At 58.8% G+C, this 115343-nt stretch carries 101 protein-coding genes and 2 riboswitches (1 of these 103 running past the window's edge); of the genes, 39 read left to right on the forward strand and 62 right to left on the reverse strand.

Annotated features, from left to right (window positions below; translation table 11 throughout):
• The 15 genes from AB4Z23_RS16395 to sdhC form a co-directional block, all read right to left on the reverse strand.
• Positions 1 to 368, reverse strand: a 368-nt coding sequence (locus tag AB4Z23_RS16395) for a cytochrome b (RefSeq protein WP_441360351.1), incomplete at its 3' end; no start/stop codon positions are given.
• Between the two features lie 112 nt (positions 369 to 480).
• A complete protein-coding gene (gene lpdA, locus AB4Z23_RS16400) occupies positions 481 to 1887 on the reverse strand; it encodes a dihydrolipoyl dehydrogenase (protein WP_111799120.1) in 1407 nt (468 codons plus the stop codon).
• 64 nt (positions 1888 to 1951) lie between these two features.
• Entirely contained in the window at positions 1952 to 2596 is a 645-nt protein-coding gene (locus AB4Z23_RS16405) for a LysE family translocator (protein ID WP_421415053.1), read from the reverse strand.
• A gap of 14 nt (positions 2597 to 2610) precedes the next feature.
• Positions 2611 to 3024 carry an MAPEG family protein gene (locus AB4Z23_RS16410; RefSeq protein ID WP_112290077.1) on the reverse strand — a complete coding sequence of 138 codons (414 nt, stop codon included), beginning with the start codon at positions 3022 to 3024 and terminating at the stop codon, positions 2611 to 2613.
• A 68-nt stretch (positions 3025 to 3092) separates the two neighbouring features.
• Complete coding sequence (gene odhB, locus AB4Z23_RS16415) at positions 3093 to 4316, reverse strand: 2-oxoglutarate dehydrogenase complex dihydrolipoyllysine-residue succinyltransferase (RefSeq protein ID WP_421477001.1); 1224 nt, start codon at positions 4314 to 4316, stop codon at positions 3093 to 3095.
• A gap of 53 nt (positions 4317 to 4369) precedes the next feature.
• A complete protein-coding gene (locus AB4Z23_RS16420) occupies positions 4370 to 7366 on the reverse strand; it encodes a 2-oxoglutarate dehydrogenase E1 component (protein ID WP_003516728.1) in 2997 nt (998 codons plus the stop codon).
• Positions 7367 to 7542: 176 nt separating this feature from the next.
• Positions 7543 to 8445 carry a succinate--CoA ligase subunit alpha gene (gene sucD, locus AB4Z23_RS16425; RefSeq protein ID WP_025594552.1) on the reverse strand — a complete coding sequence of 301 codons (903 nt, stop codon included), beginning with the start codon at positions 8443 to 8445 and terminating at the stop codon, positions 7543 to 7545.
• Between the two features lie 17 nt (positions 8446 to 8462).
• Positions 8463 to 9656: an ADP-forming succinate--CoA ligase subunit beta gene (gene sucC / locus AB4Z23_RS16430; protein ID WP_003516725.1), complete on the reverse strand. Its 1194-nt coding sequence runs from the start codon at positions 9654 to 9656 to the stop codon at positions 8463 to 8465.
• Between the two features lie 132 nt (positions 9657 to 9788).
• A complete protein-coding gene (gene mdh, locus AB4Z23_RS16435) occupies positions 9789 to 10751 on the reverse strand; it encodes a malate dehydrogenase (protein ID WP_003516723.1) in 963 nt (320 codons plus the stop codon).
• 176 nt (positions 10752 to 10927) lie between these two features.
• Positions 10928 to 12091 (reverse strand): cell division protein ZapE, encoded by a 1164-nt coding sequence (gene zapE / locus AB4Z23_RS16440; RefSeq protein ID WP_013636887.1) that lies wholly within the window; start codon positions 12089 to 12091, stop codon positions 10928 to 10930.
• 87 nt (positions 12092 to 12178) lie between these two features.
• Positions 12179 to 12721, reverse strand: a complete 543-nt coding sequence (locus AB4Z23_RS16445; RefSeq protein ID WP_003516719.1) for a protease inhibitor Inh/omp19 family protein — start codon at positions 12719 to 12721, stop codon at positions 12179 to 12181.
• 205 nt (positions 12722 to 12926) lie between these two features.
• Positions 12927 to 13706, reverse strand: coding sequence for a succinate dehydrogenase iron-sulfur subunit (locus tag AB4Z23_RS16450; protein ID WP_003516718.1), 780 nt, complete (start codon positions 13704 to 13706; stop codon positions 12927 to 12929).
• A 15-nt stretch (positions 13707 to 13721) separates the two neighbouring features.
• Positions 13722 to 15563: a succinate dehydrogenase flavoprotein subunit gene (gene sdhA / locus AB4Z23_RS16455; RefSeq protein ID WP_013636888.1), complete on the reverse strand. Its 1842-nt coding sequence runs from the start codon at positions 15561 to 15563 to the stop codon at positions 13722 to 13724.
• A gap of 7 nt (positions 15564 to 15570) precedes the next feature.
• On the reverse strand, positions 15571 to 15951 hold the full coding sequence (gene sdhD / locus AB4Z23_RS16460) for a succinate dehydrogenase, hydrophobic membrane anchor protein (RefSeq protein WP_003516716.1): 381 nt from the start codon (positions 15949 to 15951) through the stop codon (positions 15571 to 15573).
• A 14-nt stretch (positions 15952 to 15965) separates the two neighbouring features.
• Entirely contained in the window at positions 15966 to 16358 is a 393-nt protein-coding gene (gene sdhC / locus AB4Z23_RS16465) for a succinate dehydrogenase, cytochrome b556 subunit (RefSeq protein ID WP_013636889.1), read from the reverse strand.
• Positions 16359 to 16664: 306 nt separating this feature from the next.
• Here sdhC and AB4Z23_RS16470 point away from each other — a divergent pair, with 306 nt between their 5' ends.
• Positions 16665 to 17033 carry a hypothetical protein gene (locus AB4Z23_RS16470; RefSeq protein ID WP_019566047.1) on the forward strand — a complete coding sequence of 123 codons (369 nt, stop codon included), beginning with the start codon at positions 16665 to 16667 and terminating at the stop codon, positions 17031 to 17033.
• Positions 17034 to 17038: 5 nt separating this feature from the next.
• Here AB4Z23_RS16470 and AB4Z23_RS16475 read toward each other — a convergent pair whose 3' ends face one another.
• The 5 genes from AB4Z23_RS16475 to tsaD form a co-directional block, all read right to left on the reverse strand.
• Positions 17039 to 17683, reverse strand: a complete 645-nt coding sequence (locus tag AB4Z23_RS16475) for a class I SAM-dependent methyltransferase (protein ID WP_065688671.1) — start codon at positions 17681 to 17683, stop codon at positions 17039 to 17041.
• 7 nt (positions 17684 to 17690) lie between these two features.
• Positions 17691 to 18134 carry an EVE domain-containing protein gene (locus AB4Z23_RS16480; protein ID WP_003516712.1) on the reverse strand — a complete coding sequence of 148 codons (444 nt, stop codon included), beginning with the start codon at positions 18132 to 18134 and terminating at the stop codon, positions 17691 to 17693.
• A gap of 6 nt (positions 18135 to 18140) precedes the next feature.
• Positions 18141 to 18434, reverse strand: a complete 294-nt coding sequence (locus AB4Z23_RS16485) for a YciI-like protein (RefSeq protein WP_003516711.1) — start codon at positions 18432 to 18434, stop codon at positions 18141 to 18143.
• Between the two features lie 86 nt (positions 18435 to 18520).
• A complete protein-coding gene (locus tag AB4Z23_RS16490) occupies positions 18521 to 19504 on the reverse strand; it encodes an NAD(P)H-dependent glycerol-3-phosphate dehydrogenase (RefSeq protein ID WP_065688672.1) in 984 nt (327 codons plus the stop codon).
• On the reverse strand, positions 19504 to 20601 hold the full coding sequence (gene tsaD, locus AB4Z23_RS16495; RefSeq protein WP_065688673.1) for a tRNA (adenosine(37)-N6)-threonylcarbamoyltransferase complex transferase subunit TsaD: 1098 nt from the start codon (positions 20599 to 20601) through the stop codon (positions 19504 to 19506). Before tsaD ends, AB4Z23_RS16490 begins: the two co-directional genes overlap by 1 nt.
• A 73-nt stretch (positions 20602 to 20674) precedes the next feature.
• On the opposite strand from tsaD, the gene hemC reads away from it, so the two are divergent.
• From hemC to AB4Z23_RS16525, 6 genes are all read left to right on the forward strand, one after another.
• Complete coding sequence (gene hemC / locus AB4Z23_RS16500; protein ID WP_019566045.1) at positions 20675 to 21604, forward strand: hydroxymethylbilane synthase; 930 nt, start codon at positions 20675 to 20677, stop codon at positions 21602 to 21604.
• 4 nt (positions 21605 to 21608) lie between these two features.
• A complete protein-coding gene (locus tag AB4Z23_RS16505) occupies positions 21609 to 22349 on the forward strand; it encodes a uroporphyrinogen-III synthase (RefSeq protein WP_065688674.1) in 741 nt (246 codons plus the stop codon).
• A 73-nt stretch (positions 22350 to 22422) separates the two neighbouring features.
• On the forward strand, positions 22423 to 23865 hold the full coding sequence (locus AB4Z23_RS16510) for a COG4223 family protein (protein ID WP_065688675.1): 1443 nt from the start codon (positions 22423 to 22425) through the stop codon (positions 23863 to 23865).
• 3 nt (positions 23866 to 23868) lie between these two features.
• The gene (locus tag AB4Z23_RS16515) at positions 23869 to 25476 is read left to right on the forward strand and encodes a heme biosynthesis HemY N-terminal domain-containing protein (protein ID WP_421476999.1); all 1608 of its coding nucleotides are present in this window, start codon (positions 23869 to 23871) and stop codon (positions 25474 to 25476) included.
• A gap of 10 nt (positions 25477 to 25486) precedes the next feature.
• A complete protein-coding gene (locus tag AB4Z23_RS16520; RefSeq protein ID WP_003516699.1) occupies positions 25487 to 25975 on the forward strand; it encodes a TerB family tellurite resistance protein in 489 nt (162 codons plus the stop codon).
• Positions 25965 to 26696, forward strand: coding sequence for a glutamine amidotransferase (locus tag AB4Z23_RS16525; RefSeq protein WP_065688676.1), 732 nt, complete (start codon positions 25965 to 25967; stop codon positions 26694 to 26696). The genes AB4Z23_RS16520 and AB4Z23_RS16525 overlap by 11 nt, the downstream gene beginning before the upstream one ends.
• A gap of 6 nt (positions 26697 to 26702) precedes the next feature.
• Here AB4Z23_RS16525 and AB4Z23_RS16530 read toward each other — a convergent pair whose 3' ends face one another.
• The gene (locus tag AB4Z23_RS16530; protein WP_003516689.1) at positions 26703 to 27935 is read right to left on the reverse strand and encodes an MFS transporter; all 1233 of its coding nucleotides are present in this window, start codon (positions 27933 to 27935) and stop codon (positions 26703 to 26705) included.
• A gap of 137 nt (positions 27936 to 28072) precedes the next feature.
• On the opposite strand from AB4Z23_RS16530, the gene AB4Z23_RS16535 reads away from it, so the two are divergent.
• Together AB4Z23_RS16535 and AB4Z23_RS16540 are read left to right on the forward strand one after the other, a co-directional pair.
• On the forward strand, positions 28073 to 28363 hold the full coding sequence (locus AB4Z23_RS16535; RefSeq protein WP_003516688.1) for a YggT family protein: 291 nt from the start codon (positions 28073 to 28075) through the stop codon (positions 28361 to 28363).
• Positions 28360 to 28671: a DUF167 domain-containing protein gene (locus AB4Z23_RS16540; RefSeq protein WP_025594563.1), complete on the forward strand. Its 312-nt coding sequence runs from the start codon at positions 28360 to 28362 to the stop codon at positions 28669 to 28671. The genes AB4Z23_RS16535 and AB4Z23_RS16540 overlap by 4 nt, the downstream gene beginning before the upstream one ends.
• Before the next feature lie 15 nt (positions 28672 to 28686).
• On the opposite strand, the gene ppa is transcribed toward AB4Z23_RS16540, so the two are convergent.
• The 4 genes from ppa to AB4Z23_RS16560 form a co-directional block, all read right to left on the reverse strand.
• A complete protein-coding gene (gene ppa / locus AB4Z23_RS16545; protein ID WP_003516686.1) occupies positions 28687 to 29220 on the reverse strand; it encodes an inorganic diphosphatase in 534 nt (177 codons plus the stop codon).
• Between the two features lie 169 nt (positions 29221 to 29389).
• A complete protein-coding gene (locus AB4Z23_RS16550; protein WP_003516685.1) occupies positions 29390 to 29896 on the reverse strand; it encodes a GNAT family N-acetyltransferase in 507 nt (168 codons plus the stop codon).
• A 215-nt stretch (positions 29897 to 30111) separates the two neighbouring features.
• Positions 30112 to 31932 (reverse strand): translational GTPase TypA, encoded by a 1821-nt coding sequence (typA, locus tag AB4Z23_RS16555; protein ID WP_003516684.1) that lies wholly within the window; start codon positions 31930 to 31932, stop codon positions 30112 to 30114.
• A 149-nt stretch (positions 31933 to 32081) separates the two neighbouring features.
• Entirely contained in the window at positions 32082 to 34142 is a 2061-nt protein-coding gene (locus AB4Z23_RS16560) for a M3 family metallopeptidase (RefSeq protein WP_441360352.1), read from the reverse strand.
• A 176-nt stretch (positions 34143 to 34318) separates the two neighbouring features.
• Between AB4Z23_RS16560 and AB4Z23_RS16565 the strand changes: the two genes are divergently transcribed.
• The 3 genes from AB4Z23_RS16565 to AB4Z23_RS16575 all read left to right on the forward strand — a co-directional run bounded on the left by AB4Z23_RS16565 (position 34319) and on the right by AB4Z23_RS16575 (position 36532).
• Positions 34319 to 34744, forward strand: a complete 426-nt coding sequence (locus tag AB4Z23_RS16565) for a hypothetical protein (protein WP_065659939.1) — start codon at positions 34319 to 34321, stop codon at positions 34742 to 34744.
• 133 nt (positions 34745 to 34877) lie between these two features.
• Positions 34878 to 35333 (forward strand): MarR family winged helix-turn-helix transcriptional regulator, encoded by a 456-nt coding sequence (locus tag AB4Z23_RS16570; RefSeq protein ID WP_003516681.1) that lies wholly within the window; start codon positions 34878 to 34880, stop codon positions 35331 to 35333.
• A gap of 20 nt (positions 35334 to 35353) precedes the next feature.
• A complete protein-coding gene (locus AB4Z23_RS16575; protein ID WP_421476992.1) occupies positions 35354 to 36532 on the forward strand; it encodes a multidrug effflux MFS transporter in 1179 nt (392 codons plus the stop codon).
• Between the two features lie 55 nt (positions 36533 to 36587).
• Here the strand turns inward: AB4Z23_RS16575 and AB4Z23_RS16580 are convergent, their stop codons facing one another.
• On the reverse strand, positions 36588 to 37811 hold the full coding sequence (locus AB4Z23_RS16580; protein ID WP_003516677.1) for an argininosuccinate synthase: 1224 nt from the start codon (positions 37809 to 37811) through the stop codon (positions 36588 to 36590).
• A 339-nt stretch (positions 37812 to 38150) separates the two neighbouring features.
• Here AB4Z23_RS16580 and AB4Z23_RS16585 point away from each other — a divergent pair, with 339 nt between their 5' ends.
• Both AB4Z23_RS16585 and AB4Z23_RS16590 read left to right on the forward strand, forming a co-directional pair.
• On the forward strand, positions 38151 to 39005 hold the full coding sequence (locus AB4Z23_RS16585; RefSeq protein ID WP_003516675.1) for an SDR family NAD(P)-dependent oxidoreductase: 855 nt from the start codon (positions 38151 to 38153) through the stop codon (positions 39003 to 39005).
• Between the two features lie 151 nt (positions 39006 to 39156).
• Positions 39157 to 39804, forward strand: coding sequence for a LysE family translocator (locus AB4Z23_RS16590; RefSeq protein WP_421476990.1), 648 nt, complete (start codon positions 39157 to 39159; stop codon positions 39802 to 39804).
• Positions 39805 to 39849: 45 nt separating this feature from the next.
• Here the strand turns inward: AB4Z23_RS16590 and AB4Z23_RS16595 are convergent, their stop codons facing one another.
• The 7 genes from AB4Z23_RS16595 to AB4Z23_RS16625 form a co-directional block, all read right to left on the reverse strand.
• Positions 39850 to 40644, reverse strand: a complete 795-nt coding sequence (locus AB4Z23_RS16595) for an ABC transporter ATP-binding protein (protein ID WP_019566037.1) — start codon at positions 40642 to 40644, stop codon at positions 39850 to 39852.
• Positions 40641 to 41522, reverse strand: coding sequence for an ABC transporter permease (locus AB4Z23_RS16600; protein WP_003516669.1), 882 nt, complete (start codon positions 41520 to 41522; stop codon positions 40641 to 40643). Before AB4Z23_RS16600 ends, AB4Z23_RS16595 begins: the two co-directional genes overlap by 4 nt.
• 96 nt (positions 41523 to 41618) lie before the next feature.
• On the reverse strand, positions 41619 to 42572 hold the full coding sequence (locus tag AB4Z23_RS16605) for an ABC transporter substrate-binding protein (RefSeq protein ID WP_003516666.1): 954 nt from the start codon (positions 42570 to 42572) through the stop codon (positions 41619 to 41621).
• A 108-nt stretch (positions 42573 to 42680) separates the two neighbouring features.
• A complete protein-coding gene (rlmN, locus tag AB4Z23_RS16610; RefSeq protein ID WP_075807724.1) occupies positions 42681 to 43853 on the reverse strand; it encodes a 23S rRNA (adenine(2503)-C(2))-methyltransferase RlmN in 1173 nt (390 codons plus the stop codon).
• A gap of 266 nt (positions 43854 to 44119) precedes the next feature.
• Complete coding sequence (locus tag AB4Z23_RS16615; protein ID WP_003516662.1) at positions 44120 to 44623, reverse strand: invasion associated locus B family protein; 504 nt, start codon at positions 44621 to 44623, stop codon at positions 44120 to 44122.
• Between the two features lie 298 nt (positions 44624 to 44921).
• Entirely contained in the window at positions 44922 to 45302 is a 381-nt protein-coding gene (locus AB4Z23_RS16620; RefSeq protein WP_013636907.1) for a YkvA family protein, read from the reverse strand.
• A gap of 51 nt (positions 45303 to 45353) precedes the next feature.
• The gene (locus AB4Z23_RS16625; protein WP_013636908.1) at positions 45354 to 45659 is read right to left on the reverse strand and encodes a 4a-hydroxytetrahydrobiopterin dehydratase; all 306 of its coding nucleotides are present in this window, start codon (positions 45657 to 45659) and stop codon (positions 45354 to 45356) included.
• Positions 45660 to 45739: 80 nt separating this feature from the next.
• On the opposite strand from AB4Z23_RS16625, the gene AB4Z23_RS16630 reads away from it, so the two are divergent.
• Complete coding sequence (locus AB4Z23_RS16630) at positions 45740 to 46219, forward strand: low molecular weight protein-tyrosine-phosphatase (protein ID WP_111790489.1); 480 nt, start codon at positions 45740 to 45742, stop codon at positions 46217 to 46219.
• Here the strand turns inward: AB4Z23_RS16630 and thpR are convergent.
• Together thpR and AB4Z23_RS16640 are read right to left on the reverse strand one after the other, a co-directional pair.
• Positions 46153 to 46746 (reverse strand): RNA 2',3'-cyclic phosphodiesterase, encoded by a 594-nt coding sequence (thpR, locus tag AB4Z23_RS16635; protein ID WP_003516655.1) that lies wholly within the window; start codon positions 46744 to 46746, stop codon positions 46153 to 46155. The genes AB4Z23_RS16630 and thpR overlap by 67 nt on opposite strands.
• Before the next feature lie 68 nt (positions 46747 to 46814).
• Positions 46815 to 47465, reverse strand: coding sequence for an arylesterase (locus AB4Z23_RS16640; RefSeq protein WP_025594574.1), 651 nt, complete (start codon positions 47463 to 47465; stop codon positions 46815 to 46817).
• Positions 47466 to 47555: 90 nt separating this feature from the next.
• Between AB4Z23_RS16640 and AB4Z23_RS16645 the strand changes: the two genes are divergently transcribed.
• The 3 genes from AB4Z23_RS16645 (at position 47556) to AB4Z23_RS16655 (ending at position 51780) form a co-directional block, all read left to right on the forward strand.
• Complete coding sequence (locus AB4Z23_RS16645; RefSeq protein ID WP_003516652.1) at positions 47556 to 48266, forward strand: ABC transporter ATP-binding protein; 711 nt, start codon at positions 47556 to 47558, stop codon at positions 48264 to 48266.
• Positions 48263 to 50824: an ABC transporter permease gene (locus AB4Z23_RS16650; RefSeq protein ID WP_421476988.1), complete on the forward strand. Its 2562-nt coding sequence runs from the start codon at positions 48263 to 48265 to the stop codon at positions 50822 to 50824. Before AB4Z23_RS16645 ends, AB4Z23_RS16650 begins: the two co-directional genes overlap by 4 nt.
• A gap of 218 nt (positions 50825 to 51042) precedes the next feature.
• Complete coding sequence (locus tag AB4Z23_RS16655) at positions 51043 to 51780, forward strand: Bax inhibitor-1/YccA family protein (protein ID WP_065659945.1); 738 nt, start codon at positions 51043 to 51045, stop codon at positions 51778 to 51780.
• 137 nt (positions 51781 to 51917) lie between these two features.
• Here the strand turns inward: AB4Z23_RS16655 and AB4Z23_RS16660 are convergent, their stop codons facing one another.
• The 3 genes from AB4Z23_RS16660 to acnA form a co-directional block, all read right to left on the reverse strand.
• Positions 51918 to 52310, reverse strand: a complete 393-nt coding sequence (locus tag AB4Z23_RS16660) for a DUF2794 domain-containing protein (RefSeq protein WP_003516645.1) — start codon at positions 52308 to 52310, stop codon at positions 51918 to 51920.
• Positions 52311 to 52707: 397 nt separating this feature from the next.
• Positions 52708 to 53448, reverse strand: a complete 741-nt coding sequence (locus AB4Z23_RS16665; protein WP_441360353.1) for a DUF1223 domain-containing protein — start codon at positions 53446 to 53448, stop codon at positions 52708 to 52710.
• A gap of 195 nt (positions 53449 to 53643) precedes the next feature.
• Positions 53644 to 56337 (reverse strand): aconitate hydratase AcnA, encoded by a 2694-nt coding sequence (gene acnA, locus AB4Z23_RS16670; RefSeq protein WP_003516634.1) that lies wholly within the window; start codon positions 56335 to 56337, stop codon positions 53644 to 53646.
• Positions 56338 to 56609: 272 nt separating this feature from the next.
• Here acnA and ccmA point away from each other — a divergent pair, with 272 nt between their 5' ends.
• The 5 genes from ccmA to AB4Z23_RS16695 all read left to right on the forward strand — a co-directional run bounded on the left by ccmA (position 56610) and on the right by AB4Z23_RS16695 (position 59570).
• The gene (gene ccmA, locus AB4Z23_RS16675; RefSeq protein WP_441360354.1) at positions 56610 to 57251 is read left to right on the forward strand and encodes a heme ABC exporter ATP-binding protein CcmA; all 642 of its coding nucleotides are present in this window, start codon (positions 56610 to 56612) and stop codon (positions 57249 to 57251) included.
• A 43-nt stretch (positions 57252 to 57294) separates the two neighbouring features.
• A complete protein-coding gene (ccmB, locus tag AB4Z23_RS16680; RefSeq protein WP_003516632.1) occupies positions 57295 to 57954 on the forward strand; it encodes a heme exporter protein CcmB in 660 nt (219 codons plus the stop codon).
• A 74-nt stretch (positions 57955 to 58028) separates the two neighbouring features.
• Positions 58029 to 58790: a heme ABC transporter permease gene (locus tag AB4Z23_RS16685; protein WP_019566029.1), complete on the forward strand. Its 762-nt coding sequence runs from the start codon at positions 58029 to 58031 to the stop codon at positions 58788 to 58790.
• Between the two features lie 4 nt (positions 58791 to 58794).
• Positions 58795 to 58968: a heme exporter protein CcmD gene (ccmD, locus tag AB4Z23_RS16690; protein ID WP_421476984.1), complete on the forward strand. Its 174-nt coding sequence runs from the start codon at positions 58795 to 58797 to the stop codon at positions 58966 to 58968.
• Positions 58965 to 59570: a DsbE family thiol:disulfide interchange protein gene (locus AB4Z23_RS16695; protein WP_065688687.1), complete on the forward strand. Its 606-nt coding sequence runs from the start codon at positions 58965 to 58967 to the stop codon at positions 59568 to 59570. The genes ccmD and AB4Z23_RS16695 overlap by 4 nt, the downstream gene beginning before the upstream one ends.
• An 18-nt stretch (positions 59571 to 59588) precedes the next feature.
• On the opposite strand, the gene AB4Z23_RS16700 is transcribed toward AB4Z23_RS16695, so the two are convergent.
• The 7 genes from AB4Z23_RS16700 to AB4Z23_RS16730 form a co-directional block, all read right to left on the reverse strand.
• Complete coding sequence (locus tag AB4Z23_RS16700) at positions 59589 to 60776, reverse strand: GGDEF domain-containing protein (protein WP_174002434.1); 1188 nt, start codon at positions 60774 to 60776, stop codon at positions 59589 to 59591.
• A gap of 121 nt (positions 60777 to 60897) precedes the next feature.
• Complete coding sequence (locus AB4Z23_RS16705) at positions 60898 to 61494, reverse strand: DUF2585 domain-containing protein (RefSeq protein ID WP_421476981.1); 597 nt, start codon at positions 61492 to 61494, stop codon at positions 60898 to 60900.
• Positions 61491 to 62141: a septation protein A gene (locus AB4Z23_RS16710; protein ID WP_003516625.1), complete on the reverse strand. Its 651-nt coding sequence runs from the start codon at positions 62139 to 62141 to the stop codon at positions 61491 to 61493. The genes AB4Z23_RS16705 and AB4Z23_RS16710 overlap by 4 nt, the downstream gene beginning before the upstream one ends.
• A 2-nt stretch (positions 62142 to 62143) precedes the next feature.
• A complete protein-coding gene (gene ftsY, locus AB4Z23_RS16715) occupies positions 62144 to 63574 on the reverse strand; it encodes a signal recognition particle-docking protein FtsY (RefSeq protein ID WP_013636920.1) in 1431 nt (476 codons plus the stop codon).
• 30 nt (positions 63575 to 63604) lie between these two features.
• A complete protein-coding gene (gene mtaB, locus AB4Z23_RS16720) occupies positions 63605 to 64879 on the reverse strand; it encodes a tRNA (N(6)-L-threonylcarbamoyladenosine(37)-C(2))-methylthiotransferase MtaB (RefSeq protein WP_421476979.1) in 1275 nt (424 codons plus the stop codon).
• Positions 64876 to 65778: a diaminopimelate epimerase gene (gene dapF / locus AB4Z23_RS16725; RefSeq protein WP_421476977.1), complete on the reverse strand. Its 903-nt coding sequence runs from the start codon at positions 65776 to 65778 to the stop codon at positions 64876 to 64878. The genes mtaB and dapF overlap by 4 nt, the downstream gene beginning before the upstream one ends.
• Positions 65779 to 65899: 121 nt before the next feature.
• Positions 65900 to 67015, reverse strand: a complete 1116-nt coding sequence (locus AB4Z23_RS16730) for an MBL fold metallo-hydrolase (protein ID WP_162696494.1) — start codon at positions 67013 to 67015, stop codon at positions 65900 to 65902.
• A gap of 282 nt (positions 67016 to 67297) precedes the next feature.
• Between AB4Z23_RS16730 and ffh the strand changes: the two genes are divergently transcribed.
• From ffh to trmD, 5 genes are all read left to right on the forward strand, one after another.
• The gene (gene ffh, locus AB4Z23_RS16735; protein ID WP_421476975.1) at positions 67298 to 68869 is read left to right on the forward strand and encodes a signal recognition particle protein; all 1572 of its coding nucleotides are present in this window, start codon (positions 67298 to 67300) and stop codon (positions 68867 to 68869) included.
• Positions 68870 to 68880: 11 nt separating this feature from the next.
• Positions 68881 to 69198 carry a chorismate mutase gene (locus AB4Z23_RS16740; RefSeq protein WP_013636924.1) on the forward strand — a complete coding sequence of 106 codons (318 nt, stop codon included), beginning with the start codon at positions 68881 to 68883 and terminating at the stop codon, positions 69196 to 69198.
• A 33-nt stretch (positions 69199 to 69231) separates the two neighbouring features.
• Positions 69232 to 69609 (forward strand): 30S ribosomal protein S16, encoded by a 378-nt coding sequence (rpsP, locus tag AB4Z23_RS16745; RefSeq protein WP_003516612.1) that lies wholly within the window; start codon positions 69232 to 69234, stop codon positions 69607 to 69609.
• 204 nt (positions 69610 to 69813) lie between these two features.
• Positions 69814 to 70380, forward strand: a complete 567-nt coding sequence (gene rimM, locus AB4Z23_RS16750) for a ribosome maturation factor RimM (protein ID WP_003516610.1) — start codon at positions 69814 to 69816, stop codon at positions 70378 to 70380.
• A 4-nt stretch (positions 70381 to 70384) separates the two neighbouring features.
• On the forward strand, positions 70385 to 71074 hold the full coding sequence (gene trmD / locus AB4Z23_RS16755; protein ID WP_038492438.1) for a tRNA (guanosine(37)-N1)-methyltransferase TrmD: 690 nt from the start codon (positions 70385 to 70387) through the stop codon (positions 71072 to 71074).
• On the opposite strand, the gene AB4Z23_RS16760 is transcribed toward trmD, so the two are convergent.
• Entirely contained in the window at positions 71071 to 71817 is a 747-nt protein-coding gene (locus AB4Z23_RS16760; protein WP_003516607.1) for a sulfite exporter TauE/SafE family protein, read from the reverse strand. The two genes, trmD and AB4Z23_RS16760, sit on opposite strands and share 4 nt — an antisense overlap.
• Before the next feature lie 267 nt (positions 71818 to 72084).
• Here AB4Z23_RS16760 and rplS point away from each other — a divergent pair, with 267 nt between their 5' ends.
• The 4 genes from rplS to AB4Z23_RS16780 all read left to right on the forward strand — a co-directional run bounded on the left by rplS (position 72085) and on the right by AB4Z23_RS16780 (position 77059).
• Positions 72085 to 72624, forward strand: coding sequence for a 50S ribosomal protein L19 (gene rplS / locus AB4Z23_RS16765; protein ID WP_003492508.1), 540 nt, complete (start codon positions 72085 to 72087; stop codon positions 72622 to 72624).
• A gap of 249 nt (positions 72625 to 72873) precedes the next feature.
• Entirely contained in the window at positions 72874 to 74610 is a 1737-nt protein-coding gene (locus tag AB4Z23_RS16770; protein ID WP_112681732.1) for a type I secretion system permease/ATPase, read from the forward strand.
• Positions 74603 to 75916 carry an HlyD family type I secretion periplasmic adaptor subunit gene (locus AB4Z23_RS16775; RefSeq protein WP_421476971.1) on the forward strand — a complete coding sequence of 438 codons (1314 nt, stop codon included), beginning with the start codon at positions 74603 to 74605 and terminating at the stop codon, positions 75914 to 75916. Before AB4Z23_RS16770 ends, AB4Z23_RS16775 begins: the two co-directional genes overlap by 8 nt.
• Positions 75917 to 76096: 180 nt before the next feature.
• Complete coding sequence (locus tag AB4Z23_RS16780) at positions 76097 to 77059, forward strand: hypothetical protein (RefSeq protein ID WP_025594592.1); 963 nt, start codon at positions 76097 to 76099, stop codon at positions 77057 to 77059.
• Positions 77060 to 77182: 123 nt separating this feature from the next.
• Here the strand turns inward: AB4Z23_RS16780 and AB4Z23_RS16785 are convergent, their stop codons facing one another.
• Positions 77183 to 78460, reverse strand: a complete 1278-nt coding sequence (locus AB4Z23_RS16785; RefSeq protein WP_003516599.1) for an MFS transporter — start codon at positions 78458 to 78460, stop codon at positions 77183 to 77185.
• 428 nt (positions 78461 to 78888) lie between these two features.
• Between AB4Z23_RS16785 and leuC the strand changes: the two genes are divergently transcribed.
• On the forward strand, positions 78889 to 80298 hold the full coding sequence (leuC, locus tag AB4Z23_RS16790; RefSeq protein WP_421476969.1) for a 3-isopropylmalate dehydratase large subunit: 1410 nt from the start codon (positions 78889 to 78891) through the stop codon (positions 80296 to 80298).
• 61 nt (positions 80299 to 80359) lie between these two features.
• On the opposite strand, the gene AB4Z23_RS16795 is transcribed toward leuC, so the two are convergent.
• The 7 genes from AB4Z23_RS16795 to AB4Z23_RS16825 all read right to left on the reverse strand — a co-directional run bounded on the left by AB4Z23_RS16795 (position 80360) and on the right by AB4Z23_RS16825 (position 88662).
• On the reverse strand, positions 80360 to 81820 hold the full coding sequence (locus tag AB4Z23_RS16795) for a M48 family metalloprotease (RefSeq protein WP_041694569.1): 1461 nt from the start codon (positions 81818 to 81820) through the stop codon (positions 80360 to 80362).
• A 307-nt stretch (positions 81821 to 82127) separates the two neighbouring features.
• A complete protein-coding gene (locus tag AB4Z23_RS16800) occupies positions 82128 to 82844 on the reverse strand; it encodes an ATP-binding cassette domain-containing protein (protein WP_421476967.1) in 717 nt (238 codons plus the stop codon).
• A complete protein-coding gene (thiP, locus tag AB4Z23_RS16805; RefSeq protein WP_421476965.1) occupies positions 82841 to 84466 on the reverse strand; it encodes a thiamine/thiamine pyrophosphate ABC transporter permease ThiP in 1626 nt (541 codons plus the stop codon). The genes AB4Z23_RS16800 and thiP overlap by 4 nt, the downstream gene beginning before the upstream one ends.
• A 19-nt stretch (positions 84467 to 84485) precedes the next feature.
• The gene (thiB, locus tag AB4Z23_RS16810; RefSeq protein ID WP_441360355.1) at positions 84486 to 85499 is read right to left on the reverse strand and encodes a thiamine ABC transporter substrate binding subunit; all 1014 of its coding nucleotides are present in this window, start codon (positions 85497 to 85499) and stop codon (positions 84486 to 84488) included.
• Positions 85500 to 85537: 38 nt separating this feature from the next.
• A riboswitch (TPP riboswitch) is annotated at positions 85538 to 85648 on the reverse strand.
• Positions 85649 to 85693: 45 nt separating this feature from the next.
• Positions 85694 to 86086, reverse strand: a complete 393-nt coding sequence (locus AB4Z23_RS16815; protein ID WP_065705148.1) for a VOC family protein — start codon at positions 86084 to 86086, stop codon at positions 85694 to 85696.
• A 91-nt stretch (positions 86087 to 86177) separates the two neighbouring features.
• Positions 86178 to 88004 (reverse strand): ABC-F family ATP-binding cassette domain-containing protein, encoded by a 1827-nt coding sequence (locus tag AB4Z23_RS16820; protein WP_421415111.1) that lies wholly within the window; start codon positions 88002 to 88004, stop codon positions 86178 to 86180.
• 4 nt (positions 88005 to 88008) lie between these two features.
• The gene (locus AB4Z23_RS16825) at positions 88009 to 88662 is read right to left on the reverse strand and encodes a thiamine diphosphokinase (RefSeq protein WP_025594605.1); all 654 of its coding nucleotides are present in this window, start codon (positions 88660 to 88662) and stop codon (positions 88009 to 88011) included.
• A gap of 90 nt (positions 88663 to 88752) precedes the next feature.
• Positions 88753 to 88829: riboswitch (SAM riboswitch) on the forward strand.
• 82 nt (positions 88830 to 88911) lie between these two features.
• Between AB4Z23_RS16825 and metA the strand changes: the two genes are divergently transcribed.
• Positions 88912 to 89838: a homoserine O-acetyltransferase MetA gene (gene metA / locus AB4Z23_RS16830; protein WP_003516567.1), complete on the forward strand. Its 927-nt coding sequence runs from the start codon at positions 88912 to 88914 to the stop codon at positions 89836 to 89838.
• Positions 89839 to 89912: 74 nt separating this feature from the next.
• Positions 89913 to 90932, forward strand: coding sequence for an aldose epimerase family protein (locus AB4Z23_RS16835; protein ID WP_025594609.1), 1020 nt, complete (start codon positions 89913 to 89915; stop codon positions 90930 to 90932).
• A 15-nt stretch (positions 90933 to 90947) separates the two neighbouring features.
• Here AB4Z23_RS16835 and mtgA read toward each other — a convergent pair whose 3' ends face one another.
• The gene (gene mtgA / locus AB4Z23_RS16840) at positions 90948 to 91694 is read right to left on the reverse strand and encodes a monofunctional biosynthetic peptidoglycan transglycosylase (RefSeq protein ID WP_003516563.1); all 747 of its coding nucleotides are present in this window, start codon (positions 91692 to 91694) and stop codon (positions 90948 to 90950) included.
• 135 nt (positions 91695 to 91829) lie between these two features.
• On the opposite strand from mtgA, the gene AB4Z23_RS16845 reads away from it, so the two are divergent.
• Positions 91830 to 92744, forward strand: a complete 915-nt coding sequence (locus AB4Z23_RS16845; RefSeq protein WP_421415116.1) for a polyprenyl synthetase family protein — start codon at positions 91830 to 91832, stop codon at positions 92742 to 92744.
• 32 nt (positions 92745 to 92776) lie between these two features.
• On the opposite strand, the gene AB4Z23_RS16850 is transcribed toward AB4Z23_RS16845, so the two are convergent.
• From AB4Z23_RS16850 to AB4Z23_RS16875, 6 genes are all read right to left on the reverse strand, one after another.
• A complete protein-coding gene (locus AB4Z23_RS16850) occupies positions 92777 to 93439 on the reverse strand; it encodes an OmpA family protein (RefSeq protein WP_019566011.1) in 663 nt (220 codons plus the stop codon).
• Positions 93440 to 93505: 66 nt separating this feature from the next.
• Complete coding sequence (ispG, locus tag AB4Z23_RS16855) at positions 93506 to 94756, reverse strand: flavodoxin-dependent (E)-4-hydroxy-3-methylbut-2-enyl-diphosphate synthase (RefSeq protein WP_003516555.1); 1251 nt, start codon at positions 94754 to 94756, stop codon at positions 93506 to 93508.
• Between the two features lie 120 nt (positions 94757 to 94876).
• Positions 94877 to 96067, reverse strand: a complete 1191-nt coding sequence (locus tag AB4Z23_RS16860) for an MFS transporter (RefSeq protein ID WP_003516553.1) — start codon at positions 96065 to 96067, stop codon at positions 94877 to 94879.
• Positions 96068 to 96079: 12 nt separating this feature from the next.
• Positions 96080 to 96880 carry a DeoR/GlpR family DNA-binding transcription regulator gene (locus AB4Z23_RS16865; RefSeq protein WP_174068673.1) on the reverse strand — a complete coding sequence of 267 codons (801 nt, stop codon included), beginning with the start codon at positions 96878 to 96880 and terminating at the stop codon, positions 96080 to 96082.
• A gap of 144 nt (positions 96881 to 97024) precedes the next feature.
• Positions 97025 to 100486 carry a pyruvate carboxylase gene (gene pyc, locus AB4Z23_RS16870; RefSeq protein WP_038492474.1) on the reverse strand — a complete coding sequence of 1154 codons (3462 nt, stop codon included), beginning with the start codon at positions 100484 to 100486 and terminating at the stop codon, positions 97025 to 97027.
• Positions 100487 to 100592: 106 nt separating this feature from the next.
• Complete coding sequence (locus tag AB4Z23_RS16875) at positions 100593 to 101330, reverse strand: LuxR family transcriptional regulator (RefSeq protein WP_003516548.1); 738 nt, start codon at positions 101328 to 101330, stop codon at positions 100593 to 100595.
• Positions 101331 to 101666: 336 nt separating this feature from the next.
• On the opposite strand from AB4Z23_RS16875, the gene AB4Z23_RS16880 reads away from it, so the two are divergent.
• Positions 101667 to 103430, forward strand: coding sequence for a glucan ABC transporter ATP-binding protein/ permease (locus AB4Z23_RS16880; RefSeq protein ID WP_013636948.1), 1764 nt, complete (start codon positions 101667 to 101669; stop codon positions 103428 to 103430).
• Positions 103431 to 103861: 431 nt separating this feature from the next.
• Here AB4Z23_RS16880 and AB4Z23_RS16885 read toward each other — a convergent pair whose 3' ends face one another.
• Positions 103862 to 112357 (reverse strand): GH36-type glycosyl hydrolase domain-containing protein, encoded by an 8496-nt coding sequence (locus AB4Z23_RS16885; RefSeq protein ID WP_421476962.1) that lies wholly within the window; start codon positions 112355 to 112357, stop codon positions 103862 to 103864.
• A 567-nt stretch (positions 112358 to 112924) separates the two neighbouring features.
• On the opposite strand from AB4Z23_RS16885, the gene AB4Z23_RS16890 reads away from it, so the two are divergent.
• On the forward strand, positions 112925 to 114103 hold the full coding sequence (locus AB4Z23_RS16890) for a M20 aminoacylase family protein (RefSeq protein WP_003516543.1): 1179 nt from the start codon (positions 112925 to 112927) through the stop codon (positions 114101 to 114103).
• Positions 114104 to 114555: 452 nt separating this feature from the next.
• On the forward strand, positions 114556 to 115343 hold the 5' portion of the coding sequence (locus AB4Z23_RS16895) for an NAD(P)/FAD-dependent oxidoreductase (RefSeq protein ID WP_421415124.1). Its footprint extends 316 nt past the window's final position; 788 of the gene's 1104 nt are visible here — the first part of the coding sequence; it begins with the start codon at positions 114556 to 114558; its stop codon lies beyond the right edge, outside the window.

Here is a 115343-nt window from a genome sequence, read left to right on the forward strand (position 1 = left end):
CGCGCGCCGAAATAATAGGCCGCAATGCCCGACAATGGCAGGGCAAAAAACAGCGCGTAAAAGGTGAAATGCGCGACCTTCGCGGCGATTTGAGAAGCGCGCGGTTCATTGGCAGGATGCGGCGGCACCCCCTGGAAAAACCGCAGACAGAGGCGCAGAACCGCAAGGGACAGGACGGCAAAGCCGACATACGCGTGAATATTGGCCGAGGAGATCTGTTCCGGCGTCAGCGTTTCACCTCGCCGCATCAACCGATACGCATGGGCCATGCCATCTGGAAACAGAAGGTTGAAAAAGATCAGAAGCGCCATCGTCCAGTGAAGGATACGCTGCGGAACGGAGAAGGAAACTTGAGTGGAGGACGCCATTTTATTGCCTTTTATCAAAAGGTTAGACAGGCTATGGCGCAAATATGCTGAACCCCGGCCTGCATTGCAAGCCGGGGTTCGCTTTATGGCTGAAATTTAATATTGGCTAAAATCACATATGGATCGGCTTGAAGAAAGTTGCCAGCGCCGCTTCCTTCACCGCTTCCGACATGGTCGGATGCGCATGGCAGGTACGGCCGAGATCTTCCGAGGAACCACCGAATTCCATCAGCACGGTGATCTCGTGGATCATTTCGCCAGCGCCGAAACCAACGATATGGCCGCCGAGAACCCGGTCGGTTTCCTTGTCAGCGAGGATCTTCACGAACCCATCAGTCACCTGCATGGCGCGGGCGCGACCATTGGCGGTGAAGGGGAACTTGCCAACCTTGTAGGCGACGCCAGCGGCCTTCAGTTCTTCTTCCGTCTTGCCAACGGAAGCGACTTCCGGCTGCGTATAGACCACGGCCGGAATGACATCGTAGTTCACATGGCCGCGCTGGCCGGCAAGAATTTCCGCAAGAGCGACGCCCTCGTCTTCCGCCTTATGTGCCAACATCGGGCCCTTCACCACGTCGCCGATGGCGTAGATGCCATCCACATTGGTCTTGAAGTGGCCGTCGATTTCGACACGGCCGCGGCCGTCGAGCACGACACCGGCTTCCGCAAGACCGAGACCCTCGGTGTAGGGCTTGCGACCGGTGGAAATCAGCACAACGTTGGCTTCCAGCGTTTCAGCCGCGCCACCCTTGACGGGCTCGAACACCACCTTTGCGCCGGTTCCCGTCTTTTCAACGCCCGTCACCTTGGCACCGAGCTTGAAATCGAGACCCTGCTTGGCGAGCAGACGCTGAGCCTGCTTGGAGACTTCGCTATCCATGCCGCCGAGAATGGTGTCGAGATATTCGACGACGGTGACCTTCGCGCCAAGACGCGACCAGACCGAACCAAGCTCGAGGCCGATGACACCGCCGCCCACCACGATGAGCTTTTCCGGAACCTTGGAGAGCGCAATCGCGCCGGTGGAGGAAACGATGACGCTTTCATCGATATCCACCTGGACGCCGGGAATACCAGCAACATCAGAACCGGTGGCGATGACGATGTTCTTGGCTTCGATTTCCTGGCTCTCGCCCTTGTCGTTGGTGACGGAGACCTTGCCGGCGGATACAACCTTGCCCGTGCCCTGGAAAGCATCGATCTTGTTCTTCTTGAACAGGAAGGCAACGCCGTCGACATTGGCTTTCACCACGCTGTCCTTGTGCCCCATCATCTTCTCGAGGTTCAGCTTCGGAGCGGCGACTTCGATACCAAGCGTATCAACGCCATGGGCCACATGCGCGAAGGTTTCGGAAGCGTGCAGCAATGCCTTGGAAGGAATGCAGCCGACATTGAGGCAGGTGCCGCCATAGGTCGCGCGCTTTTCGATCACTGCGACCTTCAAGCCAAGCTGTGCCGCCTTGACCGCGCAAACATAACCGCCGGGACCCGTACCGATTACCACTACATCATATGCCATGTTTCTGTTCCTGATTGATTGCGGGCAGGATTTTGAACCGCCCTGCTTCCGTTTGACCTGAAACTCAGGCCGCTTTTTCCGTTGCGAGTTTTATACCGAGAGCGATGAAGACCACGCCACTGGTGCGGTCGATCCATTGGCTGGCGCGCTGAAAAGCTGCGCGCATGCGAGGCGTCGTCATGAACAGGCTGACGCCGACGAACCACAGGATAAGGCAGCTTGCCATGACGAGCCCATATCCGAACTTGATGCCAACAGGCGTATGCGCGTGAACCACCGTCGAAAAGATCGACAGGAAGAAAAACACCGGTTTGGGGTTAAGCGCGTTGGCGGCAAAACCGAGCGTGAAGGCCTTCAATGCAGTCTGGCCGCTTCTGGCCCGAACGCCATCTTCGCCTTCCGCAGCCGGCAATTCGGTCTTGCCTGCGCGCAGCGACTTGATGCCGATATAGATCAGGTAGGCGACACCCAACCACTTGACGATGTTGAAGAGATAGATCGACTGGGAAATGATGAGACCAAGTCCAAGAATCGTATAGGTGACGTGGAACATCAGGGATGTGCCAACACCGAAGCTGGTGATGATGGCCTGCTTGCGCCCATGCACCATGGCCTGACGCATGACCATCGCCAGATCGGCGCCGGGAGAAACGATCGCGAAAAAGAAGATCGCCATCAGGGATGCAAGTTCGATCAGATACTGATGCATGGGAAAATCAACCTCTAAAACATCAACACGAAAAGCATCAGCCCAAGACCGAGCATCGAACCGAGCCAGACCAGCGAGCGGATATAGGGCACACCAGCGAGATAAAGTGGAATATAGACCACCCGGCAGATCAGCCAGATCAAAGCGCCGGTGAAGGCCAGCCCGGACGGATCGCCGGCCATGATGACACCGAAGGCGAGCGCAATGAAAGCGGGATAGGTCTCGCGAAAATTCGCCGAGGCACGCGCGGCGCGTCCGGCAACCCTGCCCTGCGGCTTCTTTTCAGCATCGCGCGGACCGGCATTCCAGTCCAGCCCGAATTCCCGCGTTGCCGTCATTCCCTGCAGCGCAATGTGAACGGCCAGCAGCAGAACGCTGAGCCCGATCAGCGGCAAAAAGGGTGACGCGGCAAGAAATGTCGGCTGCACTTTCGCTCTCCTGATGGCATTTCAGCGGGATCGACTTGAAACCCCGCTGAAACGAAAAGCAAGACCGATCAGAGATCGAGAACCAGACGTTCCGGATCTTCGAGGCTTTCCTTGACGCGAACGAGGAAGGTCACGGCTTCCTTGCCGTCAACGATACGGTGATCGTAGGAGAGCGCAAGATACATCATCGGACGGATGACGACCTGACCACCGATGGCGACCGGACGCTCCTGGATCTTGTGCATGCCGAGAATGCCCGACTGCGGCGCATTAAGGATCGGCGAGGACATCAGCGAGCCGTAGACGCCACCATTGGTGATGGTGAAGGTGCCGCCCTGCATGTCGGCCATGCCGAGCGAACCGTCGCGCGCTGCCTTGGCGAGACGGCCGAGTTCCTTTTCGACACCAGCGATGGAGAGCTGGTCGGCATCGCGAATGACCGGAACGACGAGACCCTTGTCGGTGCCGACAGCCATGCCGACGTGACAATAGTTCTTGTAGATGATGTCCGTGCCGTCAATTTCAGCGTTAACCGCAGGCAGTTCCTTCAGCGCGTGGGTCACGGCCTTGGTGAAGAAGCCCATGAAGCCCAGCTTGACGCCGTGCTTCTTCTCGAAAACGTCCTTGTAGCGGTTGCGCAGATCCATGACGGCGCTCATGTCCACCTCGTTATAGGTGGTCAGCATGGCGGCCGTGTTCTGTGCATCCTTGAGGCGACGTGCGATCGTCTGGCGCAGGCGGGTCATCTTGACGCGCTCTTCGCGAACCTGATCCTGCTCGGCCGAAACCGGACGGGGAGCAGCAGCAGCGACCGGAGCGGCGGCAGGTGCCGAAACACCCTTGGCAACAGCGGCGAGAACGTCGCCCTTCAGAACCTGGCCACGCTTGCCCGAACCGTCGACCTGATCGGCGGAAAGGTTGTTTTCAGCGAGCAGCTTGCCGGCGGCAGGTGCCGGCGGCATGGCGCTTCCAGCCGGAGCGGCGGCCACGGCTGCGGCAGGTGCCGGTGCAGCAGCAGGCTTTGCTGCGGGTGCAGAAGTTGCAGCGCCGGCAGCACCTTCAGCGATCTGGCCGAGAAGGGCGTCGAGACCGACGGTTTCGCCGTTCTGCACGACGATTTCGGTCAGCACGCCGGAGGCGGGCGCCGGAACTTCGACGGTAACCTTGTCGGTTTCGAGTTCAACGAGAGGTTCGTCGGCCTTGACGGTATCGCCGACCTTCTTGAACCAGGTGCCGACGGTCGCTTCGCTGACGGATTCGCCGAGGGTTGGTACGCGGATTTCAGTGGCCATGATCTAGTTCCGTTATTCGGGTGTCTTTTTTGCGGGGCGATGCGGGAGAGTTCTCACTCTCCCAGCGCGTCTTCCAGGAACGCAGCAAGCTGCGCCAGATGCTTGGACATCAGGCCGGTCGCCGGAGAGGCGGCAGCCGGACGGCCCGTGTAACGGACCTTCTGGTACTTGGCGTCGATATGCGCCAGAACCCATTCAAGGTAGGGATCGATGAACGACCACGCACCCATGTTCTTCGGCTCTTCCTGGCACCAGACCATTTCCGCGTTACGGAAACGGGAGAGCTCGTTGATGAGCGCCTTGGCCGGGAACGGATAGAGCTGTTCGACACGCAGCAGGTAAATGTCGTCGATACCGCGCTTTTCACGCTCCTCGAGCAGATCGTAGTAGACCTTGCCCGTGCACATGACGACGCGGCGGATCTTCGAATCCTTCTGCAGCTTGATCGGACCATCCTTGATGACCTCCGCATCGTCCCACAGGAGACGGTGGAAGGAGGATTCGCCTGCAAGCTCCGCAAGCGACGAGGTGGCGCGCTTGTGACGCAGCAGGGACTTCGGCGTCATCAGGATGAGCGGCTTGCGGAAGTCACGCTTCATCTGGCGGCGCAGGATATGGAAGTAGTTAGCCGGCGTCGTAACGTTGGCAACCTGCATGTTGTCCTCGGCGCACATCTGCAACCAGCGTTCCAGACGGGCGGACGAATGTTCCGGACCCTGACCTTCATAACCATGCGGCAGGAGGCAGACGAGACCGGACATGCGCAGCCACTTGCGTTCACCCGAAGAGATGAACTGGTCGAACACAACCTGGGCGCCGTTGGCGAAGTCGCCGAACTGGGCTTCCCAGAGCGTAAGTGCATTCGGGCGGGCAAGCGAATAGCCATATTCGAAACCAAGAACCGCTTCTTCCGAAAGCATCGAGTTGATGACTTCGTAGCGGGCCTGCGTCGGCGAAAGATTGGCAAGCGGGATGTAACGCTCTTCAGTCTCCTGATCATAGAGAACCGAGTGGCGCTGCGAGAAGGTGCCGCGTTCGCAGTCCTGACCGGACAGGCGGATCTTGTGGCCGTCTACGACCAGCGAACCGAAGGCCAGAGCCTCAGCCATCGCCCAGTCCAGCCCCTCACCGGTCTCGACCATCTGAGCACGGTTTTCCATGAAGCGCTGGATCGTGCGGTGTGCGCTGAAGCCTTCCGGAATGGTCGACAGCTTCTTGCCGATTTCCTTCAGCTGCTTCATCGGCACGCCGGTCTTGCCACGACGCTGCTCATCGGCATTGTCGGCGGCCCGCAGACCGGACCACTGACCATCCAGCCAGTCGGCCTTGTTCGGCTTGTAGGACTGGCCTGCCTCGAACTCCTGCTCGAGATGGGCGCGCCAATCGGCCTTGATCTTCTCGAAATCGCCTTCGGTGATCAGGCCTTCCGCAATCAGGCGGTCAGCATAGATGCGGGCAACAGTCTTGTGGCCACGGATGACCTTGTACATCTTCGGCTGCGTGAACGCAGGCTCGTCGCCTTCGTTATGGCCGAAGCGACGGTAACAGAACATGTCGATGACGACAGGCTTGTGGAACTTCATGCGGTATTCGGTTGCAACCTTTGCCGCATAAACCACCGCTTCCGGATCATCACCGTTAACGTGGAAGATAGGCGCCTCGATCATCTTGGCAACGTCGGACGGATAGGGCGACGAGCGCGAGAAGGCCGGGTTCGTCGTGAAGCCGATCTGGTTGTTGATGATGAAGTGCATGGTACCGGCAACGCGGTGACCGCGCAGGCCGGAGAGGCCGAGAATTTCGGCAACCACGCCCTGACCCGCAAAAGCGGCATCGCCGTGCAACAGGAGCGGCAGCACCTTGGCGCGTTCCGATAGCGGAATGATGTCGCCGTCCCATGTCTTGGCAAGCTGGTCCTGCTTGGCGCGGGCCTTGCCCATGACGACAGGGTTGACGATTTCAAGGTGCGACGGGTTGGCCGTCAGCGAGAGGTGAACCTTGTTGCCGTCGAATTCGCGGTCTGAGGAGGCACCGAGATGGTACTTCACGTCACCGGAACCTTCGACGTCATCAGGCTTGAACGAACCGCCCTTGAACTCGTGGAACACGGCGCGGTGCGGCTTGCCCATCACGTTGGTCAGAACGTTCAGGCGGCCGCGGTGAGCCATGCCGAGCACGACTTCTTCCAGACCGTCCTGGCCGCCGCGCTTGATGATCTGCTCAAGTGCCGGGATCAGCGATTCACCACCATCGAGGCCGAAACGCTTCGTACCCTTGAAACGCACGTCGAGGAACTGCTCGTAGCCTTCGGCTTCAACGAGCTTGGACAGAATGGCCTTCTTGCCTTCCGGCGTGAAGTCCACACCCTTGTCCGGACCTTCGATGCGTTCCTGGATCCAGCCCTTTTCTTCCGGGTTGGACATATGCATGAATTCGACGCCGAGCGTCGAGCAATAGGTGCGCTCGAGAATATCGACCATTTCGCGCACGGTCGCGTATTCGAGACCGAGGACGTTATCGATGAAAATCTTGCGGTCGTAGTCGCTTTCCTCGAAGCCATAGGACTTCGGCGAAAGCTCGTTATAGTCCTCAACGGCGCTGGCGATGCCAAGCGGGTCGAGCTTTGCGTGCAGATGGCCACGCATGCGGTAGGCGCGGATCATCATGATGGCGCGGACGCTGTCACGGGTCGCCTGAAGCACTTCGGCCGGGCTGACGGCCTTGCCGGTATCGGCGCTCTTGGCCTCGGCCTTCGCCTGAACCTTCTTCTCGATGGCCTTCTCGACCGTAGCCCAGTTGCCATCAAGCGCGGATACCAGGTCGCCGTTTGCCGGGATCGGCCAGTTGGCGCGCTTCCAGGAGGCGCCCTTGGCTGCCTTCTTCACGTCTTCCGGATTGTCGGACAACGCCTTGAAGAAGCTCTGCCACTCCGGCGACACGGAAGAGGGATCCTCTTCGTACCGGGCATAGAGCTGCTCGATATAGGCTGCATTCGCGCCGTCCAGAAACGACGTGATCTGAAACTGCTCGTTCGCTTCTTGCCTTGCCATTGTGTTCTTGCGGACTTGTCCGTCCGCCTCCTCGATGCCGTTAGGGCCGTTTATCGGCCTGCCGCTTGATTATTGCTGTCTGCCGCCGGGGCGGTATGCCGTCTGTCTGTCGTTCTTTGCGGCTTCGGGCAGCGTGGCGTTAAAGCCGCACCGCCCGTTACCGGTCTCATGTGGTCTCAGCCCTTGAGGACTTCAACCAGCGTCTTGCCGAGGCGCGCCGGGGAAGGCGATACCTTGATGCCGGCAGCTTCCATTGCCGCGATCTTCGATTCCGCATCGCCCTTGCCGCCGGAAACGACAGCGCCGGCGTGGCCCATGGTGCGGCCCTTCGGAGCCGTACGGCCCGCGATAAAGCCAGCCATCGGCTTCTTGCGGCCCTTCTTGGCTTCGTCGATCAGGAACTGTGCCGCATCTTCTTCAGCCGAACCGCCGATTTCGCCGATCATGATGATCGACTGCGTGTCTTCGTCGGCCAGGAACATTTCCAGCACGTCGATGAACTCGGTGCCCTTGACCGGGTCGCCGCCGATGCCGACAGCCGTCGTCTGGCCGAGGCCTTCGTTGGATGTCTGGAATACGGCTTCATAGGTCAGCGTGCCGGAGCGCGAAACGATACCGACCGAACCCTTGCGGAAGATAGAGCCCGGCATGATGCCGATCTTGCATTCTTCAGGCGTCATGATGCCCGGGCAGTTGGGGCCGAGCAGGCGCGAGTTCGAACGGTCGAGGCGAGCCTTGACGCGCACCATGTCCATCACCGGAATACCTTCGGTGATGCAGGTGATGAAGGGGATCTCAGCCTCGATGGCTTCGATGATGGCGTCGGCTGCACCTGCCGGCGGAACATAGATCACGGATGCGTCTGCACCGGTCTTTTCCTTGGCTTCGGCAACCGTTGCGAAGATCGGCAGGCTTTCGCCCTTGGAGCCGGTCCAGGTTTCGCCACCCTTCTTCGGGTGAATACCACCGACCATCTGCGTGCCGTAATAAGCAAGCGCCTGTTCGGTGTGGAAGGTACCGGTCTTGCCGGTCAGACCCTGAACGAGGATCTTGGTGTCTTTATTAACAAGAATAGACATTATTTCCGGTCCCTCAATTAGCCGTTGATCGCCGCGACGATCTTCTTGGCTGCGTCGTCCAGGTCGTCAGCAGCCGTAATCGCAAGGCCCGATTCGTTCAGGAGCTTCTTGCCAAGTTCGACGTTGGTGCCTTCGAGGCGAACAACGAGCGGAACCTGCAAACCGACTTCCTTCACCGCGGCGATAACACCTTCGGCGATGACGTCGCACTTCATGATACCGCCGAAGATGTTGACGAGGATACCCTCGACCTTCGGGTCGGCCGTGATGATCTTGAAAGCTGCAGCAACCTTCTCCTTGCCGGCGCCGCCGCCGACGTCACAGAAGTTTGCCGGCTCCTTGCCGTAAAGCTTGATGATGTCCATCGTCGCCATGGCGAGACCGGCACCATTGACCATGCAGCCGATGTTGCCATCGAGCGCAACGTAAGCGAGGTCCCACTTGGAGGCTTCGATTTCCTTGGCGTCTTCTTCGGTCTCATCGCGCAGCGCCTTGACGTCGTCATGGCGGAACAGCGCGTTGCCGTCGAAGGACATCTTGGCATCGAGAACGCGCAGATGACCGTTTTCCATGACGATCAGCGGGTTAACCTCGAGGAGAGCCATGTCCTTCTCGTTGAAGGCCTTGTAGAGGATCGGGAACAGCGCCTTGGCGTCTTCCGCAGCAACACCCTCAAGCTCGAGCGCCTTGGAGATCGCAGCAACGTCAGCGTCGCTCACACCCTTTTCCGGGTCGATGGCGATGGTGTGGATCTTCTCGGGCGTGTCGTGGGCAACAGCTTCGATATCCATGCCGCCTTCGGTGGAAACCACGAAAGCAACGCGACCGACCGAGCGATCGACCAGCAGCGAGCAGTAAAGCTCGCGAGCGATATCCGCACCGTCTTCGATGTAAAGGCGGTTGACCTGCTTGCCGGCATCGCCCGTCTGCGCCGTTACCAGCGTGTTGCCGAGCATATCCTTGGAGTGGGAAACGACTTCTTCAATCGTTTTTGCGAGACGGACGCCACCCTTGGCGTCGGGGCCAAGTTCCTTGAACTTGCCCTTGCCGCGGCCGCCAGCGTGAATCTGGCTCTTGACGACGTAGAGCGGGCCGGGAAGCTGCTTTGCGGCGGCTTCGGCTTCTTCGACCTTGAGGATGGCGACGCCTTCAGCGACCGGCGCACCATAGCCCTTCAGAAGAGCCTTGGCCTGATATTCGTGAATATTCATGGAATAATCCCTGTTTGGAGCCGCTTGAAGCGCCCTTGCATCCTTATCTGACGCAGGGCGCTTCAAGCTGTTGAATCTACGCATCGTGCCTTGCAAAAATCCAATCCGGTTTTGCGCCGATGCGTCAGGCTATTACTTCAGCGACGGAGCGATGTTGATGCAGGCTTCGCAAAGACCGGCAACAGCGCCGACGGACTTCTGGAAGGCGGCTTCTTCATCCTTGTTCAGCTCGATCTCGATGATGCGCTCGATACCACCGGCGCCGATGATGGTGGGCACGCCGACATACATATCGTCCACGCCGTACTGGCCCGACAGATGGGCAGCGGCGGGCAGAACGCGCTTCTTGTCCTTGAGGTAGGATTCAGCCATTTCGATCGCCGAAGCGGCTGGCGCGTAATAGGCCGAGCCGGTCTTCAGCAGGCCGACGATTTCCGCACCGCCGTCGCGGGTGCGCTGGATGATCTCTTCGAGACGCTCGGCGGTGAGCCAGCCCATCTTGACGAGATCGGTCAGCGGAATGCCGCCAACGGTGGAGTAACGCGCCAAAGGCACCATCGTATCGCCGTGGCCGCCGAGAACGAATGCCGTTACGTCCTGAACCGAAACGTTGAACTCTTCGGCGAGGAACAGGCGGAAGCGAGCGCTGTCGAGAACGCCGGCCATGCCGACGACCTTGTTCTTCGGAAGACCGGAAAACTTCTGAAGCGCCCAGACCATGGCGTCCAGCGGGTTGGTGATGCAGATGACGAAAGCGTTCGGGGCATATTTCTTGATGCCGGCGCCGACCTGCTCCATGACCTTGAGATTGATGCCGAGAAGATCGTCGCGGCTCATGCCGGGCTTGCGGGCGACGCCTGCGGTGACGATGCAGACATCAGCGCCTTCGATGGCAGCGTAGTCGGAAGCGCCAGTGAGCTTGGCATTGAAACCTTCAACCGGTCCGGACTGGGCAATATCCAGACCTTTGCCCTGCGGGATGCCGTCGGCAATATCGAAGAGGACGATATCGCCCAGTTCCTTCAGGCTGGCGAGATGCGCCAGCGTACCGCCGATCATGCCAGAACCAATAAGTGCAATCTTTTTGCGAGCCATCGAATGCTTCCTCTAGAGCTTCAATTCAATTTCACCACGCCACCGGCAGCCAAATTGTCGCACTTCGATTAGCCCCATTGACCAAAATTGGCAACAGATTCTTTTGGCATGAGTATTTTCAATCGTTTAGATCATTATTTCCTTACGTAAACGTAAGAGAATGCGTCACGAAAGTGTCAAACTTTCTGCCGTTTTTCATGGTGGAGCACCAGATAATCTGCACTGCGCATCTCAAACAGGCGCGAGGCGGTGCGATCGAACTCGAAACCTTCGGTGCCCTTGCGCTTGCCGAGCAGGTCTTCGGGCATGGCCGCAGCGGAGGCGAAGAGGCGGACGCTGTGATCGTACAGCGCGTCTATGAGAATGATAAAACGCTTGGTTTCGTTCCGTTTGTCGGCATTGAGAAACGGGATGTGGTCGATGAAGACTGTATCGAAACGATTGGCTATCGCGAGAAAATCAGAAGCGCCGAGCGGCTTTTCGCAAAGGTCGGAGAAGGAAAAGCGGGCCACACGGCCGCTGGCGCGCGGCACCAGAATGGAGCGGCCCTTCATCGGTATTTCAGTCGGCGCGACAAGATGGCCGCCGGTCATGTGCCGCCAGGCCATATCCATCGCCTGATCCGCCGCACCGTCGAGTGGCGTGACATAAACCGGCAGGCTTTCCAGCTTTTCCATGCGGTAATCGGTGGGACTGTCCAGCGTCACCACTTCCACATGCTTCTTCAGCAAATCGACAAAGGGCAGAAACAGGCCGCGATTAAGCCCGTCCTTGTAAAGATTGTCGGGCACAACATTGGACGTTGTTACCAATGTGCAGCCATTGGCAAAAAGCTCGCTGAACAGCCGGGCGAGGATCATCGCATCGGCAATATCCGTGACGGTGAACTCATCGAAGCAAAGAAGCTCCGCTTCCGCCAGAAGCTGGGCTGCCACTGGAGGAATGGGATCGGCCTGCTTGGTTTCGCCATTCTTGAGCTTCTGCCTATGCGCGTGCACGCGATTATGGACATCAGCCATGAATTCGTGAAAATGGCAGCGCCGTTTGGAAGAGACGGGCGCCATCTCGTAGAACATGTCCATCAGCATCGTCTTGCCGCGGCCAACGCTGCCATGGACATATAGTCCCTTGACGAAGGCGGCCGGGCCAGCCTTGCGAGCGAACATCCAGCCGAGTGCGCTTTTTTTCCTGGCGGGTTTGCGCGCTTTCAAATCGGCAAGGATACGGTCGAGGTGGGCCGCAACGCCGCGTTGCGCGGCATCCGCCTGCAAGGTGCCAGCTGCCGTCAATGCGTTGAGCTGTTCAACGACACTATGGTTGTAGTCAGGCAATGGCTTCATGGAAAAGCGCCCCGGTCGCGGACGGACGCCCGCGACGAATGGAATGGCTTGAAACAGGCGAGGCGATCCGGCTGCACCGGAGATGCTCTATCGGCTGAGGCTCAGCGGCTGGCCGCTATTCGTCGTGCCGTCAAAACGCGCATCGGCGCTCTTGTAGACGCGGCCGATCGTATCGCCGGAACGGTTCTTGAAGAGGACCATCTTGCCGGACACTTCCCAGGACCCCATCGCCGTGAGTTCGCCGGAGCAGCCACGCGTGCCGCCACGAGAACCGCTGCCGAGATTGGTAAGCGTCAGGAACATGTCGCAATTGGCGCCGCCATTGGAAACGCGCCAGTTGCCAACCATGGATTCCTTGGTGACATCAAGCGCCGTTGTCGGCGGAGCGGCAGACGCCATATCAGTGCCGCCAGGCGTCGCAGAAGCGGGTGCCGAAGGGAACTGACTGCCGGAAGCACCACCGGGTGGCGGCAGGGCGCCAGACTGAACGGAGGGAACCGGCTGTGCTTGCAACGGCGGCGTATAACCGGGATTGTTGCTGGTGTTGTTGTTGTAATCGTAGGAGGTACGTTGGCAACCGGCCAGGCTCATTACAACCGCAAGACCCGTCACCACATATCTGAATTGCATATCAAGCTCCCGATTCTCTCGCTTCCGGAAAGACCATGATCAAACAAGAAGGCTGAATTATTACCAAAGCCTTATCTTGCGCAAGCGATGGCTGGGATAATTACCATTTCGGTCGATTTTTACCGAAATTTCCCGCGCCCGGTTGTAAAAAAGGGCCGCGGTCCAAACCGCGGCCCGATAGATTTTCTGTCCAAACGAATCGTCTTCAGACGCGACGCTCGACCATCATCTTCTTGATTTCCGCGATCGCCTTGGCCGGATTGAGACCCTTCGGGCAAGCCTGCGCACAGTTCATGATGGTGTGGCAGCGATAAAGACGGAACGGATCTTCGAGATCATCAAGACGTTCGCCGGTCGCTTCGTCGCGGCTGTCGATCAGCCAGCGATAGGCCTGCAGCAGAACGGCGGGGCCGAGGTAACGGTCGCCGTTCCACCAGTAGCTGGGACAGGAAGTGGAGCAGCAGGCGCACAGAATGCACTCGTAGAGACCGTCGAGCTTCAGGCGGTCCTCATGGCTCTGCTTCCATTCCTTGGCAGGCGTCGGCGAAACCGTCTTCAGCCACGGCTCGATGGAGCGGTGCTGCGCGTAGAAGTTCGACAGGTCCGGAACGAGGTCCTTCACCACTGGCATATGCGGCAGCGGATAGACCTTCACCGTTCCCTTGATCTCTTCCATGCCCTTGGTGCAGGCGAGCGTGTTGGTGCCGTCGATGTTCATAGCGCAGGAACCGCAAATGCCTTCACGGCAGGAGCGGCGCAGCGTCAGCGTCGGGTCGATATTGTTCTTGATGTACAGCAGCGCATCGAGAACCATCGGCCCGCAATCGTCGATATCGATATAATAGGTATCGATGCGCGGGTTCTGGCCATCATCCGGGTTCCAGCGATAGATCCGGTATTCGCGAACGTTCTTGGCACCATCCGGCTTCGGCCAGACTTTGCCTTCGCTGATCTGGGAATTCTTGGGGAGAGCGAGTTCAACCATATCCAGTTCCTCAAATCAGTAGACGCGAGCCTTCGGCTCGATCTTTTTCGGATCGATGCCGTCGGCGATCAGGTCGGTGTGAACAGGGCGGTAGTCGAGCTTGACATCACCTTCAGGGCTGACCCAGGCAAGCGTGTGCTTGCGCCAGTTCACATCGTCGCGACCGCCGAACGGACCATCGACGAAATCCTCGCGGGCATGCGAACCGCGGCTTTCCTTGCGCGCTTCCGCGCCATAGACCGTGGTGATCGCGTTGGCCATCAGATTGTGCAGTTCGAGCGTTTCCACCAGATCGGAGTTCCAGACCATCGACCGGTCGGTAACCTTGACGTCAGGCAGTTCCTTCCAGATGGCGGAAATGCGCTGGCAACCGCTTTCCAGCGATTCCTGTGTGCGGAATACGGCGGCATCGTCCTGCATGGCGCGCTGCATCTTGTCACGCAGCACCGCCGTCGGCGTCGAGCCGTTGGCATAACGCAGGCTGTCGAAGCGATCCATGATCTTGTCGCAGGCAGCCGTGTCGAGAGCCGGAACCGGCGCATCGCGGTCGATGACCTGGGCTGCACGGATAGCGGCAGCGCGGCCGAAGACCACAAGGTCGATCAGCGAGTTGGAGCCGAGACGGTTCGCGCCGTGAACCGAGGCGCAACCGGCTTCGCCAACGGCCATCAGGCCGGGAGCGATGCGTTCCGGGTTCTCGGCGTTGGCGTTCAGCACTTCGCCCCAATAGTTGGTCGGAATGCCGCCCATATTGTAGTGAACGGTCGGCAGGACCGGGATCGGCTCGCGCGTCACGTCAACGCCGGCGAAAATCTTGGCGCTTTCGGAAATGCCCGGAAGACGCTCGTGCAGGATCGCCGGATCAAGGTGATCGAGATGCAGGAAGATGTGGTCCTTGTTCTTGCCGACGCCACGACCCTCGCGGATTTCCATGGTCATGCAGCGAGACACCACGTCACGCGAAGCAAGGTCCTTCGCCGAAGGAGCATAACGCTCCATGAAGCGCTCGCCTTCGGAGTTGACGAGATAACCGCCCTCGCCGCGCGCGCCTTCGGTGATCAGGCAGCCCGCGCCGTAAATGCCGGTCGGGTGGAACTGAACGAATTCCATATCCTGAAGCGGCAGGCCGGCACGTGCGATCATACCGCCGCCGTCGCCGGTGCAGGTATGGGCAGACGTTGCCGAGAAATAGGCGCGGCCGTAACCACCGGTCGCCAGCACCACCATCTTGGCGGAGAAGCGATGGATCGTGCCGTCATCGAGGTTCCACGCCACGACGCCGGTGCAGCGGCCATCGGGCGCCATAATGAGGTCGAGCGCGAAATATTCGATGAAGAATTCCGCATTGTTGCGCAGCGACTGGCCATAAAGCGTGTGCAGAATGGCGTGGCCAGTACGGTCGGCAGCGGCGCAGGTGCGCTGCACCGGCGGGCCTTCGCCGTAGTTCTGCATATGGCCGCCAAACGGGCGCTGGTAGATCTTGCCTTCGGCATTGCGCGAGAAGGGCACGCCGTAATGCTCCAGCTCATAGACCGCCTTTGGCGCTTCCATGGCGAGATATTGCATCGCGTCGACGTCGCCCAGCCAGTCGGAGCCCTTTACGGTGTCGTAAAGGTGCCACTGCCAACAGTCGGGCGTCATGTTGGTGAGAGAAGCGGCGATGCCGCCCTGCGCCGCGACCGTGTGGGAGCGCGTCGGGAAAACCTTGGTGATGCAGGCCGTGCGGAACCCCTGTTCCGCCATGCCGAGCGTTGCGCGCAGACCCGCGCCGCCGGCGCCCACCACGATCACGTCATAGGAGTGATCGACGTAGGTGTAAGCCTTGCCATTCTGGGAAGGTGAACTGATCGATGCCATGGCCGATTTATCCTGCGAATGCGATTTTCAGAATGGCGAAGATGCAAAGACCGCCAATGAGAACCGCGAAAAACGTATTGAGCATCAGAAGAACGAGCTTCGAAACCTCGCCGTGCACGTAGTCTTCGATGATGACCTGCATGCCGAGCTTCATGTGAATGAGGCCGGAAACCAGCACCAGACCCATGATGACCGCAACGAGAGGGTTGGAAAGCGCCGCCGCAACTTCCGGATAGGGAGCGCCGGCATATTTGATGAGAAAGACCACGAAGAAGATCAGCAAGGGCACGTTGGCGACGGCCGTAAGGCGCTGGCGCCAGAAATGGTCGGTGCCTTCCTTGGCGGAGCCGAGGCCACGAACCTTTCCGAGAGGTGTACGCATATCCATGACAGGCTATCTCCTTAGCGCACGATCAGGGCGATGACCCAGATCAGCGCGGTCAGACAGATCGACGCTACAAAGGTCGCCTTGGCGAGTTTCGTGTTGAAATTCTTCTCGAAGCCATGGCCGAGATCCCACATGAAGTGGCGAAGGCCGCCCAGCATGTGGTGAACGAGAGCCCAGGTATATCCGATCAGGATAAGCTTGCCGATGATCGTACCCATTGCCCAGCTGACCCAGTCGTAATAGGCAGGGCCGGAAGCAAGTGCAATAAGCCACCAAGCGACAAGAAGCGTTCCAAAATAAAGCGCCGCACCCGTGATGCGGTGCACGATGGATGCAACCATCGTCGGAATCGGCTTGTAAATTTGAAGATGCGGCGACAGAGGCCGGTTATTTGTCACGTTCGCCATCAGAACCTCGCGGCGTTTTCCCGTGCACCCGTCAGATCGGGCGCCCCCAAGCAACAGCACATGACGAAAGAATGTGCATTGCACCAACCGCGACGTTTAATCACATGGGAGCATCACGACAAGCACATTTCATGACCGATTCCAATTTAATCGATTGGTTCACGAATTTTTTTTGGAATTTTTTTGCTCGAAAATAAAAAAACGAGCATTTCCAAGATTTACGCCTTCAAAATATTTACCTTTACGTAATTTCGAAATCATGTAATTTACTATTCGTTAACCGAAAAAATCCGGAGAATGAGGCTCATGTTACAGCGTCGAATCGCAGCTCTGGCGGTGATGACTGCAGGCATTATTTTCACGGCACTGCCTCCTGCTGCGGCAGGTGATTTTTATAGTCGCCACCATTATCAGCATCGTCAGTCACAGTTGAGCTTCTCCACGGACGGACTGCCCTCCACCCTTTCCGGCGGCACTTATGTGGGTGGAATATCCGCCTTGAGGGTCCGCGGGAACGGCAATTATTTCGCGATCAATGGTGGGCTTTCGCGACAAGGCGCAACCGTCAATATGGGCGCGCAGCTGGCACCGAAGGCGAAAATCATCAACGTCCGCGCCGAAACGACAGGCGACGCCTGCGATTACCAGCACGGCGTCTGCATCATCAGGCCCTGATATAATCAGACAAAACGCCAGACGGTGGTTTTTTTGACTTCACTGTCTTCCAGAGCCCGCGTCACCGGCACCTGATAGGTTGCCTCGGCGTAAAGGCGCTGTTTGGGCAGGTAGGCCCGTCCCGGATCGCCGACGAGCACGGTCACGCCCCTATCCGCCAGTTCCAGAAACCAAGGCACGAGGAGATCGGCAAAGGCGCGATCATAAAACACGTCGCCGGCCAGCAGAACATCCGCCTCAACCGGCGTCCCAACCAGATTGCGGCCGGTAAAATCGATGGCCACACCATTGAGAGCAGCATTCAGCCGAATGGCCGTTTCCGTCCACGGATCGATATCGGCGGCTAAAACAGCCGCGGCGCCCGCCTTTACGGCGGCAATGGCGACCAGTCCGGAACCGCTGGCGAAATCCAGCACACGCTTGCCGGAGACACTTTCAGGATGATCGAGAATGTAGCGGGCAAGCCCCTGTCCACCAGCCCAGGCGAAAGCCCAGAATGGCGGCGGCAGGCCGATCTCTTCCAACTCCTCCTCCGTCTTCAGCCACAGCTCATGCGCTTCGGTCGCAAGATGAAGGCGCAATTCCGGCACATGTGGTGGATGCATGATGCCGGTATTGTCGAGAATGAAGCGTTCGGGATCGGTCCTCACCGAAAGCTCAGTCCGGAGATTTCGGTGGATTGGAAAGGCCACCCATGCGGCAGACTTCGAGATATTCCTCTTCCGTCACAGGCTGCACCGAAAGCCGCATGGATGTGACCAGCGACATCTTTTCGAGTTTCGGATTGGCCTTCACATCCTTCAGCGAAACCGGTTTCGGCATGTCGCAAACGGCGCGGATATCCACGCAATCCCACTTCAGATCGCCCTCTGCGGTCGAATCCGGGTGCGAAAGGGCGCAGACTTCCACGATGCCGACGACATCAAGCCCTTCATTCGAGTGGTAGAAAAAACCCTTGTCGCCGATTTTCATGGCGCGCATGTTGTTGCGGGCCTGATAATTGCGCACGCCGGTCCATTCTTCGCCAGCCTCGCCCTTGGCCTTCTGCATTTCCCAGGACCATTTGAACGGCTCAGACTTGTAAAGCCAGTAATTCGCCATGGCCGGTCAAGCCCCCGGATTGTTGAAGACCCAGTTATAGGGCTTCACATCCACGCTTTCGAACAGGCCGGCCTTTGCATAGGGATCGGCATCGGCAAGGGCCTTAGCCGCATCGATGTCGGCAGCTTCCACGATGACAAGGCTGCCATTCGGCTTGCCTTCGGCATCCAGAAACGGTCCGGCAATCTTCAGCGTGCCTTCGGCGTTCAACTTGTTCAGGTGCTCCAGATGAGCCGGGCGCGTGTCCATGCGCACGTTCAGATGGCCGGGCTTGTCCTTGCAGATAAAGGCAAACAGCATTTTCGTCTCCTCGCTGGCGCATGCCTCCCAAAAGTGTAAGCGGTTTTGGGACCAGGACATGCGTAAAAACTATCCGAAGGCCGCACTCATTCAGTGGTGATGGGCCTTGTCATCAATTGTTGCATGGCGCTCGCCACGTCCAGATTGCCGTCGATGATGGCCGCAACCGCCTCGGTCACCGGCATGTCGACAGCGTGATGTTCGCCGAGCCGGGCAGCAACGGCTGCCGCAAAGGCGCCCTCCACCAGCCCGCCGGACATGTCCTTGCCTTCGCCCCGGCCAAGCGCGATGCCGAAACGCAGGTTTCGCGACTGGTGGCTTGTGGCGGTCAGCACGAGATCGCCAAGGCCGGAAAGACCGCGCACGGTATCGGCCTTGCCGCCCATGGCAACGACCAGACGCGACATCTCGGCAAGCCCCCGCGAAATCAACGCCGCCCGTGCGGAATCGCCGAGGCCCGCACCTTCAACGATGCCGGCGGCAATGGCGAGCACATTCTTCAGTGCGCCGCCAAGCTGCACGCCCGTGCGGTCGGTCGAGGCATAAAGCCTGAACGTTCTGCCGGAAATCGTGGTCGCCAGCCGCTCGGCGATGACAGCGTCTTCCGCCGCTATCGCCATCGCCGTCGGCAGTCCGCGCGCGATATCGGCCGCAAACCCCGGACCGGAGAGAGCGGCGATTGGATGATGCGGCAGTTCCGCTTCCAGAAGTTCCGTCAGCAGCCGGCCGGACACCCGGTCGATGCCCTTGGCGCAGGTAACGATGACACAATCATTAGCCAGATAAGGACCGTAATGGCGCGCCGCATCGGCATGGGCCTGAGAGGGCATGGCAAACAACACGATGCCTGCATCGGCCAGCACATCCGGCTCAACGGAAAATTCCAGCGCATCCGGCAGGTCTACACCCGGCAGGACAGCCTCGTGAATACGATCAGCCCTAAGATCGGCCATCAGGGACGCATCACGGCCGAGCAGGGTCACGTCATGCCGGTTCTCCAGCGCGATGACGACGGCGAGCGCGGTTCCGAAGGCGCCAGCGCCGATGACGACGATTTTCTCCCGCTGCATCAGGCCTTGGCTCCCCTTTTGCCGAAACCGATCAATGTCTCCGCGCTGCCATCAAGCGGCCAGCGCGAGCGCGGCGCGATCTCCAGCGCATCGGGTTCTCGGCCGCATGCCATCCGCTCCAGCCCGGCCCAGGCAATCATCGCGGCATTGTCGGTGCAGAGCCGGTGCGGCGGTGCGACAAAGCGGAACCCGTGGACATCACAAAGCGCCTGGAGGGTCTGGCGGATTTCCGTATTGGCGGCAACGCCGCCGGCCACGACCAAAGCGGGCTCCGTCTCGAGATGCGGAAACTCTTCCTTAAAGCGGGCAAGGCCACGACCGATACGGTCCTTGAGCGTGCGTGACACCGCCTTCTGGAAGGAGGCGCAGATATCGGCAATATCCTGATCCGAAAGCGGAGCGATCGCGGTTGCCGCCTGCCGCACCGCTGTCTTCAGACCGGAGAAGGAAAAATCGAGTCTCGTCTCGCCGACCATCGGGCGCGGCAGTGCAAAACGGTCAGGGTTGCCTTTCGCTGCTGCCTTTTCAACCGCAGGCCCGCCGGGATAGGGCAACCCCAGAAGCTTCGCAGTCTTGTCGAAGGCTTCCCCAAGCGCGTCATCAATGGTCGTACCCCAGCGCTCGTATTCACCCACACCGCGAACCAGCACGAGCTGGGTGTGGCCGCCGGAGACCAGCAGCATCAGATAGGGGAAGGAAAGACCGTCGGTCAGACGCGCCGTCAGCGCATGGCCTTCGAGATGGTTGATGGCGTAAAGCGGCTTGTCTGCAGCCTTCGCAATCGCCTTGCCGGTCATCAGGCCCACCAGCAGACCGCCAATGAGGCCGGGGCCGGATGTGGCCGCGATGGCATCGACATCGGCAAGGGTGACACCCGCCTGTTCCAGCGCTTCTTCCACCAGCGTGTCCAGCGCCTCGACATGGGCGCGGGCAGCAATTTCGGGCACCACGCCGCCATAGGCGCTGTGTTCCTCAAGCTGCGACAAAACGACGTCGGACACGATCTCGCCACGTCCGTCCGCATGCCGAACCACAATGGATGCAGCGGTTTCGTCACAGCTTGTCTCTATGCCGAGGATACGAAGAAAGGGGGTCATCAATTCTGTTCGTTCATTGCGATCATGCGCTGAGTTGGTCTAAGACAACTCCGGTAACAATGGATAGACGCGGATGCAAACAAAACCTTTCCGAATCGGCACGCGCGGCAGCCCTCTGGCGCTCGCACAGGCTTACGAGACCCGTAACCGGCTGATGTCGGCACACGGTCTGCCGGAAGATATGTTCGAAATCGTCGTGCTTTCCACCAAGGGTGACCGGATAACCGACCGCGCTTTGTCGGAGATCGGCGGCAAGGGCCTGTTCACGGAAGAACTGGAGAGCCAGCTTCTTTCCGGCGAGCTCGATATTGCCGTGCATTCCTCCAAGGACATGCCGACCGTTTTGCCGAAGGGCCTTTATCTTTCCGCTTTCCTGCCGCGCGAGGATATGCGCGACGCCTTCATTGGTCGCACCGCACCGAAGCTTCTGGAACTACCGCAGGGCGCCGTTGTCGGCTCCGCATCCTTGCGCCGCCAAGCGCTGATCCGCCGCCTGCGTCCCGACCTGAGCGTCATCATCTTTCGCGGCCAGGTCGAAACCCGCCTGCGCAAACTGGAGGAAGGCCAGGCGGATGCTACGCTTCTCGCCTTTGCCGGCCTGAAACGGCTGGGCATGGAGAATGTCCCGACGGACATTCTCGACCCGAAGGAATTTCCACCAGCCCCCGCGCAGGGCGCGATCTGCGTCGAGAGCCGTATTGGCGACACACGCATGGACGAGTTGCTTTCACCTATCAACGACATACCCACCTACGATGCCGTTACCTGCGAGCGCGCCTTTCTGGCCGCCCTCGATGGTTCCTGTCGCACCCCGATTGCAGGCTTTGCTACCTGCCACGGCGAGGAACTTCATTTCTCCGGCCTGATTCTCACACCGGACGGACAGACGAGCCACAGCGTCGAGATTTCCGGTGCTCGCAAGGATGCCGAGGACTTGGGTCGCAAGGCCGGTGAAGACGTGCGCGCCAGGGCAGGCAGCAACTTCTTCGACGGCTGGAGCTGAGCCGATGCGGATCGTCGTCACCCGGCCGCTTCGTTCGGGCGAAAAGACGGCCGCAAAGCTTGAAGCCCTCGGTCACGAGCCGGTGCTTCTTCCGCTGTTTCATCCCGTCCACCACGGCGAGCGCGCAATATCAGCGCTATCGGAGCCGCTGTCGGCCATCGCCGTGACCAGCGCCGAGGCCTTGCGGGCGCTTAGAGATTTCCGCCACCGACTTGCGTCCCATCTTTCAAAACCGCTTTTCGCCGTCGGCGAGGCGACGGCGGAAGCGGCGAGGGAAATCGGCTTCCGAAACATCCTCACCGGATCTGGCGATGCGGTGGCTCTCGCGGGGCTTGTCTCGGAGCATCGCCCCCTAACGGAGAGCACAGATCCATTGCTCTATCTTGCCGGCACGCCGCGAGGCGCCGTGTTCGAGGACGGCATTGCCGCCGCGGGAATTTCCTTCCGAACCGTCGATTGTTACGAAATGCAGCCGTCAGATCTTTCAGACGATATGCTCGAAACAGCACTTGTGAAGACAGCTGCCGATGTGGTCCTGCTCTATTCGTCGGAAGCCGCACGGGCCTTTTTCCGCCACGCATCGTCGGAAAAATATGTGGCGGCGCTGACCACCACACAATTCGTCTGCATCAGCCGCAATGTGCTTTCACTGGTTCCGGAAATCTTCCGCGCGAACGCCGCAGCCGCCGAAGGGGCAAACGAGGCAGCCATGTTTGAACTTCTCCACCGAAAGTCTGGAACCTAATTCAGGCTCGCCTCTTTCCTTTGCCGCCGTCACTGACTAGGTTTAGACTATTGCAGGCAGAAATGAGGTTGTCATGGTATCGGGAAAGCCGCCACGCCACTCCAAGTCAAACGCCGAACCGGTCACCATCGACCTGGACGCAAAAGACGTGAAAGCAATTTCCGCCGACGTGGATGCTGCAAAGACTGATGACAAGACCGGCGAGACGACACCGGCAGCAGCTCAGCCAAACGTTCCTCCCAAGCCAGAAGCAGCCGAAACGTCCAGCCCTGCTCCCGTCTGGGAACAGACGCATAAAACACCCATGGAGCCTGCACCGAACGTTCACAAGGCGGAACCGGCAACCGGCAAGCCCCAGGTGGAAAAACCTGCCGGCAACCAGCCCGAGACAGCTTCGCCGAAACCCGAAGCGAAACCGGTGACCAGCGCGACTGACGCAAGCGCTGCTTCCGCTTCCGCGGCGGGCGCAAAGCCTGCGACTTTTGCTTCCACATCGTCGTCCGCAGCATCCGGAAGCGCGACTACTGGTGCAAAGCAATCGACAGGCGCGTCATCCTCCGGACCTGCCAAGCCATCCACGCCACAGCAACCCGAGCGCAAACAGGCGGCAACCTCCGGTGTGATCGCGGCGGGTATCGTGGGTGGCCTCGTGGCGCTCGCAGCTGCTGGCAGCATGCAATATGCCGGCATTCTGCCCTCGTTTAATGTGAGCAAGACCGGAAGCGATGAGATTGCCGCATTGAGAACCGAGCTAGGGAGCCTGCGTCAGCAGCTCGCCAATGTTCCCGCAGCAGGAGGGGATACCTCGGCGCTGGAACAGCGCATCGCCGCTCTTGAGGGCGCAAAGGGCGAAGCCCCGCAGGTGGACGCACTTTCGGAAAAAATAACCGCGCTGGAATCCGCGCTCACGTCAGAGCGCTCCGCGCAGGCCTCAGCAACGGCGGAGCTGACACGCCGCCTGACTGACGCGGAAACCAAGATCAATGAACCGCGCGACGATATAGAAGTCGCCCGCGCCATTGCCTCGGCCGCACTGAAAGCCGCGATCGATCGCGGTGGGCCGTTCCTCACTGAACTCGACACATTGTCCAAGGTAACCCCGGACGATCCGGCAATCGCATCCTTGCAGTCTTTCGCCGCAACCGGCGTGCCGTCGCGCTCGGAGCTGATGCAGAAATTCCCCGACGTTGCGAATGCGATGCTTTCGGCGATCAATCGGCCCGACCCCAATCAGGGCATCATGGAACGTCTGACGGAAAGCGCCTTTTCGCTGGTGAAGGTCCGCCCCGTCGGAAACATCGAAGGCGAGACCCCCGACGCCACGATCGCGCGCATGGAAAACAAGTTGCGCAACGGAGATCTGCAGGGTGCGGCACTTGAATGGAATGGGCTTCCGGAGGCCGCCAAGACAGCATCCGCCGACTATAAAAAATCTCTGGATGTGCGCATCGAGGTCGAAAACCTGGTGGGAGGCACGTTAAACCGCGCCATCACCAGCACCGGCAAGCAGGGGTAAGGCATGACCAGAATTCTGACTTTCGTCCTCATCGTTCTGGCGCTCGGTTTCGGTTTCTCCTGGCTGGCGGACAGGCCCGGTGTCCTCTCAATCGTCTGGCAGGGCCAGCTGATCGAAATGAGCCTGATGGTCGCCGCCTCCATCGTTGCTGCATTCGTTGCGGCCGTCATGCTGGTCTGGTGGGTCGTCAATGCCATATGGACATCGCCGAACGCGGCACGACGCTATTTTCGCGCCCGCAAGCGCGACCGTGGTTATCAGGCGCTCTCCACCGGCCTCATCGCCGCCGGCGCCGGCAACGCCATTCTGGCCCGCAAGATGACGGCCCGCACGCAGGGGCTTCTCAGTGCTGATCAGGAGCCGCTGATCCACCTGCTCGATGCGCAGGCCGACCTCATCGAAGGCAAATATGACGAGGCGCGGCGCAAATTCGAGGCGATGGCCCGCGATCCTGAAACCCGCGAACTTGGCCTTCGCGGCCTTTATATCGAGGCGCGCCGACAGGGAGCCCATGAAGCAGCCCAGCAATATGCCGAGGACGCAGCCGAAAAAGCCCCTTACCTGCCCTGGGCAGCACAGGCGACGCTGGAAACCCGCTGCCGCAACGGCGAGTGGGATGACGCGATCCGCCTGCTCGACCAGCAAAAAGCAGCAGGCGTCATCCAACGCGGCGAGGCGGAGCGGCTGAAAGCTGTGCTTCTTACCGCAAAGGCCGGTGAAAAACTGGAGAGCGACCCGGTGGGTGCGCGCGAAGACGCAAAACAAGCCCTGAAGCTTGCAAAAAGCCTTGTGCCCGCAGCATTGATCGCAGCAAAATCCTATCTGCGCGAAGACAATCTGCGCAAGGCCGCAGCGGTTCTGGAACCGGTATGGAAGAACGATCCCCACTCGCAGATCGCAGATCTCTATGTTCGGGCGCGCAGCGGCGATACGGCCATCGATCGCCTTAAACGTGCCGAACGGCTTGAGAGCCTGAAACCCAACAACATCGAATCCCTGTTTGCCGTGGCGCAGGCAGCTCTCGACGCCAAGGAATTTGCCAAGGCGCGTGCCAAAGCGGAAGCCGCCGCCCGGATCGAGCCGCGCGAAAGCATCTTCCTGCTGATGGCCGACATCGAGGAAGCCGAAACCGGCGATCAGGGGCGGGTGCGTTACTGGATGGCGCAGGCGCTGCGCGCACCGCGTGATCCCGTCTGGGTGGCAGATGGTGTCACTTCGGAAAAATGGCTTCCGGTTTCGCCCGTGACAGGCCGTCTCGACGCCTTCGAGTGGAAGGCGCCTTTTGGCCAGCTTGAAGGACCCGTCGAAGACCTGACAATCGAAAATGCGATTGCAGCAGCACCGGCAAGGACCGAACAGGCTCCGACCCCGATCGTTGTTGAAGTGGCACCTCAGCCCATTGTTGTGACGAAACCCGCACCCATCGAGGTCAAGCCGGACGTGTCTGCCCCGAAGGAGAAAAAGCCGGCAACAAATGAAGTTCCGGTGGAAGCCAGGCCAGCGGATGCGAAGACAGAACCAGTGCCATTTTTCGGTGGTGCACCGGATGATCCCGGCGTCAAGAAACCCGGCGCGGAAGCCGAACCCAAAACCCGGCTAAAACTCTTCTGACAGGCTATCGATGTTCAACCAGATCCAGTCGTTTATACAAAACCTCGTTGGCCAGCATGCGGATGAATTCAGCCCCGATGATCTGAGGGTCGCGGTGGCCGCCCTCTGTTTTCAGGTGATGGAAGCGGACGGCACGGTCTCCAAAAGCGAGCGTGATCGCCTTCGTGAGATCCTCCACGACTATTATCATCTCGATGCCGGCAAGCTGGACGCGCTTCTTGCCGCCGGCCAGGAGGCAGGCAAGGAAGCGGTAGACTATTATCGCTTCACCACCGATATCCGCCGCCATCTCGATGAAGAGCAGCGCGTGGAGCTTATTGGCATCCTCTGGGATATTGTTTACGCTGACGGCGAACGAAGCGAGATGGAAGATCATGTGATCTGGCGCGTGGCCGATCTACTCGGTGTTTCCGTGCGCGACAGGGTTCTGCAACGTCAGCAGGCCGCCACCAGGTCCGGACCCGCTGAAGAAAGCGAAAACGAAGACGATGCTGTTTGACCCCTCCAGGCAACAGAGAAAACAACCTTCGCTGCTCGTCATCCTGCATCAGGAACGTTCCACGCCGGGCCGCGTCGGCCAGATGCTGGTGGAAAAAGGCTATCGGCTGGATATAAGGCGCCCCGCGCTTGGAGACGATCTGCCGCAAACGCTGCAGAAACATGCGGGCGCCATCATCTTCGGCGGCCCGATGAGCGCCAACGACCCGCATGACTATATCAAAGCCGAAATTGACTGGCTGAAAGTGCCGCTGAAGGAAAACAAACCGTTTCTCGGCATCTGCCTCGGCGCACAAATGCTGTCCAAACATCTGGGTGGTAAGGTAGAGGCCGACCGTGAAGGCAAGGTGGAAATCGGCTGGTATCCGCTTCATGCGACCGAACACGGGCGATTGCTGATGCCGCATTGGCCGAAGATGGTTTATCATTTCCACCGCGAAGGGTTCGATTTGCCGCGGGGAGCGGAGCTTCTGGCATCGGGCGAAACCTATCCCAACCAGGCTTACCGATACGGAAAAAACGCCTGGGGACTGCAGTTTCACGCAGAACTGACCCGCGCGATGATGCACAGCTGGGTGGTGCGTGGCGCACAGCGCTTCGGCATGCCCAATGCACAGGTCGGCAGCCAGCATCTGGAGGGGCGCATGTTGTTCGACACACCGCTCCGGTCCTGGCTTGGCAATTTCCTTGATCTGGTTTTCGAAGGCAAACCGCAGCGCTGAGGCGCGTCAGCGTGGTGCGTCGAGATTATCGATCCTGCGCAGCTTCGAAAAGCCGAGTGCCCAGATGACCGCAACCGCAAGCGTGCCCGCCCCGCCGATGACGACGGCTGGCACGGCCCCGACGACATGGGCCATGGTGCCGGCGCGGAACTCGCCCAGCTCGTTGGACGCCCCGACAAACACCATGTTCACCGCATTCACGCGCCCGCGCACCTCATCCGGCGTCCAGAGCGCAATCAACGTTTCCCGCACATAAACCGACACCATGTCCGATGCGCCCATGACCACCAAAGCGGCAATGGACACCCATGCGGTTTGAGAAAGTCCGAATACCACGGTGGAAATGCCGAAAAACCCGACACCGACGAACATCAGCAGGCCGGCATGGTGGCGGATGGGCCTGAACGCCAGAATGACCGCGACGGTTATGGCGCCGATACCGGGTGCCGCGCGCAGAAGCCCAAGCCCCCAAGGCCCGAGTGTCAGCACTTCCTTGGCAAAAATCGGCATCAGGGCGACAGCGCCGCCGAGCAACACGGCAAAAAGATCGAGCGAGATGGCGCCGAGAACCACTTTTTCCTGCGAGATGAATTTGAACCCGGCCAGCATGGTCTCGAGGCTGATCGCTTTCGCCGGACCCCGTTGCTCCGGTTTGCGGATCGTCACCGCCAGCATAGCGGACACGATGAACAGCACGAGCGCCACGCTATAGGCCACGGAAGCGCCGAGACCATAAAGCAGGCCACCGGCGACAGGGCCAAGAATGGACGCCATCTGCCATGAAGAGGAGTTCCAGGCGATGGCGTTCGGCAAATCCTCGACAGGCACGAGATTGGGAGCCAGCGATTGCACCGCCGGCCCCATGAAAGCCCGCTCTATGCCGAACACGACGAGAATGGCAAAGACTGGCCAGGGAGAAAAGCTGTGTGCCAGCGTCAGGCCAAGCAGAGCCGCCGCGCAACCGGCCGCGATCAGAAGGCATACGGCCATAATGCGCCGGCGATTGTGCCTGTCCGCCACCGTTCCAGTGACAAGGATCAAAAGCAGCGATGGCAGAAACTGGAAAAGACCGATCAAGCCGAGATAAAAGGCATTGCCGGTGACCTCATACATCTGCCAGCCCACGGAAACGCTGACGATCTGGATTGCGAAGGCCGAAAAAAACCGGGCGCTGAAAAAACGGCGATAGGAACTATGCCGGAATGCACCGAAGCGGTTTTCGGCAGAAGGCAGGGACATCGGCTGGGTGCTCTCGAGACAATATGAGAAGTCTGCAATAGAGCGATACGACAAGAATCGCCAGCCCTATAGGCGCAACACTTGCCGGTTCACGAGCGAATGTCTAAATGTCTTGCAATCAAGATACGGAGATATTGATGCTTGCCCTGTTTCAGACCATCGATCTGGCTTTGAACCTCTATACGTGGGTGCTGATCGCCAGCGCCATTTTTTCCTGGCTTTACGCCTTCAACGTCATCAACTCCCGCAACCAGTTCGTGAATGCTATCGGCAGCTTTCTGGTCAACGTCACCGAGCCGGTCCTGCGCCCAATCCGTAGCATTCTGCCTAACCTCGGCGGCATCGATATTTCGCCGATCATCCTGCTGCTGATCATCTTCTTCATCCGCTCCTTCATGTGGAATACGCTCTATCCCATGGTCGCTTGAGCGACCTCTGGCAAAAACACGGCGATCACATACGCCTGTCCGTTCGCCTCACCCCGAACGGGGGACGCGATGCCATTGACGGCGTGGAGCAGGATGCTGACGGAAATGCCCATCTGAAGGCCCGCGTCAGCGCAGTGCCTGAGGGCGGCAAGGCGAACAAGGCCCTGGTCATTTTGCTGGCGAAAAAATTCGGCCTGCCCAAATCGTCCATCACCTTCATTTCAGGTGAAACAGCGCGTAAAAAAATCCTCCGGATCGATACCGACCCGGAGGATTTCGAAAAGCTTTTTAGAAAGCTGGAAGTCTAAGGCAACGGGCTGAAATCAGCCCTGCGTCTTGTAGCGCTCGATGGCTTCGACGATCAGCTTCTTGGCAACGTCGACATCCTGCCAACCGCCCATCTTCACCCACTTGCCGGGCTCCAGATCCTTGTAGTGCTCGAAGAAGTGCTCGATCTGCTTCAGCGTGATTTCCGGCAGGTCGGTGTAGTTGTGGACCTTGTCGTAACGGCGCGTCAGCTTCGGAACCGGAACGGCGAGGATCTTCTCGTCCTTGCCGCCGTCGTCTTCCATGATCATGACGCCGATGGGGCGCACATTGATCACGCAGCCGGGAACCAGCGGGCGGGTATTGCAGATAAGAACGTCGATCGGATCGCCATCGTCGGAAAGCGTGTGCGGCACGAAGCCATAGTTACCCGGATAGGTCATCGGCGTGTAGAGGAAGCGATCGACGATCAGCGCACCGGCGTCCTTGTCCATCTCGTACTTGATCGGCTGGCCGCCAACCGGCACCTCGACAATAACATTCACGTCTTCCGGCGGATTCTTGCCAATGGAAATTGCATCGATACGCATTCGCTTCCCTCATTCGACGGGGTTGGATTTGGTTTTCGATACTGGGAAAGTCGCCGTATTGCAACATGGCTTTAGGCGGATAAGGCAGAATGCCGAATTTGAGGGCATCGGGATTGTGAATGGCCGACCGGAAAAAATGAAACCGGCGTGAAATCACCCGGCTGCGTACTTAGTTCCAGACGAAACCGATCTTGCGCAGCGACCTGCCGCCGAAATCTTCCATGCCCTCGGCGATGTCCCGACCGCCATGCGAACGGAAAAACCGATTGGCGACCTCGCTATCTTCGAGACACCAGACCACAACACCATTGCAGCCGAGCGAGGTCAGCAGCCGGCGAGCTTCCGTGAACAGCAGCGAGCCAAGACCGATGCCCTGATATTCCGGCCGCAGATAAAGCTCGTAGATCTCGCCGTCATGCGGCAGCCCACGCGCACGGCTTAAGCCCAGCGTGGCATAGCCGGCAACCACGCCCTTCACTTCCACCACTAGCATGGTTGCGGAACCCCGGGTCGCCTTCTTCCACCAGATTTCGCCGCGGCGCTCCAGCATCTGCGTCAGCGGTCGGTGCGGGATCAGCCCGGCATAGGCCTGTTGCCATGACAGACGGTGCGCTTCGGCTATTGCGCGCGCATCTTGCGGTTCGGCTCGGCGAACATCTATGGATAACGTTTTCATAACGCGATTCTGGCCCCGACCATGAAAACTTGCCAGCCATAAAGGTTAACGACAGCAAGCTTACCCACAGCCTATTCATGTGGACGACCGAGAAAAATTAACGCATCCTTAACCTTTGACACAAGGGTCTTTCGACTCATGCACAAATAAAACATGCGCATAAAAAAACCCGGCTCGCGGCCGGGTTTTTTCAAATTCTTGACGGGAAGCCGCAATCAAACTGCGAGCTTCGCCTTTTCGAAACGCTTGCGATCGTTGGCGTCGAGGAACATCTTGCGCAGACGGATGGACTTCGGCGTCACTTCCATCAGCTCGTCGTCCTGGATCCAGGAAAGCGCGCGGTCGAGCGTCATGCGGATCGGCGGCGTCAGCTTTACGGCTTCATCCTTGCCAGCGGCGCGGATGTTGGTCAGCTGCTTGCCCTTCAGCACGTTCACTTCGAGATCGTTATCGCGAGAGTGAATGCCAATAATCATGCCGGCATAAACCTTCTCACCCGGCTCGATGATCATCGGGCCACGATCTTCCAGGTTGAACATGGCGTAGGCGACAGCTTCGCCCGAACCGTTCGACAAAAGAACGCCGTTAACGCGACCAGCAATCGCACCCTTGTACGGCTGATAGTCGTGGAACAGACGGTTCATGATCGCCGTGCCGCGCGTGTCGGTCAAAAGTTCCGACTGGTAGCCGATCAGGCCGCGGGTCGGAGCGTAGAACTTCAGACGAACGCGATTACCGCCGGAGGGACGGAGCTCAGCCATTTCAGCCTTGCGCTCGGACATCTTCTGAACGACGACGCCGGAATGCTCTTCATCGACGTCGATCACGACTTCTTCGATCGGCTCCATCATGGCGCCGTTCTCATCCTTGTGCATGACAACGCGCGGACGCGAAACTGCAAGCTCGAAGCCTTCGCGACGCATGGTTTCGATGAGAACTGCCAGCTGCAATTCGCCACGCCCGGAAACGAAGAACGAGTCCTTGCCTTCAGCCTCTTCAATCTTCAGCGCGACGTTGCCTTCGGCTTCCTTGAACAGACGGTCGCGGATGACGCGGCTCGTGACCTTGTCGCCTTCGGTGCCGGCAAGCGGGCTGTCGTTGACGATGAAGGACATGGTAACGGTCGGCGGATCGATCGGCTGTGCGGTCATCGCCTCAGTGACGGAAGGGTCACAGAAGGTATCGGCAACAGTGCCCTTGGAAAGACCAGCGATGGCGACGATGTCACCCGCATGGGCTTCATCGATGGACGTGCGCTCAATGCCGCGGAATGCGAGGATCTTGGAAATACGACCGGTTTCGATCGTCTTGCCGTCCTGGCCAAGTACCTTCACGGCCTGGTTCGGCTTGATCGAACCGGAAGCGATACGGCCGGTGATGATACGGCCGAGGAAGGGGTTGGCTTCGAGGATCGTACCGATCAGACGGAACGGACCTTCTTCAACCGTAGGCTCCGGAACATGCTCCAGAACCAGATCGAGCAACGGTGCAAGACCCTGATCCTTCGGACCTTCTGGGTTGACGTTCATCCAGCCGTCACGGCCGGAACCGTAAAGGATCGGGAAGTCGAGCTGCTCGTCGGTAGCATCGAGGTTTGCGAAAAGGTCGAAAACTTCGTTGATGACCTCTTCATGGCGGCCATCCGGACGGTCGATCTTGTTGATCGCGACGATCGGGCGAAGACCAACCTTCAGCGCCTTGCTGACGACGAACTTCGTCTGCGGCATCGGGCCTTCGGAACTATCGACCAGAACGATCGCGCCATCCACCATCGACAGGATACGCTCAACTTCGCCGCCGAAATCGGCGTGGCCGGGGGTGTCGACGATGTTGATGCGAACACCCTTCCACTCCACCGAAGTCGCCTTGGCAAGAATGGTGATGCCGCGTTCCTTTTCGAGATCGTTGCTATCCATCACGCGTTCCGCAACGCGCTGGTTGTCGCGGAACGAGCCGGACTGCTTCAGAAGCTCGTCAACGAGCGTCGTTTTTCCATGGTCAACGTGCGCGATAATCGCGATGTTGCGAATTGCCATTGTTCAAAATCTCTGAGGTTGGGCGCTACCGTCGTGAGATGCGCCAATTTAGTTTGGCGCGCTCATAACCTTTTTTTTGCAAATGCGAAAGGGGGGCATTGTCATATGCCCCCTGCGCTCAGGTTCTAGCTCAAGAATATGACAGTCTTTTATACGAGGCCGCGCTTCAAAAGCATGGCATCGGGACTTGGCATCTTGCCGCGAAAAGCGAGATAGGCCTCCTCCGGATCGATCGAGCCACCGACTGAATAGATATTCTCTTTCAGCTTGCGCGCCATTTCACCATCGAAGGCGTTGCCGGTCTCCTCGAAGGCAGAAAACGCGTCGGCGTCCAGCACCTCCGACCACATGTAGGAATAATAACCGGCCGAATAACCGTCACCGGAAAACACATGCTGGAAATGTGGCGTCGCATGCCGCATGACGATGGACTTCGGCATGTTCAGGGCGGAAAGCACCTCACCTTGTACGACCATGGGATCGCCGACGCTGTCACGGGTATGGAACGCCATGTCGACGATAGCCGAAGAAGTGAATTCCACCGTGCTGAAACCGGCATTGAAGGTCTGTGCTGCCAGAACCTTGTCCAGCAGCGCCTTTGGCATCGGTGCCCCGGTTTCATAATGCAGGGCATATTTCTCCAGAATTTCCGGCACGGTCAGCCAGTGTTCGTAAAGCTGCGACGGCAACTCGACGAAATCGCGCGACACACCCGTTCCGGAAACTGAAGGATAGGTGACATCAGATAACATGCCGTGCAGGGCGTGGCCGAATTCGTGAAACAGCGTGCGCGCATCATCGAGCGAAAGCAGCGCAGGCTTTCCCTCTGCCGGTTTTGCAAAATTGCAGACATTGTAGATGATCGGTATTTCACCGACAGTGCCGTTCTTCAAAGACAGCTTGTGCTGCGACTGGAACGAACTCATCCACGCGCCGGAACGCTTGGACGGGCGGGCGAAATAATCGCCGAGGAACATGGCCTTCAGGTCGCCCTTGTCGTCGCGGATTTCAAAAACCCGCACATCGGGATGATAGGCGGCGACACCCTTGATCTCGACGGCACGAATTGCAAAGAGCCGGTTGGCCACATCGAAACACGCATCGATGATCTTTTCCAATTGCAGATACGGCTTCAATTCAGTCTCGGAGAAGCTGAATTTCTGTGCCCGCAGCTTTTCGGCGTAATGGCGCCAGTCCCAGGGCATCATCTCGTGGTTCTTGCCCTCCGCGGCGATGATGGCGGCAAGTTCAGCCTCCTCCTCACCTGCGCGCAGCACGGCCTTTTCCCAGACCTGGCCCAGAAGACCGTTCACGGCATCCGGCGTTTTTGCCATCGTGTCGTCCAGCTTGTAGGCAGCAAAATTCCTGTAGCCGAGAAGCTGTGCCTTTTCCTCACGCAGTTCCAGCGTACGGCGGACGGTCGCGCGGTTGTCGGTATCGCCACCATTTTCGCCGCGAGCCACCCAGGCCTTGAAGGCTTGCTCACGCAAATCGCGGCGTTCGGAGAAGGTCAGGAATGGCTCGATGATGGAGCGGGAAAGGGTAACGGCAAATTTGCCGTCTTCGCCATGTTCGCGCGCGGCGCCTGCCATGGCATCACGCAGAAAACCGGGAATGCCGGAAAGCTCGTCATCGGTGGAGAGCAAAAGTTTCCAGCTCTTTTCATCCGCCAGAACATTCTGCCCGAATTTGGCACCGAGACCGGCAAGCTCTTCATTGATGGCCGCCAGACGCTCCTGACGGTCCTTCTGCAACTTTGCGCCGGAGCGCACGAAACCCTTCCAGTGCCGTTCGAGAACGCGTTTTTCCTCGCCGGTCAGGGACAGCGCATCGCGCGTTTCCCACAGCGTGTCGATGCGTCTGAACAGCGCCTCGTTCATGCCGATCTTGGAATAGTGCCGTGACATTTTCGGCGCGATTTCCCGCTCCAGTGCCTGAATGACACTGTTGGTGTGGGCACCCGCCTTGTTCCAGAACAGCGCCGAAATGCGCGAGAGTTCGTCGCCGGCGATTTCAAGCGCGGTCACGGTGTTTTCGAAGGTCGGCGCCTGCGGATTGGAGGCAATCGCATCGATTTCCTGTTCATGGGACAAAAGGGCGGCTTCAAAGGCCGGAGCAAAATCCTCGTCCTTGACCGCATCGAATTTCGGCAGACCGTTCTGACCGTTCCAGGTAACGAGTGCGGGATAGGGCGCGGTCGTGGATGGCATTTCATCTTCCTTGTACAATTCCGGTTTACGCCCATATGGGCATGCCTCCACCGCCAATTCAATATGCCGGAATTTGGTGTGGAAGACATGATCGTCAACACCGCCAAGTATTGACCGGCATGACGATGGCATGTTTTGATTTCTCGCAATAATATCCCATGATGGAGTTATGTATTATGGAGATTTATTCTTTAAGGTCTGCCAATAGTTTCCTTTTCAGGGACAATCCCAAAAACAGCAGACCCGTGGGAAGCCCCGATTTCGGCAAGGCAGCCCCATCCGACGCGGCCACCGGCTTTGAAGAAACGATAGACCGCATCGATTTCACCAGTGTCAGCCCCCGGCAATTGCGGGAAATCGCGCAGGCATATTACGATACCGGAAAAATCAGCCACGATACCTGGCTTGAGCTTTCGTCCGAACTTCCGGCACAGACGCTGAATGCCAATGGCGAGGTGATTGACATTGCCGACGTGACCGACGACACGGATTTCGACTTCGTGACGTATTTTTCTGACCGGATCGAGATTGCCCGTTCCATTGGCACGACGGATGAAGTGAAAAAAATGCAGGACGTATTGTCTTTTTTTGCTTCGACGTGACGATGACAGGCAATGTTGTTGGACGTCCCGCAATCAAACTGACGAATACTTTACGCAATTTTCGATAATATGATTTATGCGCCATTGCTTATCGTCCGAAACTTAGTAAGGCTGACTTACCAAAAGGCGAAGCATGGGCACACGCGAAAAAGATTCATTGGCATTTTTGCTGAACAGCGGCGCACGCCTGCTGAACAGTGCATTTGAGCGCCGTATCTCGGAAGCCGGACTGGGCCTTACCCCCGGCGAAGCAAGAGCATTGCTGACAGTTGCGGTTATCGATGGCAGCAAACAGGCTGACATCGCCGCGCGTCTCGGCATCGAACCCATGACGATCTGCGCCTATCTCGACAAGTTGCAGTCACTTAATCTGATAGAACGCCAGCAGGACCCGCAGGACAGGCGTTCCAAACGTATCGTCCTGACGAAAACCTCCGCCGACATGCTGGAAGCTGTCGGTCATGAAATCGACCAGCTCGTTCTTCAGGCCACACAGGGACTGAACGAAGAGGAAGTCGCGCTTTTCCGTAGCTTCCTGCAGACGCTTCGCAACAATCTGCAACCGGAACAGCAGGGCCAGAACGGCTGATCGCAATGTCGAAAACGATCATGTCCAGAAAACGCACGGCTTTGCTCGGAGCATTGCTGACAGCGCTGGCGCCCATTTCCATGTCGATTTACACGCCGGCTATGCCGGAACTGACACGGGTTTTCGCAACCAGCGACTCCGCCATAAAACTCAGCCTGTCGCTCTATTTTGCCGGTTTTGCCTTAGCCCAATTGCTTGCCGGGCCGGCATCCGATGCCTTCGGGCGGCGCAAGGCGAGCCTCGTCTTCCTGTCGATCTTTCTGGGCGGTGGTGTGCTCGCCCTCTTGGCCCCAACCATCGAAGTGCTTCTGTTCGCGCGCCTCGTTCAGGGCATCGGCGCTTCCGTTGGCATGACTGTTGCGCGCGCCGTGGTGCGCGATCAGTTCACCGGCCCGGAAGCCTCCAGCATCATGAACCTCATCGGCATCATGCTGGCAATCGGCCCTGCGATGGGGCCGACGATCGGTGGTCTGTCACTTGCGGCTTTTGGCTGGCAATCGGTGTTTTTCCTCATGGCCGGTCTCGGAGCTATCGCCATCCTTTCGGTGGTGCTTTTTCTGCGTGAAACGACGGTGCCTGACAAAACCAGGATCCGACCCCGACACCTTCTGTCGGCCTATGGCACATTGCTGAAGCAGCCACGTTTTCTTCTGGCCGCCCTTGTGCTCGGCGGCTCCATCGGCGCACTTTATGCGCAAGCCACCATGCTGACCTTCATCCTCATCAACGAAGTCGGCATGTCCCCCACGGCCTTCGGTGTCGGCATGCTGATGCAAACAGGCGCCTATTTCTTCGGTTCGATTGCGTTGCGTTACATTGCGCCGAGACTGGGCGACCGGCGTTCCGTCGTGCTTGGCCTTTGTTTTTCCGGCACGGGCGGTCTTCTCATCATACTGTCGGTTTTCCTCGTGCCGCCATCCTTCCTCTCCATCATGGGACCCGTCGCAGTGGCGACGGTCGGGATCGCGCTGTTGACGCCTTCGATGGTCACGGCGGCCCTCGCCCCCTTCCCGCATATCGCCGGCTCGGCATCGGCCATGATGGGTTTCATCCAGATGGGATCTGGCTTTGCGGGTGGGGCAATGGCCTCGCTCATAGGTTCCCCGCTGACCAGCTTCGGCATCATCATTCCGGTGATGGAATTCGTGGCCGTTGCCAGCTACATCGGCTTTCGCGCCGTTTCCAGAAGAGAGACATGAAAAAACCCGCAGGCGTTGCCACCTGCGGGTTTTTCCAATTCATGCTTCAGCAGAATTACTTGCCGAGATTACGCTTCGCAAGGGTGCGCAGGCGCAGGGCATTGAGCTTGATGAAGCCAGCTGCGTCTTTCTGGTCGTAAGCACCGTGGTCGTCCTCGAACGTCACCAGCGCGTCGGAATAGAGCGACTTCGCGCTCTCGCGGCCGGTCACCATGACATTGCCCTTGTAGAGCTTCAGCGTCACTTCGCCTTCCACATGCTCCTGGCTCTTGTCGATCAGGGCCTGCAGCATCTCGCGCTCGGGCGAGAACCAGAAGCCGTAATAGATGAGTTCGGCGTAACGCGGCATCAGATCGTCCTTCAGATGCGCGGCACCCCGGTCGAGCGTGATGGATTCGATCGCACGATGCGCAGCCAGCAGGATGGTGCCGCCGGGCGTTTCGTAGACGCCACGCGACTTCATGCCGACGAAGCGGTTCTCGACCAGATCGAGACGGCCGATGCCGTTTTCGCGACCATAATTGTTGAGCGTTGCCAGAAGCGTGGCAGGCGACATTTCCACACCGTTGATGGAGCAGGCATCACCCTTGCGGAAACCGACCTTGATAACGGTTGCCTTGTCAGGCGCCGCTTCCGGGGAAATGGTGCGCATGTGCACATATTCCGGGGCTTCCTTAGCCGGGTCTTCCAGAACCTTGCCCTCGGACGAGGAGTGCAGCAGGTTGGCGTCGACGGAGAACGGCGCTTCGCCCTTCTTGTCCTTGGCCACGGGAATCTGGTTCTTTTCGGCAAATTCCAGAAGGTCGGTCCGGCTCTTGAAAGTCCAATCGCGCCATGGAGCGATGATCTTGATATCCGGGTTCAGCGCATAGGCCGAAAGCTCGAAACGGACCTGGTCGTTGCCCTTGCCGGTGGCGCCATGCGCAATGGCATCGGCACCGGTCTTCTTGGCGATCTCGATCAGGTGCTTGGAAATCAGCGGGCGGGCGATGGAGGTACCGAGCAGATAGACACCTTCATAAACGGCGTTGGCACGGAACATCGGAAAAACGAAATCACGCACGAACTCTTCGCGGACGTCCTCGACGAAGATTTCCTTGATGCCCAGCAACTCGGCCTTCTTGCGCGCCGGCTCAAGCTCTTCGCCCTGGCCGAGATCGGCGGTGAAGGTCACGACCTCAGCGCCGAGTTCCGTCTGAAGCCACTTCAGGATGATCGAGGTGTCGAGGCCGCCGGAATAGGCGAGAACGACTTTCTTAACGTCTTTCGGGAGTGCCATTATGATGTCCATCTGCATGATGACGGCATCGGGGTACCGCCATTTCCTTGGGATTTCGGCACTTTTACAGTGCAACCCGAAAACTGTGAAGCGATTTTCGGAAAAGATGCCCGACAAAACAACGAATAGGACGAAAGGGCAATAGGCATTTGCGAAAGGTCAGATCCCCGCAACAGCGCGTCATGACTGGAACGAACGAATTGTCACATGCATTATGCGATTTCGCGCTTTAACATGAAGCGGCGCGATCAACTTGAAGACCGTGAATGAAGCCACTCAGGGTTCAGGCAACGTTGCAAACGGCTGGAAACAGCACAAAACGACGCGAAAGGAAAACCTATGACGACCATCCACCCCGCATTCAAGGAAGATAATGTCGCCGTCATCACCGGCGCGGCCTCCGGTATCGGACTTGCCGCGGCCCGGAAATTTGCCGGTTTCGGCATGAGCGTCGTCCTCGTCGATCTCGACGGTGACAGGCTTGCCGCAGCGCATGCTGATATTCTGACCATCGCAAAGGACGGCGAAGCACAGATCGTCGCAATACCGACCGACGTGTCGAAACTCGATGAGCTTGAGGCGCTGGAACGCGCTGTCATCCAGCGTTTCGGGCGGGTTCATGTGTTGATGAACAATGCCGGCATCCAGCCGGGCAGCGCCATCTTCGGGGCTCAGGCCAACTGGGAAAAAGTCATCAACGTCAACCTGATGGGTGTCGTGAACGGCAGCCGGGTGTTTGGGCAGGGCATGGTCGCTCATGGCGAGGCCGCGCTCATCATCAATACCGGTTCGAAACAGGGCATCACCACCCCGCCGGGCGATCCGGCCTATAATGTCTCGAAGGCCGGCGTCAAAGCCTTCACGGAAGCGCTACAGCACGAGCTGCGCAATATTCCGAACAGCGCGGTTTCCGCCCATCTCCTGATCCCGGGCTTCGTCTTCACCGGCCTCACGGCAAATGGCAGGACGGAAAAACCAGCAGGAGCCTGGACCGGCGAGCAGACCGTTGATTTCATGATCGAGAGCATCGCCAGGGGCGATTTCTACATTCTCTGCCCGGATGGCGAAGTGGATCGCCCGACGGATGAGAAACGCATTCTGTGGGCAGCTCAAGACATCGTCCAAAATCGTCCGCCACTGTCGCGCTGGCACACCGAATATTCCGCCGCCTTCACCAGCTTCCTCAAAAACTGATCGCCCGACGCCGCCGCACTTTGAAAGTTGCGGCGGCTATCCACTTTTGATCATCCCCGGTTTTCGTACCAATGTCCCGGCGCGCAAAAACATTGGCAGAAACGCGAATTCGCGTTAAGCAACGGCAGTCTCCAGCTTTACGGGTGCCGCGATGGATTTCGTTCCGAGCCTGCCAACACTTGCCGCCTTCACCGTCGCCATCCTGCTTCTGGCGGTAACGCCCGGGCCTGACATGACGCTATGGATCAGCCGGTCAATACGCGAGGGCCGGGCAGCGGGTTTCATGACCCTAGTGGGCACCAATCTCGGTATTACCGTGCATACGATGCTGGTTGCCTTCGGCGTCGCGGCCCTCATCGTCGCATCGCCGACAGCCTTCCTCATCCTGAAGACCGGCGGGGCCGCCTATCTTGTCTGGCTCGCCATTCAGGCGATCCGCAAGGGCTCGGATTTCGTGATGATCAAGACCACGGGCGAAAAACAGCAATCTTCACTGAAATCCGCCTTGCTGAACGGTATTTGGGTCAATCTGCTCAATCCAAAGGTCATCATCTTTTTCATGACCTTCCTGCCGCAATTCGTCAGCGCATCCGATCCGCATGTAACCGGCAAGCTTATTTTCCTCGGGCTCTGGTCAATCATCGTGGCGCTGCCGATCGGCATCGGAATCGTCGTTGCCGCCGATGTGCTGTCGGCCTGGCTCCAGCGCAACAAGAAGGTTCTGCGCGGGCTGGATTATACGATCGCCGGTGTATTTTCGCTTTTCGCCGTCAAGATTTTCCTCACCCAGACGCGATGACGCACAAATAAAAAAGGCGCCCGCAGGCGCCTTTCGGATAACTCATCAGCCGATCAATAGCTCATCGTCATCAAGCGTCTGGCCGCGTATCTTGCGGAACATGTCGATAAGATCTTCGACCTGAAGACCCTTGCGGCTTTCGCCGGACACATCGAGCACGATCTCACCGGCGTGCAGCATGATCGTGCGGTCGCCATAGTCCAGCGCCTGACGCATGGAATGGGTAACCATCAGCGTCGTCAGCTTGCGCTCGGAAACCACCTTGCGGGTCAGCTCCATCACGAACTCCGCCATGCCGGGATCGAGTGCTGCCGTATGTTCGTCAAGCAGCAACACGTCCGAACCGGAAAGCGTTGCCATGACAAGCGAGACCGCCTGCCTTTGCCCGCCGGACAACAGATCCATGCGGTCCTTCAAACGATTTTCCAGACCGAGATTGAGCGAAGCGATACGCTCCCTGAAGAAATCCCGCCTGCCGCGCCCAAGCGCCGGCAATAAGCCGCGACGCTCTCCGCGAGACGCCGCAAGCGCAAGGTTCTCCTCAATTGTGAGCGCGCCACAGCTGCCAGCCAGTGGGTCCTGAAACACGCGCGCCACCCGCCCAGCCCGGCTGGCGGTCGTTTTGCGTGTGACATCGGCGCCACCAACCATCACCTTTCCGGCCGTCGGCAGGACATCGCCCGCGAGAACGCCGAGAAGCGTGGATTTGCCGGCACCGTTGGAGCCGATCACGGTAACGAAGGAACCATCCTCGATGGTAAGATCGATCTTGGCCAGCGCCTGCTTTTGCAGCGGTGTGCCACGCCCGAAGATGACCTGAATGTCGGAAAGGGAAATCACGATGTTGCTCCCCCGCGGCGCAGTCGAGGCAGGATCAATGCAATGGCTACCAATACCGCCGTAACGAAATTGAGATCGGAGGCCTTGAGACCCAGCACATCGCTCGACAAAGCGAGCTGGATGGCAAGGCGGTAGGCGATGGAGCCGAAAACACAGCCGATGAGCGCAATCAGAATGCCCCGCGAGCCAAACAGCGTTTCGCCGATGATGACGGCAGCAAGCCCGACGACGATGGTGCCGACACCGGCAGTCACATCGGCAAAGCCATTGGTCTGCGCAAAAAGCGCGCCGCCGAGCGCGACCAGTGCATTCGAAAGCGCCATGCCAAGATAGATCTGGTTGCCGGTCTTCACCCCTTGGGCGCGCGCCATCCGCGCATTCGCGCCCGTCGCCCGCATGGCAAGGCCCGCGTCGCTCTCAAGGAAACGCCAGACGAGAATGACAGCGAGCAATACCAGAACGCCGATAAAGAGTGGCCGCACGAGATATTCGGAAAGACCGAGACCGTAGAACGGCGAGATCATCGTATCCTGATTGAGTAGCGCCACATTCGGTTTTCCCATCACCCGGAGATTCACCGAAAACAGCGCGATCATCGTAAGGATCGACGCAAGCAGGTTGAGTATCTTAAACCGAACGTTGAGCGTGGCCGTAACGATGCCAGCACCGGCGCCGGCAACCATCGCAATCGCGGTCGCGACCCAGGCATTGAGGCCGGCGATGATCATCACGGCCGCAACGGCTGCGCCGAGCGGAAAGGAACCGTCAACGGTCAGATCAGGAAAATCAAGTACCCGGAAAGCGAGATAGACGCCGATCGCCACGAAGGCGAAGACCAGTCCCAGTTCCACGGCACCCCAGAAAGCGATTTGGCTCACGGTAATGTCCTTGTTATTGCCGCCGCGTCGGCGGATACGGGCACCATTGCGTGCCGCGCAAAACGGGCGGCGAGTGACCGCCGCCCGAAGTCCGGTTTAGTCGATGACCTTGGTGGCGCGCTTCGTCACGCTTTCGGGGAAGGTGACGCCAGCTTTTTCAGCAGCCTTCTTGTTGATCACCAGATCGGTGCCGACGGCAACGGTTGCCGGAATGTCGCCGGGCTTCTCACCCTTAAGAATGCGAACAACGACAGCGCCGGTCTGCTTGCCAACGTCGAAATAATTGAAGCCGAGAGCCGCAACCGCACCGCGCGCAACGGAATCCGTATCGGCGGCATAAAGCGGAATTTTCGCCTCACTCGCAACGCCAGCTGCCGCCTCGAAAGCGGAAACGATGGTATTGTCGGTCGGCACGTAGATCACGTCGGCCTTGCCGACCAGTGCGCGCGTCGCGCCCTGCACTTCGGCGGATTTTGTGGCGACAGATTCAACGACCTTCAGGCCGGCCTTTTCGGCCTCAGCCTTCAGCGCTGCAAGCGTCGAGACGGAGTTGGCCTCGGCGGAGTTGTAGATAAAGCCGATGGACTTGGCGTTGGGCGAAATTTCCTTGATCAGCGCCAGGTGCTCAGCAACCGGCAGCATGTCGGAAAGTCCGGTCACGTTGCGGCCGGGCTTTTGCATGTCCTTGACGAGCTGTGCGCCAACCGGATCGGAAACAGCCGTGAAGACAACCGGAATGTCGCGCGTCGCCGCAACGACAGCCTGGGCGGACGGTGTAGAGATCGGCACAATGACATTGGGGGCTTCGCCCACGAACTGACGCGCAATCTGCGCTGCGGTGCCTGGATTACCCTGCGCGGACTCGTAGAGGAACTTGAGGTTCTCGCCTTCCTTGTAACCGGCTTCGGCAAGCGCTGCCTTGACGCCGTCACGTGCGGCGTCGAGCGCCGGATGTTCGACAATGGCGGTGACGGCAACGGTGACGTTTTCAGCCTTGGCTGGCAGAACGAGGGCGCTCGCGGCTGCGAGCGCCAGAATGAATGCACGCATAGGTATCCTCCAGTTGGTTTCTTATTGCCGTCTTATTAGAAACAAGACCGCCCGAAATCAATCAAAGAACCGTAACGAACCAAGCTTTCTGCCGCGGTTGGCGTCGATTCAGTCGTCCGCACCGTGGTTGGCAATCATCATCGCCTCGAAAGCCAGCCTTTCGGTTTTGCGCATGCGCTCGGATTCCGATTTCAGCTGGCCGCAGGCAGCGAGAATATCTCGGCCGCGCGGCGTACGGATCGGCGAAGCGTAACCCGCCTGATTGATGAAATCCGCGAACTTCTCGATCTGCGCCCATTCGGAGCACTGGTAATTCGTGCCTGGCCACGGATTGAAAGGAATGAGATTGATCTTGGCTGGAACGCCCCTCAGAAGCTGCACCAGCATCTTGGCGTCTTCCAGACTGTCGTTCACATCCTTCAGCATCACATATTCGAAGGTGATGCGGCGGGCGTTGGAGACACCCGGATAATTGCGGCAAGCCTCGATCAGCTCCTTCAGCGGGTATTTCTTGTTGATCGGCACCAGCATGTCGCGCAGATCGTCGCGCACCGCATGCAGTGAAATCGCCAGCATGACGCCGATCTCATCGCCCGTGCGGAAGATTTCCGGCACGACACCCGAGGTGGACAGGGTCACGCGACGCTTGGAGAGCGACAGGCCGTCACCATCGGTGGCAATCAGAAGTGCGGTCTTCACATGTTCGAAATTGTAAAGCGGTTCGCCCATGCCCATCATCACGATGTTGGAGACCTTGCGGCCTTCACTCGGCACGTAGGCGCCGACCGGCGTCGAACCGTCAGGAAAATCGCCGAGCCGGTCGCGGGCGAGCAGAAGCTGGGAGAGAATTTCCTCGGCCGTCAGGTTCCGCACCAGACGCTGCGTGCCGGTGTGACAGAAGGAACACGTCAGCGAACAGCCCACCTGGCTCGAAATGCAAAGCGTGCCGCGTCCTTCTTCGGGAATATAGACCGTCTCGATCTCGACAGGACGTCCCGCACCGCGCGGCGGAAAACGCATCAGCCATTTGCGGGTGCCGTCGTTGGAAATCTGCTCCTCGACGATTTCCGGGCGGGCAATGGTGAAGGCTGCTTTCAGCTTTTCCCTGAGTTCCTTGGCAACATTGGTCATGTTGTCGAAATCCGAGACGCCGCGCACATACAGCCAGTTCCACAACTGGCTGACACGCATCTTCACCTGCTTCTGCGGCACGCCGATCTCGGCCAGCGCCTCGCCCATTTCCTCCCGCGTCATGCCGATCAGCGACGGCTTGCCGGACATGAGATCGCTATTGGCGATCAGGGGAGTTTTGACTGCCAGACCGGCAGGGGCATGCAATACGGACATCACGCTATCCCATCATCCAATGCATCGCACGACCGGCCTTTAGGAAAGGCGGAAAATCGTCTGCATGTCGAAAAAATCAAAGGCGGAGCACTTTTCGCGCATCCGCCTGTCAATGTTGCCGCGCCTTTAGCATCAAACAAGCAAAAACGCAAATGGCCGGTCGATGACCGGCCAATCACAAAGCTGACGAAGCGTCAGGATTACTTGCAGCTTTCGATCTGCTTGAAAGCAGCCGAAATGCCCGAAAGCGAATAGGAATAGGAAGTCGCAGTGCCGCGGCCGGACACCGCCTTCACCGTCATCGACTTGCCGCCCTTCATCGCGGCAACGAGAGCGGGTTCTTCGGCAGCATTTTCAACCCAGGCAGCCTTGTCCTTGGTAAACATCACGAAGTTCTTGTTGTCGATCGTGACATTGACCTTGGAGCCCTGCTTCAGCGGGTAACCCACCATGGCCTGCGGCTCGTAGGAAATATTCTGGCCCGGACGCTGCGACACGATGAAGAAGATATCGCCGTGATCGACGCTTGCCGGTTCCTTGGAAGTGGGGATGGAAAGAACGTAGCAGACGGTGCTGTTGCCCGATTTGTACGAATAGGCGCCCCATGCATTGAACTGCTGGATGCGCGTGGGCGACTGTGCAGATGCTACGCCGACGCTGGTCAGCAAAATGGCCACTGCGGTTGCTACACTTCTTACAAACATAGAATTTCCTGCCGGGTTATTGTCTTCCATTGGCCCGAAGCAGCGGCGGGCTCCATGTTTATGGATCGGCCACGTTCAGGTGCGGATCGTCTTTTCTCATTGTGGTCAGGAAGCGGTTACCAAACCGTCAACAACACGTATAAAATGCCGAAAACGTCTTGAAGTGTTACAGATCGGCTACGCCCGCACCCTGAGAAGAAAGGCGTGGCACGCCCTCCCCGTCATGTCTATGACACACAAATTCAGGCAACAATTTGTCACCTGCCCGGCTCCGAGGAGCCTCGTCATCACAGACGTGTTATTCGGCCTCCTGCTGCCGTTTCAGCATGGCATCCGCCGCATCGTAATGCTCCATCTTGATGTGGGCGCGGATCATCGCAAGCGCGGCCGTAATGACCGCGATGTCGTCGGTAAATCCAACGACCGCCAGCATGTCCGGTATGGCATCAAACGGCATGATGAAATAGGCGAGCGCGGCCAGAATAATGCCCTTGGCACGCAGCGGCGTATCCCGGTCGATCGCGCAATAATAGGCTGCTGCCGCATCGCGCGCGAAGGGCACCTTGGTCATCACACGCTTCAGCTTGGGCCAGAATTTGGCGCGCACGACGCGTTCGCGTTCGCCATCGCTGCCCGTTTCCCCGGGCAAAAGAATTTCACCGATTTTCACATCATCCATGATCGACGGTCCTCCGGTCACGGTTGTTATATGGGAGTTAAAGCCCGCCGTTCAATTCCCACGGCCCGTTGCCGCCTTCTGCATGGCCTCCGCGAGCAGGAAATCCCGCTCGGTCACGCCTTGCGAATCGTGGGTGGTGAGGCAGACCCTGACGCGCGAATAGACGTTGGACCATTCTGGATGATGATTGAGCTTTTCTGCTACGAGTGCGGACTCGGCCATGAAACCGAAAGCCTCCGCAAAACTCGCAAACTTGAACGACCGGACGATTGCCGCCCCGTCCTCGCGCAAGGACCAGCCTTCGAGTTTTAAAAGCGCCTGCCGGATGGCTTCCGGCTCAAGTCTTGGATATTTCATGCATCTTGCCTCCGCTTGACATGCGATCCGCTGTTTCGGACAAACATTAACGCCTCAACGACCGGATCGACGCATATTCCATGAAACATACAGCCGTTCTTTTTGTCTGCATGGGCAATATCTGCCGCTCTCCGCTTGCCGAAGGCATTTTGACAAAACTTGCCGAAACCGAAGGCGTATCTCGCCAACTCACTGTCGATTCCGCCGGCACCGGCGGCTGGCACACCGGTACCGCCCCGGATCGCAGATCCATCGCAATCGCCCGCAAGCATGGGATCGATATTTCCCTGCAGCGTGCACGGCAGGTCAGCCAGGCCGATTTCGAGACCTTCGATCTCATCCTTGCCATGGACGGAGGAAATCTCGCGAAACTGCTCCGAAAGGCGCCCGAAAACCGGAAGCACAAAATCCACCTGTTCCTGGACTACGCTTCGGGACGCCACGAAAACGTGCCCGATCCCTACTTCGGTGGCGACGACGGATTTCTGGCCGTCTACAACATGCTTTTTGCAGGATGCAGCTCGTTGCTCGAGAAGATGGCGCTGGACCGCGCTTCGTGAAGCGGGAACACCTCTTCCACGATGTAGGGTCCGCCACCCACCGATTCCTTGGACGACATCAACACGAAACGACCGACCGTGAAGGCGGATGTGCGGAAATTGCCGCGCCCGGAAAGATACTGCACCACATCGTCCAGCCGTGAAGAGCGCAACCGCGCCAGCGTCACATGCGGCATGAACTTGCGCGGATCCGGCGGCAAGCCGATCCTCTGACAGATCCTCTCGACCTCCGCCTGAAGCGCATTCATTTCCGGCGAGGGGGAAACCCCCGCCCAGATCGAATGCGGTTTCTTGGAGCCGAAGGAACCCATCCCGTTGAGACTGAGCTGGAATTCCGGCCTGTCGATCCGGTCCAGCCTGTCAACGACCTCATCGGCGGTTCTCCCGTCGATATCGCCGATAAAACGCAGGGTTATGTGATAATTCTCCACATCGATCCACCGGGCTCCCGGCAGACCACCGCGCAACAATGACAGGCTCATAGCCGCATTGCGCGGAATTTCGAGGGCGATAAACAGTCTCGGCATGGCGAGCTCCCCGAATCTCTTGGCAGAACAAGCATAGCGAATCATGCAATGCAGGCGGGCGCAAGTGCTTATTTTTTTTGCGCACCGATTGTCTTGATGAAGCTTTCAACAGCCGGCAAAGATTTCTCCACCATCATCGCCACACCCTGCGTATTGGGATGCATCTTGTCCTCCAGCTTCAACTTATCATCCGTCACCACGCCATCCAGAAAAAACGGATAAAGCGGCAGGTTGTATTTTTCTGCAAGCTGCGGATAGATCGGGTTGAAGCGCTTGGCGTAATCGTCACCCATGTTCGGCGGTGCCATAATGCCGACTAGCAGCACCGCTATGTTGCGTTTCTGAAAGCCGGAAATGATGGCGTCGAGGTTCTTTTCCGTCTGTTCCGGCGCAATACCGCGCAACGCATCATTGGCGCCGAGTTCCAGAATGACCCCGTCCGTGCCATCGGGAACCGACCACTCCGCCCGAGCCAGACCGCCTGAGGACGTATCGCCGGACACACCGGCATTGGTGACGGTAACATTGATGCCCTTGGCCTTTAATGCAGCTTCAAGCTGTGCCGTATAGCCATCGGTGGGGGGTAACTGGTAACCCGCCATGAGACTGTCGCCCAGGCCAACCAGTTGCAATGTCCGCTCCTGCGCCATGGCCGCCGAGGCGGAAAAGGCGGCGGCGAAAATGACGATGAAGTGAAACAGGGCAGCTTTAAATCTCATCACGGCTTTCCTAACTTGGTTTGCATTGTCTGAAATACCGTCCGCATCGACACCGCCAGACTGTTTTCATCATATATAGGAACGAGAATTGTGACGAAAAGCATCATAGAGCTTAAGAAGGCCGACCTCACGCTCGGCAACGCCGCCGCCTCCGTTCACGTTCTCAAGAGCATCGATCTTGCCATTGGCGAAAGCGAGGCGGTGGGGATCGTCGGCCCTTCCGGTTCGGGAAAATCGACCCTTCTCATGGTGCTTGCCGGTCTCGAAAGGCTGGATAGCGGCGAGATCGTCATAGCGGGCACGGAATTGCATAAGCTCGGCGAGGATGCTCTCGCGGATTTCCGCGGCAAGAATATCGGCATCGTTTTCCAGTCTTTCCACCTCATCGCCAATATGACGGCGCTGGAAAACGTAGCCGTTCCGCTGGAACTGGCCAACGTGCCGAACCCCTTCGAGATCGCCAAACGGGAACTCGTAGCTGTCGGTCTCGGCGAACGCCTCAACCATTATCCCGGCCAGCTCTCCGGTGGCGAACAGCAGCGTGTTGCGATCGCCCGCGCGCTTGCACCCTCCCCCGCCGTGTTGATCGCAGACGAACCGACCGGCAATCTGGATGCGGATACGGGCCAGCAGATCGCCGATCTTCTTTTCTCAAAACAGGCCGAACGCGGCATGACGATGATCCTTGTCACCCATGATCCGTCACTGGCCGCCCGTTGCTCAAGGCAGATCAAGGTGCGCTCCGGCGAGATAGAGGGTGACAGCGCCACTGCCCATATGGCCCGGGCGGTATCGGCATGATCGGCTCCATTCTCCCGTCTGTTGCCAACATCAAAAACGCATTCAGGCTCGCGCGGCGCGAAATTCGCGGCGGCCTTCGTGGCTTCTATATTTTCCTCGCCTGCATCGCGCTCGGAACCGGCGCCATTGCCGCTGTCAACTCCGTGTCACGCGCCGTCACCAGCGCGATTGCGACGGAAGGCCAATCGATACTGGCTGGCGATGTGCGCTTCGAGCTGCGCAACAGGGAGGCAACCGGAGAGGAGCGGGCCTACCTCGATGGCCTCGGCAAAATCGCCGTTTCCACCGGGCTGCGCTCCATGGCGCGCCTTGCCGATGGTTCCGAACAGACGCTGACGGAAGTGAAGGCCGTAGACGGCGCCTATCCGCTTTACGGCGCCTTCGTAGCAGACCCAAACCGGCCTCTGAGCGAGCTTCTGGCTGCGAACGGCGATACCTATGGCGCCGTTGCCGCGCCGCTTCTCCTGGAGCGGCTGGGCATCAAGGTCGGCGACGACATCCTTCTCGGTAATGTGAAGCTGAAACTGACCGGCACGGTTGTCGACGAGCCGGATGCCCTGTCCGACGGCTTCGGTTTTGCCCCAAGGCTGATGGTCAGCCGCGATGCGCTTTTCGCCTCAGGCCTCGTTCAGAACGGAAGTCTGGTCGAACACGCCTACAAGATCATGCTGAACGATCCTGCAGCGCGGGCAACGATGACCGATGCGGCCAACAAGACGTTTCCCGATGCCGGCTGGTCCATCCGCACGAGTGACCGGGCAGCGCCATCGCTTACCGAAAACGTCAACCGCTTCTCGCAATTCCTGACGCTGGTGGGCCTGACCGCCCTCATCGTTGGCGGCGTCGGCGTTGCGAACGCCGTTCGCGCGTTCCTCGATTCCAAGCGCACCACGATCGCCTCGCTGAAATGCCTCGGCGCGCCGGCTTCCGTGGTCACCATGACCTATCTCTTCCAGATCGTGTTCATTGCCGCCGTTGGCATCATCATCGGCCTCGCTGTGGGCGCCATCGCCCCGCTGATCGCCATGCGGTTTCTGGAGGGTGTGCTTCCGGTACCGAAAGAGCTTGCCTTCTATCCGGCAGCACTTGGTCTTGCCGCCCTGTTCGGCATCTTGACGACACTTGCCTTCGCCATCGTGCCACTCGGCCAGGCGCGCGAAGTTCCCGCGACCGCCCTTTTTCGAGAGCAGGGGTTCGAGGAGGGCAGCTGGCCGTCCTGGCCTTATCTCGCCGTGACGGGCTTGTTGTTGGCTGCGCTGGCCATACTTGCCATTTTTTCGGCAGAAGAACGTTTCATCGCCTCGGTTTTCCTTGCCGCCATCGCCTTCGCGTTTGTGGTGCTGCGACTGGTGGCGTCAGGCGTCAAGGCCATCGCCAAACGCAGCCCGCGCGTTCATTCCGCCGCCCTTCGCCTGGCGATCGGCAATATTCACCGGCCGGGTGCGCTCACCCCCTCCGTCGTTCTTTCCCTCGGCCTCGGGCTGACGCTGCTGGTGACCCTGACGCTGATCGACGGCAATCTGCGCCGCGAACTGACCGACAGCCTGCCGGAACGAGCGCCGAATTTCTTCTTCGTGGATATTCAGGGCACCGAGTTGCAGGGCTTCCGCGATCTTCTCAGGCAAGAAGCGCCCCAGGGCACGCTGACCGAGGTGCCGATGCTGCGCGGCCGCATTCTGGCTCTTAATGGCGAGGACGTGACGAAGATAGATGTGCCGCCATCCGGCCGCTGGCTGCTGCGCGGTGATCGGGGCATAACCTATTCGCAGGATGCTCCCGAAAACGCCAAGCTGACCGAAGGAACATGGTGGGGACCGGATTATAGCGGCGAGCCGCTGGTCTCTTTTGCGGCGAAAGAGGCGCAGGAACTGGGCCTCAAGATCGGCGACACCGTTACCGTCAACGTGCTCGGCCGCAGCATCACGGCAAAGATCGCCAATCTGCGCAATGTCGAATGGGAATCGCTGTCGATCAATTTCGTCATGGTGTTTTCACCCAATACCTTCCGTGGCGCACCACATGCCTGGCTTGCCACACTCGCCGACCCCTCCGCATCCGCAAGCGAGGAGGGCCAGATATTGCGCGCCGTTACCAACGCCTACCCAACGATAACAAGCGTGCGCGTGAAGGACGCCCTCGATGTGGTCAACCGGCTGGTCGGCCAGCTTGCCACCGCAATTCGCGCAGCAGCGGCCGTTGCGCTCATAGCCTCCGTCCTCGTCCTCGCCGGCGCTCTTGCCGCCGGAAACCGTGCCCGCACCCATGATGCGGTCATCCTGAAAACACTGGGCGGTACACGCAGCCTGCTGATCCGCGCGTTCTCCTATGAATATATGATGCTCGGTCTCGCCACCGCCGTTTTTGCGCTTTTCGCCGGCGGCGTCTCCGCCTGGTTCGTCATTTCCCGCATCATGAAGCTGCCCTCCAGCTTCCTGCCGGATGTGGCGATCGGCACGGTCGTCGTCGCCCTCGTCATGACGGTAGGCATCGGCCTCATGGGCACATGGCGAATTCTCGGGCAGAAGGCCGCTCCGGTTTTGCGGCAGGCGGGTGAATAATCTTCGGTTGTGCGCTGCTTAACTTTAACGATTAATTCTTTGTAATGATCGCTGAAACGTGAGCGCTTTTCGCGCATATGGTGTCTTTTCGACTGTGAAAGGCCTTGTATCGGACACGTTCTGCCATCATATTCTTGGGCAGGCTTGCTGAAGCTCCGCAGCGGCGCCCGGGAGGTATCCCGACACCGTAGCAATTACGGAGCTCAAAAGAGGAAACAATGGCTGACTTCAATAACTACCAGAACCGCATGGCCCAGACCCGTGCACAGACTGGTGCGATGATCGATGAAGGTCTTCGCGCCTACATGCTCAAGGTTTACAACCTTATGGCGCTGGCTCTGGTCATCACCGGCATCGCAGCGTTCGGCACATATACGCTTGCAGCTTCGAACGAAGCTTTTGCCACTTTGCTTTTTGCGTCACCGCTGCGCTGGGTCGTCATGCTCGCACCGCTCGGACTGGTGTTCTTTCTTAGCTTCCGTATCCAGAACATGAGCGTTTCCGCCGCCCAGACAACCTTCTGGGTCTATGCGGCGCTGATGGGCGTGTCCCTGTCTTCGATCTTTATGGTCTATACCGGCCAGAGCGTCGTACAGACGTTCTTCGTGACCGCTGCCTCGTTTGGCGCGCTCTCTCTTTACGGTTACACCACGAAGAAAGACCTTTCGGGCATGGGTTCGTTCCTGATCATGGGTCTGTTCGGCCTCATCATCGCATCCATCGTCAACATCTTCCTCGCCTCTTCCGCGCTGCAGTTCGCGATCTCCGCGATTGGCGTGCTGATCTTCGCTGGCCTCACCGCCTATGACACGCAGAAGATCAAGGAAATGTATTTCGATGGCGACGAAGTTGCCGTGGCTGGCCGCAAGGCGATCATGGGTGCGCTAACGCTCTATCTCGACTTCATCAACCTGTTCATGTTCCTCCTGCAGTTCATGGGCAACCGTGACAAGTAAGGGCAGGAACCCAACTGGCAAACGTGCAAAAGGCGGCCATTCGGCCGCCTTTTTATTTTCCGAAATTCGAGACTTGATCGCCTCTCCATCCGCGTGTCCGCATTAAGCTGCGGCAGGGTAGCTCGTCCCGTCTCATCTCACTCGATGAGCTTCAGGACCTTGTCGAAAACCTTGAGAACCTGCGGCAACTCGTGGCCACGTTTGAGAATGCGGCCATCCGTATTCACAACGCAATAGGCCCCCTGTTTCGCCGCCAGCTTGGGGTTCTTCTCGATCCTGTAGAGCGGCATTTCACCCGAGCGTTTAAAGACTGAAAATACCGCCTTTTCCCTCAGGTGGTCGATGGCATAGTCGCGCCACTCGCCCTCTCCCACCATGCGGCCATAAATGCGCAGGATCGCATCCAGCTCGCGCCGGTGGAATGTAATTGGCAGAGGGTCTTTGTCTTTTTTGTACTCGCGGAGATCGACAACGGTGGAACTGTCGCGTGAAGCGGTCTGAACCTGCTGCACATCCGGTTGATCGGTCATCCAATACCTCCGATTCCACCCAAGTCGTCCGATTAATGTGAGCCGGAGAAGACAAAATTGCAAGTCTCGAACAGCCATTGAACATGAGATCGCAACTTTGGAGGAGGGTTTTACGGTCTTGGGACGGCAGCGAAACCCGGCGTCTGCGACGCAGAAAGATACCAGCCGATGCCCATAAGGACGCTGCCTTAGAAAAAAGCAGGGGTAAAAAAGGTAACCATTTAGGCAGCCATTTTAGCATGGCCTGCCGTATTTCGGTCAAACCATGGCCCGAATTGAATGGAATAGTCCTATTGTCAATTGATGCCTAGGCACCAAGATGACCCGATCCGGTGCATTGACCCTTTACCCCCAGCCCCCAATGCCCGGATCGGATCTTCCATCGCCAGACAGGCGATCAGGGTGTTTCATTCCCCAGTAAAATACTTGCGCCGACGATTGCCGCCGGATCGCCGCTGGCATTTACCGTTTGCAACAGCACGGCGCAGCCGCCCTTTTTCACCTTTGCCACCACGCTTGCCGGAAGCTTCACCGTCATCGGTGAACCATCCCACATGCCAACAGTTTGCACGTCATAGACGCTGTGCCAGTAGGACATTTTCTTCCCCTGGTTTTCGCCTTTCTGCACGTCTACCGTCTGCTCGCGCGTGAAATAGGCGACCACGACATCGGCCTTGCCGCTACCGGCGCCAATATCGATCTCCACCTCGTCACCGGCAAATTTGGACGCGACCGGCACGTTCAGCCCCTGACCCTCGCGCTTGAAAGCATCCAGCCTGTCGTAAATCCCGCGGACATCCGCACCCTTGACGTGGTCGCGACCGTTCAGGATGGCCTGAGGCGTATAGACACCGTTGCGGCCGAGAGCGCGCATGTAGCCATATTGCCGCTCTGTATTTTCCTTCGATGCCAGGGAATCTGTCCAGCCAAGATAATTCCAGTAGTCGACATGGTAGGAGAGGCCGACCACATCACCCTTCTGGATCATCTTGCGCAATGCTTCGTCCGCCGGCGGGCAGGACGCGCATCCCTGCGATGTAAACAACTCGACAACGCCCTTCACAGCCTCCTGCGCGTGCGCGGATGTGACGAGGAACGTGCCGAGAAGACATATCGACAGGGGCAATTTCAGCGGCATTACAAGAACCTTTGTCCGGAGCAGATATCCAGACGAATTGATGCGATCAACCCAACCGGATGCAAACCGGAAAATAGCGTCTATTCCACTTCAATAGAAAGTCACGAAGGGGTGAGTGGCAATCACAAAAAAAGAGATGATGAAACGCAAAGACGCCGGGAAAAATCCCGGCGTCCTTTGTTGGTCTGAGCTTTGTCAGGCAACCAGATCGCGAAGAACCGTCTGCAGAATGCCGCCATTGTTCATGTAGATCACTTCATCCAACGTATCGATGCGGCATAGAAGTGGAACTTCCTTCACCGAACCGTCGCTGTAGGTGATCTTGGCGATCTTCTTTTCGCGCGGCTTGATTTCACCTTCGAGACCATCGATCTCGACGACTTCATCACCCTTGAGATCAAGGCTTGCCCAGGTCGTGCCTTCCTCGAAGACGAAGGGAACGACGCCCATGCCCACCAGGTTGGAGCGGTGGATACGCTCGAAGGACTGTGCGATGACCGCCTTGACGCCGAGCAGGTTGGTGCCTTTCGCCGCCCAGTCGCGGGAAGAACCGTTGCCATATTCGACACCGGCGAAGATGACGAGCGGAACGCCCTCCGCCTTGTACTTCATGGCAGCGTCGTAGATCGACATCTCTTCCTTCGACGGATAGTGGATGGTGTAGCCACCTTCCTTGCCGTTCGGGCCGAGCATGTGGTTGCGGATGCGGATATTGGCGAAGGTGCCGCGCATCATGACTTCATGGTTGCCGCGACGCGTACCGTACTGGTTGAAGTCGGCAACGCCCACGCCGTGCTCCGTCAGATAGGCGCCGGCGGGCGAAGCAGCCTTGATCGAACCGGCCGGGGAAATGTGGTCGGTTGTGATCTTGTCGCCGAAGAGACCGAGAACGCGGGCGCCCTTGATGTTCGTAAGGCCCGTACCGGTCTTGCCCATGCCCACGAAGTAAGGCGGGTTCTGAACATAGGTCGACTTGTCGTCCCAGGCATAGGTCTGGCCCGGGGGAACCTGAACGGCCTGCCAGTTCGCGTCACCCTTGAAGACATCAGCGTACTTCGATTCGTAAAGTTCGCGGGTGACGTATTTCAGGATGAATTCCTGGATTTCCTGCGAGGTCGGCCAGATATCCTTGAGATAGACCGGATTGCCGTTCTGGTCGTCGCCGATCGGCTCCTTCGTCAGGTCCTTCTGGACCGTGCCGGCAAGCGCGTAAGCCACGACGAGCGGCGGCGAGGCGAGATAGTTCGCCTGAACATCGGGCGAGATACGGCCTTCGAAGTTGCGGTTGCCGGAAAGAACGCCGGCCGTGATCAGGCCCTTGTCGTTGATCGTCTTGGAGATCGGTGCGGGCAGCGGGCCGGAGTTGCCGATGCAGGTGGTGCAGCCGAAACCGACGAGGTTGAAGCCAATCGCATCGAGATCCTTCTGCAGACCCGACTTGTCGAGATATTCGGCAACGACCTGCGACCCCGGCGCCAGCGAGGTCTTCACCCACGGCTGGGACTTCAGACCCTTGGCAACCGCATTGCGGGCGAGAAGGCCGGCAGCGATGAGAACGGAAGGGTTGGACGTGTTGGTGCAGGAGGTTATGGCGGCAATCGCCACATCGCCATGGCCGAGATCGAACTCCTCACCCTCAACCGCATAGCGGCTGTGGAGCTGACCGGGCTTCTTGTAGTCGTTCTCGAGAGCCGTCGCGAAATTCGGCGCAATGGTTTCGAGCGGCAGGCGGCCTTCCGGACGCTTCGGACCGGCCATGGATGGCACGACGTCGCCGAGGTCGAGTTCAAGGGTGTCGGTGAAGACGAGGTCGGAACCGTCGCCGGTCCGCCACATGTCCTGTGCCTTCGAATAGGCTTCGACAAGCGCGATACGGTCCTTGGTACGACCGGACATGGTCAGATAGTTGATGGTCTCGCCATCAACCGGGAAGAAGCCGCAGGTAGCGCCATATTCCGGACCCATATTGCCGATGGTGGCACGGTCGGCCAGCGTCATCGAATCGAGGCCGGGGCCGAAGAATTCGACGAATTTGGAAACCACGCCCTTCTTGCGCAGCATCTGCACGACGGTCAGCACGAGGTCGGTCGCAGTCACGCCTTCCTTCACCTTGCCGGTCAGCTTGAAGCCGATGACCTCAGGCAGGAGCATGGAGACAGGCTGGCCGAGCATCGCTGCTTCAGCCTCGATACCGCCAACGCCCCAGCCGAGAACGCCAAGACCGTTGATCATGGTGGTGTGGCTGTCGGTGCCGACACAGGTATCCGGGTAAGCGATCGTTTCGCCGTCCTCTTCCTTGGTCCAGACGGTCTGGCCGAGATATTCCAGGTTGACCTGGTGACAGATGCCAGTACCGGGCGGAACTACGCGGAAGTTCTTGAATGCCTGCTGGCCCCACTTCAGGAAGCGGTAACGCTCGCCATTGCGCTCATATTCAAGCTCGACGTTTCGGGCAAACGCCGTCGGCGTGCCGAATTCGTCAACGATAACAGAGTGGTCGATCACGAGGTCGACGGGAACGAGCGGATTGATCTTTTCCGGGTCGCCACCGAGCGACACCATGGCATCGCGCATAGCGGCGAGATCGACCACAGCCGGAACGCCGGTGAAGTCCTGCATGAGAACGCGGGCGGGACGATAAGCGATTTCGTTTTCGGTCAGGCCCTTATTGTTCAGCCACTCTGCAACGGCCAGAATATGCTCCTTGGTAACGGACTGGCCGTCCTCGAAACGAAGCAGGTTTTCCAGAAGAACTTTCATGGAATAGGGGAGCTTGGAAACGCCCTTCAGGCCGTTTGCCTCAGCCTTGGGAAGGCTGAAATACACGTAGTCCTTACCATCAACGGTAAGGACGGAACGACAATGAAAACTGTCGAGTGATTTGGGCATGGATAAAAAACCCCGCTTACTCTGATAGCCAACACGTGCGTGCGGACACCTATGCACTCATGCACATCAGGATGCGGGTACGACCATTTCCGCTGTCCGCACGTGAAAATTGCTCCTCGCAATCGTCAAGTCCGGCGCAAGATGATGTTCACGCCGGCCGCTGGCGTGGTTGACACCCATATAGATAATTTCTCAGAAACGTGCCAGACCATTCAGGAAATCAAATCGATTTTTTTATGCGAGACGATGAAAATCTTATACGGAAACGCAGCATGGATTTGACGGCGGAAAATCTTGGCGTGCGACGCGGCGAAGATTTCATATTCATGAACATTTCCTTCAAGTTAAGTGACGGCGAAGCGCTGGTGCTGACCGGCCGCAACGGCTCGGGAAAATCCACTCTTCTGCGCACTGTAGCCGGCCTGCTGCGCCCCGAGCAGGGCCGGGTAAAGATAGCCGGCAAAGAAATAGAAACGGACATGCGTCCATCGGAGGCCTGCCATTATCTCGGCCATCGCAACGCAATGAAAACGGAACTGACGGTTTCGGAGAATCTGCGGTTCTGGAAAGACTTTCTCGGCGACTTCACCGGCGGCGCCGGTGTCGACATCGATAAGGCGGCAGACATCGTCGGCCTTGCGGGCATCACCCACCTGCCCTTCGGTTACCTGTCCGCAGGCCAGCAACGACGTTTTGCCATGGCAAAGCTTTTGATCGCGTGGCGGCCGGTGTGGATTCTCGACGAGCCGACAGCGGCGCTCGACAAAGCAGCGGACGGCATGTTTACGGATCTGGTCAAGAGCCACCTGAGGAGAGGCGGCATCGTCATGGCTGCCACCCATCAGCCGCTTGGGCTCGACAATGCGCGGGAATTGCAGATGACGGGATTTGCAGGTGTGGAGGCTTGGGCGTGATGGGTGCGTGTGCGGGGTATGCCCGCCTACCGAGGCGCCTCCAATGACCGCCCTCTTCCTCCGCGACCTGAAACTCTCCATCCGCGCCGGCGGTGGCGCGCTGATCGGCGTCTTGTTCTTCATGACCGTTGTCGCCGTCATCCCCTTCGGTGTCGGGCCTGATCTCAATCTGCTTGCGCGCATTGGCCCGGCCATCGTCTGGATCGGCGCGCTGCTCTCCACCCTCCTCGGCCTCGACAGGCTGTTTCAGGCAGAGCGGGATGACGGCTCGCTAGACCTCATACTCATGCAGGAAAACCCGCTTGTGCTGACCGTGCTCGTCAAATGCCTGGCACATTGGGTGGGAACGGGTCTGCCACTGGTCATCGCCTCGCCGCTCATCGGCCTGTTCATGAACATGGACGAAGTGGCGATCGGCGCGGTGATGCTCACACTCCTTGTCGGATCGCCCGCCATTACCTTCATCGGCGCGGTGGGTGCCGCTGTCGCCGTTGCCTTGCCGCGCGGCGGCCTTCTGGTCTCCATCCTTGTGCTGCCATTGGCCATTCCGGTACTGATCTTCGGCGTCAGCGCGTCCTATGCGGCGGTGCAGGATCCGGCACCCTTTCTGCCGCCCTTCCTCATTCTCTGCGCGATCACGTTATTTTCAGCCGTGACCGGTCCTTTCTTTGCCGCTTTGGCATTGCGCAATGTTATGGATTGATGAAACCGCAATTGCCGATCTACGATTGACGGCGATCAATTGCGGGGCAGCCATTCTCGGGTTACACAAACGGCATGAACGAGCAGACTTTCACCATCACCAAATTCAGTGATCTCGCCAATCCCACGCGGTTTCTGGCGCTCTCGGCACGCATTCTGCCCTGGCTTGCGGTCCTGACGGCACTGGTGCTGGCCGCCGGTCTCTATCTGTCTTTCACGACAGAGGGCGACTACCAGCAGGGTTATACCGTGCGCATCATGTATGTGCATGTCCCCTCCGCCTGGCTTTCGATGATGTGTTATACCGTCATGGCGGTCTCAGCGATCGGCACGCTCGTCTGGCGTCATCCGGTTGCGGATGTCAGCCACAAGGCGGCCGCACCCATAGGCGCTGCCTTCACGCTGATTGCGCTTGTTACCGGCTCGCTCTGGGGTAAACCCATGTGGGGAACCTGGTGGGTATGGGACGCGCGGCTGACGTCCGTCTTCGTGCTTTTTCTGATGTATCTTGGCCTGATAGCGCTCAACCGCGCCATGGACGACCCTTCCAGAGCCGCCCGTGTCAGCGCCGTGCTGATCCTCGTTGGTTTTGTGAATATTCCCATCATCAAGTTTTCAGTTGAATGGTGGAACACGCTTCACCAGCCGGCAAGCGTCATCCGCATGGGCGGCTCGGCAATCGATTCGGAGTTTCTCTGGCCGCTTCTGACCATGGCGATCGGCTTTACGCTACTGTTCTTCACGTTGCACATCGCTGCCATGCGCAACGAAATCTGGCGCCGGCGCGTGGCAGCCCAACGGCGGCTTGCCGCCCGCATGGCAAACCGGGAGGCATGAGAACATGACACACGCCTTTTATATCGGCATGTCCTATGCGGCGACCGGCCTTGTTGTCCTCTGTCTCATCGCCTGGGTCATCCTGGATGGTCAGGCGCGCAAACGGGAACTGAAGGGACTGGAAGCATCCGGCGTGCGCCGCAGGGCAAAAGCCGCTTCTGCGGGTGAAACCCGATGACCCAGGCCAGCCAGGACCAGAACACCAAAGCCAAAAGCACGGGGCGCACACGATATGCCCTGGCGCTTCTGCCGCTTCTGCTTTTCGGCGGTTTTGCCATTATCGCCGGCAAGATGCTCTACGATCAGGACGTCAACGGGCTGGATATCAGCGCCATTCCATCGGCGCTCATCGGAACCAAGGCGCCCGCACTGTCGCTGCCGCCGCTGGAAGGCTCAAACCTGCCGGCCCTCAACGAGGCCGCCGTCAAGGGTAAGCTGACGCTGGTCAACGTCTTCGCCTCCTGGTGCATTCCGTGCCGTCAGGAGCATCCCATCCTTCAGGAATTGGCGAAAGACAAACGCATCACCGTCGTCGGCATTAACTATAAGGACAAACCGGACAACGCGCTTCGTTTTCTCGGCGAACTCGGCAATCCCTTTGCCGCGATAGGCGTCGACCCGAACGGCAAGGCCGCGATCGACTGGGGTGTCTATGGTATCCCTGAAAGCTATCTGGTCGGAGCCGACGGCACGATCCTCTACAAAAAGGTCGGCCCCTTCGATGCCCGCAGCGTCGAGCGGGATTTATTGCCGGCGATCACCGCTGCGGCCGGAAAGTAGCCCGCGCGCCAAACGGTATTATACCTTGGAAATCACCCTTAGCGACGGCCCTTCGGCTGTCGCCTGCAAACCCATCCCTTCAAGCACGACCTGATTGCGGCCACCACGCTTTGCCGCATACAGGCTGTCGTCGGCGCGTTTGATCGCATCGTGAATTGAATGATCTCCCCTCGCGACAGCTGAAACGCCGAAGCTTGCCGTGACCTTGGTGGCCACGCCACGGCTACGCCAATCCAGCGACAGAAGGTTCAAACGCATGGCATTGGCAAGGTGACCGGCCGCGGCGGCGGTGTGGCCGGGCAGGAAAACCACGAATTCCTCGCCACCGAAACGCGCCACCAGAGCGTCGCTACGCGCGCTTTTCCGGAGAAGGTCTGAAAGGCCGATGAGAACGATATCGCCGGCAGCGTGGCCATAGTCATCGTTGATACGCTTAAAATGGTCTATGTCGCACGCAATTACTGCGCCTATTGGTGTCCCGCTGCGAAAATCGGGAACGCGCCGGTCGAACCCACGGCGGTTCAGCACATCCGTCAGCGGATCGTGCTCAGCCGCTTGCAGGTGCCGGTCGACGGTCACGGAAATCTGGCTCGCGAGTACGGATAGCGCAAGCAGAAAGCCGAATATGCTCGCGGCAAGCTGCATGTAGAAAGCATAATCGGATTCGAAGAATTCACTGAGTTCGATCATCGAACCGTTCGGCGTCATCACCAGCAACATGCCGATGCGCACCAGCGTTTCGAGCACCACGAGTGACGCAATCGCCACCATAAGCCTGTCTGCAAGCGCCAGGGGCCGCTTCCGCACGATCCAGACCGGGATGGCGAGCAGCAGGGCGCAGACAAGATCACCGATGACCAGCTCACGTTTCAGATCCGGTGTGATGAAGACATGGAACGAGACCAGCAAAACCGCCGCAGCCACGATCGACAGTCGCGCCGTCGTATAAAGCGGCCGTCCAAAATGGGTGAGCAGCGCATGGCCGTAGAGAAAAAAGGCCGAGAAAAACAACAGGTTCGAGACGATCGCCTGTACTTCGAAGGGCAAGCCGCCAAGCACCAGAGGTGCGGCAAAACCAAACGCCGCCGAAAGATATCCGAAACCCCAATATCGCGCCGAAGCGTGGCCGGTCCTCTGCAGGAACAGGAATACCACACCGAATGTCAGCATGATGAAGGGGAGAAGGTAGGCGAAATTATCTTGCACAGTGTTCTGCCGGACGGAAAGACGAGCCTTTGAGCCCGGACACTACCGCAATGCCCTTAAGAAAACTTGCATATAAGGCAGGGTTTTCGTGCCTTTCCGACGCACGTACGGGCAGATATCTTCACATTGGCGGGAGCGCGTTTTGCCATTGCTTGATCGCTTCGACGGGCCAGACAAGCATCACTACGTTCAGCGTCAGATTATCGCGGATCAGCCAGCCGGTGAAGATTTCAAAGAAGATGGCGATCACAACCGTCAGCCACACCGGCACGCGGGCGGCGAAGAGGAAACCCAGCGCCATGAAAACGGTGTCCATCGCGGAGTTCAAGATGCTGTCGCCGGTATAACCCAGCGCCATGGTCGCCGTGCGGTAACGATCGATGATGAGCGGCGAGTTTTCGAGAATTTCCCACGCTGCCTCTATCAAAACCGCAAAAGAAAGCCGCATGGAAAGGGGTTTCGTGCGAAACAGCAGCCAGGCGAGCCCGTAAAACAGGAAGCCGTGGATAATGTGTGAGGGCGTGTACCAGTCGGCAAGATGCTGGGAATTGCCCGGCGTGTTCACACCGGGTTCGAACAGCTTCACATAACCGCATTCGCAAATGGGAATGCGGCCCATGGCATAGAGGATGACGATCTGCAGGAGAAGAAGTCCGGCGGCGACACCGAACCATTTGAACGAGCGCGGACGGGAAGCCGGCACCTCTGCAACTGTCATTTTTCGTCCTTGTTCAGCGGTTCGAGCGAATGACGCATGACGAGCGGCATTTGCGCCATGGTGAAGATGATCGTGATCGGCATCGTGCCCCACACCTTGAACGCAACCCATGCGTCGGTTGAGAACATGCGCCAGACCACCTCGTTCAGCACGGCGAGAAACAGGAAGAACACGCCCCAGCGCAGCGTCAGCTTGCGCCAGCCCTCATCGTTCAGCCTGAAGGCCGAATTGAAGACATATCCAAGCAGCGACTGGCCGAAAAACAGGCCGCCCAGCAGAATGACGCCGAACAGCGCATTGACGATGGTTGGCTTCATCTTGATGAAGGTATCGTTCTGCAGCCACAGCGTCAGCGCACCGAACACGAGAACCACGATGCCTGATATGAGCGGCATGATCGGCAGCTTGCGCGTCAGCATCCATGAGACGGAAAGCGCAATTGCGGTTGCGATCATGAACAGGCCGGTGGCGATGAAGATCGGCCCGCCGAACTCCGTCAGTACCGGAAAAGTGGAGGCCAGCCATTCGCCGCGGGAATTGGCGAAAAAGAACACCATAAGCGGGCCAAGCTCGAGCACGAATTTCAGGAGCGGGCTGATTTCCGCCACCATCTTTTCGCTTTCCTTGGAATTGCTTTCAATATCCATACTCAAACTCCCGCAATGGCCTTGGCGAAATCTTCCGCCTCGAAGGGCTCCAGATCGTCCACGCCTTCACCCACACCAATGAAATACACCGGCAGCTTGTGTTTGGCGGCAATGGCCACGAGGATACCGCCCCGCGCCGTGCCATCCAATTTTGTCATAATCAGGCCCGAAACACCCGCAACATTGCGGAATATCTCCACCTGGTTCAAGGCGTTCTGCCCGGTCGTGGCGTCCAGTGTCTGAAGCACGGTATGCGGCGCATCGGGATCGAGCTTGCCGAGCACGCGCACGATCTTTTCCAGCTCCGCCATCAGCTCCGTCTTGTTCTGCAAACGGCCGGCAGTATCAATGATGAGCACATCGCTTTTTTGCGCACGCGCCTGCTCATAGGCGTCGTAAGCGAGACCCGAGGCATCCGCACCGAGCTTGGTGCCGATGAATTGCGAGCCGGTACGATCCGCCCAGATCTTGAGCTGCTCGATTGCCGCCGCACGGAACGTATCGCCGGCCGCGAGCATGACCTTGAGGCCAGAGCCCGAGAGCTTGGAGGCGAGCTTGCCGATGGTCGTGGTTTTGCCGGTGCCGTTCACGCCGACGACGAGAATGACATGCGGCTTGTGTGAAAGATCGAGTTCCAGCGGCTTGGCGACAGGTTTCAGGACCTTGGTGATCTCACCCGCCATGATGCGCGCCACATCCTCGCCACTGACATCCTTGCCGTAACGTTCAGAAGACAAGGCGCCGGTGATGCGCATGGCGGTCTCGACACCGAGATCCGACTGGATGAGAAGGTCTTCCAGTTCGTCGAGCGTATCCTCATCCAGCTTGCGCTTGGTGAACAGCGCCGAAATCTGGGTGGTAAGTTGCGAGGAGGTGCGCGCAAGCCCGGCCCGCAGGCGCTGGAACCAGCTGAGCTTCGGCTGCGGCGCTTCGGCGACAGGCTCTTCGCGCTCGCTTGCCGCCGCAAAACCTTTCGGCAAGATAGGCGAAACGGCAGGGGGCTCGACGGCACCGGCAGCCTCCGCCTCATCGAGCAGCGCATCCATCGCATCTGCATCGAGCACGGCATCGGCAGCTTCGGGCAAAACCTCGGCCTGTTCTTCGGCGGCGGCTTCGGCCTGCAACAGCGACAGCGGAACAACGCCGATGTCTCCGGCCTGCTCGGCGCCGGGCAGAAGCGGCGCGTCCTCTTCCTCCTGGTCATCGGAAAGGGCCGCATCGGCATCCGGAGCAGGCCCACCGGCCGTCTCAATCTCCAGTTCGGAAACCGGGTCTTTCTCGACAATGGGATGTGCTTCGGCTTCGCTCAGTGCCTCATCGAAAGAGACATTTTCTCTGGCGCGTTCAAGCGCGGAATCCTCTTGCGGCTTGCCGTCAGTCCCGGCCTTGTCCTTGCCGAAAGAAAAGACTTTTTTGATGAAGCCGAGGGCCATGGTCGTTCCCGTGTCTTTTCCTGTGCCGCTTCAGGCCGCGTCCGCTGCGAGAAGCTTCATGTTCAGATGTTTGCCGTTGTGGCCGGTAATCTCAACCTGCGCAAGAGTGCGCGCGAGAAGATCGGGCGCCGCCACCAGCGTGAAATTGTCGGTATGCGCAAAACCGGTGTTTTCAACGAGGATCGTTTGCGTCGAACCAACCATATTTTGCAGATGCACGAGCCTGAGTGCCTCGCCACGTTCGCGAAGCCTCGCCGCCCGCTCCTTCACCAGCGCACGGTCGAGCTGCGGCATACGCGCCGCCGGCGTGCCGGCACGCGGGCTGTAGGGAAATACGTGCAGGCTGGAAATGCCGCATTCTTCCGCGAGCGTCGCGGCGTTTTCGAACATCTCTTCGTCCTCGGTCGGAAAACCGGCGATCATATCAGCACCGAATGCGATATCCGGCCGGAGCGACCGCACCTCGTGACAGAAACGAATGGCATCGGCCCGCAGATGACGGCGTTTCATGCGTTTCAGGATCATGTCGTCGCCATGCTGGAGGGACAGGTGAAGATGCGGCATGAAACGCGCCTCACCTGCAATCAGATCCATCAGATGGTGGTCGGCCTCGATGCTGTCGATCGAGGATAGCCGAAGTCTCAAGATTTCCGGCACCTGCTTCAGCAATGTTTTGGCAAGAAGCCCTAGCGAAGGTTCGCCCGGCAGGTCGGCACCGTAGCTGGTAGCATCCACCCCGGTCAGCACGATTTCGCAATAACCGCTTTCCACCAGCCTGCGCGCCTGCTCGACCACAGCGCCCATCGGCACGGAGCGGGAATTGCCCCGCCCATAGGGAATGATGCAGAAGGTACAGCGATGATCGCAGCCGTTCTGCACCTGAATGAAGGCACGGACATGCCCGTCAATGTGCTTGACCATCTGCGGCGCCGTCGCCTTGATGCTCATGATGTCGTTGACGCGCAGCTTTTCTTCCGCCGAAACGCCGAAATCCGGCAGTGCGCGATAGGAGGCGCTTTTCAGCTTTTCCTCATTGCCGAGCACCGCATCCACTTCGGGCATCTCGGCAAAGGTCTGTTTTTCAGTCTGGGCAGCACAGCCGGTCACGATGATGCGCGCATGCGGATTGTCGCGCCTTGCCCGACGGATGGCCTGGCGCGCCTGGCGCACCGCCTCGCCCGTCACCGCGCAGGTATTGACCAAGACGGCATTGTTGAGCCCGGCCTTTTCGGCCTCCGCCCGCATCACTTCCGATTCATAGGTATTGAGACGGCAGCCGAAGGTTATGACCTCGACGCCGCTCATATGGCCCCCTGCTCAGCCACGGCATCGCGCGAAAAGGCGCCGCTGATGGGATCGACCATGCCGGACCATTCCCATTCGGCCGGCCCCGTCATGATGACGTGGTTGTCCTCGCGCCATTCAATTGTCAGCGGCACACGCACATGGCTGGAGGCGACATCGATGGTGACCTTCCTGCCCGTGCGGCCGGTGCGCGCAGCGGAAACGGCAGCGGCACATGCGGCAGAACCGCAGGCGAGCGTCAGCCCGGCGCCGCGCTCCCAGGTGCGGGTGCGAAGCGCACTGTCGGAAATAACCTGCGCCAGCGTGATATTGGCCTTTTCAGGGAACATCGGGTGGTTTTCCAGAAGCGGGCCGAAGCGTTCCAGATCGAACTCCATCGGATCGCGATCCACCCAGAAAATGGCGTGCGGGTTTCCCATGGACATGACGGCGGGCGAATGCAGGATCGGCGCGTCGATCGGCCCGATCTGCAACTCGATGCGGCTGGTATCGTGGAACTCTTCAGAAAGCGGAATGTCGCTCCAGCGAAAACGCGGCAGGCCCATATCAACGGAAATCATGCCGTCTTCATGCTCGACGGCGTTCAGGATGCCCGCCACCGTCTGGAAGGTGAAGGTGGTCTTGCCGGTTTCAGAGGACAGCGCCTGCACCACGCAGCGCGTGCCGTTGCCGCAGGCCTGCGCCTTCGTGCCGTCGCAATTGAGGATATCGATGAATGCATCGGTGCCGCCGACACGCGGATCGTGGATCGCCATGATCTGATCGAACTGCGTGGCGGGATCGGCATTGAGCGCGATGGCCGCCGCAGGCGTCACCATATCCCTGCGGCCGCGCATGTCGACGACGAGGATCTTGTTGCCAAGCCCGTTCATCTTCGCAAATTCGACCGTATCCGCCATCGTACTGAACCTGAAAACTACCTGAAACCGGAATAAAGACGGGCTTTGCCCGCACTTTCGCTCTATATGGCGGAAAGGACGGCAAATTACCAGACTGTTGCGGCGCAAACCGCTGAGCCGCTCAGGCGGAAGGTACGTCGAAGACTTCGCCGGGCCGCATGGGCTGGAAGCGGCTCTCCTCTATCCCCTGCTCAGCAAGCGCTGCCTTCAGCGCGACAAGAGGAGCTTCGACCGCTTCATCGGTCAGTTGCACAGTGCCCCAATGGTGGCCGCAGACATGTGCCGCACCGCAGATCTTCATGCCTTCCACGGCTTCCGCCGGGTTCTGGTGCTGGCCCTTCATGAACCAGCGCGGCTCATAGGCGCCGAAAGGCAGGTTGGCGAGACGGAACTCACCGTGTTTCTTGCGCGCGGCGTGATAATTGAGGCCGTCGTGGAAGCCGGTATCGCCGATATGATAAATCTTGCCATAAGGCGTTTCGATGACGAAGGCCGCCCACAGCGCCATGCGCCGGTCATTCAGCCCACGCGCCGACCAATGGTGGCACGGCTCGAAATGAATTTTGACCGAACCAATCTCAAGGACATCGCCCCAGTCCCCCACCTTGATGCGCGCTGCCTCGACGCCGGTGCGGATGATGGCGTCATTGCCAAGCGGCGTGATGAAAAGCGGCTTGTGCGCCACATGCAGGCGCTTCAGCGTTTCCATATCCAGATGGTCGTAGTGATTATGCGTCACCAGCACCAGATCGATCGGCGGCAAATCCTCAAAACGGATGCCCGGCGGGTTGACGCGTTTGGGACCGGCGAAGCTGAACGGGCTGGTACGCTGCGACCACACCGGATCGATGAGAATATTCAGCCCTGCCGTCTGGATGAGAAAGGAGGCGTGACCGACGAAGGTGACGCGAATGTCCTTGCCGTCGATGCGGGGCTCTGGCTTTGCGAACGGAAACGGGCTGGGATAGTTTTCCGGCCACGTGGCGCGCTCGCCGTTGAAGCGCCATTTCAGGAGGCCCATGAAATTGCCGGGCGGCGAGCCGCCGGGATTGAAGAAACGCACCCCGTCGAAATGATCGGAGACCGGCCCAGTATAATAGGCGCTGGCGTTAGAGCGGCGCGCAAACAGGCCACCGCCCGCAAGAGCAAGCAGACCAAGTGCGGAAAAACGAAAGAAGTTTCGACGTTTCATGGGAAAGGTATAAGAAGCCAGGCGACGCCGTTCAAGCACCGCCATCGCAGCTTTCGTCTGATCACGTAAAGATGACAAGGCATGCTTTGCCGCATGAAAACCGGCACTGTCTTGACTTTCACGGCACTTTCCTGTTTATCGCGGCCAATCAGCTGGCAGTTTCACGACTCCAAGCCGCCGACCGGGACCCGCAAAGGTATAAAGAGATCCCGGAGGTCAACACCCGACAGCGCGATGCGCCCTCGGGTGCTTTTTGGCTTTGCGTCTTGTTTTTGGCAGCGAAAGCACCGACGTTTCGGAGACCCCGGAACGAAGAAGGAAGAAACGATGTTTGAAAACCTCCAGGACCGCCTTGGTTCCATTCTGAATGGACTGACCGGCCGTGGCGCGCTGACGGAAGCCGATGTTGCCGCCGCCCTGCGCGAGGTTCGCCGTGCGCTTCTGGAAGCGGACGTCGCGCTGGAAGTCGTGCGTTCCTTCACCGACAAGGTGCGTGAAAAGGCTGTCGGCGCAGCCGTTCTGAAATCCATCAAGCCCGGCCAGATGGTCGTCAAGATCGTGCATGACGAACTTGTCGAGATGCTCGGCACCGAAGGGGTCTCAATCGACCTGCATGCGGCCGCCCCCGTCGTCATCATGATGGTGGGTCTGCAGGGTTCGGGCAAGACCACGACCACAGGCAAGATCGCCAAGCGCCTGACCGACCGCGACAAGAAGAAGGTGCTGATGGCATCTCTCGACACGCGTCGTCCGGCCGCACAGGAACAGCTTCGCCAGCTGGGCGTGCAGACCGGTGTCGACACGCTGCCGGTCATCGCCGGCCAGTCGCCGACAGATATCGCCGCGCGCGCCGTGCAGGCCGCCAAGCTTGGCGGCCATGACGTCGTCATTCTCGACACCGCCGGCCGCACCCATATCGACGAACCCTTGATGCTGGAAATGGCCGACATCAAGAAGAAGTCCAACCCGCATGAAATCCTGCTGGTCGCGGATTCGCTGACCGGTCAGGACGCCGTCAATCTGGCGCGCAATTTCGATGAGCGCGTCGGCATCACCGGTCTCGTGCTCACCCGTATGGATGGCGACGGGCGCGGCGGTGCGGCCCTCTCCATGCGCGCCGTCACCGGCAAGCCGATCAAGCTGATCGGTATCGGCGAGCGCATGAATGAACTCGACGAGTTCCATCCGCGCCGTATCGCCGACCGTATTCTCGGCATGGGCGACATCGTCTCGCTGGTCGAGAAGGCTGCCGAAAACATCGATGCGGAAAAAGCCCGTGCCATGGCCGAGAAGATGGCCAAGGGCAAGTTCGACCTCAACGATCTCTCCGACCAGCTTGCCCAGATGAAGAAGATGGGTGGCATGGGCGGTATCATGGGGCTGATGCCCGGCATAGCCGGCATGAAGGACAAGATGGCTTCCGCAGGCCTCAACGACAAGATGTTCGACCGCCAGATCGCCATCATCTCGTCGATGACCAAGGCCGAACGCGCCAATCCCGATATCCTCAAACACAGCCGCAAAAAGCGCATCGCCGCCGGTTCCGGCACCGATGCCGCCGAAATCAACAAGCTCTTGAAGATGCACCGTGGCATGGCCGACATGATGAAAGCCATGGGCGGCAAGGGCAAGGGCGGCATCATGAAGCAGATGATGGGCGGCCTTGCGGGCAAGATGGGGCTTGGTGGCATGATGGGCGGCGGCATGCCTGATCTGTCGAACATCGACCCGAAGCAGCTCGAAGCGCTTCAAAAACAGGCTGAAGCTGCCGGTCTTGGCAAGCCGGGCGCAATGCCCGGTCTCGGTGGTCTGCCCGGCGGGCTACCCGGTCTGGGCGGGACAAAGCTGCCGGGTCTTGGCGGCATGCCGGGCCTGCCCGGCTTCCCCAAAAAGAAGTGAGGGCGACGCCAGTGAACAACGCAGAAGTGAAAGCCCAGCTTTCCGAATACCGCCAGTCGATCGACAATATCGATGCCGCACTGGTTCACATTCTTGCCGAACGTTTCCGCTGTACCAAGGCGGTGGGCGTGCTGAAGGCAAAATACAATTTGCCGCCGGCGGACCCGGCGCGCGAGGAATACCAGATCGAACGCCTTCGCCGTCTGGCAAAGGATGCCAATCTGGATCCGGATTTCGCCGAGAAGTTTCTAAACTTCGTCATCAAGGAAGTCATCCGGCATCATGAAGCAATAGCCGCCGAACATGGCGGTAATGAAAAGACCGCCTAACCGGCGGACAAGCTATCTCAAGGAGTAAATAACATGGCACTTAAAATTCGTCTCGCACGCGGTGGTTCCAAGAAGCGCCCGTACTACCAGATCGTCGTTGCTGACGCCCGTTCGCCCCGCGACGGCCGTTTCCTCGAGAAGGTCGGTTCCTGGAACCCGATGCTCGCCAAGGACAACCCGCAGCGCATCGAGCTGAAGGCTGACCTCATCAAGGAATGGATCGCCAAGGGCGCACAGCCGACCGACCGCGTTCTGCGCTTCCTCGCAGAGGCAGGCCTTGCCGATCGCGCCGCTCGCAGCAACCCGGAAAAGGCACTGCCGGGCAAGCGCGCTCTGGAACGCGTTGCAGAAAAGAAGCAGAAGGCTGAAGACGCAGCTGCTGCCGCAGCAGAAGCTTCTGCTGCAGAATAATCTGCAATAGAATTTTAGAGAACGGGTGGCGTGGTTTTCCATGCCGCCCGTTTTTTGTTTATTTTGGTATCAACAAACTTTAGAGCGTCAGGAACTATGCTCTAACGCGTTGGATCTGCGCATCGTGCCCTGTGAAAATCGATTCCGATTTTCGCGCTGATGCTGTAAACCAGACGCAACCAACACCAGAAGACGGACGGCCCGATGGCAAAGCTGGAAAACCCGATACTCATGGCAAAGATCGGCGGCGCACAGGGATTGCGCGGCGAAGTCCGCGTCAGCACCTATACGGACGAACCGATGGCGCTCGGCGATTACGGCAATCTGGTCAGCGCCGATGGCCGCGTCTTCGAAATTCTGGAAGTGCGAGAGGGCAAGAATGTGGTTGTCGTCCGCTTCAGGGGTATCAACGACCGCAATGCGGCGGAAAGCCTGAACGGGCTCGAACTGTTCATCGAACGCGACAATCTGCCGGATGACGAGCTGGACGACGACGAATTTTATTATGCCGACCTCGAAGGGCTGGAAGCCGTCGATGCCGAAGGCAAAAGCTATGGCGCCGTCAGCGCCGTTTACGATTTCGGCGCAGGCGATCTCCTGGAGCTGAAAGGTGCGGGCCGCCGTCCCGCCCTCATCCCCTTTTCGGAAGCAGCCGTGCTTGAAATTGATCTGGAGGCGAGACGCATTCTCATCGATCCCATGGCCGCTGGCCTGATCGACAATCCGGACGACAAAGACGAAACCGGCGCATCGCCTTTCGGCAAGAAATAAGGCCATGACGTTCAAGGCTACAGTTCTGACGCTCTACCCGGAAATGTTTCCCGGGCATCTCGGATATTCGCTGGCGGGCAAGGCGCTGGAGCGCGAGCAATGGTCACTTGAGGCCGTGCAGATCCGTGAATTCGCCACCGACAGGCACAGAAGCGTGGACGACACCCCGGCAGGCGGCGGCGCCGGCATGGTGCTGAAACCCGACATTCTGGCCGCAGCCATCGACCATGTTTCAGATGGAGATACGCGACCGCGTCTGCTGATGAGCCCGCGCGGCAAGCCACTGTCGCAGGACCGAGTGCGCGAACTGGCGGCAGGCGACGGCGCGATTATCGTGTGTGGCCGCTTCGAAGGCGTCGACCAGCGGGTCATAGAGGCGCGCGGGCTGGAGGAAGTGTCGATCGGCGATTACATTCTCTCCGGCGGCGAGCCCGCCGCCCTGACGCTTCTGGACGCCATTGTCCGCATTCTGCCGGGCGTCATGGGCAACGATCTCTCAGGCGTGCATGAAAGCTTCGAGGGTGGGCTTCTGGAGCATCCGCACTACACCCGTCCGCAGGTCTGGGAAGGCCGCGACATCCCGGCCGTTCTCACCTCTGGCAATCACGCCGTCATCGACAAATGGCGGCACGAGCAGGCGCTGGCGTTGACGAAGGAAAGACGGCCCGACCTGCTGGAAAAGGCCAAGGTTTAAACCGAGACGAAATAATAGGCCGTCAGCACCAGCCCGACGGCAATGACCAGCCAGCGGATGATCCACTGCGGCACCCGCCTTGCCGTGTGCACCCCCACATATCCGCCAAGCGCGGCCGCCGGGAACATGATGAGGGCGGCCCACCAGGAAACGACGCCGCCGCTGACGAAGATCGTAATGGCGATGATCGCGATCACCACCGAGAGCAGGTTCTTCAGGGCATTCAGATGATGATAGCTGCCACCCGAGGTCATTCCGAGGATGGCCAGCATCATGATGCCCATGCCCGCCCCGAAAAAACCACCATAGATGGAGGCGAGCCCCTGAAAGAAGAGGCTCGGCACATTACCGGGTGAACGCTCGGCACTGGCCTTCGGTCGCAGCCACGGGCCAGCGGCGAAAACAACGGTTGCGGCCAGAAGCAACCACGGCACAAGCTGGCGGAAGGAGGGGTTGTCGAGCGACAGGAGCAAAAGCGACCCCGCCAGCCCGCCGACGATGGAGACGGCCGACAGAAGGATCGCCTCGCGCCAGTGGGCGCGGATTTCAGGCCCGTAGGCGATCACGGAGGTGATGTAACCGGGAAACTGCACGATCGCCGAAGTGGCATTGGCGACAATCGGCGGCAGGCCTGCAAGCGTCATCGCCCCGAAGGTCAAAAAGGTGCCGCCACCGGCGATCGCATTGACCACGCCAGATAGAAAGCCGGTCGCAAACAGCATCATGATAATAAGTACGGACATGGCCCCTCCCAAGGTTTTCATGCCATAACCGGGGAAACGCACCTTCGCAACAGCCCGTACGTCGCCCACAATTGATAAAATATTGTCATGAAGGGATGACAAATGGCGCTGCCTCGTGTATGTGCCCGCGTGGAATTGGGGTTTTCCCCTTTAACCGCAAGCAAAGAATGGCGAACCCGCTCCTGCCGCACGGCATGGTCTGAAGGCATTGACCGACAGACGAAACGTTGAGCGCTCTGGCTGTTTCAGAAGAAATCAGAGGTTAACATGACCAATATCATTCAGCAGCTGGAAGCCGAACAGGCTGCCAAGATCGAAGCAAAGCGCACCCTGCCTGAGTTTTCTCCGGGCGACACGCTGCGCGTCAACGTGCGCGTTACCGAAGGTAACCGTACCCGCGTTCAGGCTTACGAAGGCGTTTGCATCGCCCGTTCCGGCGGCGGCCTTTCCGAGAGCTTCACCGTTCGCAAGATCTCCTACGGCGAAGGCGTCGAGCGCGTATTCCCGATCTACTCCCCGCTGGTCGAAGGCGTTGAAATCGTTCGCCGCGGTAAGGTTCGCCGCGCGAAGCTCTACTACCTGCGCGATCGTCGCGGCAAGGCTGCCCGTATCGTTGAAAACACTGGTACGCGCGCCCGCAAGCTGAACGAATCCGAGCGCCAGGCAGTCGCCGAAGAAAAGGCACGTCTGGAAGCTGAAAAGGTAGCAGCAGCACAGGCTCTCGCCGCCGAAAAGGCAGCAGCCGAAGCAGCAGAAGCCAAGGCAGCGGAAGAAGCAGCAAAGGCTGCGGAAACTGCAGCGGAATAAGATTTCCATTTTGATGGATTTACGGAGAGGGCGGTCTTTGGACCGCCTTTTTTGTTGCATCGATGCGCCATAACAATCTGGTGGGCGACATAGCGTCACGTCCAGCCTTCGACCCCATCTCCGTATCGACAGATCAAGATCAAAGTCGTATTGCTACTTATCTCTTTGCCTAATTTATTTAGAACATTCTCTAATAGCATTGCCTAGTTTCACTTATTGTGCAATTTTCGCGCAGTTTTAGGTGTAGATATGTTTTTTTTTAATTCTTTTTTAACAAAAAATAAGCGCGCTTTCTTCGCTGTCGGCCTTGCCAGCGCACTCATGAATATTCTCAACCTTTCCGGCTCCCTTTTCATGCTGGAGGTTTATGACCGGATTCTGCCGAGCAAGAGTATTCCTTCTCTTGTCGCTCTCGTTGTTCTGCTGGTTATTCTCTATGCCTTTCTCGTGGGGTTCGATGCTCTGCGCGGCCGGATATTGGCTCGCATCTCGGACAATATGGACGACGAGCTCAATCAAAAGCTCTTCAGGGCATCAATCAGCGCACCACTTGCCGCCTACGGCAAGGTAGACGGGCTGCAGATCGTCGGCGATCTCGATCAGATACGTCAATTCCTGTCCGGGCCGGGACCAGCAGCTTTCTTTGATATTCCCTGGCTGCCCATCTATCTGCTGATCTGTTTTGCCTTGCATCCCTGGATCGGTTTTGCCGTGCTTGGCGGCGCCCTGGTCCTTGTCGTGTTGACGCTCATAACCAACTGGCTGACCGAAAGGGCGACCAAACAGGCCTACACCGTGCGCGGACAGAGAAATGCACTCGTCGGCAGCAGCCAGCGCAACATCGAGTCCATAAGAACCATGGGCATGATGAATGCGGTGACGTCGATGTGGGACGATCTGCACTCCAATTACCGCGCCGTCACACTCTCGACGTCGGACACGGCGGGCATGCTCGCCGCGATTTCCCGAACATTCCGCCTTTTGTTACAGTCGGGTGTGATGGCAATCGGCGCCCTGCTGGTTATCGAGGGGCATGCGTCAGCGGGTAGCATCATCGCAGGCTCCATACTCTCGGCCAAAGCGCTGGGCCCTGTCGAACACGCAATTGCAAACTGGCGCAGCTTCATGACTGCGCGACAGGGCTGGAAACGCATCAACGAGTTTCTCGAACTCGTACCGGAACCCGCACAGCCGCTTTCCCTGCCGCCACCGAAATATACCGTTGCCATCGATCGCGTGACCGGCGGTCCGCCCAATGGCGCGCGAGATACCGTGGCCGATATTTCCTTCACGTTGAACGCGGGCGATGGCCTTGGCATCATAGGGCCAAGCGCTTCCGGTAAATCCACGCTGGCGCGTTTGATAACCGGTATCTGGCCCTATGAGCGCGGCTCCGTGCGCTTCGATGGGGCCGCACTGAATCAGTGGGATTTCGAGGTTCTCGGTAAATCCATCGGATACATGCCCCAGCAGGTGGAGCTGATGCCAGGCACGGTCGCGCAAAATATCGCGCGCTTCGACCGTGACGCAACTGCGGAAGCCATCGTTTCGGCAGCCAAGGCCGCTCAGGTTCATGATCTCATCCTGAACCTGCCCAACGGTTACGACACCTATATCGGCGACCGTGGAGAGGCATTGTCAGGCGGGCAAAAACAGCGCATCGGCCTGGCGCGGGCACTTTTTGGGGAGCCGTTCTTTGTCATCCTCGATGAGCCGAACTCCAATCTGGACAGCGAAGGCGAGGCAGCCTTGCGCAACGCCATTGGCGACATAAGGGCGCGAGGCGGCATCGTGGTCGTCATTGCCCATCGTCCGAGCGCCATCGAAAGCGTCAATCTTGTGATGGTGATGAGCAACGGCCGCATGCTTCGCTTCGGCACCAAGGAAGAGGTGCTTGCGCAAATCCTGCGTCAAAATATTCGCCAGGTGCCGGAAACAGAAGAAGAAGTACGTAAGCTGGAAAGCCGGGTGGGTGAAAATGGTTGAGGGAGAAAAAACCGGCGTGACGAAAACATCTATCGTCAAACACTCAACCGCCGTAGTCGTTCTTGCTGCCGGCCTTCTTTTCGGCCTGGGTGGCTGGGCGGCTCTCGCGAAGCTTTCGGGGGCAGTCGTCGCCACGGGCCGGGTCGTTGTCGAAGGCAACTCCAAGAAAATTCAGCACCTTTCCGGCGGTATCGTCAGCCAGATCAATGTTGCGGAAGGTGACACGGTGGAGGCCGGTCAGGTTTTGCTGCGGCTGAGTGGCACGATCGTTCAGGCAAACCTGTCCATTGTCGAAAATACGCTCGCGCAGCTTTATGCACGCCGCGCGCGTCTGCGTGCCGAAATCTCCGACGCCACCTCTTTCACAATGCCGGAAGATCTGGCCGTCTTGACCAATTCGAAGGCTGCCAAAACATTCATCGACAGTGAGCAGAACCTTTTCAACAGCCGTCGCAGCGCACTGATCGGCATGAAGAAGCAATTGGTAACGCGCAAGGATCAGCTAGCCGATGAAGCGCGGGGCATGGACGTGCAGATTGAGGCGACCAACAATGAACTTGCTATCGTAAGGGAAGACGTCTCAAAGACACGGGAGCTATATGCAAAGGGGCTGGTAACGCTTCAGCGCCTCAACCTTCTCAAGCGGCAGCTTTCCAATCTCGAAGGTCAACAGGGCCAGTATATGGCCGCGCGTGCGCAGACGGTAGGCAAGCTGAGCGAAATGGACTTGCAGTCGCTTCAGCTTGACGAGGACCGCAAGTCCGAGGTCACAAAAGATCTGACGTCAATCGAAGCCACCGTTGCGGAATACGAGGAACGGCTTGCGGCAACACGCGACCAGCTCGACCGCCTCGATATTCGCTCGCCGATTGCGGGGCGTATCTACCAGCTGTCGGTGCACAACATAAACGGCGTCATCCAGCCGGGCGAAGTGCTTATGCTGGTGGTGCCGGCAAAGGAAGATCTTGCAATCGACGCCAATGTTCTTCCAAACGACATAGACCAGATCTATGTCGGGCAGCCAGTGACCATTCGCTTCACGGCTTTCAATCAGAGCACGACGCCGGATGTAAGCGCTGAAGTCGCAGTCGTCGCCCCGGACTTGCAGACAGATTCCCGAAGCGGGGCGTCATTTTACGCACTGCGCATCAAGCCGAGCAAAACTGGAATGGACCATATACCAGGTGGACGGTTGTATCCGGGCATGCCGGCCGAAGTCTTCATACAGACAAGCGAAAGAAGCGTTCTTTCCTATTTTGTCAAACCGTTCCAGGACAGGCTTAGAAAGACGTTCCTGCAGGAATAAAAGACTTTCATTACATGTTTTCTTAGAAACGATTCGCAAATACACCAAGAGCGAGAATTTTTCCAAAAAAAACAATTTCTCATATTGTCTTGCCATTTATAATGTACTAATTATCACCCGCAATATTTATTAAATTTAATTTCGATACATCGAATTCTCAAAAATTTATAGGAGAGTAAAATGGCGTTAAAAGTAACTTTTGGTAATGGCGGCGCGGCATCGGTTTCGTCGCTCACCAGCCTGATCGATCAGGAAGCATATAAGCTCCTCACGGAATCCACAGCACAGGTCAAAAACGGCTCTACGCTCGATTCAGGCGCTGTCAGCGTTGGCGCTGTGGCGGTTGCCGGTACCGGTGCTGGTGGCACTGTCGATGTCGGCTACGACCCCAACGCAAACGGCTTCACATTTGACGTATCCTCGGCATGGAATTCGGTGAAGAACGCTCTCGCCCAGTCTGACACCTCTGAAAACCTTAAGTTCAAGGATTTCGTACAGGTAGACGTTCACCTCGGCGGCACCGGTTCGTCCACCGTTGAAGTTCTCAATGCCAAGCGCGGTAACATCACGACCGGCGCAGGCAACGACACGGTTACCGTATCTGTCGTTTCGAACGAAAAGACCTGGGTCAACAATTTCAACATCGACACCGGCGCAGGCAACGACACGATCACCGTCAAGGCCGGCGCTGCCTTCAATGACACGTCGGCTGCGGGCACGGGCGGTCTTGCCGCCAATACCGGCGCTGTGAATGGTGGTGCTGGTATCACCGACGGCAGCTACACCTCCGTCAAGATCGATGCCGGTGCGGGTAACGACTCTATCGACCTGAGCGGTGTAAAGCTCGCTTCGTCGCTGGTCACCGGTGGCAAGGGCATCGACCACATCATCGCAAGCGGTGGCGCCGATACCTTCGTCTTCAATCTGGGTGACATGGCGAAGAGCTTTGCCACAGATACCATCGAAGGCTTCAACGCCTCCATGGACAAGCTCAAGCTGGTCGGTACAGTGATCGATAACTGGGCGGTTTCGACCTTTGATAACGATACCGTCCTCAGCTACAACGTTACTGGCGAGCACAAGGGTGAGAAGATCATTCTCTCCGGCGTTCACCTGACCGGCAGCGATTGGTTCACGGCGTAATTTCTCTCGAAGAGAATTTCATCGGTTACCGTTTAAATGGACCATGGCCCGGACATATCCGGGCCATGATTTTTTACATATGCGACGGTTCGGAAATTATGCCGGCTGCCACAATCTTGCAGATCAGGCGGCCTCGGCCTGATTGCCCATTTTTCGCGCCGCGATGATGACGAGCACCCCGGCAAGCGCCAGGCAGAAAGCAAGGAAGAACATCGGCGCAATCGTGCTGCCGGTCTGGTCCTTGATCCAGGGCACCACGTTCTGCGCCACGAAACCACCGAGATTGCCGACGGAATTGATGGCGGCGATGCCGGCAGCGGCACCGGCTCCCTTGAGGAAGCGGCCGGGCAGGCTCCAGAACACCGGCTGGCCGGCAAAAATGCCCGCAGCGGCGATGCAAAGGAAGGCGAACTGCAATACCGGATCGCTGAGCAGCGCCGACATCAGCAGGCAAAACGCGCCGACGAAGGCAGGTCCGACGATATAAGGCGTTTTGTTTTTTGCCTTGTCAGCCGCCAGGGGCACGACGAAGAGAGCGACGGCCACGATCACCCAGGGGATGATGTTGATGAAGCCGTTGGCGGTGTTGGAAACGCCGAAGCTCTTTACGATCGTCGGCAGCCAGTAGCTGAGACCATAGGCCGCCAGCGGAAAGCCGACATAGCAAAGCGCCATGAACAGCACGCGCGGATTGATCAGCGCCTTGAAGCCGTCCTCCGCATGCTCTTCCATGCCCTTGTTTTCTTCGGCCAGGCGGTTCTTCAACCAGTCCTTCTCGGCCTGCGTCAGGAACTTCGCCTTTTCCGGCGTATCGTCCAGATAGAAGAAGGTAACGATACCGGCGATCACGGCGGGAATACCCGTCGCCAGGAACACCCATTCCCAGCCGGCATAACCGAGGAAACCATCGAGATCGAGCAGCATGCCGCCAAGCGGTGCGCCGATGGCATTGGCAAGCGCACTGAAGATCATGAACAAGCCGATCATGCGGCCGCGATAATCGCGCGGGAACCACAGCGTCATAAGGAACAGCACGCCCGGGAAGAAACCGGCCTCGCAAAGCCCGAGCAGGAAGCGCAGGATGTAGAACATCGTCGCATTCTGCGTGTAGGCAAGCGCGATGGTGACGGCACCCCAGGAAACCAGAATGCGGGCGAACCATTTGCTGGCGCCGAAACGGTTGAGGAAAAGGTTGCTCGGAACCTCAAAGAGGAAATAGCCGATGAAGAACAGCGAAGCGCCAAGTCCGTAGGCATATTCGCTGAGGCTCAGCGCATCGACCATCTGCAGCTTGGCATAGCTGACATTCTGCCGGTCGATATAGGCGATGAGATAGAGAAGGCCAAGAAACGGCATCAGCCGCCAGGTGATCTTCGAGATTAGGGATTTTTCCGATACCATGTGCTTTTCCCTCCCTTCGATTGCTCGTCGAAATGCAAATGATAAGGGGACCCATCTATATGTGCGCCGCAAGATACGCAAGTTGCATTGCATCATAAGCAATGCCGAAAAGGCTGCGAAACCGGCATTTTAAAGCCCTGAGTGCATGATGCGGCGCACATCAAAGCCGCCGGGTCACCGTTTTACGGTCTGCGTGCATTCATATTGCCGCGAAACCGGCAATCTGCTATGAAGACCGCTATGGGATCTAAATTCGGATGTCTCGCGCAGAATGTTTATGTGCTGCAGGACCACAAGCGTCTGCCGGCACGGTTTTTTGCGCGCATTTCCGGGGCGCTCAACAGCCGACTTAGGCTCGCCTGACAGCACCCGCTGTCCACCGCCTTACTGAACCCTGATTTTACCTTTCCATGACAAGGCATAGAGCCATGAGCGCACCCCGCACCTTATACGACAAGATCTGGGACGACCACGTCGTCAATCGTGACCCGGACGGAACCTGTCTTCTCTATATCGACCGTCACCTGGTCCATGAGGTGACGAGCCCGCAGGCCTTTGAAGGCCTGCGCATCGCCGGCCGTCCGGTCCATTCGCCCACCCGCACGCTTGCCGTCGTCGATCATAACGTGCCAACCACAGCCGACCGGCTGGAAGGCATCAAGAACGAGGAAAGCCGTATCCAGGTGGAAGCGCTTGCGCAGAATGCCAAGGATTTCGGTGTCGAATATTATTCCGAGCGCGACAAGCGTCAGGGCATCGTCCACATCGTTGGCCCGGAACAGGGCTTCACCCTGCCGGGCATGACGATTGTTTGCGGCGACAGCCACACCTCCACCCATGGTGCTTTCGGCGCGCTGGCGCACGGCATCGGCACGTCGGAAGTGGAGCATGTGCTGGCGACCCAGACGCTGATCCAGAAAAAGGCCAAGAACATGCTGGTGCGTGTCGATGGCAAGGTTCCAGAAGGCGTCACCGCCAAGGACATCATCCTCGCCATTATCGGCGAGATCGGCACAGCGGGCGGCACCGGCCATGTGATTGAATTTGCCGGTGAGGCAATCCGCTCGCTCTCCATGGAAGGCCGCATGACGGTTTGCAACATGACCATCGAGGGCGGCGCCCGTGCAGGTCTGATCGCGCCTGATGAGACCACCTTTGACTACATCAAGGACAAGCCGCGCGCGCCAAAGGGCGAGACGTTGGAACAGGCCATCGCCTACTGGAAAACGCTGAAATCCGATGAGGGCGCCCATTACGACAAGATCGTGGTGCTGGAAGCCGCCAATCTGCCGCCGATCGTCTCCTGGGGCTCATCGCCTGAGGACGTGACGTCCGTCGAGGGCATCGTTCCCAATCCGGATGATATCGAGGAAGAAAACAAGCGTACTTCAAAGTGGCGTGCGCTGGACTATATGGGCTTGAAACCCGGTACACGCATCACCGATATCGCCATCGACCGCGTTTTCATCGGCTCCTGCACCAATGGCCGCATCGAGGATTTGCGCGCAGCGGCAAAGATCGTCGACGGCCGCAAGGTCGCGCCCACCGTCTCGGCCATGATCGTGCCCGGCTCCGGTCTCGTGAAGGAACAGGCGGAAAAGGAAGGTCTGGACAAGATTTTCCTCGAAGCCGGTTTCGAATGGCGCGAACCGGGCTGCTCCATGTGCCTTGCCATGAATGACGACCGCCTGAAGCCTGGCGAACGTTGCGCCTCCACCTCGAACCGCAACTTCGAGGGCCGCCAGGGCTACAAGAGCCGCACCCACCTCGTCTCCCCCGCCATGGCAGCGGCGGCGGCCATCGCCGGTCATTTCGTCGATGTGCGCGAGTGGCGGTAATTATCGATAACGTCTGAAACAAAAAACCCCGGATCACAATCCGGGGTTTTTTGTTAGCATCTCATTCCGCAATGATCTTCACCCGCTGGCCGGGCTGAAGCGTGGCGGTGGCGCTCATCGCATTCATCATGCGGAACATGTCGAGCTTGCGGTCGGTCCCCATCATCCTTGCGGCAATCGTTGCCACGGTTTCACCGGGCTTGACCGTCACCACGCGCACGCGCAGAGGTTTTAACGATGCGATCTCCTGCGGCGTCATCTTGCGGAAACTCGTGCGCAACACGTTGGCGATGGAATCGAGCTGCGTGTTACCCTTCGGCACGGCCGTCAGGAAGCGGAATATCTGCTGACCGACACGGATGACGGTAACGTCAAAGTCCCATTTGTCCGCCGTCGCACGGGCTGTCGCAGCCTCCAGACCGTTGATCTGCGTTTCCTTCACGGTTTCCGGCATCAGGCCGGCAACCCAGCCGCTGGTCAGGTAATTGGCAAGAGTGGTCTGTTTCGGATCGGCCACGCCGTCGAAACGGATCGCCACATCGCCCGGCCCCGTCGCAAGAACGGCCTCCACCTTGTTGTCGATGACGAAACCGTCCGGCACATCGAAACGGATACCGAGCGTTCCGTGCAGGAAGGTTTGGCCCCGGACATAACCCTCCTGCGGGCTGTCGCCGTAAAGCAGGCCGTCTATGCCATCCAGAAACCAGTCGCGACCCCGATCCCCGACCTGACCGTCCTGGCCGAAGGCGCGGGCATGCCGGCGTGCAAGCTCGATGCGCTGCGGCGTGTTGGGGTGGCTGGAAAGAAAGTCGAGGCTCTGGTCATTTTCGGGATCAGCCGAGGAGAAACGCGCATAGGCTGCCATGGAATCCAGAAACCTCGGCGATGCGAAGGGGTCGTAGCCGGCCTCACCCAACATGCGCACGCCAATCACGTCCGCTTGCAACTCCTGCTGGCGCGAAAAAGCCGCAAGCCGCAGCTTGCCGCGCGCAAGCGCCTGCTTGCCGGCGAGATCGCTCGACAGAACCTCGGCGACCACACGGCTTGCAATCACCTCCGCCTCTTCCCGGCGCTGGCGCTCGATGCCGTGGTTTGCGGTAACGTGGCCCATCTCATGCGAAAGCACGGCGGCCACTTCCGAGGCATCGTTGGCGAGAGCCAGAAGCCCGCGCGTCACGTAAAGATACCCACCCGGCAGCGCAAAAGCGTTGATAGCAGGCGAGTTGAGGATGGTGATGCGATAGGATTGCTGCGGATTTTCCGAAACAGCCGTCAGCGCGCCGGCAATACGGGCGACAAGCCGCTCCGTCTTGGCATCACGATATTCGCCACCATAACTCGCCACAATACGCGGATGCTCGCGCGCGCCCATCTGCGCACGGGGATCATTCTTCTGCACCTCTTCCACGGTCTGCGGATTGTCCGAAGGCCGCAAGGTGGACTGGTAGGCCGGGCTGAAGAGAGACTGACACGATGACAGGAATACGGCTGACGCCGTCAGCACGGAACACACGGCAGCCATCCTGCCCGAACGGCGAAGGCCTGAACGGGAGAAAAGCCTCCACTGCGCAGTCATGCTATTTCTCATTCTCTATGCCTGCCCCTAACGTTCCTGATCATCCGTTAATTGCAGACCAGAATAACAGATTCGCCCCAACGAGCCATGAATGTCGAAACGGTAAAAACGATCCATCAAGTCCGGAATATTCCTGAAGAACGCAATAATTCTCGTCTTTTCTCGGGCAACGACTTGAAACTGGCAAGTGCAAATTAACGCCATTGAAGTTATCTAAAGCGATTGCCAGCGGCACGCGTCGAAAATAAGGCGATCAGCCGTTCAGAAAACTGTCTACCGCCTTCACATTTTGTGTGGCGAAGAAATCTGTGGTCGAGCCAGCATAGACAACGCTGCCACGATCAAGAAAAACCACCCGCTGCGCCAGCTTTTTTATGTCGTCTGGATGGTGCGTAACAATAATCGCCGTATTTTTTGTTTCGGCATGCAAGTCGAGAAGCAGGGAGGTCATGCCCGCCCGCAGCCCCGGATCTAGCGCCGCGAAAGGCTCGTCCAGCAGCATGACCGGTTTTTTCCGGACCAGCGCACGCGCCAGCGCCGCCCTTTGCCTTTCCCCGCCGGAAAGCGTGCCCGGCAAACGTTTGTCAAAACCCGCAAGACCAACGCGTGTGAGCGCCACGTCGATCCTCTGCCTGTCTTCCTCCCCCAGCTTCAGCCCGGGGCTGATGCCGAGCGCGACATTGGTGAAGATATCGAGATGGGCGAAAAGATTATTATCCTGGAAGATCAAGGAGACCGGTCGTTCGGAAGGATCGAGCGCCTTCATGTCCCGCCCGCCGATCAGGACGCGCCCGGAATCGGGCAATTCAAAACCGGCGATGAGATTGAGGAGCGTCGACTTGCCAGAACCGGATGCACCGACAACTGCAGTCATCTGGCCTTGCGGGAATGTACAATCGAGATCGAAATCCTGCGTTCCGAGCCGCAGCCTGACCTTGTCCAGTCCTACCGCAAATTCGTCGCCTGTCATATGCTCGCCCTTGCTGATTGAGATTGCCGTGAAACGCCGCCCGCGGCAAGCAGCAGGCAGACGACGCCAAGGATGAACGCGTATCCGGCGGCATCATTGGTGCGGTAGCTGCCCATATTGCTATAGACCAGCCATGGCAAGGTGATGAAATTTTCCGACCCGAACAGCGCAACCGCCCCGAGATCACCGAGCGACAGGGCCATGGCAAAGGAAAACGCCATCAGCAGCGGACGCCGCAGTACCGGCAGATCGGCGAACCGCAGCCGCGTCAATCCCTGAAGCCCAAGGCTGGCGGAGAGCCGGGACGTGCGTAAAAAATGGCTGGTGAAGGCTGGCTCCAGCACCCGCATGGCAAGCGGCAACGCCATTAGCATGTTGATGAGCGCCACGAGAACGGGAGCATAAAAATTGACATCTCCAAAGGGCCGCAGCAACAGGAACCACCCGCTTCCCAGCACGACGGGCGGCACCAGCAGCACCAGCGATGACCCCGCCCCGAGCGTGGCGGACAAAAGGCGCAAGGGCTGAGCCGTGTGCCGTCTGGAACCCACTGCCTGTCGCGCACAGATGATCGCAAAGCAGCAGAGCACGACGAGAGTTGCGGAGAGCGCAGCGATTGCAAGGCTGGTCGCCGCCGCACGCAGGAAGATCGGCGCGGACAAAAGACGCGGCAGATCGGCCCCCAAACCCGAGACGGTTATGGCAACAAGCGGCAGGCCGACCAGCAGAACCGCAAAAATGATTGCCGCTCCGTCCCACAGGCGCGCGCCAACACGCTTGCCGTCGAAACGGCGAACAGGGCGGCCAAGCGAGGCAATTTCCGCCTCGGGCGATGGCAAAAAGGCAAGAAGGCCGAGCAGAACTGCTGTGATTGCAATTTGCAAAACCGAAAGCGCGATTGCCCGTTGCGGATCGAAATCAAACCGCAACGCCTGATAGATTGCGACCTCAAGTGTCGTCGCCGCCGGTCCACCGCCCAGCAGAAGCACTAGCGTGAAGCTGGTGGCGCACAGCATGAAGACAAGCCCGGCAATACCGGGAACAAGCCGCGAGACGGCCGGCCACTCGATGAAGCGGAAAACCGAAACCGGCCCCATGCCAAGACTTGCCGCCATCCGCCAATATTCGCCCGGAATCCGCTCCAGCCCGGCCAGCATCAGCCGCACCGCAAGCGGCAGATTGAAAAACACATGGGCGATGAGAATGCCGGAAAGGCCGTAAATACTGAAGGGCTGCTCCGCACCGGCAAAAACAAGGGCAGTATTCAAAACACCCTGCCTGCCCCAGATCGTGATGATGCCGAAGGCACCAACGATGACCGGCAGCCCCATCGGCACAGCCATCAACCTGATAATCCAAATCCGTCCGGGAAAATCCTGTCTGCGGGAGAGCGCAAGCGCCACCGGCAGGCCGAGAACAATGGAAAGAACAGTGGACAACGTTGCCTGATAGAGCGTGAAGCGCAGGATTCGCAGCGTGTAGGCATCCACGATTCCGGCGGCGGATGTACCGGCATCGAACGACAGTAGTGCTGAGACAGCAAGCGCCATGAACAGGAAAACGGCGGCAAACGCCGCCGTTCCGCCAATGATCGACCATCTGTAGTCGCGACGCAGCATCATGCGCGGGCGTGCCTCTTGCTCAGTTCATGCTCATGGCCGCAAGCCATTCGTCGATCCAGGCCTTGCGGTTCTTCGCCACCTCTTCCGGGTCCATCAGGAAGGTCTTCTGCGGTACGACGAGTTTGGAAAATGCCTCGGGCAGGGGCGTGGACGTTGCCGCGACCGGCATCATCCAGTTGTTTTCCGGAATGGCATCCTGAAATCCTGATGTGAGCGTGAAAGCGAGGAACTGCTTCGCCAGTTCCTTGTGCGGCGCGTTTTTGAGAAGGCCGGAAACCTCGATCTGGATGTAGTGCCCCTCGGAAAAACCCGCGGCCTGATAGCGATCCGTCTTTTCCGAGACCATGTGATAGGCAGGCGACGTGGTGTAGGAAAGCACCATCGGCACCTCACCCTTGGTGAAAAGGCCATAGGATTCCGACCAGCCCGGCGTGACGGTTAGAATGCGCTTCCGGAGCTTCGCCCAGGCTTCCGGTGCCTTGTCGCCGTAAACGGACTTCACCCAGAGCAGCAGGCCAAGCCCCGGCGTGGAGGTGCGCGGGTCCTGAATGGCGATTTTCTGTGAAGGATCGCCGTCCACCAGATCCTTCAGGCTCGTCGGCGGATTTTTTATCGTCTGCGTGTCATAGACAACGGCGAAATGACCGTAGTCGTAAGGGACGAAAACGTCGTCCTTGTAACCGCCCGGCACCTTGGCCGCCGATGCATCGATACCGCTGATATCGAAGAGGCCGGTCTGTTTCCCTTCCGCGACCAGATTGGTGTCGAGACCAACAACGACATCCGCCTTCGACGCCGCCCCTTCAAGCTTCAGGCGGTTGAGCAGCGCCACGCCATCCGCCACACCGACGAAATTGACCGTGCAATTGCACACTTTCTCGAAGGCCTCTTTCACCTTGGGGCCGGGACCCCATTCGGAAACGAAGCTTTCATAGGTGTAGACGGTCAGTTCCTGTCTGTCCTGAGCAGTGGCAAGACCGGGCAGAAACAACGAAACGGCAACGAGGGAATTCAGGAAAAGACGACGGCGCACGGGTATCTCCTCAAAAAACGAAAAGGGAAATAGCCGCTTGCCTTAAGCCGTCTAATCCCTCCGCCGGTATGAACCGGATCAGGTTCTTCGGGTTGGCAAGCCTCTCAGCCTTTTGCACGCAAGCACAAAAGACACCCCGTTAGATCAAGATGATGATGTAGTCCCGCTGTCTCTGATTGGCAAGATGGCTGCCGTCAGGCCTGCTGCACCATGTGCACCAGTTCCCAGACATGGCCGTCGGGATCCTGAAAACTACCGGCATACATGAAACCGTGATCCTGAACCGGTTTCCAGGTGTTGCCACCGGAGGCAAGCGCCGTTTCGATCATCCGGTCGATTTCCTCACGGCTTCCCGCTGTGAGACAGGTCAGGACCTCGGTGCTGCGTGTGGCGTCGGCGATATCGCCATTGATGAAATCGCGAAAACGCTCCTCCTGAAGAAGCATCACGAAGATGTTCTCCTCAACGATCATGCAGAGCGTGCGGTCATCCGAATATTCCGGATTGAAGGTGAAACCGAGAGCCGTGAAGAAGCTTCTCGATGTCTCGATATTCTTGACCGGCAGATTGACGAAGATCATGCGCATTTTCTGAACTCCTCCGAACCCGCACAGGAAACGGCAATTCCGCCTCCCTGTCAAAGGTGGATGAGACCTCAGTCAAGAAATCGCGACCAAGTCACCCTTCAATTTCTTCGCGCAGCATCTCCAACTCCAGCCATTCCTCTTCCATGGCTTCGAGCTTTTCGCGCAGCTTCGTCATTTCCTGCGCCAGCGTATTGAAGGTAGCCGGGTCCTTGGTGAACAGATTGGGGTCGGCCATGCGCTGCTCACGCTTGGCGATTTCGCCCTGCGCCTTCTCCATCTCCTTTGGAAGGTTTTCGAGCGCAAATTTTTGCTTGAAGGAAAGCTTGCCCTTGGCCTTTGAGGGGTCCTGCGACGCGGAGGCGGAAGGGGCGGTCTTTGCCTTTTCCTGCTTCTCCGCCTTGCGCTTTTCTTCTGCGGCACCCTTGCGTTGCGCCATCATGTCCGAATAGCCGCCGGCATATTCGATCCAGCGTCCATCCGGCTGGTCCGGATTGGCGGGCGCGATTGTGGAGGTGACGGTACGGTCGAGGAAGTCGCGGTCGTGGCTGACGAGAATGACCGTGCCGGAAAAGCCCGCAACGATTTCCTGCAAAAGATCGAGCGTTTCGATATCGAGATCGTTGGTCGGCTCGTCAAGGATCAGCAGGTTGGTAGGCCGCGCCAGAATGCGCGCAAGAATAAGACGGGCGCGCTCACCACCGGAGAGGTTGCGGATGGGCGTGCGGGCCTGTTCCGGCTGGAACAGGAAGTCCTTCATGTAACCCGTCACATGTTTCAACTCGCCATTGACCAGCAAATTGTCGCCGCGACCGTCGGTGAGGTAATGAGCGAGCGTATCGTTTGGATTGAGATCTTCACGCTTCTGGTCAAGCGTCGCGATTTCCAGATTGGTGCCGAGCTTTACCGTGCCGCTATCGGGCTGAAGCTGGCCGGTCAGCATCTTCAAAAGCGTTGTCTTGCCGGCACCGTTCGGCCCGACGAGACCGATGCAATCACCGCGATGCACCCGCAGCGAAAACGGCGCGATGATCACGCGCTCGCCGTAAGACTTGGTGATTGCGTCTGCCTCGATGACCAGTTTGCCGGATTCCCGCACCTCCGCAGCCGTCGCCTGCACGCTGCCCTGCGGTCCCTTGTGGCCGCGATAGTCCGCACGCATTGCCTGAAGCTCGCCCACGCGGCGCATGTTGCGCTTGCGTCTCGCGGTCACGCCGTAACGCATCCAGTGTTCTTCACGCTCGATGGCCTTGCCGAGCTTGTGCTGCTCCAGCTCTTCCTCTTCCAGCACCTTGTCGCGCCATTCCTCGAAATGCGCAAAACCGCGATTGAGACGACGGGACTGGCCGCGATCCAGCCACACTGTCGAGGTCGAAACCTTCTCCAGAAAACGCCTGTCGTGCGAGATCAGCACCAGCGCGCTACGCGTCTGCTGCAACTCGCCTTCAAGCCATTCGATGGTGGGCAAGTCCAGATGGTTGGTCGGCTCGTCCAGCATGAGAATATCGGGTTCAGGCGCCATGACGCGGGCAAGGGCCGCACGCCGCGCTTCGCCGCCGGACAGGCTATCCGGATGTTCCTGTCCCGTCAGGCCCAGATGCTCGAGAATATAGGTAACGCGATAGGGATCGTCGCCAGGTCCCAGCCCCGACTCGGCATAGGCCTGCACGGTGTCGTAACCGGCAAAATCCGGCGCCTGTTCCAGATAACGGATGGTGGCGGAGGGGTGACGGAAAACCTCGCCCGACTGCGCCTCGACCAGACCGGCGGCGATCTTCATCAGGGTCGACTTGCCCGAACCGTTGCGTCCGACAAGGCAGATGCGGTCGCCCGGCTCCACCTGAAGATTGGCGCCGTCGAGCAGCGGGGTCACGCCGAAGGTCAGCTTGATGTCATCGAGTTTCAAAATTGGGGGTGCCAAGGCGTCAGGCTCCGGTCAGATCATAAGGGCGGGCGAGCACGATGGCTTTTCCGCTTTTCAGCGAGAAATGCACAGGGCCGCCATTCGCGACATTGGAAATAGTTCGGGAAGAGCCGAAAGCAAGCGGGAAATCCTTGAGAGGATAACGCACATTGCCGATATCGAGCCCCACAAGGTCGGTAAACCCGGCAACGGAAAATAGCGCACCGGGAGGCAGATCAAGATCGAACGACCCCGCCAGCAGCGGGCGGGCCTCCTCTTCGCCGGAGGTCAGCGTAACGTTGAGACCACGCTCAGTAAGCGCCACCGCGTAAAGAAGGTGCTGAAGTGCGTGGTCGCTTCTCGCTCCACCAAGCGCACCGGCAAGCACCAGAGAACGCGCGCCGCGGGCAAGGGCCTCCGACACCGCAATTTCGCCATCGGTCACAGCCTTTGCAGCGGGATAGGGCTGTCGCACCACATCGGGCCAGGCGTCCAGCAGGTCCTTGTCGGTGGAATCGAAATCCCCCACCCAGAGCTCGGGTGTGAGCCCGAGCGGTGCGGCATGGCGCATGCCGCCATCGGCCGCAATCACACGGCTACCCTCAACCGCCGCTTTGAGGCGGTCGGTAACGGTGACATCGCCGCCAAGCAGAATGGTGAAGCGTTCTCTATCCATGCCCTGCCTTATCGCACCTCAGGCAAAAATGGAAAGGCAGAAACCCGATGAAATCAGCCGATATTGATTTTCGTCGGCTTCGGGATTATGAAACGCCTCAGTGGTGATTTGCCGACCGGCTTGCAGCCACTTTAAAGAAGTCGCTAAAGGGTCGAGGAAAAGGGTAATTTCCTGGGACCGGCTGCGATTTCGCTGCCGGTTTTTTTGTTTTCGCAACGTTCTTTACGTCATCCGAAAAGAGAGTTCGACATGCCGATCAAGATTCCCGATACGCTTCCCGCCTTCGACACCCTCGTTCATGAGGGCGTGCGGGTCATGACAGAAACGGCGGCCATCCGGCAGGATATCCGCCCGCTCCAGATCGGGCTTCTCAATCTCATGCCGAACAAGATCAAGACGGAAGTGCAGATGGCGCGCCTCGTCGGTGCATCGCCGCTGCAGGTGGAGTTTTCGCTGATCCGCATTGGCGGCCATCGTGCCAAGAATACGCCGGAAGAGCACCTTCTGTCCTTCTATGAGACATGGGAGGAAGTGCGACACCGCAAGTTCGACGGTTTCATCATCACAGGCGCGCCCATCGAGATGCTTGATTATGAAGACGTGACCTACTGGAACGAGATGCAAAAGATTTTCGACTGGACGCAAACCAACGTCCATTCGACGCTGAACGTCTGCTGGGGCGCGATGGCCGCCATCTACCATTTCCATGGTGTGCCGAAATACGAACTGAAGGAAAAGGCTTTCGGTGTCTATCGTCACCGCAATCTCTGCCCCTCGTCGATATATCTCAACGGTTTTTCCGACGACTTTCAGGTTCCGGTATCACGCTGGACGGAAGTGCGCCGCGCCGACATCGAAAAACACCCGGAACTCGAAATCCTGATGGAGTCAGAGGAAATGGGCGTATGTCTGGTGCATGAAAAAGAGGGCAACCGCCTCTATATGTTCAACCACGTCGAATATGATTCAACCTCGCTTTCGGATGAATATTTCCGCGATGTGAACTCGGGCGTTCCAATCAAGCTGCCGCATGATTATTTTCCGCACAATGATCCGGAGCTTGCCCCGCTCAACCGCTGGCGCAGCCATGCCCATCTGTTTTTCGGCAACTGGATCAACGAGATATATCAGACGACGCCTTATGACCTCGAAGCAATCGGCAAACTAGCGGCGTAAATTGCGGGATTGCGAATTGCCGGAAAATGACGCAACGTCCGCCGGCAATTCAAAGATATTGGGAGAATGACGCAATGAGCGACGCGGCGGCACGGGAGAATTTTGGTTTCACGGCAACCGGCGAAAAGGTTGAGCGCGTCACCATCTCGAGGGGCGGGCTGACGGCCAAGGTTATCACCTGGGGCGCCGTCATTCAGGACCTGCGCCTCGATGGGCACCAGCCGCCGCTCGTTCTCGGCTTCGATACATTCGAGGACTACAAATATTCATCCTATTTCGGCGCCACACCCGGCCGCAACGCCAACCGTATCGGTGACGGAAAATTCTCGATCGACGGGCACGAATACCAGCTGGAACTGAACGAAAAAGGCGTCAGCCACCTGCATGGCGGCAGCGACGGCATGGGCAAACGTAACTGGATGCTGATGGAACACGGCGAAAGCCATGCGGTTCTGCAGATCATCGATCCCGACGGCCGCGCCGGTTATCCCGGCAATTGCACGGTGACCGCGACCTATACGATCCGCGACGGCGGCGTGCTTTCGGTGGTCTATGAAACGGTGACTGACCAACCGACCATCGCCAATATCTGCCAGCATTCCTATTTCAACCTCGACGGTGCTGATACCGCACTTGGACATGAGATCAGCATCGCCGCTGACTTTTATCTGCCAACCAACGACAAACAGATCCCGACAGGCGAAATCCGCTCTGTCGAAGGCACCGTCTTCGACCTGCGCCACCCGACGCCGATGCGGCGAACGGAGGATGGCGAGCAGGTGCTCTACGACCACAATTTCTGCCTTTCGCCCGAGCGTCGCGCCAAGCGCAAGGTTGCCCGCGCCTATTCGCCCGCCTCCGACATTGCCCTTGAGGTTCACACCACCGAACCCGGCGTGCAATTTTATTCAGCCTTCAAGCTGAATGTTCCCGTTCCGGGCCTCGATGGCCGCCATTACGGGCCCTTTGCCGGTTTCTGTCTGGAAACGCAGATATGGCCGGATGCCGTCAATCATCCCGATTTCCCCTACGCGATCCTGCGTCCCGGCGAGACCCTGCGTCAGGAAACCGACTATATTTTCAAGAAGGGTTGAGGCGGCGGGCTGGGCTCAGTCCAGCACGCATCCCACATAACCGCCCGATGCTCGGGCACGCCGTTCGATAAGGCCGGCAAGCCGTTGCAAACCACGCCCCGGCTTGCTGGCAACGCGATCGATGGGATTGGGCAGGGAAACGGCAAGCAGTGCCGCTTGGCGGGAGCTGAGCTTTGCCGCCGGTACCTTGAAATGGTGCTGTGCTGCGGCCTCGATGCCGTAAATGCCGGGTCCCCATTCCGCAACGTTGAGATAAATCTCCATCATCCGTTTTTTGGACCAGACGAAATCGGCAGCAATCGCCAGCGGCAACTCCAGCCCCTTGCGCAAGAACGAGCGACCGTTCCAGAGGAACAGGTTCTTGGCCGTCTGCATGGGAATGGTGCTGGCGCCACGGGTGGACGCGCCTTCGAGCGCATTGTTGACCACGGATTGCATCTGGTTCCAGTCAACGCCGCCGTGGAAACAGAATTGTCCGTCCTCGGACATCATTACGGATTGCACAAGGCGCGGCGAAATATCCTCGAGCGGCACCCAGCGCCGGTCATAACCCTGAAGTGTCACCAGATCGGCAAGCATCAGCGTCGAGACCGGCCGCATGAAAGGCAGGGCGTAAACCGGGATCAGCAGATAGGGCAGGATCAGCAACGCCAGCAAGGTCATGATGATACGCTTTGCCAACGTGCGAAAATCCACCTTCGGACTGCTCCGGTCTTCCGCCAGCACGGCGTAATCTGCGTCGCTTTCAGGCGTACTGCTCAATATTCGTCAAAGCCCCGCACCAATCGAAGCCTTTCATATTCCATTGCCGCCTTCAAGGCGAGTCCGGTCAAACAGTTGACCTCAGGAATCACGAAAAGGTTGCCTGGCCCCGCGCGCCATGCCAAAGAGCGCGGCATGGACGCTCAGATGACGAATTTCGAAACGAAGCTGCGCGATAACGCGGCACAGACCGAATCCCTGCTTGGTCGCCTGCTTTCCGCAGAGGCGCGTGCGGATGAGATTATGCGCCCGCAAAACCTGCTCGACGCCATGCGTCACGGTGTGCTGAACGGCGGCAAACGCCTGCGGCCCTTCCTCGTCATAGAAAGCACGGCCTTGCTCGGCGGAAATGCCGAAGCAGCCCATCATGTCGGTGCCGCGCTGGAATGCCTGCATTGTTACTCGCTGGTGCACGACGATCTGCCAGCGATGGATGACGACGACCTGCGCCGCGGCCAGCCGACAGTGCACCGCAAATTCGACGAGGCGACCGCCATTCTCGCAGGCGACAGCCTGCTGACACTCGCCTTCGACATTATCGCATCGGACGAAAATCCTCTTGAGGCAGACCGCAAGGCGGCTCTCGTGCTCTCGCTCGCCCGCGCGTCGGGTATCGGCGGCATGGCGGGCGGTCAGGCGCTCGATCTGGCTGCGGAAAAGAACGCACCTGATGAGACCGGCATTATTACATTGCAGGCTATGAAAACCGGTGCGCTGCTTAGATTCGCCTGCGAGGCAGGCGCGATCATCGCCGGCAGCGATGTTTCCGAAAGACAAAGACTGCGCCTCTTCGGTGAAAAGATCGGCCTTGCCTTCCAGCTTGCCGACGATCTCCTGGATCTGACCGCCGATGCCGCCACCATGGGCAAGGCAACCGGCAAGGATGCCGCGCGCGGCAAGGGAACGCTGGTGGCACTACGCGGTGAAGACTGGGCGCGCCTCAAGCTTCAGGAACAGGTGGCGGAAGCCTCCGAACTTCTGGCCCCCTACGGCGAAAAGGCCGCGATACTCATCGCGGCCGCCAGATTCATCGCCGAACGGAAAAGCTGAGCCGGTTTCCCGGCTCACCGTTTTTCAGCCAATCAGCCCTTGAGCGGCGAAATCAGCACTTCGACGCGACGGTTCTGGGCGCGGCCATCCGGCGTTGCGTTCGAAGCGATCGGCTGCGAGGGGCCGAAGCCGAGCGTCGAAATACGGCGCTGGTCGACGCCGCGTGCGCCGAGATAGTTTGCAACAGACGCCGCACGACGCTCGGAAAGCGCCTGGTTGTGCTGCTGGCTGCCGGTGGAGTCGGTATGGCCGTTGATGTCGATGAGCGTGCGGTTGAACTTGTTCAGCACGATGGCGACGGAATCGAGTGTCTGATAGAAAGGCGGGATGACCTGATCCTGATCCGTCGCGAAGGTGATGTTCGACGGCATGTTGAGAACGATGCTGTCGCCACGGCGGCTAACGGAAACGCCAGTGCCCTGAAGCTGGGCGCGAAGCTCGGATTCCTGACCATCCATGTAATTGCCGATTGCGCCACCGGCGAGTGCACCGATGCCGGCGCCGATGAGGGCTGCGTTGCGGCGACCGACCGGCGAACCGCCGACAGCCAGACCACCGAGAGCACCGACGACAGCGCCGATACCAGCGCCGCCCGCCGTGTTCGACATCTTCTGCTCACCCGTATAGGGATCGGTGGTGGTGCACGCGGAAAGATAGGTCCCGCAAAGGGCAACGATCGCGATTTTTTTGATCATGTGTTTTGATGCTCCGAAGGGTTCAGGCGGTATGACAGTGGAATTTCGGCATTTTCACGGTAGTTTTTACTCCGCCGCATCTTTCCGGCCAAAACGCTTTTCGATGTAATCGATCACAAGCGCTTCAAAATCCGCGGCGATGTTGGGACCGCGCAGGGTGAGCGCCTTCTCGCCATCGATGAAGATCGGTGCAGCGGGGCTTTCGCCGGTTCCAGGCAGTGAAATGCCGATATCGGCATGTTTGCTTTCGCCGGGGCCATTAACGATGCAGCCCATGACAGCAACATTGAGCGCTTCCACACCGGGATACTTTTCACGCCAGATCGGCATGTTCTTGCGAATGTCATTCTGGATATTCTGGGCAAGTTCCTGAAAGACGGTAGAGGTGGTGCGCCCGCAGCCGGGACATGCCGCAACCACCGGAATGAACTGGCGGAAACCCATGACCTGCAGCAATTCCTGCGCCACCTGCACCTCGCGGGTGCGGTCGCCGTTCGGCTCCGGCGTCAGCGAGACGCGGATCGTGTCGCCAATACCGTGCTGCAGCACATAACCCATGGCGGCAGACGAGGCGACGATGCCCTTGGAACCCATGCCGGCTTCGGTAAGACCGAGATGCAGTGCATGGTTGGAGCGTTCCGACAGCATCGAATAAACGGCAATCAGGTCCTGTACCTGGCTGACCTTGGCAGACAGGATGATGCGGTTGCGCGGCAGGCCGATTTCTTCGGCAAGCTCTGCGGAAATCAGTGCCGACTGGACGATGGCTTCGCGGGTGACCTGACGGGCAGAGAGCGGAAAACCCTCCTCCTTGTTCTTGTCCATCAGCGTCGTCAGCAATTCCTGGTCAAGCGATCCCCAGTTCACACCGATGCGAACCGGCTTGTCATAACGGATCGCCATTTCGACGATTTCGCCGAACTGCTTGTCCTTCTTGTCCTTGAAGCCGACATTGCCGGGATTGATGCGGTATTTCGCCAGTGCTTCGGCACAGGCCGGATGATCGGCCAGAAGCTTGTGGCCGATATAGTGGAAATCGCCAATCAGCGGCACGTCCATGCCAAGGCGCAGCAGCCGTTCGCGGATTTTCGGCACAGCGGCAGCGCTCTCATCGCGATCGACGGTGATGCGCACCATTTCAGAACCGGCCTGGAAGAGTGCCGCCACCTGCTGCACGGTGGCGTCGATATCCGCCGTGTCGGTATTGGTCATGGATTGTACGACGACAGGCGCACCGCCACCCACGATGACGCCCCCTACGTCGACGGCAACGGATGCACGGCGGGGCTTTGGATCGTAGTCGGCGTGTGACGTCATGGCGGTCTCTGGAGCTTGCGGCAAGGTCTGGCAATTGAGGTGAAACAAGGGGGCCTGCTTGTCAACACCCAACGCATAAGAGCTTCTACTTTACCGCAATCATGGCAAAATTCGAGACGCCTATTCCTTGCCCGCACCATCCGCATGCCGGGCGAGCCGCGAAAGTAGCAAAACCACCACATGCAACAACGGCAGAGCGAGAAATACGCTGGCGAGGCCGGTATGTTCGGCAATGAAGCCGATGGCCGAGGGTGCTACCAGAATCCCGGAATAACCCATGGTGGTGACGACCGACAGGCCGATGCCGGGTGCCAATCCCGGCATGTTCCCCGCCGCCGAAAAGGCGATCGGCACCATGTTGGAAATACCGATGCCGGCAATCGCGAAGCCGATGATCACAAACGTGGAATTTCCCGCAAGACCCGCAATCAGAAGGCCCGCAATCGACATGACCGAGCAGAACCGCAGGGTATTGACCGCGCCGAACCGGTCGCGCACCAGATCGCCGGCAAAACGCATGGCCGCCATGGTCATGGAAAAGGCCGCGAAAGCGAAACCGGACTGGGACACGGAAGCGCCGAGTTCATTGCGCAGATAAAGGGCACCCCAATCGAGGATCGCGCCTTCCGGAATCATCGAAAACAGCGCCATCAGACCGATAATCCACGGCAAGGGCGTCAGCGGCAAGCGACCTTTCGGACGCTCCTCCTCGGCATGCGGGCGATCCGCAAGAACGCGCGGCCACGCGACGACGAGCAAAACAAGGGCGATGACCGTCAACGCGATCGCATGCCCCTGCACGCCAATGGCCGTGATGAGATAGCCGCCAAGACCGGCACCGATCAGGCCGCCCAGGCTCCAGAAAGCATGGCACGACGACATGATGGCGCGGCGCATGTCACGCTCGACCGCCACCGCATTGGCGTTCATGGCGACATCCATCGCCCCTGTCAGCCCGCCGAACAGGAAAACCGCAATCACACCTGCCCAGATCGTGTCTGCCCAGGAGATGAAAAGCAGTGTCGGCAAGAAAATAGCCGCACTCGCAAGGCTGACCGTTCGCGATCCGAAACGGGCGATCTGGGAACCGGCGATCGGCATGAAAACCAGCGAGCCGACGCCGAAAACCAGAATGATCAGGCCAAGCGCACTTTCACTGAGGGATAACCGCGCCGCAAATTCCGGTATTTTGGGCGCCCACGATCCCATCATGAAACCGTTCATCAAAAACAGCAGGGATACACCGAGCCTGTGCCGCGTCAGATAGGACGAGCGCTTGACCGTCGGCGAAAATGTCGTGGGGCCGTTCATCGGTAATATCCTTCAGACTTGACCGTGAGAGAGTTGGACGGCGTCATCGCCGCCGAAATGAACTTGTACGCCTTTAGCCGACAGCGCCTCGACCAATGTGCGGTCGGCGTCATGTTCCAGCACCAGGGAAAGAGGCGGAGAAAAGTCGTGCACGTGAAACGCCGCCTTGTGGCCCAGCTTTTCCGTGGTGATGGCGGCAACAATCCGCTGGCTGGCGCTGCAGGCAAGCCGCTTGAACACGGCATCCTCGAAAATATCCGCCGACAGGCCGGTCTCAGCCGCAACACCGCAAACGCCAAGAATACACAGCTCGGGCCGCATCAGCTCGAGTTGCCGCAACGCCATGGCGTCGATGGCCGCACCGACGGCCGGATCGACCTTGCCGCCGATCATGATCAAAGCGATATCGGCGCGCCCCGTGAGTTCAGCGGCAATAGCAGGCGTATTCGTTACCACCGTCAATTTGAGACCGGCGGGGATAGCCCTTGCGATGGCCAGATTGGTGGAGCCGGCATCGATGAAGACGACCATGCCCGGCTCAAGCAGCGGAATTGCTGCGAGCGCCAACGAAGCCTTGCGATCGGCATCCTCGGTGATCCGTGTCTTCAGCGGCACCGTCTTGTTATCGGAAAGCAACGCCCCGCCATAGACGCGCAGACACTCCCCGCGCGCCGCCATATCCCGCAGATCCCGGCGGACCGTATCTTCCGAAACGCCGAAATTCTGGGCCAGATCCTGCGCAAGCACGCGGCCGCTTTGCCGCAACTGTGCAAGGATGAGCGCCTGCCGCTCGCTGACAAAATGATCGCTCATCGGGACTCATGCATAAACAGGAATAAACGTGCACAAACATGCATATTTGAGTTTTAGCGAAGGTGCAACAGCAAAACGCCCGCCGGGAGGGCGGGCGTTTATAACGAAAGACAAAATATCGGGGCTAGCGATGCCGTGTGGGCATCATTCCGCGTAGGCGATCAGCAGATCCTTTGCGTCGATCTGGTCACCCGGGCGCACGAGAACCTCGGCGACCTTGCCATCGCGTTCGGCGTGAAGCGCGGTTTCCATCTTCATGGCCTCGATGGAGAGCAGCACGTCGCCGGCCTTGACCTCCTGACCCTGGTTGATGAAGACGCGGCTGATCACGCCCGGCATCGGCGCACCAATATGTGTGCCATTGCCGAGTTCCGCTTTGCGGCGCACCGCAGAGCCGGATGCGCCATGAGCGCGATCCGGCACCTTGATGCGGCGCGGCTGGCCGTTGATCTCGAAGAACACCGTCACCATGCCCTTATCGTCAGTGCCGGAAGAGGCTTGATTGACGATGACCAGCGTTTTGCCGCGCTCGATATCGGCAAACAGCTCTTCACCGTCCTCCATGCCGTAGAAATACGCATGGGTGGGAAGCACGGAAACCGGACCGTAGGTCTCGGATGTCAGCGCGAAATCGGTGAACACCTTCGGATACATCAGATAGGATGCGAATTCGAAGTCGTTCACGGAACGCTCGAGTTTGGTCTCGATCGCCTTTCTCTCAGCATCGAGATCGGCATCCGGCAGCAATGAGCCGGGACGAACCGTATAGGGCGCGTCACCCTTCAGCGCCTTTTTCTGCAGGGCTTCCGGCCAGCCGCCTGGCGACTGTCCAAGATCGCCCTTCAGCATCGAAACCACCGAGTCCGGGAAGGACACTTCGCGATCAGGATTTTCCACGTCGGCGACCGTCAGATCCTGGCTCACCATCATCAGCGCCATATCGCCGACAACCTTGGAGGACGGCGTGACCTTGACGATATCGCCGAACATCCGGTTGGCGTCGGCATAGGCCTGCGCGACCTCGTGCCAGCGGCTCTCAAGACCGAGCGAGCGCGCCTGCTCCTTGAGATTGGTGAATTGCCCACCGGGCATTTCATGCAGATAGACTTCCGAGGCAGGGCCCTTCAGATCGCTTTCGAAAGCCGCATACTGGTTACGCGCCGACTCCCAGTAGAACGAGATGCGGCGGATCCATTCGGTATCGAGACCGGTATCGCGTTCCGATCCGGCCAGCGCTTCCACGATGGAACCGAGGCAGGGCTGGGACGTGTTGCCCGAAAGCGCATCCATGGCGGCATCCACCGCATCCACGCCCGCATCGACGGCGGCAAGCACGGTCGCAGCCGCAATGCCGGATGTGTCATGCGTGTGGAAATGGATAGGCAGGCTGGTCGCCTCCCTAAGCGCCTTGAACAGCACCTTGGCAGCGGCAGGCTTCAGAAGTCCCGCCATATCCTTGACGGCGATGATGTGCGCGCCTGCACGCTCCAGCTCGGCGGCGAGGTTGGTATAATATTTCAGGTCGTATTTTGGACGCGCGGAATTGAGGATATCGCCCGTGTAGCAGATGGCCGCTTCGCAGAGCTTGTTCTCCTCGGCGATCGCATCCATCGATACGCGCATATTCTCCACCCAGTTCAGGCAGTCGAACACGCGGAACAGGTCGATACCGCCCTTCGCAGCCTGACGGACGAAATATTTCACGACATTGTCTGGATAGTTCTTGTACCCGACGCCGTTCGCACCGCGCAGCAGCATTTGCAGCAGCAGGTTCGGCGCACCCTCGCGGATCAGCGCCAGGCGCTCCCACGGGTCTTCCGTCAGGAAGCGCATGGAAACGTCGAAAGTGGCGCCGCCCCAGCACTCCAGAGACAGAAGCTGCGGCAAGGCCTTGGCATAGACGCTTGCGACGCCGGCAATGTCATGGGTACGCATGCGCGTAGCCAGCAGCGACTGATGGCCGTCGCGCATCGTCGTGTCCGTTACCAGCACCCGCTTTTCGTTGCGCATCCAGTCGGCAAAGCCCTTCGGCCCCAGCCGGTCGAGCAATTGCTTGGTGCCATCAGGCGTCGGCGCATCGATATAGGGAACCACCGGCTGTGCCGCATTTGCCGGTGGCTTGACGCGGCCCTTGGTTTCCGGATGCCCGTTCACCGTCACATCGGCAAGATAGGTGAGCAGCTTCGTAGCGCGGTCCTGACGCTTGACCTGTGCAAACAGCTCCGGCGTCGAATCGATGAAGCGGGTCGTATAGGTGTTGTTGCGGAAACTCGCATGGCCAATGATGGCCTCGAGGAAGGTCAGGTTGGTCGCAACACCGCGAATTCGGAATTCGCGCAGCGCGCGGTCCATGCGGCTGATCGCTTCATCCGGCTGCGGCGCCCAGGCCGTTACCTTCACCAAAAGCGGATCGTAATAACGGGTAATGATCGCCCCCGAATAGGACGTCCCGCCATCCAGACGAATACCGAAGCCGGACGCCGAGCGGTACGCCGTTATACGGCCGTAGTCGGGAATGAAATTGTGCTCCGGGTCTTCCGTGGTGATACGGCACTGCAGCGCATGGCCGTTGAGGCGGATATCTTCCTGTTTAGGCACACCCGATTCCGGCGTGCCAATGGCGGCCCCTTCCAGAATATGGATTTGCGCTTTAACAATATCGATGCCGGTCACGACTTCGGTAACGGTATGCTCCACCTGAATGCGCGGATTGACCTCGATGAAGTAGAATTTGCCGGTATCGACATCCATCAGATATTCGACCGTGCCGGCGCCGATATAATTGGTCGCAGCCGCGATCTTTAAAGAATAGGCGGCCAGTTCCTGACGCTGCGCTTCGCTGAGATAGGGTGCCGGCGCGCGCTCAACCACTTTTTGATTGCGGCGCTGGATCGAACAATCGCGCTCGAACAGATGCACGACATTGCCATGGGTATCACCGAGAACCTGGCTCTCGACGTGGCGGGCGCGCTCGAGCAGCTTTTCGAGATAGACCTCGTCCTTGCCGAAAGCGGCCTTTGCCTCGCGCTTGGCCTCGGTGACCTCGCGTGCCAGATCCTCCTTTTTGCGGATGGCGCGCATGCCGCGACCGCCGCCGCCCCAGGAGGCCTTCAACATCACGGGATAACCGATCTCTTCGGCCAGCCGCTCCACCTCGGCCATATCGTCCGGCAGCGGCTTGGTTGCAGGAACAACGGGAACATTGACCGAGATCGCCAGATTGCGGGCGGCAACCTTGTTGCCGAGCTGGCGCATCGTATCCGCCGTCGGTCCGATGAAGGTGATGCCAGCCTTGTTACAGGCCTCAACGAATTCGGGGCTTTCGGACAAAAGGCCGTAACCGGGATGGATCGCGTCCGCGCCGGAAAGTCTGGCCACGCGGATGACCTCCTCAATCGAAAGATAGCTCTCGATCGGTCCCATATCCTTGGCGAGATGCGGACCCCTGCCGACCTGATAACTTTCATCCGCCTTGAAGCGGTGCAAAGACAGCTTGTCCTCTTCCGCCCAAATGGCGACGGTTTTTATCCCCAGCTCGTTCGCTGCCCGGAAAACTCGGATCGCAATTTCGGATCGGTTGGCAACAAGTATTTTCGATATTTTCAAGACGGTCTCCCCACACGCCAAAACAGAATTTCTGCTGCACTGCGGAATTAAGCAGCAAAACCCGGTCTTGAAAAGGGCAATTCGGGAGAGAAGCGTACTGTCGTAACTAGCTCAGCAAGCCGTTGCGAAAGGCGAGTGCTACAGTATGCTGCCTGTTCTTGGCGCTGAACCGACGCTGGATTCCATTGATATACCAGTCGACCGTGTGATTGGAGATCGATAGCTGGCGTCCAATTTCGGTTGAGGTCATGCCATCAGCCATCAGCGTCAGCACTTCCATTTCCCGCCTTGTAAGTTCAAGAGCGGAAACATTCGGCGCGTTGTTGAGGTTATGGACCTGACCTGAAAGATCGAGCAGACGCCAGAACACCGCGCGCGTGGCCGCATCCAGCAGCTCAACGTGCAACGAGGGCAATTGCCGGTCCTCGCCGCCAAGGAACACCGCGCCGATGAATCCCGCGCGCCCGTGCACCGGAAAGGCATACCCACCCTGCAGACCGTAACGGCCGGCATCGTGAAAAAACACATTCGCCCTTTTTCGATGCATCGCGCGGGGCAGGCCCTCAAGCGCCTCTTTCCACTGAAACGGCTTGTGCACCATGCCGATCACCTTACGGACGGGATCGACAAGATTATATTTCTTGGCGCGGTAGACCTCGATCCACCCTTCCGGGAGATGTTGTGCGAGAATCTGGCCGGTGGAAGCAAGCTCCCCGGTCATCCGCCGGCTGACGAGGAAATATTCGAAACCATATTCGCGAATAAGTGTTACAAATTCGGAGCGAACACGATCAGCGTTTCCCGCCTGGTAGCACGCAGAGATGAAGTGAAGAATATCATGCATAAAGACACATGCCCGGAGCTTGGCTGGAAGGGATGACATGAAGGACATGGTCCCGCGAGGACGTCATGTTACTCGGGCGCCGGTCGGTTCAGACTGAACATATCGTCGTTAGCAATCCCTGAAACGAACATGCAAAATCTTGTGACGGCGTCCCCTAGAAACATCGGGTTCAGTTTTTTTCGGTTCGCACGCGTGCTCGGTTTGTTAAGCCGCCATTCAGACTGAAAGAGCGATAATTACACAAATTTCGCCGTCTCATGCAACCTTGCTAAAACAGCATTGTATTGAGACCGAACAATCAACCGCTCGAAACAGACGCTGGACTGGATTGAAAATTTGACTTTGTTTCAGGTTTACACACGCGCCCTGCGCTATCTGACCGTACATAAATGGCGGGTGTTGATCGTTGTCATCGCCAACATCATTCTTGCAGCGATCACCATTGCCGAACCCGTGCTGTTTGGACGGATCATCGACGCCATCTCTTCCGGCTCCGATGTCACGTCCATCCTCATCCTGTGGGCGGGTTTCGGCGTCTTCAACACCGTGGCTTATGTCGCTGTCGCCCGCGAGGCCGACCGGCTGGCCCATGGTCGCCGCGCGACCCTGCTGACGGAAGCGTTCGGCCGGATCATCTCCATGCCGCTCTCCTGGCACCATCTGCGCGGCACCTCGAACGCACTGCATACGCTTCTGCGCGCCAGCGAGACGCTGTTCGGCCTGTGGCTCGAATTCATGCGCACGCATCTGGCGACTTTCGTCGCGCTCGTGCTGCTTATTCCGACAGCCATTGCCATGGACCTGCGCCTCAGCTTCGTCCTGATCGGTCTTGGCATCGTCTACTGGTTCATTGGCAAGTGGGTGATGGGCCGCACCAAGGATGGCCAGGCTTCGGTCGAGGAGCATTATCACAGCGTTTTTGCCCATGTCAGCGATTCCATCAGCAACGTGTCCGTCCTGCACAGCTACAACCGCATCGAGGCTGAAACGAAGGCGCTGAAATCCTTCACCGAAAAACTGCTGAGCGCCCAATATCCGGTGCTCGACTGGTGGGCTTTCGCAAGTGCCTTGAACCGCACTGCGTCGACCGTTTCGATGATGATCATCCTCGTCATCGGCACCGTGCTGGTGAAGAACGGCGAATTGCGCGTCGGTGACGTCATTGCCTTCATCGGTTTCGCCAATCTTCTCATCGGCCGTCTCGATCAGATGCGTCAGTTCGTGACCCAGATTTTCGAGGCGCGCGCAAAGCTCGAGGATTTCTTCGTGCTCGAGGATTCCGTCAAGGAACGGGAAGAACCGGGCGACGCCCGCGAATTGTCCAATGTCTCCGGCACCGTGGAGTTCCGCAACGTCAATTTCGGTTTCGCCAACACCAAGCAGGGCGTCCACGACATCTCGTTTACGGCCAAGGCCGGCCAGACGATTGCCATCGTCGGACCGACGGGCGCGGGCAAGACCACGCTCATCAATCTTCTGCAGCGTGTCTATGATCCGGATTCAGGCCAGATTCTGATCGATGGAACCGACATCTCGACGGTGACGAAGAACTCGCTCAGAAACTCCATCGCCACGGTGTTCCAGGATGCTGGCCTTCTCAACCGCTCCATCCGCGAAAACATCCGCCTTGGTCGCGAATCTGCTACCGACGCGGAGGTCGTGGAAGCAGCAGCAGCTGCTGCTGCGACGGATTTCATCGACAGCCGTATAACCGGCTACCTGACCCAGGTGGGTGAACGCGGCAACCGCCTGTCCGGTGGCGAGCGCCAGCGTATCGCCATTGCGCGTGCTATCCTGAAGAACGCTCCCATCCTGGTCCTTGACGAGGCAACCAGCGCGCTGGACGTGGAAACGGAAGCACGGGTTAAGGCCGCCGTGGACGCGCTGAGAATGAACCGCACGACCTTCATCATCGCCCACCGCCTTTCCACGGTGCGCGATGCCGATCAGGTGCTGTTCCTCGATCAGGGCCGTATCATTGAAAAGGGCACGTTTGACGAGCTCAGCCAGCGTGGCGGACGCTTCACCTCGCTGCTGCGCACCAGCGGCCTGCTGACAGAGGACGAGGGCCAGCCCCGGCCGAAAGCCATCGCCTCCTGACACTCTGGCTTACGGAATATAATAAGGGCGGGCACCGTGGTGTCCGCCCTTTTTCTTTGTCCGTTTTCCCAAGGTCTGCGAAGCTGGAGACATGTGCCTTGATAATGCAGGAAAGGGCCAAGCCTTAGCCTTAGCCTTAGCCTTGGCCATCAGCATTCAGCGATCCAACAGCGCAGAAACATGGCTTTGTAAAACTGCTCTGCCTGCGTGCCACGTCGAGAGGAGCGCGGCTTACATTCTCGGTGGCCCTCGCAAGACCGTCGCGAGGCTGTGTCATTTCTCTCATTGAGATGATGCTGGAGATACCCGCCAGGACAAAGTCGTCACAGCGCCTCCGTGCAGACAAACAATACCAGGGCAGCCACAATAAAAATTAAGGCCCCTGCGTCACCGCAGGAGCCTGATTTTAAAAGCAAACGTAGAGCCGGTCGTCAGTCGAACGGGATCACCCGATCGTCAGCCGACAGGGGCTTGCCGTCGACGGATACCGAGACCTCCGCCGTGCCAGCCTTACGGCTGACGACGATGTCCTTTGCTTTACCGTCCAGCGTGATCTTCACCGAGAAGCCGCTCCAGTCTTCGGGCAGCGACGGCGCGATGTGAAGCTTGCCTTCGGTTCGGGTGATACCGAGAATGCCCTCGATCGCGGCGCGATAGAGCCAGCCGGCGGAACCCGTGTACCAGCTCCAGCCGCCGCGACCCGCATAAGCGCCCTCACCGTAGACATCGGCGGTCACCACATAGGGTTCGACCCGATAGGTTTCGGAGGATGCCGCGTCGAGCGCATGGTTGACGGGGTTGAGCAGCTTGAAGCAGTTCCACGCCTCCTGCGCACGCCCCTGCTTGGCAAGGGCAAGCACTACCCAGGTCGCCGCGTGGGTATATTGTCCGCCGTTTTCGCGCACACCCGGCGGATATCCCTTGATATAACCCGGATCATGCGGTGCCCGCGAGAATGGCGGGGTGAACAGACGGATGATACCGGCCTTTTCATCGACCAGATGCTCAATGACAGCGTCCATCGCCTGCCGTGACCGGCCTTCTTCACCCTCGCCGGAAAGAACGCTCCAGCTCTGGCCAAGTGAATCGATCTGGCATTCCTCGCTGGTGGCGGAACCGAGCGGCGTGCCGTCGTCGAAATAACCGCGACGGTAGTAGCTGCCGTCCCAACCCGCAGTTTCGAGATCATTGCGAAGCTTTTCGCGATGCGCCGACCACCTGCCGACACGGTCTGCATCACCGCGCTTTTCGGCGATCGCGATGAAGTCGCGAAGCGCTCCGGCCAGGAACCAGCCAAGCCAGACACTGGTGCCCTTGCCGCCGATGCCGACACGGTTCATGCCGTCGTTCCAGTCACCGCCGAGGATCAGCGGCAGACCGTTTTCGCCGGTGCGATGGATCGCGAGATCAAGCGCCAGAGCCGCGTGTTCGTAGAGGCTAGCGGATTTGTCGCTCGTCTCCGGCTGGAAGAAGGCATCGTGCTGCCCCGGCATCAATGCCGGTCCCTTGATGAAGGGAATGCTTTCATCAAGGATGGCCGCATCGCCCGTAGCCGAGACATACTGGTTGATCGCATAAGCGAGCCAGACCACGTCATCAGAGATCGTCGTGCGGACACCTGCACCGGTCAAAGGCAGCCACCAATGCTGGACGTCGCCTTCAGCAAACTGGCGGCCTGCCGCACGCAGGATCTGCTTGCGAGCGAGATCCGGCTGGTAGAGCAGGAATGCCAGCGTGTCCTGAAGCTGGTCACGGAAGCCGAAAGCGCCGCTCGACTGATAGAAGGCCGTGCGCGCCAGGATGCGGCACGCCAGCGCCTGATAGGGCAACCAGCTATTGACCATGTGGTTGAAGCCGGCATCGGGCGTGGTAACCTGCAACTGGCCGGTAAAGCCAGTCCAGAACGCCTTGCTGCCCTCCAGCACCGACTGGAAATCCGCCGCGCGGACTTGTTCGACCAGCGTTGCCGCCTCCTCCGCATTGTCGGCATCGCCGAGAATGAAGGTCATATGCCGTTCTTCGCCCGGCTTCAGATGGATTTCCTGCATCAAGGCGGCGCAGGGATCGCCGTCCACCTCGGTGCTGCCACTGAGTGCCGCACCGGACACAATGCCCTGCGGAGCCTGTGCAGAACCGAAGCGGCCGATGAATTCACGGCGGCTGGTGGTGAAGCCGCTTGCCTCGCTGTCGAGCGTCAGGAAGGCAGTGCGGGTGCTATAGTCGATGCTGTAAGGGTTGGAAGCAAAAATCGCATTGCTGCCGGCATCGTGCCTGCTCAGGATGAACGGCGCAGATTTCTGGCCATTATTGCCCAGCACCCATTCCACATAAGCATAGACTTTCAGGCGGCGGCTTTTCGAACCCTTGTTGCGTACGATGAGCTGCGAGAACTTGACCGGCTTTTCACGGTCTACCGTCTGTGTCACCTCGACTTCAAGCTTATCCGTCTTGCCGGTCATTACGGAGTAACCGAGACCGTGACGGGTTTCGAACAGGGCTTCCGGATCACGCGAAAGGGCAGCACAGGGCGTATAGAGCTTTCCTGTTTCCACATCGGCAACATAGAAGGCCTCGCCCGGCCGGTTGATGACCGGATCGTTGCTCCAGGGTGTCAGCTGATAGTCACGGGAATTGCGGCTCCAGGTGAAACCGGCGCCTTCCGCCGACACATGGAAGCCGAAACTTTCGTTCGAGATGACGTTGATCCAAGGATGCGGCGTGGATTGCCCACCATGCAGGCGCACGACATATTCCTCTCCGCTTTTGGCGAAACCGCCAAAACCGTTCCAGAAATCGAGATCGCCCGCATCCTCGACAGCCTCAGCGACGGGGAACGCAGGCACCGGCAGGCGAGCCTGCGCGGCCTCAGTCGCGCCGTCAGGACCGCGATGCGCCGCAAAAAGCGACACGGCGCGGTTGATCTGGTCGACAATCTTGCCATTCCGCACATGCAGCACGACACGGGAGGCCGCCAGAAGCGCGCTCCAGGTCTCTTCGTCCATCAAGTCGCGGCGAACGGAGAACACATGCGGCCTACCACCATCGGCGGGATTGATGCGACGCTGTGCCTCGGAAATATGATCCAGCGCATGCTGCATATCCTGTGCATACGACGCAGCCCGTTCGTTGACGATGACGAGATCGAAGATCACGCCGCGCGAACGCAGATATTCGTGGGCGCTGAGCGCCTCACGGGCAATATCCATGTCCATATCGTCGTTGATACGCAGGCTGAAGATCGGGAAATCGCCCGAAATGGCAAGCGGCCAAAGCGCCCGCTGCGAAGCGAGGCCCGTTTTCAGCGTTTCCGAATCCGCGCGCAGATGCATGTCCGGATAGGTCAGATAACGGCCGAGATGCTGGAAAGCGGCGGCCTGCTGCGAAGTGACGCCCACATGGCGCATCTGCACCTGCGTGCGCGTCCATGCATGCACGAGTTCATGGGCAAATGCGTCAGGATGGCGATAACGATCGATCGCCTTGTCGACTTCCTCGCGGCTCGGCGCGGCAATCGTCCAGAAAATCACGCTCACCTTCTTGCCGGCCGGTACGCGCACAGTGCGTCGCAACGACAGGATAGGATCGAGCGTGAAGCCATCGGTGTTGGAAAGCGTGGCACCGGTATCGAATGCAGCCGCTTCACCGAGCGATCTGCCGCGGCCGATGAACTTGGCACGGTCCGTCTCGAACTCCGTCGGGCGCGATGGGCCGGCGTTATCGGCAGCAAGATGCGCGATGATCGTTCCGGGCTCATTCGGGCTGCGGCGGTTACGCCAGGCGCGGATGACATCGCCGCGCCTGCCGATCTCCGTCTGCACGAACATGCGCGAGAACAGCGGATGGGCGTTGTCGTCGTCTTCCGACGCAATGACCGGCTCCATATAGGAGGTCACTTCAATGTAACGATCCTCGGAACCGACATTGAGCAGCGTGACGCGGCGGCCATCGGCATCGTGCTCGGTGGCGACGATGCATTCAACGACGCTCTGCAGATCGCCGACATTCTTGTGGAATTCGGCCTTGTCGTCGGTGAAGATCGTCTTGGTCTTTTCGCCTTCGATGACACGCGGCTCAGCCGTCGCACTCCACCATTGTCCATTGGTGGTATCACGCAGGAAGATGAAGGTTCCCCAACGATCTTCGGTCGGGTCGGCCTTCCAGCGGGAAATCGCCTGACCGTTCCATTTCGAATATCCCGCACCCGTTGAGGTGAGCATCGTCGAATAATGGCCGTTCGACAGGAACACCACTTCGCGGTCGCGCACGGCCGGGTCGGCGATGGAGCGCACTTCCGCACGCAGCAGGTCTGCCTGTTCCTTGCCTGGGGTTTCCGGCTCGTATTTGGCGCTCATGACAGGCACTTCGCGCGGTGCTTTTTCCTGCAACAGGAGTTCGGCCGCCTCGATTACCGGGTCGGAATGGAAGAGTTCGCGCAACACACCGTCAAAGGCGACGTTGGCGACAGCCGCGATCGACATGCCGTGGTGGTGGGCATAATAGTTGTAGACCACCGCGCAGACCTTGCCGTCAGGCACACGTGTCGGCGTGAAATCCACGGCATCATGGAAGCCGTACTGTCCAAGCGCGCCAAGCTTGCGCAGCTTGTCGAGGTTTTCCAGCGCACCGTCAGGATCGTACTGGCTGGCGAGGATCGACGCATAGGGCGCGATGACAGCATTCTGGCCGAGACCGCGCTTGAGGCCAAGCGTCGGCACACCGAAGTTGGTGTACTGGTAGTTCATGTTGTGATCGCGGGCATTGAACGCCGCTTCGGAAATGCCCCATGGCGTGCCGAGACGGCGGCCGTGGTTCATCTGTTCCTTGACGATCAGATTGTTGGTCTGGTTGAGAATGCCACCCTGACGCTCCTGCATGACAAGCGGAGGCATCAGATATTCGAACATCGAACCCGACCAGGAGACCAACGCGCCCTGCGCACCGATCGGCACAACCTGGCGGCCGAGACGGTACCAGTGCTCGGTTGGCAGATCGCCCTTGGCGATGGCAAACAGGCTGGTCAGGCGGCATTCGGAAGCCAGAAGGTCGTAGCAGGCCTCGTCCAGTTCCTTGCTTTCGACGCGGTAGCCGATCGACAGAAGACGGCGATCCTTGCGATAAAGGAACGTGAAATCCATCGAGAAAGCGAGGTTGCGGCTGCGGTCGCGCAGCGATGCAAGACGCTGGCGTAGCGGCTCCATATTGGTGAGGTCGATAGCGCTGTCTGAAATATGCGCCTCGCAGCAATCCACGAGCAATTGCGCCCAGCGCGTCACTTCCGCGCTCTGCGCAGACTTCACTTCGTGATCGACATTGGTAGCGAGCTTTTGGATGTCGCGCGCGAGTACCGCAAGATTGATGACGCGGATCGATGCGAATTCATGCTCGCGCTTGACCGAGGCAAGAGCGTTCGAAAAACCGATGATGCGTTCTTCGAGGCGGCGATGCAGCGGACGCAGGTTCTTGCGGTCGTCAGGCAGCGCTTTCAGCGTTTCGCGCAGAATGCCGGCGAGATCGCCGATACCGTCGAGATTACCCTGAAGATGCGCGGAAGGCGCTTCTGCCCACTGGCGGCAGGCAGACGAAACCGCAATCAGGTGACCGGCGAGATTACCGCTGTCCACCGCCGAAACGTAACGGGGACCAAGCGTCTGCAGCGTGTCCGTATGGTACCAGTTGTAGAGATGGCCGCGATGTTTCTCCATCTTCTCGACGGTCTGGATCGTGTTCTCGATCCGCTCCAGCGTATCGGCAAAGCTGATCCAGCCAAACTGGCGCGCCGAAATGATGGAAAGCAGGTAAACGCCGATATTGGTAGGCGATGTACGCGAGGCAACAATCGGCTCCGGCGTTTCCTGGAAGTTGTCCGGCGGCAGGTGGTTTTCCTGTGGCGTCACGAAGGCTTCGTAATAACGCCACGTGCGACGAGCGATCTTGCGAAGCTCGAAAGAGACGTGTTCCGAAACGAACAGCCGGTCTTCGGTTTCCGCCGACTGGCTGACATACCAGGCAACGGCGGGAGACAGAACCCAGAGCAGAGTAAAGGGAATGCCGATCAGGAAGGCATTGTCACCGGGCAGCGCCGCAAACAACAGGCCGAGCATGGCCACAACAGGCGCATGCCACATCTGGCGGAAATAATAGGTGATTCCGCCCTGGGCGCTAGACTGCATGCTGGCGGCGGTGCGCCATTCCAGCATCAGCTTGTGGCTGACAAGCAGACGGTAGAGCGAACGGACAATTGCATCCGTCATCATGCAGGCAGAATCGGCAATGAAGACGATACGCAACGCAACCTGCGCATTGGTGGCGCGGATTTCCGACCAGATGGTGTGGAAATGCGCCTGAGGCACGATATCAGTGGAGCGCGGCACGAGCCCGGAAAGCAGCGAGAGCGTCGGAGCGACGAACAGCGAGAAGATCAGCAGGATCTGCCAGATCAGCGCACCGAGCGGGTCCATGAAATACCAGCCGAGGATCGAGGCAAAGAACCAGGCAATCGGCGTCAGCGAACGGCGCAGGTTATCGACCATCTTCCACCGGCCGATCGCGGTAACACCACGGGCGCGGTCGAGAATATAGGGAAGCAGCTGCCAGTCGCCACGCGCCCAGCGATGCTGGCGCGAGACTTCCACCTCGTAGCGGGTTGGGAAATCCTCGACCAGTTCCACATCGGTCACCAGCGCGCAGCGCGCAAAAGATCCTTCGAGCAAATCATGGCTGAGGATGGAGTTTTCCTCGATCCGGCCCTTAAGAGCCGCCTCGAAGGCATCCACGTCGTAAAGACCCTTGCCGGTGAAGGTGCCTTCGGAGGTCAGATCCTGATAAACGTCGGAAACGGTAAAGACGTAGGGGTCGATACCGCGATTGATCGAGAAGACACGCTGGAAGACGGAGGCATCCTTGCCCGTCGTCAGCGAAGGCGTAACGCGCGGCTGCAACAGGCCATAACCTTCAACCACACGTCCCGAGACCGGATCGATGACGGGGCGGTTGATCGGGTGATGCATCTTGCCGACGAGCTTGGTCACCGCATCGCGCATCAGGCGCGTATCGGCATCAAGCGTCATGACGTATTTGACATCGGCCGGCACGATATTGGCGCCACCGAGGAATGTCGTGTCCTTGTCGCCGCGCAGCAGCATGTTAAGTTCATGCAGCTTACCACGCTTGCGCTCCCAGCCCATCCAGCAGCCTTCGGACGGGTTGTAGATGCGGCGGCGGTGCAGCAGGTAAAAACGCGTCTTGCCATCGAAGGCATAGCGGCTGTTCAGCGCCGACAGTTCGCGCTTGGCATATTCGAGAATCTCGAGATCGTCGCCGGACTGCTCATATTGGGCATCGCGCCAGTCGCTGACCAGCGCGAAATAAATCTCGCCATGCGGATTGGCGAGATAATGCACCTCGATATTGCGCATCATCTCGTCGACGCTGTCGCGGCTGGTCAACATGCAGGGCACGGCAACAAGCGTGCGGGCGTCCTGTGGAATACCGTTCTTGAACTCGTATCCGACCAACCGGAACGGCTTCACGAAGAAAGTGACGAGCGTGTTGAACAGACCGGTCGCGCCTTCCGAAGCAGGCAATGCAAACATCAAGAGGAATGCGGTCACCACATACCAGGGCATGCCCGCTTCGGCCAGGAACCAGCCGACGGCAAGCATGACGAGCGCGGTGATGAGAAACACTGGCGCCGCAATTGCGAGCCAGTTGAACTTGCGCATAGACCGGACGATATGCTGCGAGACCAGCGGCCTGTAAGCGAGCACCTTTTCAAGCTCGAACCGGCGCTGGCCGACGAGTACGGAGCCGACATTGACGCGATGGTTTTCAGACACCTCGGCAGGCTCGCCGGATCTCGCCATTTCCACGGCGGCACGCGCGACCTCTACCTCTGTCTTGGGGGAGCGACGCGCCAGAAGCTCGATCGTGTTGCGATAGGTGTTGCGAGAACCGAAATCGAGAATCTCGTAATCGGTTTCCTCGCGCAGGACCTTGTCGATATGGCTGACTTCCTCGAACCACACCGACCATTCGGTATCGTCGATTTCCCTCAGGCTCTTGACGATATTGCCCATCGTCACATTGCCGGAGGCCAGCCGGTTGTGTTCCGACATCATGACATTTTCAGCGTCGGTGCCCGCCGCATGCAGGCGTTCTTCAAGCCAGGCCACCGCAAAACCCGAAGTCTGCGAGCCGTTTCTGAGGCGATAGAGGAACTGCGTCGCAAAGGTCGGGTCATCGACCAGCGAATCGACCTGCTTGAGAAGTGCCGCGGAGGCTTCCGCATCGTTCAGGCGAATGATTTCGTCGACGACTTCATTCGCCTTCTGGCGCATGCGGCGCGAGCGTTCCACGCGAATGGAAATGCGGCGAAGATTTTCGATGAGGACGAAACGGATGATGGAGGGCAGTGCCCACAATTCGCCGATCTGCAGCGTCTTCGACGTCTGGTAGCCATCCACCAGCGCCGTCATGTTCTCGCGCGAGACCGTGCTGTGGGTATGGGCGACATAAAGCCAGCCGAGCGCCATAACCCGCGGGATCGTCACGCCGCCCACCGTCATTGTCGGCAGCTGGCGATAGAACTTGCGCGGAAAATCGCGGCGGACTTCCTGGATCGCCTCTTCGATGACGTAGTGGTTGTCGAGCAGCCATTCCGCCGCCGGCGTTATCGTCGCGCCATTTTCCGCGTCGACGGCCGTTGTGCGGTAGACCCGCAGGATTTCCTTCTCGTTCTCACGGTGGCGCTCGAAGAAGTCGAACTCCATGAAGCCGGGAAGGGTATCGGCACCGTCGCGCGAAAGCGCGGCACCGGCATCATGCAGTTCCTCGACCGTCATATAGGACGCGCGGATCGAATCATTGTGATCGATCTGCTTCGTCTCGGAATCACGGGCGGCGGCGGTCGGGGTAATATGAAATGACATCGGCTCGTATTCTGAACTTTATGGAGAATTGTTCGACTTGACCGGCGTTTCGTCCGTGGCGGGAATACGCACGAAATCGGGCCACGCTATATTTATGACTTATCCTGAACCTTCGGTGAACCGGATCAGACGTTGTGTGCAACGCATCGTCAAACGGCGAATATCCGCAAGCACGGCGTTTTGCTGCGCGATCCCTCCGAGCATGCAAAGCCGGGGATCTCTGCGGAGAATGGATTTTCGACGACAGGAAAATTTCGCCCTATGGCCCGGCAATGCCGTTCCAACCGGATTTCGCACCTTCCCCCACGGCGAAAATTGTTCGCGCAACGTCAGATAGTCCCCCTTTGACACCTGAAGGGCAACGCGAGGCCGAGAAGGCCTGCGCCACATCCGAAACGCTAATGCCCCAGGACGTCTATAGTTCCATGCCACCTGTCGCGATACGATGCAAGCGATGAATTTCAAGGCATTCCGGCTCCGGGAACGCCCCTTACATGCCCGCGTATATGCTGCTATGAAATTTGCAAAAAGCGCTGGAAAAAAGCGGCGTAACCAGGGACTTCGAAAATGACCAGACAGACCGCAAACATAGCCTCCTTCGCCAACCATATGCCGGATGTGGTAGCAATCCGCCGCCACCTGCACCGGCATCCCGAAATCGGTCTTTCCGAATTCCAGACCTCGGATTTCATTGCCGGACAGCTGGTGGAAATGGGTTACGAAGTAACGCGCGGACTGGCCGGAACCGGTATCGTCGCCACGCTCCGCAATGGCGACAGTGCCCGCACGCTCGGCATTCGCGCCGATATCGATGCCCTGCCGATCCGTGAGGAAACCGGAGCGGAATATGCAAGCGCCAATGATGGCGTCATGCATGCCTGCGGCCATGACGGACACACGGCCATGCTCCTGGGAGCCGCGAAGATCATCGCCGAACGCAGGAATTTCGATGGGACCCTGCATCTGATCTTCCAGCCGGCGGAGGAGAATTTCGGCGGCGCCCGCATCATGATCGAGGACGGACTGTTCGACCGCTTCCCATGCGATGCGGTTTTTGCCCTCCATAACGATCCCGGCGTGCCCTTCGGACAATTCGTCCTGCGCGACGGCCCGATCCTTGCCGCCGTCGATGAATGCAGGATCACCGTCAACGGATATGGCGGCCACGGCGCAGAACCGCAGGATGCGGCCGACCCCATCGTTGCGGGCGCCAGTATCATCATGGCCTTGCAGACGGTGGTGTCCCGTAACATCCATCCGCAACTGTCGGCGGTCGTCACTGTTGGCGCATTCCATGCTGGTGTTGCGAGCAACGTCATTCCCGAGAAGGCGGAAATGCTGCTCACCATCCGTTCCTTCGACGCGGGTGTGCGCGACGAACTGGAAAAGCGTATCCGGGCGATAGCCGAAGGCCAGGCGGCCAGCTATGGCATGAGTGTCACGCTCGATTACGAGCGCGGCTACAATGCGACAGTCAACCACAAGGCGGAAACGGACTATGTCGCCGGTCTGGCCCGTCGTTTCGCCGGGGCGGAAAAGGTGGTTGAAATGCAGCGCCCGTCCATGGGCGCGGAAGACTTCGCCTACATGCTTGAAAAACGGCCCGGCTGCTACTTCTTCCTCGGCACCGCGCGCACCGAAAACGACCCGCCGCTGCACCATCCGAAATTCGACTTCAACGACGATATCCTGCCAATCGGAACCGCCTTCTGGGTCGATCTGGCGGAGGATTATCTGAAGGCGTGAATGAATATAAAAAGGCCGGTCGGAGGAGCGACCGGCCTTTTTTTCTCAAGTTTCCTGATGAGAAAATCTGGGAGGATCAGGGAACGAGACCGAGTATGACCGCCGCGACAAAAGCCACGCACACGCCGACAAGAGCCGCGTGAACCGAATCTCTCCAGTTTCGCTGCGACTGGGGCTGCGAGACAAAGTCTTTTGCTTTTCCGGCCTTGGAATAAGACATTGTACAACTCCCTTCCCTGCTCGGCCCGTCAAAGCGGGCACTGCTTATTTCCCGTAAAGAATAGCTTTATTCCCCACTGTTTCAGTAGAGATAAAATTCCATAAGTTCGGCGCATTGGGAAAAATACGGATCGCGACTTGCCGCCGGACAAGCATCAATCTACCCATTGCGCAGGATCAACGTCGCAGACGGCATTTCCGTTCAAAATCATTGGCAGGCTCGGATAAGGACCATGACGGATATAGACGCCATCATCATAGGAGCCGGGGTGATCGGACTGGCGACGGCCCGCGAACTGGCGATGCGTGGTCTTTCCGTCATCATCCTCGAAGGCGAAAAGGAATTCGGTTCCGCCACCTCTTCGCGCAACAGCGAGGTTATTCACGCCGGGCTTTATTATCCTGAAGGCAGCCTCAAGGCACGCCTTTGCGTTGAAGGCAGGGAGCGGCTTTATACGTTCTGCCAGAGCCATGGCGTTTCGCACCGCCGCTGCGGTAAACTCATCGTGGCAGCGAATGCGGACGAGACGGCTCTCTTGGCGACCCTCAAGGAAAAGGGTAACGCCAATGGCTGCGACAACCTCGAACTGGTCGATGCCACGCAGGCGCTGTCGCTCGAGCCTGCGCTAACCTGCGTAGCGGCCCTGCTTTCACCTTCGACCGGCATCATTGATAGCCATGGTTATATGCTGGCGCTGCTCGGCGACGCGCAAGACCATGGCGCAGCCCTCGCCCTGAATGCACCATTCGAAAGGGCGGAAGCGACCGGCAACGGTTTCCGCGTTCACGTTGGCGGCAAGGAACCTCTCAGCCTGACATGCCGGCTGCTCGTCAACTCCGCCGGCCTTCTGGCACCGCTGGCGGCAAAACAGATCGAGGGATTGCCGAAGCACACGATCCCGGAGGCGCGTTTCGCCAAAGGCAGCTATTTTTCGCTGACCGGCAAGTCGCCTTTTTCACGGCTCATCTACCCCGCTCCGCACACCCACGGCCTTGGCGTGCACCTCACCCTGGATCTTGC

The organism is Agrobacterium sp. MCAB5 (assembly GCF_052114365.1).
Classification (GTDB): Bacteria; Pseudomonadota; Alphaproteobacteria; order Rhizobiales; family Rhizobiaceae; genus Agrobacterium; species Agrobacterium tumefaciens.

What these genes read in the sequence shown, in the direction of transcription:
- lpdA (WP_111799120.1), bottom strand. Translation starts at nt 1,887, where the DNA reads ATGGCATATGATGTAGTGGTAATCGGTACGGGTCCCGGCGGTTATGTT.
- AB4Z23_RS16405 (WP_421415053.1), bottom strand. Translation starts at nt 2,596, where the DNA reads ATGCATCAGTATCTGATCGAACTTGCATCCCTGATGGCGATCTTCTTT.
- odhB (WP_421477001.1), bottom strand. Translation starts at nt 4,316, where the DNA reads ATGGCCACTGAAATCCGCGTACCAACCCTCGGCGAATCCGTCAGCGAA.
- AB4Z23_RS16420 (WP_003516728.1), bottom strand. Translation starts at nt 7,366, where the DNA reads ATGGCAAGGCAAGAAGCGAACGAGCAGTTTCAGATCACGTCGTTTCTG.
- sucD (WP_025594552.1), bottom strand. Translation starts at nt 8,445, where the DNA reads ATGTCTATTCTTGTTAATAAAGACACCAAGATCCTCGTTCAGGGTCTG.
- sucC (WP_003516725.1), bottom strand. Translation starts at nt 9,656, where the DNA reads ATGAATATTCACGAATATCAGGCCAAGGCTCTTCTGAAGGGCTATGGT.
- mdh (WP_003516723.1), bottom strand. Translation starts at nt 10,751, where the DNA reads ATGGCTCGCAAAAAGATTGCACTTATTGGTTCTGGCATGATCGGCGGT.
- zapE (WP_013636887.1), bottom strand. Translation starts at nt 12,091, where the DNA reads ATGAAGCCATTGCCTGACTACAACCATAGTGTCGTTGAACAGCTCAAC.
- AB4Z23_RS16445 (WP_003516719.1), bottom strand. Translation starts at nt 12,721, where the DNA reads ATGCAATTCAGATATGTGGTGACGGGTCTTGCGGTTGTAATGAGCCTG.
- AB4Z23_RS16450 (WP_003516718.1), bottom strand. Translation starts at nt 13,706, where the DNA reads ATGGTTGAACTCGCTCTCCCCAAGAATTCCCAGATCAGCGAAGGCAAA.
- sdhA (WP_013636888.1), bottom strand. Translation starts at nt 15,563, where the DNA reads ATGGCATCGATCAGTTCACCTTCCCAGAATGGCAAGGCTTACACCTAC.
- sdhD (WP_003516716.1), bottom strand. Translation starts at nt 15,951, where the DNA reads ATGGATATGCGTACACCTCTCGGAAAGGTTCGTGGCCTCGGCTCCGCC.
- sdhC (WP_013636889.1), bottom strand. Translation starts at nt 16,358, where the DNA reads ATGGCGAACGTGACAAATAACCGGCCTCTGTCGCCGCATCTTCAAATT.
- AB4Z23_RS16470 (WP_019566047.1), top strand. Translation starts at nt 16,665, where the DNA reads ATGTTACAGCGTCGAATCGCAGCTCTGGCGGTGATGACTGCAGGCATT.
- AB4Z23_RS16480 (WP_003516712.1), bottom strand. Translation starts at nt 18,134, where the DNA reads ATGGCGAATTACTGGCTTTACAAGTCTGAGCCGTTCAAATGGTCCTGG.
- AB4Z23_RS16485 (WP_003516711.1), bottom strand. Translation starts at nt 18,434, where the DNA reads ATGCTGTTTGCCTTTATCTGCAAGGACAAGCCCGGCCATCTGAACGTG.
- AB4Z23_RS16490 (WP_065688672.1), bottom strand. Translation starts at nt 19,504, where the DNA reads ATGCAGCGGGAGAAAATCGTCGTCATCGGCGCTGGCGCCTTCGGAACC.
- tsaD (WP_065688673.1), bottom strand. Translation starts at nt 20,601, where the DNA reads ATGACCCCCTTTCTTCGTATCCTCGGCATAGAGACAAGCTGTGACGAA.
- hemC (WP_019566045.1), top strand. Translation starts at nt 20,675, where the DNA reads ATGCAAACAAAACCTTTCCGAATCGGCACGCGCGGCAGCCCTCTGGCG.
- AB4Z23_RS16505 (WP_065688674.1), top strand. Translation starts at nt 21,609, where the DNA reads ATGCGGATCGTCGTCACCCGGCCGCTTCGTTCGGGCGAAAAGACGGCC.
- AB4Z23_RS16510 (WP_065688675.1), top strand. Translation starts at nt 22,423, where the DNA reads ATGGTATCGGGAAAGCCGCCACGCCACTCCAAGTCAAACGCCGAACCG.
- AB4Z23_RS16515 (WP_421476999.1), top strand. Translation starts at nt 23,869, where the DNA reads ATGACCAGAATTCTGACTTTCGTCCTCATCGTTCTGGCGCTCGGTTTC.
- AB4Z23_RS16520 (WP_003516699.1), top strand. Translation starts at nt 25,487, where the DNA reads ATGTTCAACCAGATCCAGTCGTTTATACAAAACCTCGTTGGCCAGCAT.
- AB4Z23_RS16525 (WP_065688676.1), top strand. Translation starts at nt 25,965, where the DNA reads ATGCTGTTTGACCCCTCCAGGCAACAGAGAAAACAACCTTCGCTGCTC.
- AB4Z23_RS16530 (WP_003516689.1), bottom strand. Translation starts at nt 27,935, where the DNA reads ATGTCCCTGCCTTCTGCCGAAAACCGCTTCGGTGCATTCCGGCATAGT.
- AB4Z23_RS16535 (WP_003516688.1), top strand. Translation starts at nt 28,073, where the DNA reads ATGCTTGCCCTGTTTCAGACCATCGATCTGGCTTTGAACCTCTATACG.
- ppa (WP_003516686.1), bottom strand. Translation starts at nt 29,220, where the DNA reads ATGCGTATCGATGCAATTTCCATTGGCAAGAATCCGCCGGAAGACGTG.
- AB4Z23_RS16550 (WP_003516685.1), bottom strand. Translation starts at nt 29,896, where the DNA reads ATGAAAACGTTATCCATAGATGTTCGCCGAGCCGAACCGCAAGATGCG.
- typA (WP_003516684.1), bottom strand. Translation starts at nt 31,932, where the DNA reads ATGGCAATTCGCAACATCGCGATTATCGCGCACGTTGACCATGGAAAA.
- AB4Z23_RS16560 (WP_441360352.1), bottom strand. Translation starts at nt 34,142, where the DNA reads ATGCCATCCACGACCGCGCCCTATCCCGCACTCGTTACCTGGAACGGT.
- AB4Z23_RS16565 (WP_065659939.1), top strand. Translation starts at nt 34,319, where the DNA reads ATGGAGATTTATTCTTTAAGGTCTGCCAATAGTTTCCTTTTCAGGGAC.
- AB4Z23_RS16570 (WP_003516681.1), top strand. Translation starts at nt 34,878, where the DNA reads ATGGGCACACGCGAAAAAGATTCATTGGCATTTTTGCTGAACAGCGGC.
- AB4Z23_RS16575 (WP_421476992.1), top strand. Translation starts at nt 35,354, where the DNA reads ATGTCCAGAAAACGCACGGCTTTGCTCGGAGCATTGCTGACAGCGCTG.
- AB4Z23_RS16580 (WP_003516677.1), bottom strand. Translation starts at nt 37,811, where the DNA reads ATGGCACTCCCGAAAGACGTTAAGAAAGTCGTTCTCGCCTATTCCGGC.
- AB4Z23_RS16585 (WP_003516675.1), top strand. Translation starts at nt 38,151, where the DNA reads ATGACGACCATCCACCCCGCATTCAAGGAAGATAATGTCGCCGTCATC.
- AB4Z23_RS16590 (WP_421476990.1), top strand. Translation starts at nt 39,157, where the DNA reads ATGGATTTCGTTCCGAGCCTGCCAACACTTGCCGCCTTCACCGTCGCC.
- AB4Z23_RS16605 (WP_003516666.1), bottom strand. Translation starts at nt 42,572, where the DNA reads ATGCGTGCATTCATTCTGGCGCTCGCAGCCGCGAGCGCCCTCGTTCTG.
- rlmN (WP_075807724.1), bottom strand. Translation starts at nt 43,853, where the DNA reads ATGTCCGGCAAGCCGTCGCTGATCGGCATGACGCGGGAGGAAATGGGC.
- AB4Z23_RS16615 (WP_003516662.1), bottom strand. Translation starts at nt 44,623, where the DNA reads ATGTTTGTAAGAAGTGTAGCAACCGCAGTGGCCATTTTGCTGACCAGC.
- AB4Z23_RS16620 (WP_013636907.1), bottom strand. Translation starts at nt 45,302, where the DNA reads ATGGATGATGTGAAAATCGGTGAAATTCTTTTGCCCGGGGAAACGGGC.
- AB4Z23_RS16625 (WP_013636908.1), bottom strand. Translation starts at nt 45,659, where the DNA reads ATGAAATATCCAAGACTTGAGCCGGAAGCCATCCGGCAGGCGCTTTTA.
- AB4Z23_RS16630 (WP_111790489.1), top strand. Translation starts at nt 45,740, where the DNA reads ATGAAACATACAGCCGTTCTTTTTGTCTGCATGGGCAATATCTGCCGC.
- thpR (WP_003516655.1), bottom strand. Translation starts at nt 46,746, where the DNA reads ATGCCGAGACTGTTTATCGCCCTCGAAATTCCGCGCAATGCGGCTATG.
- AB4Z23_RS16640 (WP_025594574.1), bottom strand. Translation starts at nt 47,465, where the DNA reads ATGAGATTTAAAGCTGCCCTGTTTCACTTCATCGTCATTTTCGCCGCC.
- AB4Z23_RS16650 (WP_421476988.1), top strand. Translation starts at nt 48,263, where the DNA reads ATGATCGGCTCCATTCTCCCGTCTGTTGCCAACATCAAAAACGCATTC.
- AB4Z23_RS16655 (WP_065659945.1), top strand. Translation starts at nt 51,043, where the DNA reads ATGGCTGACTTCAATAACTACCAGAACCGCATGGCCCAGACCCGTGCA.
- AB4Z23_RS16660 (WP_003516645.1), bottom strand. Translation starts at nt 52,310, where the DNA reads ATGACCGATCAACCGGATGTGCAGCAGGTTCAGACCGCTTCACGCGAC.
- AB4Z23_RS16665 (WP_441360353.1), bottom strand. Translation starts at nt 53,448, where the DNA reads ATGCCGCTGAAATTGCCCCTGTCGATATGTCTTCTCGGCACGTTCCTC.
- acnA (WP_003516634.1), bottom strand. Translation starts at nt 56,337, where the DNA reads ATGCCCAAATCACTCGACAGTTTTCATTGTCGTTCCGTCCTTACCGTT.
- ccmA (WP_441360354.1), top strand. Translation starts at nt 56,610, where the DNA reads ATGGATTTGACGGCGGAAAATCTTGGCGTGCGACGCGGCGAAGATTTC.
- ccmB (WP_003516632.1), top strand. Translation starts at nt 57,295, where the DNA reads ATGACCGCCCTCTTCCTCCGCGACCTGAAACTCTCCATCCGCGCCGGC.
- AB4Z23_RS16685 (WP_019566029.1), top strand. Translation starts at nt 58,029, where the DNA reads ATGAACGAGCAGACTTTCACCATCACCAAATTCAGTGATCTCGCCAAT.
- ccmD (WP_421476984.1), top strand. Translation starts at nt 58,795, where the DNA reads ATGACACACGCCTTTTATATCGGCATGTCCTATGCGGCGACCGGCCTT.
- AB4Z23_RS16695 (WP_065688687.1), top strand. Translation starts at nt 58,965, where the DNA reads ATGACCCAGGCCAGCCAGGACCAGAACACCAAAGCCAAAAGCACGGGG.
- AB4Z23_RS16705 (WP_421476981.1), bottom strand. Translation starts at nt 61,494, where the DNA reads ATGACAGTTGCAGAGGTGCCGGCTTCCCGTCCGCGCTCGTTCAAATGG.
- AB4Z23_RS16710 (WP_003516625.1), bottom strand. Translation starts at nt 62,141, where the DNA reads ATGGATATTGAAAGCAATTCCAAGGAAAGCGAAAAGATGGTGGCGGAA.
- ftsY (WP_013636920.1), bottom strand. Translation starts at nt 63,574, where the DNA reads ATGGCCCTCGGCTTCATCAAAAAAGTCTTTTCTTTCGGCAAGGACAAG.
- mtaB (WP_421476979.1), bottom strand. Translation starts at nt 64,879, where the DNA reads ATGAGCGGCGTCGAGGTCATAACCTTCGGCTGCCGTCTCAATACCTAT.
- dapF (WP_421476977.1), bottom strand. Translation starts at nt 65,778, where the DNA reads ATGGCGGATACGGTCGAATTTGCGAAGATGAACGGGCTTGGCAACAAG.
- AB4Z23_RS16730 (WP_162696494.1), bottom strand. Translation starts at nt 67,015, where the DNA reads ATGGCGGTGCTTGAACGGCGTCGCCTGGCTTCTTATACCTTTCCCATG.
- ffh (WP_421476975.1), top strand. Translation starts at nt 67,298, where the DNA reads ATGTTTGAAAACCTCCAGGACCGCCTTGGTTCCATTCTGAATGGACTG.
- rpsP (WP_003516612.1), top strand. Translation starts at nt 69,232, where the DNA reads ATGGCACTTAAAATTCGTCTCGCACGCGGTGGTTCCAAGAAGCGCCCG.
- rimM (WP_003516610.1), top strand. Translation starts at nt 69,814, where the DNA reads ATGGCAAAGCTGGAAAACCCGATACTCATGGCAAAGATCGGCGGCGCA.
- trmD (WP_038492438.1), top strand. Translation starts at nt 70,385, where the DNA reads ATGACGTTCAAGGCTACAGTTCTGACGCTCTACCCGGAAATGTTTCCC.
- AB4Z23_RS16760 (WP_003516607.1), bottom strand. Translation starts at nt 71,817, where the DNA reads ATGTCCGTACTTATTATCATGATGCTGTTTGCGACCGGCTTTCTATCT.
- rplS (WP_003492508.1), top strand. Translation starts at nt 72,085, where the DNA reads ATGACCAATATCATTCAGCAGCTGGAAGCCGAACAGGCTGCCAAGATC.
- AB4Z23_RS16770 (WP_112681732.1), top strand. Translation starts at nt 72,874, where the DNA reads ATGTTTTTTTTTAATTCTTTTTTAACAAAAAATAAGCGCGCTTTCTTC.
- AB4Z23_RS16775 (WP_421476971.1), top strand. Translation starts at nt 74,603, where the DNA reads ATGGTTGAGGGAGAAAAAACCGGCGTGACGAAAACATCTATCGTCAAA.
- AB4Z23_RS16780 (WP_025594592.1), top strand. Translation starts at nt 76,097, where the DNA reads ATGGCGTTAAAAGTAACTTTTGGTAATGGCGGCGCGGCATCGGTTTCG.
- AB4Z23_RS16785 (WP_003516599.1), bottom strand. Translation starts at nt 78,460, where the DNA reads ATGGTATCGGAAAAATCCCTAATCTCGAAGATCACCTGGCGGCTGATG.
- leuC (WP_421476969.1), top strand. Translation starts at nt 78,889, where the DNA reads ATGAGCGCACCCCGCACCTTATACGACAAGATCTGGGACGACCACGTC.
- AB4Z23_RS16795 (WP_041694569.1), bottom strand. Translation starts at nt 81,820, where the DNA reads ATGGCTGCCGTGTGTTCCGTGCTGACGGCGTCAGCCGTATTCCTGTCA.
- AB4Z23_RS16800 (WP_421476967.1), bottom strand. Translation starts at nt 82,844, where the DNA reads ATGACAGGCGACGAATTTGCGGTAGGACTGGACAAGGTCAGGCTGCGG.
- thiP (WP_421476965.1), bottom strand. Translation starts at nt 84,466, where the DNA reads ATGATGCTGCGTCGCGACTACAGATGGTCGATCATTGGCGGAACGGCG.
- AB4Z23_RS16815 (WP_065705148.1), bottom strand. Translation starts at nt 86,086, where the DNA reads ATGCGCATGATCTTCGTCAATCTGCCGGTCAAGAATATCGAGACATCG.
- AB4Z23_RS16825 (WP_025594605.1), bottom strand. Translation starts at nt 88,662, where the DNA reads ATGGATAGAGAACGCTTCACCATTCTGCTTGGCGGCGATGTCACCGTT.
- metA (WP_003516567.1), top strand. Translation starts at nt 88,912, where the DNA reads ATGCCGATCAAGATTCCCGATACGCTTCCCGCCTTCGACACCCTCGTT.
- AB4Z23_RS16835 (WP_025594609.1), top strand. Translation starts at nt 89,913, where the DNA reads ATGAGCGACGCGGCGGCACGGGAGAATTTTGGTTTCACGGCAACCGGC.
- AB4Z23_RS16845 (WP_421415116.1), top strand. Translation starts at nt 91,830, where the DNA reads ATGGACGCTCAGATGACGAATTTCGAAACGAAGCTGCGCGATAACGCG.
- AB4Z23_RS16850 (WP_019566011.1), bottom strand. Translation starts at nt 93,439, where the DNA reads ATGATCAAAAAAATCGCGATCGTTGCCCTTTGCGGGACCTATCTTTCC.
- ispG (WP_003516555.1), bottom strand. Translation starts at nt 94,756, where the DNA reads ATGACGTCACACGCCGACTACGATCCAAAGCCCCGCCGTGCATCCGTT.
- AB4Z23_RS16860 (WP_003516553.1), bottom strand. Translation starts at nt 96,067, where the DNA reads ATGAACGGCCCCACGACATTTTCGCCGACGGTCAAGCGCTCGTCCTAT.
- AB4Z23_RS16865 (WP_174068673.1), bottom strand. Translation starts at nt 96,880, where the DNA reads ATGAGCGATCATTTTGTCAGCGAGCGGCAGGCGCTCATCCTTGCACAG.
- AB4Z23_RS16875 (WP_003516548.1), bottom strand. Translation starts at nt 101,330, where the DNA reads ATGCATGATATTCTTCACTTCATCTCTGCGTGCTACCAGGCGGGAAAC.
- AB4Z23_RS16885 (WP_421476962.1), bottom strand. Translation starts at nt 112,357, where the DNA reads ATGTCATTTCATATTACCCCGACCGCCGCCGCCCGTGATTCCGAGACG.
- AB4Z23_RS16890 (WP_003516543.1), top strand. Translation starts at nt 112,925, where the DNA reads ATGACCAGACAGACCGCAAACATAGCCTCCTTCGCCAACCATATGCCG.